Here is a 114,191-nt window from a genome sequence, read left to right as displayed (position 1 = left end):
AGGTGGTCCACGGATTCGCCATCCTGGGCGGGGTCGTCCATGTAGCGCAGGGCGTCCCCGGTCGCGCCCGGCGTCCAGGCCAGCTCGCCGATCTGCCAGACGGCCGGCCCGGTGCTCCAGGTGCCCGTCGCCCAGCTGCTGCACGTGGCGGCGAAGATGTCCGACAGGGACTCGCTGAGCGCGCCGGACTCGCCGCTGTAGACGAGGCGAGACGTGACATCCGTGACGGCGTGCCCGAGCTCATGCACGACGATGTCCGGGTCCTCGCACGCCGGGCCCAGGTAGACCCCGTCGCCGTCACCGCACACCATCGTCGTGCCGTCCCAGTACGCGTTCGCGTACGAGTTGCCGTAGTGCACCTTCGCGGGCAGCTGGCCGCCGGTGCCGTTGTACGAGTCGCGGCTGAAGTTCTGCAGGAAGCAGTCGTGGAAGAGGCCCAGGTTGTCGTAGGTCTTGTCGAGGGTCGAGTCGCCCGTCTCCAACTGCCCCTCCAGCCGGCACCAGCCCTTGGTGGGGCCCCCCACCGAGCACACCTTGCGGTCGCGCGCGGCGTGGATGTCCGACGTGCGCAGCACCTGCGCGCCGTCCTGCGCGCCGATGAAGACGTGGTCGCGCAGCGCCATGCCATCCTCGCGCTGGCCAGACACCACGACCTCGAAGGCGCGGACCAGCGCCGCGTCCAGGGACGGGCGCACGAACACCTCCCGGGGGGCCTCCGCCGTGCTCCCCCGGGGCGACGCCGCCAGGGCCGCCTCCCGCGCGGCCTCCGCGGAGATGCGGGCCGGGTCCGGCACGGGCTCGCCGTCCCTCGCGGTGCCGTTCGCCGCGTACACTTGTCCCTGCGCATCCAGATGGAGGATGAGCTCCTCGTGCACCACCGGTAGGCCCGCCTTCACCTGCTGATAGCGCACGTGCGTGTGGCCCAGCTCGTCGCGCTGGATGCGCTGGGGCAGCACGTCCTTCGACGTCAGCCGGAAGGCGGGCAGCACGCGCCGCAGCGTGGGCTCCAGGAGCGCGTGCGCCTGCCAGGCGCTGGCCCCGGGGATGGGACGGCCCGTCGAGCCCAGGGCGCCCTGGATGAGGAGGGGGACGCCGTCCCCGTGCACGCCCATCACCCGCGCCCCAGGCAGCGCGCCCAGCGCTGCCTCCAGGTCTCCCCTCCGGGCCTCTGTCGAGGGAAGCGAGGAGGTGGGCGCCTCCGCCTCCGGACCTCCCGCGCCACAGGCGGACAACGTGAACGTCAGGCCAGCGAGGAACCAGCGGGTAATTCGTGTCATGGACCCTACCCCCGAGTGACGAACAGGTCTGTGAAGCCTCACAAGCAAAGCATGGAAATCTGACTGCGATTTCAATTCTTGAAAGGCATGGCCCTGGGGGCTGTAGGGTGACGGGGGAGGGCGCACGTCGGCGGTGGCGCTCCCACCTGGATGGGGAGCGGGCGTCCGGCCATGAACTCCGGCCGTTGTGACGCGAGGCGCGGTGATAAGGACGGCCCCGCTGTTACCTCCCGTCATCCGTTCGCAAGGACCTTCATGCTCACGCTGCGCGGGGCTCCGGCCCTCTCCGAATTCAGGCTCGCCAAGCTGCTCGTCCGTTGCCGGGAGCGCGTCCCCACGGTGACCACGCTCTACTCGGAGTTCGTGCACTTCGCGGACGTGTCCGCGCCGTTGACGGACGCGGAAGGGGAGCGGCTGGGGCGGCTCTTGGAGTACGGCCCGCGCGTGGCGAAGCGCGAGCGCACGGGCACGCTGCTGCTGGTGGTGCCGCGCCCGGGCACGGTGTCGCCCTGGTCCTCCAAGGCCACGGACATCGCGCACCACTGCGGCCTCTCGCAGGTGCGCCGCATGGAGCGCGGCATCGCGTTCTTCCTCACCGGTCCGGGAGGCCGGCCGCTGGACGCGAACGAGGCGGAGGGCGTGCAGGCGGTGCTCCACGACCGGATGACGCAGGCGGTGCTGCCCCGGATGGAGGACGCGGAGGTGCTCTTCCGCACGCACGCGCCCCGGCCGCTCACGCGCGTGGACGTGCTGGGCGGAGGCCGCGCGGCGCTGGTGACGGCCAACGGCGAGCTGGGGCTGGCGCTGGCGGAGGATGAAATCGACTACCTGGTCGCGCGCTTCACGGAGCTCAGGCGCAACCCCACCGACGTCGAGCTGATGATGTTCGCGCAGGCCAACAGCGAGCACTGCCGCCATAAAATCTTCAACGCGTCGTGGACGCTGGACGGCGCGCCGCGCGAGCGCTCGCTGTTCCAGGCCATCAAGAACACCCACGCCGTGAGCCCCGGGGGCGTGCTGTCCGCGTACAAGGACAACGCGGCCGTCATCGAGGGCTTCGAGGTGGAGCGCTTCTTCCCCCAGGGCGAGGCGCGCGAGTGGCGCACCGTGCGCGAGCCGGCCCACATCATGATGAAGGTGGAGACGCACAACCACCCCACCGCCATCTCCCCGTATCCGGGCGCGGCCACGGGCGCGGGCGGAGAGATTCGCGACGAGGGCGCCACCGGGCGCGGCGCGAAGCCCAAGGCGGGGCTCACGGGCTTCTCCGTCAGTCACCTGCGCCTGCCGGAGTATCCGCGGCCGTGGGAGGTGGCGTACGGCAAGCCGGACCGCATCGTGTCCGCGCTGGACATCATGGTGGAGGGCCCGCTGGGCGGCGCGGCGTTCAACAACGAGTTCGGCCGGCCCAACCTGTGCGGCTACTTCCGCAGCTTCGAGCAGCAGGTGCCCACGCCGGAGGGCGTGGAGGTGCGCGGCTACCACAAGCCCATCATGCTGGCGGGCGGCCTGGGCAACATCCGCCCGGGGCACGTGAAGAAGGCCCAGCTTCGCGCGGGCGACAAGCTCATCGTGCTGGGCGGCCCGGCGATGCTCATCGGCCTGGGCGGCGGCGCGGCGTCGTCCATGGCGCAGGGCGCGAGCGCGGCGGACCTCGACTTCGCCTCCGTGCAGCGTGACAACGCGGAGATGGAGCGCCGCTGCCAGGAGGTCATCGACCAGTGCTGGATGCAGGGTGACGCGAACCCCGTGCGCTCCATCCACGACGTGGGCGCGGGCGGCCTGTCCAACGCGTTGCCGGAGCTGGCGCACGACAACGACCTGGGCGGGCGGCTGGAGCTGCGCGAGGTGCCCAACGACGAGCCGGGCATGTCTCCGGTGGAGATCTGGTGCAACGAGGCGCAGGAGCGCTACGTGCTGGGCGTGGCGCCGGAGGACCTGGCGCGCTTCGCCGCCCTCTGCGAGCGCGAGCGCGCCCCCTTCGCGGTGCTGGGGGACGCCACCGCGGAGCAGGTGCTCACGCTCACCGACGCGCGCCTGGGCGACACGCCCATCGCGCTGCCCATGGACGTCCTCTTCGGCAAGGCGCCGCGCATGCACCGCGAGGGCGTGTCGCGTCCGCTGAAGCACGCGCCCCTCAGCATCCCGGCGGACCTGAAGGCCGTGGCGCACGCGGTGCTGTCGCACCCGACGGTGGCGGACAAGTCGTTCCTCATCACCATCGGTGACCGCACCGTGGGCGGCCACACCGCGAGGGATCAGATGGTGGGCCCCTGGCAGGTGCCGGTGGCCGACTGCGCGGTGACGCTGTCGTCGCTCTGGTCCACCACGGGCGAGGCCATGGCGGTGGGCGAGCGCACCCCGGTGGCGCTGGTGGACGCGGCGGCCTCCGCGCGGATGGCGGTGGGCGAGGCGCTGACGAACGTGGCGGCGGCGCGCATCGAGAAGCTGTCGGACGTGAAGCTGTCCGCGAACTGGATGGCGGCGGCGGGCAGCCCCGGCGAGGACGCCAACCTCTACGCCGCGGTGCACGCGGTGGGCATGGAGCTGTGCCCCGCGCTGGGCATCGCCATCCCCGTGGGCAAGGACTCCATGTCCATGCGCACGCAGTGGCAGGAGGGCGGCGCGAAGAAGGCCGTGACGTCCCCCCTGTCGCTCATCATCACCGCGTTCGCGCCGGTGCTGGACGCGCGGGGAGCGCTGACGCCCCAGCCGGTGGACGTGGCGGGCGACACGCGCCTGCTGCTGGTGGACGTGGCCGCGGGCCGTCAGCGCCTGGGCGCGTCCGTGCTGGCGCAGGTGCACCAGCAGGTGGGCCCCGAGTGCCCGGACGTGGACGACCCGGCCCTGCTGAAGGGCTTCTTCGCGGGCGTGCAGGAACTCCAGGCGGCGGGCGTGCTGCTCGCCTACCACGACCGCTCCGACGGCGGACTCTGGGCCACGCTCGCGGAGATGGCCTTCGCGGGCCACTGCGGCCTGGACGTGGACGTGTCCGCGCTGGGCGGCGACGCGGTGGCGGCCCTCTTCAACGAGGAGCTGGGCGCGGTGGTGCAGGTGCGCGCGGCCGACGTGGCGCGCGTGCGCGACGTCTTCTCCCGTCACGGGCTGGGGGCGCACGTCCACGCGCTGGGCCGGCCCACGCCCGCGCAGGTGGTGCGCGTGCGCCACGGGGGCCAGGAGCTGCTCGCGGAGGACACGGTGGCGCTCAAGCGCACCTGGTCGCGCGTGAGCTACGAGATCCAGAAGCTGCGCGACAACCCCACCTGCGCGGAGGAGGAGTACGCCGCGAAGTGCGACGCGAGCGACCCCGGCCTGTCGCCGGTGCTCACCTTCGACCCGACGGTGGACGTGGCGGCGCCGTACATCGCCCGGGGGGCGCGGCCCCGCGTGGCGGTGCTGCGCGAGCAGGGCGTCAACAGCCAGCAGGAGATGGCGGCGGCGTTCACCCGCGCGGGCTTCACCGCGGTGGACGTGCACATGAGCGACCTGCTCGCGGGCCGCGTGTCCCTGACGGACTTCCACGGCCTGTTGGCGTGCGGCGGCTTCAGCTATGGCGACGTGCTGGGCGCGGGCGGCGGCTGGGCGAAGTCCATCCTCTTCAACCCGCGCACGCGCGACGCCTTCTCCGCGTTCTTCGCGCGGCCGGACAGCTTCGGCCTGGGCGTGTGCAACGGCTGCCAGATGTTCGCGCAGCTGGGCGAGCTCATCCCCGGCGCGGACGCGTGGCCGCGCTTCGTGCGCAACGCGTCCGAGCAGTTCGAGGCCCGCCTGGGCACGGTGGAGGTGGCGCCGTCGCCGTCGCTCTTCTACCGGGGCATGGAGGGCAGCCGGCTGCTCATCGCCGTGTCGCACGGCGAGGGCCGGGCGGAGTTCCCGGATGCCGCCACCGCCGCGCGCGTCAACGCCTCCGGGCTGGTGACGACGCGCTGGGTGGACAACCGGGGGCAGGTGGCCGCGAAGTACCCGGCCAATCCCAACGGCTCGCCGCACGGCATCGCGGGGCTCACCACGACGGACGGCCGCTTCACCCTCACCATGCCGCACCCGGAGCGCGTGCACCGCACCGTGCAGCACTCCTGGCACCCGGCGGGGTGGGGCGAGGACGGCCCCTGGATGCGCATGTTCCGCAACGCCCGCGTCACCCTGGGGTGACGCGAGCGCGGGGCGGCCTCCTGGCTACTGGAGGAAGGCCGCCTTCACCGCGTCCAGCAGCGGGTTGGCGCCGGTGGTGGGGTTGGTGCAGCCCTGGTTCACGGTCCAGATGATGGTGCCGCCATAGCCCTGGGCCTTGGCGAAGGCGCCCTTGGCGGCGATGGCCCGGGGCCCGTCGTAGGAGATCCACGTCACCGTCCCATCCTCCGGCAGGTTCGGAGGGGCGAAGGTGAGGTAGTCGGCCTGCGCGGTGTCATCCCAGTGGTAGGTGCCCTTGGGGGCATAGCCGGTGATCTTCTTGTACGTGAAGGAGTTGTCCCCGCCGACGTAGTCGGACCAGTCGGTGAAGGGCTGGTACGGGCCGGTGATGTGGCGCCACGCGAGGCCGTAGAACGGGATGCCCATGCCCAGCTTCGCCTTGGGGATGCCCGCCTGCACCCACAGCGCCAGGCTGGAGGCCACCGACGTGGGGTGCACGCCGGTCTCGCCCTTGAGCGCGGAGGTGAACCAGGACTGCCACCCGTCCCACGGACCAATCATCTCGTAGGACATGACGTTCACCTGGTCGAGGTAGGGCGCGAGCTGCGCGTACCAGGGGTCCGCGTCCTCCGGGAAGTTGATGTTGATCCAATGGATGGGGAAGGTGAGCAGCATGTTCGGCCGCGCCTGACGCAGGGCCTTCACCAGGGCGAGCAGGTTCGGCCGGTCCGCCACGTCCACGGGTTCCCAGTCCAGGTCGAGCCCGTCGTAGCCGAAGTCGTCCATCGCCTTGAGCAGGTTGGTGACGAACTTCGTCCGGTTCGCGTTGGAGGCGGCGCCCACCCAGCCGTCGTGTTCACCGGAGCCGCCCACCATGATGATCGCCTTGCGGCCCGCGGCGTGCGCGCGCTGTGAGAGCGTGCGGGCGATCTGCGGACCCTGGTCGTTGTCGAACTGGGTGCTGAGCGTGCCATCCGCCTTCGGGACGGCGCGGCCCACGAGGATGTGGGTGATCGCGCTGAAGTCCACCTTCTCCGGCGGATAGTCGTCCGCGTTCCAGCCCGTGTAGTAGCCCGACACCCACTTGCCCGTCGCGGTGGGCGGGGTGACGACGATGGTGGCGATGGCCTGCTTGCTCGGGTCCGCCTGGCTCTGGGCGACCACCCGGTACGTGCCCGCGGTCGCGGGCGCCGCATAGACGCCCTGGGCGGTGACGGTGCCGCCGTTCTGGGCGGGATCCACGGACCAGGTGACCGCGGTGTTGGGGCTGCCCGTCACCGTGGCGGTGAAGGCCTGCGTGGCGCCGGGAGCCAGCGTGGCGCTGGTGGGGCTCACGGTGACCTGCACCGGCGCCGCGGCCTGCTCCACGCCGATGTCGTCGAAGTAGAGCGGCGCCAGCGTCTTGCCGCTGTCTTCCTGGATCCAGATGCCGGTGAAGCTCGTCCGGCCCGCGGGGATCAGCTGGCTCATGGGAACGCGGCAGCTGACCCACTTCCCGGCCTGGACGGCGCCCCCGTCACAGGTGGGCCCCAGGGGGACGCCCACCGGCTGTGACGCGCCGATGATGGCTCGCACGCGGAGCGCCACGTTGTTGCTGTTCGTCCCCCCGTGCACCTTCAGCACCAGCGTGTCCCCGGTCGCGACCGGCACCACCGTCGGATGGGCGAAGTACAGGCCCTCCCAGGGCCCCATCGTCACGGAGATGGAGTATTGGCCCGTCGCCACGGGATTGGTGTTGCTCAGGGAGTGGACCTTCGCCCAGGTGGCGTCCACCCATGGCGACGCCAGCTGGTCCTGGTAGATCCACGCCGTCGAGGCCGCCTGGGCGCTCTGCTCGGTTTGCTGTTCGGCTTGCGGGGCGGCCTCCATCCCGCCCATGTCCCCGGGGCAGGCCGCCAGCGTGAGGCCCATGAGCAGCGCGGTGGCCATCACCCCGATCAACCACGTTGTCGAATGTCTTCGCATGGCACTCCTCCCCGGGAAGGTGAGCTGGACTGGCTCACGCGCCGCGCCGTGATGGCGGGCTCCTTCAGCTTCGGGATGGAGGCTGGGCCGGGCACCCCGACCTGGAGGAGGCCAGGGGAGGTCCTGGCGGACGTGCTACGGGAGGAAGGCCTTCTTCACCGCGTCCAGTAGTGGATTGTCGCCGGTGGCGGGGTCGGTGCAGCCCTGGTTCAAGGTCCAGAGGATGGTGCCCCCATAGCCCTCCTGCTTCACGAAGGCGCCCTTCGCGGCGATGGCCTGCGGGCTGTCGTAGGAGATCCACGTCACCGTGCCGTCCTCCACCTGCTTGTCCGGCGCGAAGGTCACGTAGCTGGCCTGGGCCTTCGCGTCCCACCGGTAGGTGCCCTGCTTCGAATAGCGGAGGATCTTCTTGTAGGTGAAGGAGTTGTCCCCGCCGACGTAGTCGGACCAGTCGGTGAAGGGCTGGTACGGGCCGGTGATGTGGCGCCACGCGAGGCCATAGAACGGGATGCCCATGCCCAGCTTCGCCTTGGGGATGCCCGCCTGGACCCACAGCTCCAGGCTGGAGGCGATGGACGTGGGGTGCAGCCCCTGCTCCCCGCGCAGCGCGGAGGTGTGCCAGGACTTCCACCCGTCCCACGCGCCAATCATCTCGTAGGACATCAGGTTCATCTGATCGAAATAGGGCGCGAGCCGCGCGAACCAGGGGTCGGCGTCGTCGGGGAAGTTGGTGTTGATCCAATGGATGGGGAAGGTGAGCAGCATGTTCGGCCGCGCCTGGCGCAGGGCCTTCACCAGGGCGAGCAGGTTCGGCCGGTCCTCCTGCTTCACCGGCTCCCAGTCCAGGTCGAGCCCGTCGTAGCCGAAGTCATCCACCGCCTTGAGCAGGCGGGTGACGAACTTCGCGCGGTTCGCGTCGGAGGCGGCGCCCACCCAGCCGTCGTGTTCGCCGGAGCCGCCCACCATGATGATCGCCTTGCGGCCCGCGGCGTGCGCGCGTCTGGCCAGGGTCCGAGCGATCTCCGGTCCCCGGTCGTTGTCGAACTGGGTGCTGAGCGTGCCATCCGCCTTCGGGATGACGCGGCCCACGAGGATGTGCGTGAGCGCGCTGAAGTCCACCTTCTCCGGCGGATAGTCATCCGCGTTCCAGCCCGTGTAGTAGCCCGACACCCACTTGCCGGAGCCGCCGGGCGAGGGCGGAGGGCTGGCCGGTGTGGACGCGTCCACCACCACGCGGGCCTCGGCCAGCTGGCTGGGATCCGCCTGGCTCCGGGCCATCACCCGGTACGTGCCCGGCTTCCGGGGCGCCGTGTAGACGCCGTCCGCGGTGAGGACGCCCCGCTCGTTGCCCGGCTCCACGGTCCAGGACACCGCCGTGTTGTCGCTGCCCATCACCGTGGCGGTGAAGGCCTGCGTGGCACCCGGCGCCAGGAGGATGCCCCGCGGCTCCACCGCGATGCCGACGCCCTTGGCCTCCGGCGCGGCCCCGCGCTCCACGCCGATGTCATCGAAGGAGAGCGGCGGCAGCGCCTTGCCGCGGTCCTCCTGGAGCCAGAGGCCGGTGATGCGCGTCCGCCCCTCGGGGACCAGCTGGCTCATGGGCACGCGGCAGGTGATCCACTTCCGTGCCGCGATGGCGCCCCCGTCACAGGTGGGGCCCAGGGGCACGCCCACCGGCTGCTCCGTGCCGATGACGACGCGCACGCGCACCGCCGCGCCCTGGCCGTCCTTTCCTCCGTTCACCTTGAGGACCAGCGTGTCTCCCGGTGCCACGTCGAAGCCCGGGTGGCCGAAGTACAGCGCCTCCCACGGGCCCAGCGCCACGGAGATGGCACGCGCGCCCGAGCCCCCAGCGACAGTGGCGCTCAGCGAGTGCGCGCCGGCCCAGGTCAGGTCCTCCCACGGCGGGGCCAGCCGGTCCTGGAAGAGCCACTCCGTCGCGCGGCCCGGAGGCGGCGCGGGCTTCGGAGGGGGGGCACCCCAGGCCACACCGTGGAAGAAGAGCGCGGTGACGAGCGCCGCCAGGAGTCCGGTCGAGGTTCGGCGCATGTCGCTCCAGCAGGGGCGGCGGGGCAGGGACTGGCGGGGGCCCGGAAGCAAGGGGAACCCCACGTCCGGGGCGGGTGCCTGAACGTGGGGAGCGGCGCGGCGGCCTGGGGTGCCTACGCCTGGACCAGCTCGATGGGGCTGCCTTCCGGGACGTGCTTCATGGCCACGGAGTTCATGCAGTAGCGCAGCCCGGTGGGCGGCGGGCCATCCGGGAAGACGTGGCCCAGGTGGCCGTCGCAGCGGGCGCAGCGGACCTCGGTGCGCACCATGCCGTGGGACACGTCGCGGATCTCCGTGACGGAGTCGGGCGACAGCGTCTGGGTGAAGGACGGCCAGCCGGTGCCGGACTCGAACTTCGTCCCCGATTTGAAGAGCGGGTTGTTGCACCCCGCGCACACGTAGGTGCCGGGCGTCTTGGTGCCGAGGAAGCAGCCCGTCCCCGGGTACTCGGTGCCGTGCCGTCGCAGCACGTCGAACTCCTCGGGGGTGAGGCGCTTGCGCCACTCGTCGTTGGAAAGGTTGAGCTTGTCCGCCATGGGTCCTCCTCCACGTTTCGGGCCTGGGCCCGGAGCACCGCGTTGGATGCTCCGCCGCGTCCTGCGTCGCACCGTATACCAGGGAGGCAGGCGGGGGGCTGGCACTCCGGCGTGACCCCGCACGTCCCAGCGGGCCTTGCCGCGCGTGGCGAACAGAGCGGTGCGCCATTTGTACTTCTCCGGAGCACCCCGCCCGTCACGAGGAGTTTCCCCATGCGGATTTCGGAGCTGATGCACAAGGACGTGGAGACCATCGACGCGGGGGAGTGCCTGCGCGCCGCCGCCGAGCGGTTGGACACCTGTACGCTCGGCGCGCTCCCCGTCACGGAGCACGGTGAGCTGGTGGGCCTGCTCACCGACCAGGACCTCTCCATGCGCTCCACCATCCACGGACAGGACCCCTACGTCGCCACCGTGCGCGACGCGATGACGGCCGCGCCCGTCACCTGCTCGGCGGACGACACGCTGGATGACGGCGAGCGCCTGATGGAGGAGCACCGCGTGAACCGGCTGGTGGTCGTGGACGCGGAGCACCGCGCGGTGGGCATCCTCCGCCGGGACGACGTCGCCTCCGTGCCCGACACGCTCCTGCGCCCCGGCGAGCCGCTGGAACACCTGAGCCTCTACTCCTGACCCTTCGACGGGCCCGGCGCCCCCCCTTCGGGTGAAGGGAGGACGCCGGGCCCTGGTTCACGTCGACGCGCTCAGCCCGCCACGGCCGGCTGACACGCCGCGGACAGCCACGCCACGGCCTCGTCCAGCGGCAGGTCGCGCTGGGCGCCGTCGCGCTGGCGCAGGCGGACGCCCTGGGCTTCCACCTCCCGGCCTCCCACCACCGCGAGGAAGGGGACGCCGTCCTCGTGCGAGCCCAGGACCTTCTTCGACAGCGACTCGTCCCGCACGTCCGCCCGGGCGCGGCAGCCCGCGCGCCGCAGCCGCGCGGCCAGCGCCTCCGCGTACGCGGCGGCCCCCTCGCCCACGGAGGCCACCACCACCTGCTCGGGCGCGAGCCATGCGGGCAGCGCGCCCCCGTGGTGCTCCAGCAGGACCCCGATGAAGCGCTCCAGGCTGCCGAACAGCGCGCGGTGAAGCATCACCGGGCGCAGGCGTTCTCCGGACGGCCCGGCGTAGTGCAGGTCGAAGCGCTCCGGGAGCACCAGATCCAGCTGGATCGTCCCGCACTGCCACGCGCGGCCCAGCCTGTCTTGCAGCACGAACTCCAGCTTGGGCCCGTAGAAGGCGCCCTGGCCGGGCTGCTCCATGCAGCTCAAGCCCGCCTGCCGCGCGGCGGACTGGAGCCACGCCTCCGCCTGGTCCCAGACCGTGTCATTTCCCGCGCGCGCCTCCGGGCGGCTGGAGAAGGCCACCTGCACGTCGTCGAAGCCGAAGCCCGCGTAGAACGCCTTGAGCGAGCGCACGAAGCGGACCACCTCGGCCTCCACCTGCTCCGCCGCGCAGAAGATGTGGCCGTCGTCCTGCGTGAATTGGCGCAGGCGGAACAGGCCGTGCAGCGCGCCGCTGCGCTCGCTGCGGTGCACCAGCCCGAACTCCCCCAGGCGCAGGGGCAGGTCGCGGTGGCTGGGCGCCATGCGCTGCACGAGCTGGATGTGGCCCGGGCAGCTCACCGGCTTGAGCGCCAGGTGCCGGTCGCCTTCCTCCAGGCAGAACATGTTCTCGCGGAAGTTCTCCCAGTGGCCGCTGCGCTCCCAGAGCGGCTGGGCGCAGAGCTGGGGCGTGCGGACTTCGCGGTAGCCCTCGTCGCGCATGCGCTGGCGGACGTGCTCCTCCAGCAGCCGGTACAGCATCAGTCCGCGCGGGTGCCAGAACACCATGCCCGGGGCTTCCTCCTGCAGGTGGAAGAGGTCCAGGCGCTGGCCCAGCGCGCGGTGGTCGTGTTCGTCGAGCATTGTCGTCTCCGTGTGTCGGTCGGGTTGAAGCAGCCGGGGCCGGACACGGGGCGTGTGAGGTTGCACGGTCGCCCCGGCCGGACTTCGGCGGGGCGGGAAACCGTGCGCTCGTCAGACCCCCGACACGCGCACCGCACCCACTCCCGCCGAAGCGGTGGTGGTGGTGGTCGCGGTGGTGGCGATGACGAGGTTCACGCGACAACAAGTGCTCCCGTAAGCACGGAAAGTCAAGCCGTGCTCCGGGGCAGGGGGGCTCAGCCCAGCAGCGCCATGAGGCCGTACAGGCCCACGAACAGGTAGAAGAGCGACTCGCCGGCGATGAGGCCGCCGCCCACCAGCGACATGGTGCTCATGTCCTCCGGCAGGACCGTCTCGCCAGGGGCGGGCGGACGCTGGAGGCGCTTGGAGACGGTGTTGAAGGCGGACGTGAGGATGCCGCCCGCGCCGAACCAGATCGTCGCCGGCAGCGCGATGAAGCCGCCGAACGCGTACGCGTAGGGGCTGGCCAGCACCACCGAGTCCATCACCCAGCCCACGCCGAACCCCGCCTTCGAGCCCTGCACGAAGCGCAGGTACGCCGGGTGGCGGCGGACGACCTTGCGGAGGATCTCCAGGGAGAGCCCGATGGCGAGGCCGATGAGCAGCGCCTTCACCTTGTAGTCCGACAGCGCGCCCAGGTCGCGGATGGCGCCCACGAACTTGTACGTCATCGCGGAGCTCCACTGGCCCACGTGGGTGTCCGGGTGATCCAGCTGGTTGACGGACAGCACCGGGTAGGCGCCCATGAACACGCGCGCCAGCGTCACGCACAGCACCGCGCCCATGCCGATGCCCAGCACCTGGTAGCGGAACTGCACCACGCGGTTGGTGCCCAGGCGCCACCCGGTGGAGCGGTCCTGCTGCATGTCGCAGCCCACCGACGTGGAGATGAGCAGGATGGAGGACGCCATCAGGCCCACCAGCGGATCCTTCAGCCCCAGCAGCGACATCAGCAGCACCGACATCACGAAGGCGCTGGAGATGGGGTTGTTGTCGCTGATGCCGTAGGCGATGCCGTTGATGAGGACGAAGAGCAGCGACAGCGCGAGCCCGAAGAGGATGAAGCCCGGGGGCTGGTGCAGCACCTGCGTGGCCACCACGACGACGGCCGCGCCCCAGCCCACCACCCAGGCGATGAGCCGGGGCACGTTGACCTTCTTCCACGCCGGCTCGTCGTCCACCGGCGCCTGCGCGCGGCCCCGGATGCGCGCCACCGCCTGCACCGCCAGCAGCGACAGGTCCACCAGCGCCGCGCCGCAGATCATCGCGAGCGAGATGAGGAAGCCGATCTTCCGGTACGGATCATTGGGCCCCAGCCACCCGATGTCGCGCAGGTACGGGGTGAGCGCGAAGCCCACGAGGCCCATGCCCATGGTGGGCACGGTGATGCGGCTGCCCACCACCATGCCCGCGCCCACCGTGGAGCTGCTCACGCTGAGCGCGGCGACCGCGGCCACCTTCTCCGTGAGCCACGCGGCCAGGATGCCCAGGCCGGTGCCGCCGCCCAGCTTCGCGATGGAGGCCTTGAGCAGGCGCTTGTCCGTGAGCGCGCGCAGGATGTTGGCCACCGCGTAGCCGGACGGGTAGTCCAACTGGAGCTTGTCCACGAGCAGCGGCGTGTAGAGCATGCCCACGCCCACGCCGAACATGCCCACGCACCCGACGAAGAGCATCAGCTGCCACGCGGGAGGCTGGGGCATGCCCAGCCACACCATGGCCTGGATGAGCACGGACATGGCGCACAGCGAGGCCACCGACGCGGCCATCGTCTGCATGTAGTTGGCGCCGTGCTTGCCCTCCGCGCCGTAGCCGTAGGTGACGACGCTGCCGAGGATGCCGGAGAGCACCTGGCTGGCGACGAAGAAGCCCAGGCTGAAGTTCATGTACGACGCGGCCACGCCTCCCAGCGGGCCCAGGATGAAGATGGCCACCGTGGCGAGCAGCAGGTGGTACTTCCAGGTGTCCACCGCGGGCAGGAAGCGGAAGCGCGGCGTGACGGCGTCGGGCACGGAGGACAGGGGGGCGGAGGGCTCCGGGGGGAGCGGCGCGGCGGGGTGGGCCATGGGTGCGGACGAGGGTACCGGCCCCGCCGGGAGCCGACAACTCGGGTCGTCCCATCGCCGAGCGCGAGCGGCCCGGCGGCCGGTCGCCCGTGGAGTCCCCTTGCGAAGGCCGGTGCTCCGTGCGACGTCGCACCGCATGCGACTCACCCTGCACCGCGGCGTCAGCCTGGCCGTCCTCGCCTCCGCCCGCACGGAGGCCGACCATCACGAGGACCTGGGATGCAGCATCCAGGGGCCCACCGCGCGTCCGGTGCGCCGCGCGCAACTGCCGCTGAAGCGCCACATCGCCGCGCTCGGGCGGGAGGGCGCGCTGCGCGAGGCCCAGGCGCTGATCCGCTGGCTGGAGCAGACGCCCCGCTACGCCGCGCTCTGCCAGGGCACGAAGCGGCGCATGGGGCGGCGCGTGCTGCGCGAGGACGTCCTCTTCCCGGATCCGCTGCGCCACCGTCCGCGCGTCCTGCACCTGCGCCAGGAGTCGCTGGGCCTGGATGTGCCGGTGCGCGCGAAGGACTGGCCGGCGGTGGCGGACCTGTTCGCCGCGCTCGCCCGGGGCGCCACGCGCGAGGAGCTCCGGGCCCTGGCCTCCGCGCCGGTGGTGGGCGAGCTGCTGGGCGACCTGTCGCAGGCCGGATGGCTCACGCGTCACGCGGGGCCGGTGCGGGTGCCCGCGCCGGGCGCCCTCTTCGTGGGACACAACACGGTGCTGGTCTCGGGCAGGGAGGGGCGCGTGCTGGTGGATCCCTACTTCCGTCCCGCGGGTGACGTGGACCTGCCCGGCTACGCGCCGTTGCAGGCAGGGGACCTGGGGCGGGTGGACGCGGTGGTCATCACCCACTCACACGGGGACCACTTCCACCTGGGCTCGTTGCTGCCCCTGCCGCGCGACACCCGCATCTTCGTGCCGGCGGTGGCGCGAGAGAGCCTCTTCTCCACGGACTGCGCGCTGCGGCTGGCCCAACTGGGGTTCTCGCGCGTGGAGGCCCTGCGCTGGGGCGAGCAGCGGCAGGTGGGCGACGTGACGGTGCACGCGCTGCCGTTCCACGGCGAGCAGCCCACGGACGGCGAGGGGCCCCACCCGGACCTCTTCAACGAGGGCAACACGTGGCTGGTGCGCTCGCCGGACTTCTCCGCGGCCTTCTTCGCGGACGCCGGCCATGACGTGCGAGGGGACATGGACGCGGTGTGCCGCCGGGTGCGCAAGCAGCAGGGCCCGGTGGACGTGCTCTTCTGCGGCGTGCGCGGCTTCCGGCTGCCGCCCATCTTCTTCGGCTTCACGACGTTGGATGCGTTCCTCGTCAACGTGCCCCGCGACGCCCTCACCACGCCGCAGCGGCTGATGGCGGGACCGGAGGAGGCGCTGCGCTACGGACAGCTGCTGGGCGCTCGCTATGTCGTGCCCTGCGCGGATGGCGGCGCCCCCTGGTACTGGCGCGAGGGCATGGGCCCCCGCTACGCCGGCTATCCGGGCGAGCCCGTCGCGGGCGCCAGCGCCATGGATGAGAATCCGGACGCGGATCCGTATCCGGAGCGGCTGGCCCCGGTGCGCGAGGAGCGGGGCGAAGGACCGGAGGCGCTCCTGCTGCGCCCCGGCGAGGCGCTGCGCTGGCGCGGGAAGCGGAAGCCGGAGGTGTCCCGCACGCCGGGCTTCGAGTGGCCCTTCGGCGACTGGCGCGAGCCCGCGCTTCAGCCGCCTCGCAGCGCGTCGCGCGCGCGCCAGAGGGCGGCCAGGTAGAGCGAGCCCAGGGCGGCGAGGCAGGCGAGGCCCACGTTCACGTTCCAGTGGATGACGCGGCTCACGTTCCAGCCGTAGAGGTCCACCAGGGTGCTCGGGTCGCTCAGGCCCACGCCCTCGATGCGGCCGAAGGGGATGCGGTCCGCGTCGGTGCGTGCCCCCCACCACTGCTCGAAGCCGTCCATGAACGCCGCCGCGCCGATGACGACGAAGCCCCAGCGCAGCGCCTGCTGGCGCAGGTAGTGGCGCTCGGGCACGTAGAACGTCGCCATCAGCAGCGTGCCCAGCACCATCAGGCCCGCGTCTCCGCCAAAGAAGGTGAGGGCCTTGGCCTGGGCGTGGGTGAGCCCGAACGTGCACACCGCCTGGAACCCGAGCAGCACCCCGCCCACGCCCACCCAGCTCCAGTGGCGGCGCTTCCAACCCCGCCACGCCAGCGCGCAGGACAGGGCCGCCATCACGAGGATCATGAAGACCGACCGGTCCTCGGACATGTGCGTCACCCAGAGCGTGGGCGTGGCGCTGAAGCCGCAGAACCACGCCGTGACGGCGTGCCCCAGCTCGTGCACCGGCATCGTGAGGAAGATGCGCAGCAACGCGTGGAAGCCAGGCGAACGGACCGCGAGGAGGGCGACGACGAGCGCCGCGGGCAGGACGCCCACTCGCAGCCACGCCTCGAACCGCGCTTCGGCGCCGTCGCGGTCGTCGAAGGGGAGCTCCGGCGTCGCGGGCGCCGGCATCGCCTCCACGTGGGGCGGCACGAACGAGGGAACCGCGTGGGCCTCCAGCGCCTCGCGCAGCGCGAGCCGTTGGTCCTCCGCCTCGCGCAGGGCCGCGTCGCGGGCCTCGCGGTCGCGGGCCTCGGCCTGCTGGGCGGCCGCGCGTGCCTCCGCGCGCAGGTAGATGACGCCGCAGGCCGGGCACTCGGGCCCGGTGGTTCGGGGCGCGCTACAGCGGGGGCAGCGGGCGGACGGAGCGCTCACGGAAAGCCAGATTCTAGGAGCACCGCGAGCGCGACGAAAATCACCTGAGATGGAGCAGGGGGGCCGTGCTGGGTGAAGGCAGGCGCCTGCTCCCTGGGGCCGGCGGTGAAAGGCCGAGGGTCCCTTGCTCCAGCGTGTCATGCCGCTTCCGGCCTTGACGTTCCAGGCCCCGCTCCCCCATGTCGGAGCGATGGACGCCGACCTGGACATCCGCACGCGGGGACGGACGGCTCCCGGACGCCTGCGCGCGCTGGATGCGTACCTGTGCCACTTCGAGTCCGAGCTCCTCTCCCGGAACGACGACGCCTGGGCCCGGGCCGCCTTCGTGGACGTGGGCTTCGGCGAGCATCCCTGGACCACGCTGGAGAGCGCCGTGGCCTTCCGCGCGCTCAACCCGGGCCTGCCCGTCGTCGGCGTGGAGCTGGACCCCGAGCGCGCCGCCGCGGCCGCGCGCGCCCACGCGGCTCCCCGCACGCACTTCCGCGAGGGCGGCTTCGCGCTGCCCCTGGCCCCGGATGAACCCGCGCGGCTGGTGCGCGCCATGAACCTGCTGCGCCAGGGCCCGCAGGAGCGCATCCCAGAGGCCCACCGCGCGATGGCGCGGGCGCTGCTGCCCGGGGGACTGCTGGTGGAGGGGAGCTCCGACACGGAGGGGGCGGTGCTGGTGGCCCACCTGCTGCGTCGGGTGGCCGGGGACGACGCGCCCGTGCGCGAGGGCCTGCTGTTTCACACCGACTTCTCCCGGGGCTTCGCGCCGCTGCTTCTTCGCGACTGGCTGCCCCGGGACCTGCGCCGCCGCGTCCGCCCCGGCGAGCCGATCCACGCCTTCTTCCAGGCCTGGGATGCGGCATGGAAGGCGGCGCGCGCCGCCGGCCATTCCGCGCCACCGGAGGCGTTCGCCGAATCCGTCCTCCGGCTGGCGCGCACGACGCCGGGTGTCACGCCCGACGCCTGGCTGCTGCCCCGGGGCGGCCTGTGCTGGCGGCCTCCCGGGGGGATCGCCCCCTGAAGTCAGCCCCGCCCCTGGGCGCGCAATCGTCTGGGGAGACCGTCGCAAGCGCAGCGGGAAAAGGTATCCTGCCGGGAATTGGGTTTCCGGTGGGGTCCCGACCCTCCGGACTCAGACGGCTCGACATGAACAGGCACCTTCTGACGCTTCTCGCCGCGGGGCTGATGGCCAGCACCTCGGTCGCCGGCCCGTCCACCCCTGATCTCGGGGGAGGCCGCCTCGCGCAGCGCCCCGACCGCCATTCCCGTCGTCCTTCCGCGCGGCCCCGCCGCGAGGCCGACCCCGCGAACCTGGAGCATGAGATGGAAGAGGCCGCTTACTCCGATGAGGCCCCCGCGGCCGTCATCGCGGCCCGTCCCCCCGCGTTGCTGTTCTCCGCCAACTTCTACGGCACCCTGGCCGCGGCGCGGTGTCTGGGCCGTCATGGGGTGGACGTGACGGTGGCGGACACCGGCCGCTTGGGGCCCGCGAGCTACTCACGCTTCGTCAGTCGCCGGGTGCAGTGTCCGCCGGAGTCGCAGCCGGAGGCCTTCCTCCAGTGGCTGGTGGACTTCGGCCTGCGCGAACCCGTCAAGCACGTGCTCTACCCGACGAGCGACGAGCTGGCGTGGCTCATCTCCGCGCACCGCTCCAAGCTGGAGGACCTCTTCCACCTCTACGACCCGGGCGTGGACGCGGTGTACGGCCTGCTCAACAAGCGCCGCCTCTACGAGGTGGGCACGGAGGTGGGGCTGCACCTGCCGCGCACCTGGTTCCCCCAGTCCGAGGAGGACCTGGAGCAGGTGCGCCGCGAGGCGAACTTCCCGGTGCTGCTCAAGCCCACGACGCAGATCCTCCACGCCACCCACCGCAAGGGCCAGCCGGTGGCGTCCCCGGACGACCTGGCGCGCGAGTACCGCGAGTTCGCGCGAGACACCTACGCGCCCATGCTCGTGAAGTTCGACCCCGCCGTGGTGAACCCCATGGTGCAGGAGTTCCACCCGGAGGCCGCGGAGGGCATCTACAGCCTCTCCGGCTTCGTGGACGAATCCGGTGAGCTGTTCGAAGCCCGCGCCGCGATGAAGGTCCTCCAGCGTCCGCGCCGCCTGGGCGTGGGCGTCTGCTTCGAGTCCGCGCCGCTGCGCCCGGACCTCGTCGCGGGCCTCACCCGGCTGTGCAAGCGGCTGGGCTACCACGGCGTCTTCGAGGTGGAGTTCATCCAGACGAAGGACTCCTACCTCCTCATCGACTTCAACCCGCGCTTCTACGGGCAGATGGGCTTCGACATCGCGCGGGGGCTGCCCCTGCCGCTGCTCGCGTACCACGCCGCCACGGGGGACCGGGACGCGCTCACCCGCGCCGTGGAGGACGCGCGCGAGGCCTGCTCCGCGCATGACGACGCGGTGTTCTGCAACCGCATCGCGCTGGAGATGCTGCTCAACCTCCAGCGGCTGTCCGGCGCGCTGCCGGCGCACGAGGCCCGGCAGTGGCGGGAGTGGTTCAACCTCCACAAGGCGAAGGCGGTGGATCCGCTCATCGACCGGGACGACATGATGCCCGCGGCGGTGGAGCTGGCCACCATCTCCTACGGGGCCGCGCGCCACCCCCGCGCCTTCCTGCGGATGATGGTCCTCAACCGCTAGCTAGCCGGCGGCGGCCGTGCGCGGGGGCGCGGAGCCCGGGTCGTCGAAGGTGATCAGGTCCTCGTGCGTCTCCGCCCGGCGCAGCAGGCGCACCTGCCCGCCCTCCAGGCCCACGATGGCCGGTTGCGGGAAGGAGAAGGAGGTGCCGAAGGGCACGAAGTACGCGCCCGCGTCCATGATGGCCAGCGTGTCGCCCACCTTCAGCTCCGGCAGCCGCACCGCGTGGTACAGCGTGTCGGCCGGGGTGCAGATGGGGCCCACCACCGTGTACGCCCGGTGCGCCGGCGCGTCCGGCCGCTCCACGTGGAAGAGCTGGTGGTATTCGTTGCGCACGCACTCCGCGTGGTTGATGCCCATGTCGAGCACCGCCCACATCCGCTCGCCGCCCTCCTTGAGCGCGTGCACGCGGCCCAGCAGCAGCTGGGTGTTGCCCGTCATCGCCCGGCCCGGCTCCAGGAAGATGCGCGGCCGCTTGCGGCCCTGCTTCGCGTAGTGCGACTCCACCTGGGCCACCACCTTGGCCACGTACCGCTCGATGGAGAGCGCCGCCGCGAAGTCCGGCGCGGGCAGGTCGCGCTGGAAGGTGAGGTTGAGCCGCCAGTCCCGCTGCTCGATGTGCTCCACCGTCGGCGTGCAGAGGCTGCCGCCCAGGTCCAGCACCTCCAGGTCCAGCCCCAGCTCCCGGTGCAGCTCGTCCGCGAAGTCCAGCACGGAGGCGACGAAGGCCTCCAGCTCCGCCTCCGTGCGGATGAGCTCACCCCGGTGCGCGTGCAGGCCCACGACGTCCAGCGTCCCCGCCGCCAGCGCCTGGCGGTACGCCGCGAGCGCCTCTCCTCCCGCGATGGGCGTGCCGAACTGCGACGTCCAGCCGGTGGCGGTCGTCACGCGCACCGCGACGCGGGGGCGCTTGCCCAGCTCCGCCGCGTGGCGCGCGAACACGTCCAGCTCCTCGCGGTGGTTGGCCGCCAGCAGGCCGATGCCCCGGGTGATGGACTCGCGGATGGACGCGTCCGACTTCACCGGGCCGTTGTAGACGATGCGCTCCGGCGCCACGCCCAGCTTGAGCGCGAGCCACAGCTCGTAGGCGGAGATCACCTCCGCGCCCACGCCCCGCGCGTGCAGCGCGGACAGCACGCCCGGCACGGGGTTCGTCTTGTACGAGTAGTACACCTCGCAGCCGCCGGCCGCCCCCGGGGGCACCGCCTGGAACGCGTCCGCGTTGCGGTGCAGCGCGGCCAGGTGCACCACGTGCAGCGGCGAGCCGTGCTCCCGCGCCAGCTTCGACAGCGACACGCCCTCCAGGAACAGCCCCTGGCCGGCGCGCGACTCCAGCTCCCACGTCCCCGGGGGGAGGGAGGCGCGCGCGGGGGCCATCGCGCGTTGCACCACGGGCCCCAGGGTCTGCTTCAGCTGCCGCTTGGCGGTTCCAACGAGACGACGGCGCAGGCTCACGGGGTGGGGCCCTTTCAGGAAGCGTCAGGCAGCTTGAGGGGGAGGAAGCGCGTCAGGCCGAAGCGGCCCTTCAGCGCGCGCGTGGCCAGCTGGAGCAGGCGGTACTCCAGCTCACCGTGTTCGCGCCGGTACTTGTTGTGGATGATGGCGTTGGACTCCGCCACGGACTTCTCCACCTTCTCGCCCTTCTTGCCCAGGTCGTGCATCAGCGACGGCTTGCCCACGCGGTAGTTGAGGATGGGCCGGTTGACGTAGACGTGGCCGTAGCGGCGGATGCCGCGCAGGTAGAAGTCCACGTCCTCGTAGACGGGGATGTTCGGATCGAACCCGCCCAGCGGCTGGAAGTACTCGCGGCGCACCATGCACGCGGAGTTCACGTACAGCGTGCCCAGGAACAGGATGTGCGCCACCGTCCAGGCGCTGTTGGGCGTGGTGGCCCCCACCTTCGCGACCCGCTCGAAGTAGGTGCTCTTGTCCTCCAGCCACTCGGGGTCCTCGCTGAAGGGCACCACCCAGCCCACCGCCACGCCCGCGTCCGGCCGCGCGTCCAGCGCCGTGACCATCGACTTGAGCGCGCCCTCCGCCAGCAGGTCGTCGTCGTCCAGGAAGTGCAGGTAGCGGCCCCGGGCCAGCGTGGCGCCGTGGTTGCGCACCAGCGCGGGCCGGCCCTTCGACGGCACCTCCTGCTTGAAGTAGCGCACGCGCGCGTCGCCCATGCCCTGCACCGCGTCGCGCGCCGTGCCCTCGGCCGAGTCGTCCAGGACCAGCACCTCCACCTGGACGCCTTCCTGACGCAGCGCGGAGTGGATGGCCTCCACCACTTCCTTCTCGCGCTTGTACGTCGGCATCACCACCGAGACATCGATTGAGGACATATGCCCCGGACTTATACCGGTGGCGCCCCACGACTGAGAAGCCAGCCCGCGACACCCCGTGTCCGGGGCATTTCGCCACGGGGGCATTCCGCCCCAGGTCCCCCCTGTGTCCGGCTTCACCCGCCCGCTGTTCGAGGAAGCGGACGCGCTCCGTCGACTGCAAGAACGGCACGGTTTACAGGGCAGGCGCGACAGACTTGCCACACCGTGGCCGGCCGCCCGCGGTGCTTCAGAAGCTGGCGATGGCGAAGTCGAACGTGTGGGGTTCCTCCGCCACGTCCCCTGCGGCGGAGCAGGGGGCCGGGCCGTCCTCGTCGAGGAACGCGCCGCTGTAGAGGGGGCCGTCCGCCTCCTCGGGTTCCATCAGCGGCCATCCGGGGTGCAGCTCCTCGCGGGCCATGGGCGTCCATCCCTTCGCGCAAGCGCTACGGCGACGAGCCAGGGCTTGCAGTCGTTGTGCCACCTTCGGATACGAACAGGCCCGGCCATCCGGGTCGGTTTCGACGGAGGGTGGGTCGCCGGACGGGCAGGCATGGCTTGACGCGAAGCCCTGGGGCCGACAGGAAGGGAACACCGATGGCCGTCCTGCTGGCACATGAAATCGAGAACCCGCGTCCGTGCAGCTACCTGCCGGAGCGGGAGGCGTCCCTGGAGACGCTGTTGATGCGCGACGTGACGGCCCAGGAGTACGAGCACCTGCTCGTGCGCGGCTGGAGGCGGTTCGGGCCGCAGTACTTCCGGCCCGCGTGCGCGGCGTGCCAGGAGTGCGTGTCGCTGCGCGTGCCGGTGGCGGGCTTCACGCCCAACCGCAGCCAGCGCCGGGCCCGCGCGGCGTGCGCGCACCTGCGCGTGGAGGTGGGGCCGCCGCGCGTGGACGAGGAGCGCCTGTCCCTGTACCGCGCGTGGCACGCGGAGCGGGAGACGGCGCGCGACTGGGATGCGTCCGAGCTGGGCGCGCGGGAGTACTCGCTCCAGTTCGCCTTCCCGCACCCGTCCGCGCGCGAGGTGGCCTGGTACGACGACAGCGACCCGGCCGGCCCGAAGCTCGTGGGCCTGGGCCTGTGCGACGAGACGCCGCGCGCGTGGAGCGCGGTGTACTTCTTCTACGACCCCGCCTACGCGCGGCTGTCGCTGGGCAAGGCGAGCGTCCTGTTCCAGGTGGAGCTGGCGCGAGAGCGGGGCATCCCATACGTCTACCTGGGCTACCGCGTGCTGGCGTGCGACTCCCTGCGCTACAAGGCCGGCTTCCGTCCTCACGAGCTGCTGGAGGGCCGGCCCGCGCTGGACGCGCCGCCGGAATGGCGTGCCGCGCCCGAAGCACCGCCGGAGCCGCCGGGCGCGTCCTGACACGTCCTGACGCGGTCGGACGCAGGGGCCGTCAGGCGCCGCCGAGCAGCGCCGCGTCGAAGAAGTCGCGCAGGTGGTGCGCGTACGCCTCCGGGGCCTTCTTCGCGTACTCGCCGTGGTGCGCGCCGGGCACGACCCAGTACGACTTGGGTTCGCACGCGGCCTGGAACAGTGCGTCCTGGAGGAACGCGGGCGCGTACGGATCCACGTCGCCGTTGATCAACAGCAGCGGCCGGCCCTTCAAATCACACAGGCGCTTCATGGGGTCCACCGCGTCCACGTCCACGCCGGACAGGCGCAGGGTCCACAGCACCGGCTGCACGCTCAGCGGGCCCCACTTGCCGTAGCTGTAGCGCGTGTCCGCCTCCAGCGACGGGTACGCGCCCGCGGCGGCCACCGCCTTGAGCCGTGGGTCGTCCAGCGCCCCCAGCATCGCGGTGGTGCCGCCCATGGAGAAGCCCAGCACGCCCAGCCGGGAGGGGTCCACGTCGTCGCGGTGCGAGAGGAAATCCACCGCCGCGCGCAGGTCCTCGCGCTCGCGGTCGCCCCAGGTCACCAGGTCGCCCTCGCTCTCGCCGTGGCCGCGCGAGTCGAAGAGCAGCACGCCGTAGCCCGCGCGAGAGAGCACCTCCGCTTCGAAGAGCATCTGCGTGCGGTTCTCCGCGAAGCCGTGCATCACCGCCACCGCCGCGCGGTTGCGCGAAGGCAGGTACCAGCCGCGCAGCGTCAAGCCATCGCGCGTGCGCAGCGCCACGTCCGTGCGCTCCGCGAGCATCCCGGCGTCGAGCGGCCTCAGCGACTGGCGCACGGGGTGCATCACGGCGCGCGCGGTGCGGACGTTGCGCAACGCGATGACGGCCACCACCGCGAACGCCCCCAGCAGGGCGAACGCGAGAAGCCGGAGGGGAGGGGGACGGATGGGTTTCTTCACGAGGATGGATTGTGAGCCTATACCCAGCGTCCGGTTCCCGGCAGCAGTCCCCCCCGGGTTGTTGATTCACCAAGCAGTGAAGGCCGAGTCCCGCCCCACATGGCGCACCGGGGGTGCCGTGGCTGGAGGTGCTGACATGACGCCCGATGTCTCCGTGGTGGTGCCCACCTTCCGCCGTCCCGCGCTCGTGGTGGAGGCGGTGCGGAGCGCGCTGTCGCAGGACGGCGTGCGCGTGGAGGTCCAGGTGCTGGACGACAGCCCGGAGGGCTCCGCGCGAGAGGCGGTCCTCGCGCTGGGGAACGCGCGCGTGCGGTACGTGAAGCGCGACGTGCCCACCGGCGGCAACCCCGCCACGGTGCGCAACGAGGGCTGGCCCGGCGCCACCGGCCGCTACCTGCACTTCCTGGACGACGACGACCGCGTGGCCCCGGGCGCCTACCAGGCGCTCGCGCGGGCGCTCGACGCGCACCCGGAGCGGGGCGTGGCCTTCGGACGGGTGGAGCCCTTCGGGGACGACCCCGCGGTGCTGGCCCGGCAGACGGCGTACTTCGAGGACGCGGCGCGCAGGGCCCGCGTCGCGCAGCGGCTGGGGTCGCGGCGCTGGATGGTGGCGAACATGCTGTTCCGGCCCACGGTGCTGGTGAACTCCGCGTGCCTCATCCGCCGGGAGCTGTTGCCCGAGCTGGGCGGCTACGACACGCGGCTGCCGCTGGTGGAGGACGTGGACTTCTACCTGCGCGCCATCCGCCGCGCGGGCGCCGTGTTCCTGGACCGCGCGGTGCTGGAGTACCGGACCGGCGCGCCCTCGCTGATGCACAACGAGCGCGACGCCAGCAAGGCCATGAGCGCCTACCGGCTCATCCACGAACGCTACCGGCGGGAGTGGGGCGCGGTGGAGCACACCGCGCTCAAGCTCGCCACCCGTACCGTCCTGCGGTGGCTCTGATGCGCCTCTTCGTCCAACAGGTGGACACGGTGGAGGGGTTCCACGCGCTGGGCCCGGAGTGGCGGGCGCTGGCGGAGCGGGTGGGGCAGGGGCTGCCCTTCGCCACCTGGGAGTGGAACATCACCTGGTGGCGCCACTTCCAGGAGCAGCGCCACAGCGTGCGCGACCACCTCTTCGTGCTCGCGGTGAGGAGCGCGGACGGGACGCTCCGGGCGGTGGCGCCGCTCATGCGCACGGAGCGCCCGGGGTCCGGCCCCGTGCGCGCGCGCGTGCTCCAGTTCCTGGGCGCGGACCCCAACGTCACGGAGCTGCGCGGGCTCATCTGCGCGCCGGAATGGGAGGCCCCCGCCTACGCGGCCCTCACCCGGCATCTGCGCGCGCACGCGTCCGAATGGGATTGGATCCTCTGGTGCGGCATGGACCTGCAGGGGCCCGCCATGGGGGAGCTGTCCCGCATGGCGCCGCTCACGCCGCTGCGCGAGGTGCCCGCGTATGTGTTGCCGCTGGCCCCGACCTGGGAGGCGTTCAAGGCGGGGCGCTCGCGCAACATCAAGGAGTCGCTGCGCAAGTGCTACAACTCGCTCAAGCGCGACGGGCTGTCCTTCACCTTCCAGGTCGCGCGGACGCCCCAGGAGGTCGCCGGGGCGCTGACCGACTTCTTCCGCCTGCACCAGGCCCGCGCGGAGGCGGAGGACGCGGGCGTGCGGCACCGCGACGTGTTCGGTTCGGAGCAGGCCCGGGGTTTCCTCACGGACCTCTGCCAGCAGCTCGCGCGCCAGGACGCCGTGCGGGTGTTTCAACTGTGTATTGGCGGCGCCGTGGTTGCCAGCCGAGTCGGCTTTGTCCGCGGTGACACACTTTATCTCTACTATTCCGGTTATCTGCCGCGCTGGGGGGACTACAGCGTGATGACCACCACCGTGGCGGAGGCGCTCCAGTACGCCATCCAGCAGGGGCTGAAGGTGGCGCACCTCTCCTCGGGGAGGGACGTGTCGAAGCTGCGCTGGGGACCCCAGGAGATCCAGAAACACGACGCCCTGCAACTGTCTCCAGAGTGGCGGGGGCGCGCGGCCTTCGCTACCTATCGCAAGGTGCGTGAGCTATTGAGCAACGAGCAACTCCAGGGATGGGCCCGTCGGACGCTCGCGCGCCGGGCGGGAGAATAAAAATCATTTCTTACCGGGAATCCCAGACATTGGACCTGCAGGCGCGGCGAGACATGACGGCCTCGGTCCCTGAGCGGCGGCGAGTGCTGTTCACGCTCGTCTTCATGGGGACGGGCGGCATCGAGCGCTCGGTGTGCAACGTGCTGGCGGGCCTGGACCGGGAGCGGTTCGAACCCTCGCTGTTCTTCCACCACGGGCCGCCGCCGCCGGACACGCGCGGGCGGATCCCCTCGGACGTGCCCATCTCCTGGGGCGTGGGGGTGGAGGCGTACCGGCGCTGGGAGCTGCCCCGGATGCTCTGGCGGCTGTTCCACGAGGCGCGCAAGGCGGACATCATCGTCTCCGGACAGGAGGGCCGGGCGGCCCTGCTGGCGCGGATGGCGGGGGCCCTGCTGGGCAAGCCGGTGTTGGGGATGGTCCACTTCGATTGGGGGGCCTTCCACCGGGAGCAGCCGCGGCGCCAGCTCTGGGGCTTGAAGGTGCTCTACCCGGGGATGGACCGCATCGTGGCGTGTGGCTACGACTCCGCGAAGGCCTTCGCGGAGCTGGTGAACGTGGACCGGGAGCGGCTGGAGGTCATCCCCAACTTCGTGGACGCGGAGCGGATCCGCGCCGCGTCGGACGCGCCCCTGCCTGCCTGGGCGGAGCCGGTGTTCCAGAAGCCGGTGGTCATCGCGGTGGGACGGCTGGAGCCGCAGAAGTCCTTCGACGTGCTCATCCGCGCGCACGCCCGGATGCGGGCGGCTGGCTCCGACACCCACCTGCTCATCCTGGGGGTGGGGTCGCTGGAGGCGGACCTGAAGGCGCTGGTGGAGGAACTGGGCGTGGGGGCTTCGGTGTTCATGCCTGGGTATGCCGACAACCCGCATGCGCTGATGCGCCGGGCCACGGCCTTCGCCTTGTCGTCCCGCTTCGAGGGGCTGCCCATGGTGCTGTTGGAGGCGCTGGCGCTGGGGTGCCCCATCGTCAGCACGGACTGCCCCTCGGGCCCTGCGGAGGCCCTGGACGGGGGCCGGGCGGGCGTGCTGGTGCCCATGGAGAACGACGGGGCCATGGCGGAGGCCCTGGGCCGGGTGGTGACGGACGGGGACTGGCGGGCGCAGCTGCGCCAGCGGGCCCTGGCGCGGGCGGAGGAGCTCTCCGCCGAGCGGGCCCTCAAGGCCTGGGAGTCGCTGCTGGCGGAGGTCTGAGGCGGTCCGCCCCAGACGGGAGGACAGGCGATGGGGTCAGGAAAACCTTGCCCCCCCTGTCCGGCTTCACGAGGATTCGCACCCATCATGACGACGACGAATGAGACGCAGGGCCTCAACTTCCTCCAGGAAGTCGTTGAGGAAGACCGGCGGACGGGAAAGCACGGCGGACGCGTGCACACCCGCTTCCCGCCCGAGCCCAACGGCTACCTCCACATCGGTCACGCCAAGTCCATCGCGCTGAACTTCGGCCTGGCGCAGCAGTATGGCGGCAAGTGCAACCTGCGCCTCGACGACACCAACCCGCTCACCGAGGACACGGACTACGTGGAGTCCATCCAGCGCGACGTGCGCTGGCTCGGGTTCGACTGGGACGACCGGCGCTTCTTCGCGTCCGACTACTTCGACCGGCTCTACGCCTTCGCGGAGCAGCTCATCTCCCAGGGCCAGGCCTACGTGTGCAGCCTGTCGCCGGAGGAGATCAGCCAGTACCGCGGTGACTTCACCACCCCGGGGCGGGACAGCCCGTACCGCACGCGCACGGTGGAGGAGAACCTGGACCTGTTCCGCCGGATGAAGGCGGGCGAGTTCCCCGACGGCAAGCACACGCTGCGCGCGAAGATCGACATGGCGTCGTCGAACCCCGTGCTGCGCGATCCGCCCATCTACCGCATCCGGCACGCGCACCACCACCGCACGGGCGACACGTGGCGCATCTACCCGCTCTACGACTTCGCGCACTGCCTGTCGGACGCCATCGAAGGCATCACGCATTCGGTGTGCACGCTGGAGTTCGAGAACCGCCGCGTGCTGTACGACTGGATCGTCGACGCGCTCATCAAGGGCGACCGGCCCTACCAGTACGAGTTCGCCCGGCTGAACCTCACGTACACGGTGATGAGCAAGCGCAAGCTGCTCCAGCTGGTGACGGAGCGGCTGGTGTCCGGCTGGGATGATCCGCGCATGCTGACCATCAGCGGCCTGCGCCGCCGGGGCTACACGCCCGCGTCGCTGCGCGACTTCGCCAGGCGCATCGGCGTGAGCAAGTCCGACAGCCTCATCGACATGGGCGTGCTGGAGCTGAGCATCCGGGACGACCTCAACGAGACGGCGCCGCGCGCGATGGCCGTCCTGCGCCCGCTCAAGGTCGTGCTGGAGAACTACCCGGAGGGGCAGACGGAGGAGCTGGAGGTCGCCAACCATCCGCAGAAGCCGGAGCTGGGCACGCGCAAGGTGCCCTTCGGCCGTGAGCTCTACATCGAGGCGGAGGACTTCCAGGAGGTGCCGCAGAAGGGCTTCTTCCGCCTGGCGCCGGGCAAGGAGGTGCGCCTGCGCGCGGCGTACTTCATCAAGTGCGAGCAGGTCATCAAGGACGCGGCGGGCAACATCACGGAGCTGCGCTGCACCTATGACCCCGCGACGCGCGGCGGGGACTCGCCGGATGGCCGCAAGGTGAAGGGCACGCTGCACTGGGTGCCGGGCAACGCGCCCGTCGCGCAGGTGCGGCTGTACGACCGGCTCTTCTCGGTGGAGCAGCCGGACCGCGACAAGGAGAAGGACTTCAAGGCGTTCCTCAACCCGAACAGCCTGGAGGTCGTGGCCGACGCGCGCGTGGAGCCGGGGCTGGCCGCCGCGAACCCGGGGGACCGCTTCCAGTTCGAGCGCCTGGGGTACTTCTGCGCGGACTCGCTGGACTCCAAGCCGGGCGCGCCGGTCTTCAACCGCACGGTGACGCTGAAGGACTCGTGGGTGAAGGAGCAGAAGAAGTAGGGCGCTGCTTCCAGGCCCCGCTGTTGAATGAAGCCCCGGGCCTGTCCGCCCGGGGCTTCGTCGCTTCTCGAGCCGGTGTCGGTGATGCCGCTCCCGCCCCGCCCCGTGGGGTGATGGCGGGGGGCGGGGCCGGTCGTTCAGGCTGGCGTGGGCACTTCGCCCCTGCCTCCGGAGGCCGTCCCGTCATGGTGCCCCAGCCGCTGCCGCGCCCCTGGCTTCCGCCGACGTACGCCGAGGTGGAGGCGATTGTCCGGATGCAGGATGCCGCCCTGCGCAACCTCCACATCACCCAGGCGTACCACGTGCTGAAGCTCGCCTTCACCGCTGTGCTGGGGGACGTGGACGTGTCGTGGTGTGGCTTCGCCACCTGGGCGTCGAAGACGGCGGGGACGTTCATCCGCAAGGACATGGTGTCCGCGCTGGAGCGCAACCTGCTGGCTCGCGCGGAGGACCTGATGCGCACGCTCGGCGTGACGCAGGCGCGGCTGTTGGTTTCGTGGGGATTGCCGTCGGCCGTGAGCGCCGTGCTGTCGCGGGTGATGGAGCCGGTGGTGGACGGGATGGCGAAGCAGGTCGCCATCGGCAACCTCATCGTGTTCGAGGACCTGGGGCCGCTCTACGTGGCGATGCTGGAGCACTTCACCGGCCCCGGGGGGATGGGGCCCGCCGCGCTGGCGCGCGTGGTGTCGCGGCTGAAGCCGGGGCCGCTGGAGACCGGGGGGCAGGACCTGCTCATCCAGGCGGCGCGCGCGTACCAGGACGCGCTGCGCGTGGCGCGCCCCAAGGACCGCGCGGAGCGGGTGTTCCTTGCCAACGCGCTGGTGGGCTACCACGAGCAGACGCGGCTGCAGGGGCCCATCGTCGGGGCACTCGGGGCGCCGTTGAAGGCGCTGTTCCTGGTGAACCTGCTGGAGCTGTTCCGCACGAGGGCGTCCGGGCTGCCGGAGCCGTGGTTGCTCGCGGCCTTCACGCCGCTGGCGGAGCAGCTGGAGCGCTGCTGGCGCGAGCTGATGACGCGGGAGCTGATGACGCTGGAGCTGCCGGACCGGACGCTGCGGTTGGGCGAGGACATCCCGGCGCTGACGCCCTCGGCGGACTTCCCCAGGGACCTGCTGCGGCTGGAGCACCCGGAGCTGCTGCGGCTGATGAAGCGGCTGGACCGGACGCCGGACGACACGGCCGGCAGCGCGGCGCGGGACTGGGGGGCCTTGAGCGACCGGATGAACCTGGTCGTGGACCTGTTCCGTTCGCGGCAGCAGGACCGGGGGCTGTACCAGGCGCCCTTCACGCCCTCGCAGGTGGAGGCGTTCCAGCACGGCCGGATGCCGCACGGCCGGCTATGAGCGAGGGGGCGCCTCGCGGGTCATCTCCACCATGGTGGGGCGCCAGCCCAGCCGTTCGAAGAGCCGCCGCGCGGATTCATTCTTCGCGGCGGTGGAGAGCACGACGCGCGGGGCGCCCATGTCGGTGAGCCGCTGGACCATGGCCTCCGCGAGCAGCCGGCCGGTGCCGGTGCCCCGGGCCTTCGCCTCCACCCAGATGTCGTGCAGGGCGCCGTGCTTGTCGAGGAGCATGTTCCAGTCCACGCCCTCCAGCCGTCCGTAGCAGTAGCCCACGACGTCGCCGTCCAGCTCCGCGACGAGCACCACGGCCTCCTGGGGGCGGCGGGCCTCCTTGCCCAGCCACCAGCGGTAGCCGGCCTCCACGTCGTCGGGGACCATGAAGCGCTGGGCGTCGAAGCCATGGTGCTGGTGCGCGAGCGCCGCGCCCATGCGGCCGAGCGCGGGCGCGTCCGAGTCCTTCGCGGGGCGGATGATGACGGGCATGCGTTCTCCAGGAGGCGCGGGTGTCGGCTCCAGGATGGGCATCGCGGGCCGCGTCTGTCGAAGCCTTCCGGTGGGAAATGCTCAGCGGGCCACGCGGGCGAGCGCCGCGCCGATGCCGTGCTCGACGACGCTCCGGTAGGGGCCCTCGGAGACCTGGGGGAGGGCGTCGAGGGCCTGCTGATAGTGGGCGCGGGCCAGGGGCAGGTCTCCCTGGTCCTCGGCGCACCGGCCCAGGTTGAGGTGCAGCGAGGCGAAGAAGGGGCGCACGCGCGCGTCATCCACGGCGAGCGCCCGGTCGAGCGACACCTGGTTCCAGTGCCGCGTGTCCTCGGGCGTAGGCTGGTGCCGCGCGAGGTAATGCGCCGCGATGCAGGCCTCGTAGTCGTCGGAGGCCACGTCCCACGCACGCTGGAAGCAGTCGCGGGCCTCGTCATCCCGCCGCGCCAGCTCCGCCTGAATGCCCTGGCCGCACAGCTTCACGACGGGATTCTCCGGGTCCATGCGCCGCATGATGCGACGCGGGGACGCCTTCCGCCTACCGGGCCTTCGCGCGCATCGGGGGCGCCTGGCGCTTGCCATCGCGCAGGCCCGTGCGCGCCATCTCCACCAGCCCCCACGCGGCCACCAGGGCGAACACCGCGCCGCCCAGCGTCACCAGGTAGTTCACGAAGCCCGTGCTGCCGCACTCGATGCACGCGACGGAGGGATCCTCCGGCTCGTAGTGCAGCGTCACCGGGGCCCCCGTGGGGTAGTGGCGCGACACCGCCTGCGCGTCCGCGAGCCCGCCGGAGCCGTTGCCGTCGAAGGCCACCGTGTCGGACGTGTACGGGATGCCGTTCACCTCGTAGCGGTAGCTCACCTCCGGCCGGAAGCTCACCGCGCGCTTGCTGCGCAGCGTCTCCACGCGGGAGCTCAGCACCGTGCCCTGCACCGTGGGCCAGTCCTTGCTCACCTTCGAGCGGTACACCATCCGCCCACCCGCGAACGCCAGCGCCACGCCGATGCCCAGCAGGGCCAGTCCCATCAGCCACTTCATCATCGCTCGAGTCCTTGCCGCGCCCGGCCGTCCCGCCGCCAGCGCTGAAGTCGCAAACCCCCAGGGATTGCAGCCACCGGGCCAGCACGCCTTCCCTCGGAACCGATGCACGCCCCCACGGGGCATTTTTCCCCGCGAGGGGCAATCCGCCCCAATCCATCCCCTACCGTTGGTTTCCAAAGCAGCGCCGAGCGGGCAGACTGGCCGCCCTCCATGCCCGCACTCGCCCATGAACTCGAAGTGGCCCGGCGCATCGCGCGTCAGGCCGGTGACATCCTCCTCCAGGTCTACGCCACCGACTTCTCCGTCACGGACAAGGCGGGCGGCGCCGGGCCCGTCACCGTGGCCGACGAGCGCGCCAACGCCTTCATCGTGGGCGAGCTGCGCAAGGCCTTCCCGGCGGACGGCGTGGTGGCGGAGGAGAACGAGGACGCCTCCGACGCGAAGCGCTTCGAGCGCTGCTGGTACGTGGATCCGCTCGACGGCACGCAGGAGTTCGTGAACCGCAACGGCGAGTTCGCCATCCACATCGGCCTCGCGGTGGAGGGGCGCGCGGCGGTGGGTGTCGTCTACCGCGCGGTGGGTGACGTCCTCTATTCGGGCATCGTGGGCGAGCAGGGCCATGTGGAGGACCCCCAGGGCCGCCGTGCGTTGCGCGTGTCCGACGTGGCGGATCCAGCGGCGCTCCGGCTCGTCGTGTCGCGCTCGCACCGCTCGAAGACGACGGACGCGGTGGTGCAGCGGCTGGGCATCACGAAGGAGACGGAGTCCGGCTCCGTGGGGCTCAAGTGCGGCCTGCTGGCCGAGGCCCGCTGCGACCTCTACGTGCACGTCAGCGACAAGAGCTACCGCTGGGACAACTGCGCGCCGGAGGCCGTCATCCGCTCCGCGGGAGGCGTGCTCACGGACCTGGCCGGAGCGCCGTACCTGTATGACGGCTCCGAGCTCCAGAACCGCCGGGGCCTGCTCGCATGCAACGCCGCCGCCTTCGACCGGGTGCTGCCCGTCGCGGCGCAGGTGGCCCGCGAGGCCGGCCTGCTGAAGTAGTCAGCGGGGCTCCGCCGCGCGGCGCAGCTCGCCATACAGCCGCGCGAGGTCCGGGAGCTGGTAGCTGGCGTTGAGGCCGCTCGGATTGGGCAGCACCCACAGCCGCGTGTCGCCCAGCGTCTCCTCCTGCGGCCCGAACCTCGCCTTCGGCCGCGCGAAGGCCGTGCGGTACGCGCCCAGCCCCAGCACCGCGAGGAACGCCGGACGGCAGCGCTCCACCTTGCGCGCCAGCGACTTCGCCCCCTGCGCGTAGTCCGCCGCGTCCAGCTGGTCCGCGCTCGCGGTGGCCCGGTCCACCACGTTGGTGATGCCCAGCCCGAGCGCCAGCAGCTCTCCCTGTTCGGACGGCAGCAGGCGCCGCGGCGTGAACCCCGAGGCATGCAGCGAAGGCCAGAAGCGGTTGCCGGGCCTCGCGAAGTGCATGCCCACCACCGCCGAGTAGAGGCTGGGGTTGATGCCGCAGAAGAGCACCCGCAGGCCCGGGGCCAGCAGGTCCGGCACGGTGCGGCCGGTGGCCGCGAACAGTTCGTCCTTCGTGGGGCGGTGGAGCTTCATCGCGTGGGCTTGCAAGGGGTGGAACCTAGCGGGCTGGATGCGGGCCCGCACGTGCACGCGCCTGGACGGGGCCCGGGCAGGGGAGGGGCCGGGCGCCTTTCCCGGCGACAGCGCCCCCTTTCCGTGGGCAGAGTGCCACCCCGTGTCCGAACCGACTCCGCCCGCGCCCTTCCGCTTCCGGCCCGGGCCCCCGCACTGGCTCGCGCTCGCCGTGAGCGTGTTGCCGCTCGCGCTCTATGCGTTCTCCTCGCGCGAGGGCGACCTGCCGCTGTACTTCAACACGGCCCGGGCGTTCCTGGACGGCGCGGTCCCCAACCGCGACTTCCGCTTCGAGTACCCGCCCTACGCGCTCCTGTGGTTCGTGCCGGCGACCTGGGTGGGCGGCGACGTGCGCGGCTTCATCCTCGCCTTCGGCCTCCAGCTCACGCTGTTCGACGCGCTCATCAAGTGGCTGCTCCTGTCCGAGGGCGCGCGCAGGTGGGGGACGGGGTGGCGCGCGTGGGTGCCGTTCGCCGCGTACTCGGTCGTGAGCTGGATCCAGAGCCTGCACTACCTCAAGCGCTACGACCTCCTCCCCGCGGCGCTGACCCTGTTCGCGCTGGTGGCCCTGATGCGCCGCCGCGAGGGCTGGGCCGGCGTGGCGCTCGCGGTGGGGGCCGTCACCAAGCTGTACCCGGCGGTGCTCGTGCCGCTCGCCCTGGCCGTGTGCTGGCGGCGGGGCGCGAAGCCCACGCGCGCGCTGGTCGCGGGGCTGGCCGCGGGCGTGTTGCCCCTGGTGCCGCTGAGCTTCGTGTGGCCGTGGTGGAAGTTCGCGTCCTTCCACGTCGAGCGGGGCCTCCAGGTGGAGTCGCTGAGCGCGGGCCTGCTGTGGGCCGCGCACCTGCTGGGGTTCGCCCACGCGCAGTGGGTCCACGCGCCCGCCGCCTATGAGCTCCAGGGGCCGGATGCCGAGGCGGTTCGCGCCGTCACGCGCCAGCTGTGGGTGGCGGGCTCGCTGCTGGCCGCGGCGGTGTCCGTGCGTGGCGCGTGGCGCAGGCCCCCCGTGCACATGGAGGACCTGGCCCGGCTGGCCGGGGTCCCGCTCGTGGCCTTCGTCATCCTCAATCCGGTGCTGAGCCCGCAGTACCTCATCTGGCTCACCGGGGCCGCCGCGCTCGCGCTGCTGTCGGGCTCGGTGGGGCCGGCCGCCGCGCTGCTGGTGGCCGCCGCCATCACCCGGGGCATCTTCGCGGGGAGCACGTACCGGACGGGAATCCAGCCGTCGTTCACGCTGCTGCTCCTCGCCCGGAACGCGATGGTGCTGGGCGCGGGAATCGCCTGGGCCCGCGAGGCCTGGCGGCTGGGATGGCCCGGTGTCGAGGCGCTCCCCGAGGCGAAGGACGCTCCCTCGCCGACCCTCTCGGGCGGCTAGGCCCGCCTGCCTGCCTGGCGCCCATGAGGAGGTCATGGGCACCGAGGCCGCTGCGAAGCGCTGGCCTCGCTGTTAGGGGGAGGCCATGGCCCGACCGGTGAACATCAACGCCCTGCTGCCCGTGGAAGCGGACTTCCAGCGCGAGCGCGCCTCCGGGTTGCGCCGCTCTGGCGACAAGCTGGAGGAGGCGCTCGCGCACCTTGCCCAGGCGGAGCAGGCGCTGCGCGCCCTGCGGGGCATCGCGCGGATGGAGGGCTACGCGGCGTACCGCGCGGTCTGGAAGGAGGCGGAGCGGCTGCGCTGGAACCTCACCGTGCAGCGCGAGGCCTGCGGGCTGCGCAACCACCGCGACCTGGACGCCATCTACCCGCTGCCGCCCCTGTTGAAGGAGTGACGGCCCCTCGCCTCACGGGGCGGTGCGCCACGCGGCCACGGCGAAGAGCACCCAGCCGGCCAGGAAGCCCAGGCCGCCCAGCGGCGTGATGGCGCCCAGCACGCGCACCCCGGAGAGGGCGAGCGCGTAGAGGCTGCCGGAGAACAGGACGATGCCCGCGAGCATCGCCCACCCGGCGGAGGACAGCAGCGCCGAGGGACGCACCGCGCCCAGCAGCCCCACCGCCACCAGCGCGAGCGCGTGGTACATGTGGTAGCGCGCCCCGGTTTCAAAGATGACCTGCAGGTCCTGGGAGAGCCGGGCCTTCAGGGCATGCGCCCCGAAGGCGCCCGCCGCCACGGACAGGAAAGCGTTCACCGCGCCCACCACGAGCCACCACCGCATCATCGAGTGCCTTTCTTCGCGCGCTTGACTGCGGCACGCTACACCGCGCCTCAAGGCAGCGTCCTGGTTGAACACGCACCCGCCCCAGCCGCTCCCATCCCGATGATGACTTCCCCTTCCTTCCAGCAGACCCCGTCGATCCCCTTCGAGCTGCGCCAGTCCCCCATCCAGGGCATGGGCGCCTTCGCCACCCGCCGCATCCGCAAGGGGGCGCGCATCATCGAGTACATCGGTGAGCGCATCACCCAGTCGCAGGCGGACGAGCGCTACGACGACGAGTCGATGGAGCGCCACCACACGTTCCTCTTCAACCTGGATGACGACACGGTGCTGGACGCGGGCACGCTCCACAACGAGTCGCGCTACATCAACCACTCGTGTGAGCCCAACTGCCAGTCGCTCATCGACAAGGGCCACATCCACATCTACGCGCTGCGCGCCATCGAGCCGGGGGAGGAGCTGACGTACGACTACGCGTACGAGCGCACACCGGAGATGGACGCGGAGGCGGAGGCCCTCTACGTCTGCCGCTGTGGCACGCCCTCCTGCCGGGGCACCATCCTCGCCCCGGACAAGAAGGCCCCCGCGCGGCGCAAGAAGCCCGCGCGCAAGGCCAAGGCTCCCTCCAAGTCCAAGGCCGCGTCGAAGTCCAAGGCCACCTCCAAGGCGAAGTCCGGGGCGAAGACGAAGAGCCCCTCGCCCGCCGCCGCGAAGAAGAAGCGGGGCACCCAGCGCGCGAAGTCCCAGGGCCGCGGCCGTCGCGCCGCGAGCTGAAGCCCCAAACGGACGCGCGCACTCCGGGGCCGGGCATTAGAGTGGGGGGCGTGAACGACGTCCTGCGCTTCCTGCTCACCGAGGCCCCCGACTCTCCTTCGCTCGACTCCGTGGACGCCTGGTGGCGCCGGCACCTCGCGGTGCTGCCGCGCTTCCCGGCCCCGGCGGACCTAGCGCTCGCCAGCGGCTTCCGGATGGACCGGCTGGGGTTCGCGTTCGCCTCCGGCTACCAGGCGGCGCTGCGCTCCCTCTTCCCCCAGCTCCCCGCGGACCGGCGCGTCGCGCTCTGCGCCACCGAGTCCGGGGGCGGGCACCCCACCGCGATGCAGACCCAGCTCACGCCCTCTGGCGCGGGCTGGAAGCTGGACGGCGTGAAGACGTACGTCACCCTGGGCACGCACGCGGAGGTGCTGCTGGTGGTCGCCTCCGAGGGGCGCGACGCCCAGGGCCGCAACCGCCTGCGCATGGCCGTGGTGGACGCGAAGACGCCCGGCGTGCAGGTGGAGCAGCTGCCGCCGCTGGGCTTCATCCCGGAGGTGCCCCACGCGGCGCTGCGGCTGGAGGGCGTGGTGCTGGCCCCGGAGGACGTGCTGCCCGGCGACGGCTACACCCGCTACCTCAAGCCGTTCCGCACCGTGGAGGACTGCCACGTCAACCTGGCCGTGCTGGGCTGGCTGGTGAAGGTGGGGCGCCGGTGCGGCTGGCCGGTGGCGCTGCGCGAGGAGCTGGTCGCCGTCGCGGTGATGATGCGCGCGCTCGCGAAGGAGGACCCCAGCGACCCGGGCGCGCACGTGGCGCTGGGCGGGGCCTTCACGCAAATGCACCGCGCGCTGGAGCGCTGCGAGGTGGCCTGGGAGGGCGTGGACGTGGAGATGCGCGAGCGGTGGCAGCGCGACCGGCGCGTGCTCGACCTGGCGTCCAAGGTGCGCGCGAAGCGGCTGGAGGTCGCGCGCCAGCGGCTGGCCGGCGGCGCGGGCGACGACTGAGACACGAAGCCCGCGCGGGAGGGGCCGGGGCCTCCTCCGCCGCGCGGGCCGGAACTTCCGTGAGGCCTAGTACCGCCCGCCGCCCAGCGCGGAGACGATGGCGGACAGGACGCGGTTCTCCACGCCCCAGACGGCCTTGTTCACGCCCTTCACGCCCGCGCCGCGCATGTAGTCGGTGAAGTCGTGCAGGGCGGTGGAGCGCTGCATGCGCTCGGTCTTGGCCGCGTAGAGCAGCGGCGTGTTGGGCGCGCCGGTGAGGCCCAGGTCGGGACAGGCCTCCGACAGCGCCGCGCGGTCGATGCCCGTCACCGCGGACATCATCGCCACGGTGAAGTGGTGCACGGGCAGCTCGCGCGCGTTGGGCACGCGCTCCAGCACCTTCGCGCGCGTCTCCGGATCCGTGGCCAGCTTGTCCATCGTGACGCGGGACATCTCCAGGATCTGCTCGTTGGTCACGTGCTTGTTGTCCAGGATGGCCCGGTCGAACAGGCTCTGCGGCGTGTCACCCTTGATGGTGATGTTCACGTCGGACATGCGCTGGCGCATGGTCTGGATGGCGCGACCGACCTCCGTGTTCGGCCCCCCGCGCCACGAGCCCGGCGTCGCCTGGACCGGCGCGGCGGTCGCGCGGGCCCGCGCCAGCTCCGCGCGGTTGAGCACTTCCGCGCGCGAGGCCGCGGTGGCCTGATTGGTCCGCGCGGGCTGCGCGGCGGGCGCCTGCGTGCGGGCCGGAGCGACGGAGGGAGCGGCGGGGCGGTTGCGGATCTCGGTCATGGAGGCTCTTTCTATCCTGGATGTCGGAGTACCGGATTATCGCCGGGAGGGCAGGGGAGTTGCCTCCCAGGTCCCCCGCCGCGCGTGCGTTCCGCCTCCGGACCGGTATGGTGCGCGCCATGTCCCCGCGCCTGCCCACCCAGTTCGCTGATCTCCTCACCCCCCGAGGCCGCCGCATTCTCGAAGGTCGAGACCCCGAGACATGTGGCGCGCTCCTGGACCCCACGCGCCCCTTCATCGCGCTGCAGGGCGTCATCGACGTGAAGAAGGCGCAGCAGGCCCGCGACGTGTTGGATGCCGCGCTGCGTGACACGTTGGTGACGATGGAGGACCCCATCCCGGAGGACTCCATCTCCGGCATGGTGGAGAACTACACGGAGGCGCTGCCCAAGACGGTGCGGGTGCGCACCGCGCTGCTGGAGAGCCGGCGCTCGCGCTCGTGGCGCGCGGCGGAGGCCGTGGGGTTGGTGGGGCTGTTGCGCTCGGACACGTTCGCGGCCTTCGCGGCGGCGGTGAGCGGCCGGGCCCTCAAGCGGGCCTGGGGCATCCAGGTGCTCTGCTACGGCCCCGGGGACTACACGGGCCCGCACAACGACCATCACCCGGAGGAGGCGGACGCGCGCGACGGCTACGTGGACATGCACGTCAGCCTGACGATGCCCGCCGTGGACCACCAGTACCTCGTCTACGCGAAGGACGGGCACTTCTCCGAGCTGACCCCGGTGAGCACCGTGGGCGGCGTCACCGTGTACCGGCTGCCCTTCTGGCACTACACGACGCCGCTCGTCGCGAAGAAGGCCCGCGAGGACGCCGCGCGCCGCTGGGTGCTCCTGGGCACCTTCCTGGACGCGGGGCCGGGCACGCGCGCCTCCTCCACCGTCCTGCCGCCGGGCGCCCCGCCGCCTGTCCGGGCGGCGACAGTCGGACGTGGCACCGGGGCCGGACGGCGTTAGCGTGCCGGGCCCATGAGCCCGACCGACATCGACACCCAGGCCAACGACCTCCTCCAGTACATCGACGCGTCGCCCACGCCGTACCACGCCGTGCGGGAGACGGCGCGCCGCCTCACCGCCGCGGGCTACCGCGAGCTCGACGAGCGCGAGCCCTGGGCCCTCGAGCCCGGCGAGAAGGTCTTCGTGGTGCGCGGCGACACGAGCATCGCCGCCTTCCACCTGGGCACGAAGCCCGTGGACGCCACCGGCTTCCGGCTGGTGGGCTCGCACACGGACTCGCCCAACCTGCGCCTCAAGCCGAACGCGCCCGTCAACCGCCACGGCTACCAGCAGCTGGGCGTGGAGATCTACGGCGGGGTGCTCCTGCACACCTGGACGGACCGCGACCTGTCCCTCGCGGGCCGCGTGGTGGTGCTGGACAACGGCCGTCCCCGGCACCACCTGGTGGACTTCCGCCGGCCGCTCTTGCGCGTGCCCAACCTGGCCATCCACCTCAACCGCGCCGTCAACACGGAGGGGCTGAAGCTCAACCCGCAGGAGCACATGGTGCCGGTGCTGGGCCTGGAGAGCGCGGGCCCCGCGGAGCTGCGGGCGCTGCTGGTGGAGGAGCTGGGCCGCGCGGGCGTGAAGGCCAGCGCGGACGACCTGCTGGGCTATGACCTCTGCCTCTACGACCTGCAGCCGTCCACCCGCTCCGGCCTGCACGGCGAGTTCCTCCACGCCCCCCGCCTGGACAACCTGGCCAGCTGCCACACCAGCCTCACCGCGCTCGTGTCCGAGCCCGGCCCGCGCGAGGCCACGTGCGGCGTGGTGCTCTATGACCACGAGGAGTGCGGCAGCCGCAGCGCGCAGGGCGCCGCGTCGCCGTTCTTGAAGGACCTGCTGGAGCGCATCGTCCAGGGGCACTCGGATGGCCGCGCGGACGCGTTCCACCGCGCCATCCGCCGCTCGTTCCTGGTGAGCGCGGACATGGCGCACGCGGTGCACCCCAACTACGCGTCCATGCACGAGCCGAAGCACCAGCCGCAGCTGGGCGGGGGCCCGGTCATCAAGACCAACGTCAACCAGTCCTACGCGACGGACGGCGAGTCGTGGGCGCACTTCGCCGCGCTGTGCAAGGAGGCGGGCGTCACGCCCCAGCACTTCGTCACCCGCACGGACCTGGGCTGCGGCAGCACCATTGGCCCCATCACCGCGGGGCAGCTGGGCATCCGCACGGTGGACGTGGGCAACCCCATGCTGTCCATGCACTCCATCCGCGAGCTGGCCGCCGCCTCCGACGTGGCCCGCATGGTGGCGGTGCTGACGCGCTTCTTCGCCTGAGGCGCCGGGCGTCTGGAAAAGAAAGAGGCGGGCCCGGTGTCACCACCGGGCCCGCCTCGGATGTTTCAAGAAGCGTCAGACGGCGACTAGTTCACGCCCACCGCGGTCCAGGCGTCCTTCACCTTCTGCACCTGGTTGGAGTCCGCGCCGAACAGGTCCGTGGCGGACTTGATGGTGGCCTCGCGGGCCTGGGCGAACGTCGTCTTCGGCGTCATGTACGTGGTGAGGGCGCGGCCGAAGATCTTCAGGCCGTCCTCCATCCCGACGCCGCCCTTCACTTCCAGGCCGGAGGTGCGGTTCTTGCCACCCTCCACCAGGAGGTAGAAGGCGTTGTTGGAGATGCCGCTGGAGCCGTGCACCTCCGTCTGCTTCGGGTAGTTCTTGTAGTTGTCGACCGAGTAGCCGTCCTTGGTCGGGTCGTTCATGTAGCGCAGGCCGTCATCCGGGTCGCCGTTGTTCGGGGTCCACGCGGCCTCGCCCACGGTCCAGTTCCACTTGGCCTCGGGGTTGTTCTTCGCGGCGTACCACTCCACGCCCGTGCCCATGATGTCGGAGAAGGACTCGTTCAGGCCGCCGGACTCGCCGCTGTAGATGAGGCCCGCGGTGCGCTCCGTGAGGCCGTGCGCGATCTCGTGACCCGCGATGTCCAGCGTGGTGAGCGGGCCGGACTGCTTGCCGTCGCCGTCGCCGTAGCTCATCTTCTCGCCGTCCCAGTACGCGTTCACGTAGTTGTTCTTCACGTGCACGTAGTTGACGAGCTTCTCGCCCGCGCCGTCGATCGAGTCACGGCCCAGGACGTTCTTGAGGAAGTCGTAGGTCATGGCCGCGCCGTAGTGCGCGTCGATGCCGGCCTTGGCGCGCTCCGGGTCGGTGGCCTCGCCCCACTTGTCGTTGTTGTCGTTGATCTTCGTCTGGCCGCTGGCCGTGGACTTGTTCATCGCGTCGTAGGTCACCACGCCCTTGCCGCGCGTCGTGTCCTCCAGCGAGTACGTGCCGTCCGCGTTCTTCGTGGTCTGCAGGTCCACGTGGCCGCTGTACATGGACAGGTCGTCGCGGTTGCCCGCGGGCGGGTTCTGCGGATCCGTCGGAGGAGGCGTGGTCTCCTTCGCGGAGATGTTCAGGCTCCAGTTGTTCAGGGTGCCCGTGTCGCGCGCGGCCTTGTCCTCGACGGTGAGCTTCCACTCGCCCTTGGTGCTCTCACCGGCGAAGGCGGTGCTCAGGTCGAACGTGCCGACGATGTCGTCCTTGGAGCCGCCCTTGCGGTCCTGCACCACGGCCGACTTGCCGGAGGGGCTGGTCAGCGTGACCTTGAGGTCGCCGCTCCAGGTGTGCTTGATGTTGAGGTCCAGCGACAGCTTGTCGACCGTCACGCCGTCCGGGATGTTGATCTTCGACTCGACCTTGCCCTTGTCCGGGATGGCGACGTTGGGGCTCGCGGTGCCGTTGACCTGGATGGGGGCCGGCGCGGCCTTGCTCCAGCCGCCGATCTTGTTGAAGCTCTCCAGCACCTTCCCCGTGTTGGCGTCGATGATGTAGTTCTGCTTCTTGGGCTTCTCCTGGCCGGCGATCTGCGTCACTTCCACCTGGTAGGCGGAGTGATACTTGCCTTCGGCGTCCTGGTAGACGACGCGCTCGGAAGAGGGCTGCTTGTCGGCCTTGCCGCCCAGCTCCTTCTTCGCGATGTCGATGGCCTGCTGCGGCGCCAGCTTGGGCTTCTGCGAACCCAGGCCCGCGGGGATGGGGTTCTGCTCACCGGTGACGCTGGACACCTTGCCGTCCTGGCCCAGGTGGCTGATGACCTGCTCGCCGAAGACCTTCACGCCCTCGTGCATGCGGTCCAGGCGGACGTGGGTCATGCCCAGCTCGTCGCGCTCGACGCTCTTGGGCGCCAGCGTGGGGCCGGACTTGTTCGCCGCCAGCAGCGACGAGGCCGTCATCGGCGGGGTGAGGTACTTCAGCGACGTCTGGATGGCCTGCTGCGCCTCCTTGCTGTCCAGCGCGAGGCGGCCCGGCTGGGCCCCCGTCGACTGGGTCGCGGACGTCTGCGCGGCGGTCGTCTGCGGGACCGCGGCGCCGCCAACGCGCGAAACGGACTCGAAGCCGTCCTTCACGCGCAGCACGTTCTTGGCCTTCGCCTGCGTCGTCGAAGTATCGGTGGTGGGACGGAGAGTAACGGGCGTCTGACCTTCGGTGCGGCGAATGCTCATGGATCACTCACACTGCAAGGGGGATGAACAATTCTCGCGTGTGAACTCCGAGAGTTTCCGATGGGTTGAAGAAGATAACGCGGAGTCCCAGAAAAATGCGGATACCACTGGTGGACTTCCTGTGAATTCAGCGGTTGACACGGAAATTTTGCTTTTCGTGGGGGTCCATCGAGACCCGAACTCCAGAAATCCCCGACGCAGGCCGTCATGAAATGATCCGGCGGGCCCGGGAAAATGCGGGAAAAATCACTGAAATAATCCATCCAAGCGGCATCCAGGCGGGCAGGGCGGGCAGGGCCGGGGCGCGGGGGCTGATACACTGCTTCGTGGTTTCCCGGCCGGGAGGGATGGGGAACCGAACCCTGGGGGGGTTGCTACATGGAGTCGTGGATTCAACCCGAGACACGGGACGGGCCCGCGCTTTCGCCATTGGCGGTGCGGGTGCCTCGCCGGAACTTCGATGGGCTGTTCCTGCATGCGTTGAGGCCGTTGGGTCCGTTCGCGCAGGCCTTGCGCAACGTGGGCTACGACCTGGATGCGGTGGAGGAGTCCTTTCCGCTGGAGGTGTGGCGCTCGGCGCTGGCGGTGGCCCGGCGGCATGCGTGTCCGGGCCTCGCGTGCGAGGACGCCAACCGCGTGCTGGGCACGCACTACGTGGAGGGGTTCGCGCAGACGCTGGTGGGGCGCATCTTCGCGGCGGCGGCGCCGCTGCTGGGCGCGGAGCGGTGCCTGACGCGGCTGCCCACGTACCTGCGCGCGGGCCGGGAGGACATGAAGTTGTCGCTGACGCCGGTGCGCGAGCGTGAGTGGCGGGCGTCCGTGGAGGACGCGGATCCGCTGCCGGACTTCGTGGCGGGGGTGCTGGAGCAGGTGCTGCGCCGCACGCGGGTGTTGCCGCGCGTGGACGTGCTGGAGCGTTCGGCCCACGGCTATTCGCTGAGGATCCGCTGGGACGAGGTCTGACGCCGGACGGCGGCCCCCGCTAGTTGAGGTACGTCTTGGGCGGGGGGCGTCTGCCGGAGGGGGTGGGGGGCGTGGGGCGGGCCTGCCTCCACCGGCCGATGACGTCCATCAGCCCGTCGAAGGTGTCGCGCAGGGCCCAGGCGCGGTCCTCCGCGTCCGGCAACCCCTCGCAGCGCAGGAGCCCGTCCCTCAACGCGCGCTGTACGCCGGGGCAGTCATCCCGCTCGTCGATGAGCTGTTCGGCGGTGTGGGCATAGAGCCGGTAGCAGCCCTCCACGTCCCCCCGGTTGTAGGCGGGCGCGCCCACGTTGATGGCGTGGCCCAGCAGCGCGGCCACGGACTCCACCGCGGGCGAGGCGCACCCGTCCAGCAGGCCCACGGGGTGCTGGGGCACCTTCCTCACGCGGGTGATGCGCTGCCGGGGCGTGTCCAGCGCGGACAAGGGGCGCAGCGGGCCGGGCGTCTTCAGGAGCGGCGTGATGTAGCGCACCGGGATGACCAGCCCCAGCGCGCGTCCGTTCGCGAGCGCGGCGGTGGCGAGCCCCACCAGCTGCCCTCGCGTGTCGAGCGTGGGCGCGCCCGACGCGTCCTCGGGGAGGGTGCGCGACAGCTCCAGCAGGGTGAGCCATTCCCCCAGCACCTGCACCGCGCGGACCTCCAGGGCGCGCGCTTCGGGGGGGCGGTCCCCGCGGGCGTGGAGCACGTACAGGGGTTCTCCCTCGGTGGGCAGCGTGTCCGCGCCCAGCGCGAGCGCGGGCACCAGGTCCGGGACGGACAGGCAGAGGACGGCCAGGTCGCGGCGCTCGTCCACCGCCGCCACCTGGACCACGGGGGAGCGCAGGCCGTCTGGTAGCACCGCGGTGATGGCGCGCGCGCTGGCCACCGCGTGGAGGCTGGTGACGACGTGTCCCTGGGAGGAGATGACGAAGCCCGTGGCGGTGTGCCCGCCCAGCTCCAGCAACACCAGGGAGGCGCTCGCGCGCCGCAGGGCCTCTTGGGCCCGCGCATGGCGTGCCTGGTCGTCCTCGGACATGGCAACCCCCGCTTGTGATGCCGCGACCGGCATTCCCGCCGGGCCAGCGCGGGGACCTCGGCCGCACCGCGTTGTATCAGCCCGCCCGCCCCCCACCCAACCCACCCAGGCGACGCGGTGTTGTCCGTCACGTTGTGATTGGCTCGCGAGTGTCCGGTCGTTAAACCTCCGGCCGGCATGCACAAGACCCACCTCGTCGGCGCCCGCACCCACAACCTGAAGGATTTGTCGGTCGACCTCTCGGAGGGAGAGTTCGTCTGCGTCACCGGCGTGTCGGGGGGCGGCAAATCGAGCCTCGCGCTGGACACCCTCTACGCGGAGGGACAGCGCCGCTTCGTGGAGAGCTTCAGCCCGTATGCCCGGCAGTTCCTCGAGCGGCTGGAGCGGCCGCCCATGGACGCGCTGGAGCCGGTGGCGGCGGGCGTGGCGGTGGACCGGCGCGCGCCGGTGAAGAGCTCACGCTCCACGGTGGCGACGCTGGCGGACGTGGAGCCCTATCTGTCCGCGCTCTTCACCCGCGAGGCGATGCCGGTGTGTCCGGACTGCGGCCTGGAGGCGGTGCGCACCGACGCGCGCGTGGCCGCCCAGACCGCTCTGCGCGAGCACCCGGACGCGCCCGCGGTCTTCACCCATCCCGTGCGCATCCCCGACACGGCCGCGTTCCTGGACGCGCGGGCCCGCCTGCTCAAGGACGGCTACCACCGGCTGATGGTGCAGGGCGAGGTGAGGGAGCTGGAGACGCTCAAGCCCGGCGAGGCCACGGACCCCGCGGGCGTGGCGCAGGTGGTGGTGGACCGGGTGAAGCTGTCGGAAGCGAGCCTGTCGCGCGTTACCCAGGCGCTGGAGGACGCGTGGGCGCGGGCGGACGGCGAGGCGATGCTGTTCCTCCCGGAGTCCCCGCCGACGCGGCTGCGCCGGGGGCTCGTGTGCCCGAAGTGCGCGCGGGAGTTCGAACCCGCGCGCCCGGGACTCTTCAGCTACCAGAGCCCAGTGGGCGCGTGCGCGCCGTGCCGTGGCTTCGGGCGCACCATTGGCATCGACTGGGGGAAGGTGATCCCCAACCCGTCGCTGAGCCTGACGGAGGGCGCCATCCGCCCGTGGTCGGGGCAGTCCACCAGCTGGGAACGGGACATGCTCCAGCGCTGGTGCCGGCAGAAGCACATCCCGCTCGACAAGCCGTGGGAGAAGCTGACGGGCGCGCAGCGCGAGTCGGTGCTGGAGGGCTCGGGCGGCTACGACGAGGGCCGCGCCTATCCGGGCGTGCGCGCGTGGTTCAAGTGGATGGAGGGCCGCACGTACAAGATGCACGTCCGCGTGCTGCTGGCGCGCTATCGCGCGTACACCCTCTGCGAGAGCTGTCACGGCGCGCGGCTGAACGCGCAGGCCCGCGCATGGCGCGTGGGAGGTCTGGACCTGCCGGGGTGGCACGGCCTGGAGCTGACGGACGCGCTGACGCGGCTGGAGGCGCTGCGCACGCTCACGGGGCAGGGAGAGCTGGCGCGGCGCGAGCTGTCCGCGCGCCTGCGCTACCTGCAGCGCGTGGGCCTGGGCTACCTCACGTTGGATCGCCCCGCGCGCACGCTGTCCGGCGGCGAGGCGCAGCGCGTGTCGCTCACCGCGGCGCTGGGCACGTCGCTCACGGGCGCGCTCTTCGTGCTGGACGAGCCCACCGTGGGGCTGCACCCGGGGGACGTGCCGCCGCTCACGGAGGCCATCGCGGAGCTGGCGGACCGGGGCAACATCGCGCTGGTCATCGAGCATGATCCGCTGGTCATCCGCTCCGCGCACCGCGTGCTGGAGCTGGGGCCGGGCGCGGGCCGCCAGGGCGGCACGCTGTGCTTCGACGGCACGCCGGAGGGCCTGGCGAAGCGCCAGGACCTGCCCACCGGGCGGATGCTGGCCGGGGGCACGGAAGCCCCTCGCACGCCGCGCACCCGGACCGGTGAAATCGTCATCCGCGAGGCGCGCGAGCACAACCTGAAGGACGTGTCGGTGCGCGTGCCGCTGGGCGTGCTGTGCGCCATCACCGGCCCCAGCGGCTCCGGCAAGAGCACGCTGATGGACGAGGTGCTCTACCGGCACCTGGCTCGCGGGCTGGGCGTCAAGGACGTGGAGGCCCCGGGCGAGGTGGCGGCGGTGGAGGGCGGCGCGCAGGTGGAGGCCATCACCTTCGTGGACCAGTCCCCGCTGGGACGCACGTCGCGCGGCAACGCGGCCACGTACACCAAGGCCTGGGACCGGCTGCGCGAGCGCTTCGCGTCGGAGCCGGACGCGGAGGTCCGCGGCCTGACGTCCGCGCACTTCTCCTTCAACGTGGACAAGGGCCGCTGCGAGGCGTGCTCGGGCGAAGGCTACGAGACGGTGGAGATGCAGTTCCTCGCGGACGTGGCCCTGCTGTGCGCGGTGTGCCGGGGCCGGCGCTTCAAGGAGGAGGTGCTCGCCGTCCGGCACCAGGGCTTCAGCGTGGCGCAGGTGCTGGAGATGACGCTGGACGAGGTGCTCCAGCACTTCGGCGACGACGCGGCGCTCAAGCGCACGCTGGGCCCGGCGCAGCGGCTGGGCCTGGGCTATTTGCCCCTGGGGCAGCCCCTGTCCACGCTGTCCGGCGGCGAGGCGCAGCGGCTGAAGCTGGCGCGCGCGCTGGCGAGCGACGCGAAGGGCACGCTGTTCCTCATCGACGAGCCGAGCGCCGGCCTCCACGCGGAGGACGTCCGCCACGTGATGGCGTCGCTCCATGCGCTGGTGGACCGGGGCGCGAGCGTGCTGGTGGTGGACCATGACGTGTCGGTGATGAAGGGCTCGGATTGGATCATCGACCTGGGACCCAAGGGAGGCCGCGACGGGGGCCGGCTGGTGGCGGAGGGCACGCCCACGCAGGTGGCGAAGGTGAAGGACAGCGCCACCGCCGCCGCGCTCCGGGGCGACGGCAAGCCGCTGGCGCGCGCGGTGAAGCTGCGCAAGCCGGGCAAGGAGGCACCCCCCGCCATCGAGGTGGAGCACGCGCGCGAGCACAACCTGAAGGACGTGTCCTGCCGCATCCCCCTGGGGAAGATGACGGTGGTGACGGGGCCCAGCGGCTCCGGCAAGAGCTCGCTGGTGTTCGACGTCGTGTTCGCGGAAGGGCAGCGCCGCTTCCTGGAGACGCTGACGCCCTACGCGCGGCAGTTCCTGCCCACGCTGCCCCGGCCCGACGTGGAGCGCATCAGCAGCATCCCGCCCACCGTGGCGCTGGAGCAGCGCACCTCCCGGGCGGGCGCCACCAGCACCGTGGCCACCGTCACCGAGGTCGCCCACTACCTGCGGCTGATGTACGCGAAGATCGGCGAGCCGCACTGCCCTCACGATGACACGCCCATCGGCGCCACGACGCCGGCCGCGCTCTACGCGCAGCTCACCGGGATGAAGGGCGACGGGCAGGTGCTGGCGCCCGCGGTGCGGGCTCGCAAGGGCACCTACCTGGATGTCTTCACCGCCGCGGCCCGCGCGGGCATCGCCCAGGCCCTCGTGGACGGCGAGCTTGCGTCCACGGACGACCCGCCGCGCCTGGCGAAGACGAAGGAGCACGACATCGACCTCGTGATGTACGAGGGCCGGCTCGCGAAGCTGCCGCGCGAGGTGTTCGAGTCCTCGCTCAACTGGGGCAAGGGCGCGGTGAAGGTGCGCGCGGGCAAGGTGGAGACGCTGCTGTCCAGCGAGCGCACCTGTCCGAAGTGCGGCACCGCCGTGCCGGAGCTGGATCCGCGCTGGTTCTCCTTCAACACGAAGCAGGGCCGCTGCGAGTCGTGCGAGGGCACCGGCGTGCAAGGCGGCGCCGCCGCGATGGCCGAGGGCGAGACGGCGCCGTGCAGGACGTGTGGAGGCACCCGGCTGGCCCCGGTGCCGCGCGCGGTGCGGCTGGAGGGCGCGCGCTACCACGAGGTGGTGCAGGCGTCGGTGACGGCCACGCTCGCGCGCGTGCGCACCTGGAAGCTCAAGGGCGACCGGGCGCTGCTGGGGGAGACGGCGCGGCAGGAGATGCTGCGCCGGTTGGAGTTCCTGGAGCGCGTGGGCCTGGGCTACCTGTCCCTGGACCGCAACGCCGCCACGCTCTCCGGTGGGGAGATGCAGCGGCTGCGGCTGTCCGCGCAGCTGGGCGCGGGCCTCACCGGCGCGATGTACGTGCTGGACGAGCCCACCATCGGCCTGCACCCGCGCGACACGCACCGGCTGCTCGACAACCTGCGCGCGCTGGTGGACACGGGGTCCACGGTGCTGGTGGTGGAGCACGACTCGGACACCATCCGCGCCGCGGACCACCTGCTGGACCTGGGGCCCACGGGCGGCCGGGGCGGAGGCCACATCCTGGCGGAGGGCTCGCCAGACGTGGTGCTGGAGTCGGATTCGCCCACCGCGCTCGCGCTCCGGGCCGCGCAGGTGCGGCCCCCGTCGGGCCGGGGCGAACCCCAGGCGTGGGTGGAGTTGAAGGGCGCGCGCGCGAACAACCTCCAGCGCGTGGACCTGCGGCTGCCGGTGGGACGGCTCAACGTCGTGTCCGGCGTGTCGGGCTCCGGCAAGAGCACGCTCATCCGGCAGGTGCTGTTCCCGGCGCTGCGCGACCGGCTGGGGCTCGTCACGGCGAAGCCCGGCGCGTTCGACTCGCTCAAGGGCGTGGAGTCCATCAAGCGGGTGCTGTCGGTGGATCAGTCGCCCATCGGCCGCACGCCGCGCTCGGTGCCGGCGACCTTCCTGGGCATCTGGGACGAGCTGCGCCGCGTGTTCGCGGCCACGCCCGAGGCGAAGATCCGCGGCTTCGGGCCCGCGCGCTTCTCCTTCAACACGGCGAGCGGTGGCCGCTGCAAGGTGTGCGAAGGGCAGGGCGCCATCTCCCACGAGATGTCCTTCCTGCCGGACGTCGTCACGCCGTGCGAGGCCTGCAACGGGGCGCGCTTCGACGCCGCCACGCTGGAGGTGCGCTATCACGGGCTCACCGTGGGCGACGTCCTGCGCCTGTCCGCGGACGAGGCGAAGGACGTCTTCCGCGCGCTGCCCAAGGTGGCCGCGCCGCTGGCGTGCCTGGCGGACCTGGGCGTGGGCTACCTGCAACTGGGGCAGGGCTCCAACACGCTGTCCGGCGGCGAGGCGCAGCGGCTGAAGCTGGCCGCGGAGCTGACGGCCACCTCCCGCCACGAGCCCACGCTGTACGTGCTGGATGAGCCCACCACGGGGCTGCACCTGGGCGACGTGGAGAAGCTCATCACCTTCCTGGGCCGGCTGGTGGACCGCGGCGACACGCTGGTGGTCATCGAGCACCACCCGTCGGTCATCGCCGCGGGCGACCACGTGGTGGAGCTGGGGCCGGACGGCGGCGAGGGCGGAGGCCGCATCGTGGGCGAGGGCTCGCCGCGCGAAGTGGCGAAGCTCAAGACGCCCACGGGCCGGGTGCTCAAGACGGTTTTTTCCACCGGGGAACCCAGGACCCGCGCCGCCGCGCGGGGACGGTGAAACGTTGAACGCCTTCCGGCATCCTGCGCCCGCCATGCGAAACCCACTGCTGTTCACCGTCGCGACGGTGCTCTCCCTCTCCACGGCGGCCTCCGCCGCGGACAAGACCGAGAAGAAAGCCATGTCCTTCCACCAGCTCTCCGCCAACCGGCTCGACGGCAAGCCCGAGAAGCTGTCGGACTTCCAGGGCAAGGTCGCCCTCGTGGTGAACACCGCCTCCGAGTGCGGCTACACGCCGCAGTACAAGGGCCTGGAGGCGCTGTACGAGGGCTACAAGGACAAGGGCGTCGTCGTCCTGGGCTTCCCCTCCAATGACTTCGGCGGACAGGAGCCGGGCACCTCCGAGCAGATCGCGAAGTTCTGCGAGCTGCGCTTCAAGGTGACGTTCCCCATGTTCGAGAAGGTGAAGACGAAGGGCGACGGCCAGTCCCCCATCTACGCGTTCCTCGCGAAGGACCACGGCGAGCCCAAGTGGAACTTCCACAAGTACGTGGTGGGCAAGGACGGTCAGGTGAAGGCCGCCTTCCCCAGCAGCGTCACGCCTGACAGCCCGGAGCTGAAGGCCGCCATCGAAAAGGCGCTCGCGGAGAAGTGACGGTGCGCTCCCGGCGCGGGCTCCCCTGTCCCTGACATGGAGCCGCGCTGGGCGCGGGACGGGAGCTCTGCTGTCGCCCCCCCGACGCTGGAGGGCCCCCCAGGGACTGCTCGGCGTCGCGGGGGGGCATGCGCAGCTTGGGTCCCGGCTCATGTCCCCGGTTCCCACCTGCTCCCGCGTCGTGACCGTGGCGTTGCTCGCGGCGCTGTGCGGCGGGTGCGCGTCGGTGAATCCACAGCGCTCGGAGCTGGCCACGCGCGTGGGCCGCTCGGACCTGTCGGTGGCGGTGCTGCGCACCCGCGTGCGCGACCTGGCCCGGCGCTTCTCCGGCCTGCTGGAGGCCATGGCGGATGACCTGGCCGCGCGCTCCGGTTCGCCCCGGGTGGCCGCCTCCATGCTGCGGTTCAAGGCCAACGCCGTGCCCGCGGTGCAGACCTCGCTCTTCCAACCGGACCCCGTGGCGGCGCTCATCGACACCTGGGCGCTGCTGGCCCAGCTTCGAGACACGCTGCCGCGCTACGCGCAGGACGTGTCCCCGGAGCTGCTGTCTCACGCGGATGCCTCGCTGGCGGACCTGGAGTCACAGGTGGAGGCCCAGTGGCGTGAGGTCACCGGGCGCGAGGACGTCTCGCCCGCCCGCGAGCGCGTGCGCACCTGGGCCCGGCAGCATCCGCTGACCGGGCCGCTCGTCACGCGCGAGTCCACCACGGGCCTGCTGGCCTCCGTCACGGAGGTGTCCGGCGGCGGGCTGCTCTCCACGGCGGCGGGGCTGGTGGAGGACACGCGGGACCTCACCGCGCGCGTGGACCTGTACGCGTCCAGCCTGCCCCGTCAGGCCCGCTGGCAGGCGGAGCTGGTCGCGGATGACGCCATGCGCGCCCCCAACATCCAGTCCGCGCTGGCGGAGCTGGGGCGCACGGTGGACCTGCTGGAGCGCGTGGGCGCGGTGGCCGCGAACACGCCCGCGCTCATCGACCGGGAGCGCCGCGCCGTGCTGGACGCGCTGCACGCCGAACGGCTGGGGCTCCAGGACTTCGTCACCGGTGAGCGACAGGCGGTGCTCGCGGACGTGGGCCAGGAGCGGCAGGCGGTGGTGGACGCGCTGCACGCCGAGCGCATCGCCACGCTCCAGCAACTGGACGGGCTGGCGCGGGGGTGGGTGGACCACGCGTTCGACCGGCTGGGTCCGCTGGTGGACCGGGTGTTCCTCTGGCTCACGCTGCTCGGGGTGCTGGTGGGCGCGGGCGCGCTGCTGGGCGGCCTGATGCTGACGCGCGCGTGGCGGCGCGCCCGCTGACCCCGGGGCCTGGGGCTACTTCTGCTTCCCAGGCTTGGGCGGGAAGCGCTCCATCATCTTCTGCACGCCCTCGTTGAGCTTGTTGTTGGTGCCCTGGATGCTCGGGCTGGCGCCGAGGTCCGCCTGGGCGGTGCCGCGCCAGACGAGCGTCTTCGCCTTCGCGTCCACCACGTCGACGATGAGCGTGCCCACGTCGTACTGGCGCACGTACGTCTGGGTCGGTCCGTAGAACGAGCCCCAGAACGGATCCCACGGATAGCCGTAGTAGCTGTCCACCGTGTCCGCGGACAGCTGCTGGGTGATGGCACCCTGCCAGCCGATGAGGAAGTCCGGGTTGTCGCTCTCGTCCACCCGCTTGTAGCCGCGCGACTGGAGGTCGCGGTCCACCGCTCCCTTCACCTGCGCGTCGGTGATGTCGTTGTTGACGCGCGTGTCCTGCGAATGCTGGGGCTGGGACAGCCAGGAGTAGGTGCGGAACGAGTCGATCCGCTGCACCGCCGCGGGGTCGTAGTTGGTACCAACGTCAACGCCCGCGCAGGACGCGAGCCCCAGGCCCACGAGCACGGGAACGACACGGGACAACAGACGCATGATGGCCTCCTGAAGGACGGTGCGCATCCCGGGGAGGGACACGGTCGGCAAGACGACGTTGGGGACGTCCCGAAAGGATGGCCCGGTCACGTCCGCCCGTCCGGCTCCGACTCCAGGGAGGGGCGCCCTCAGTCGTCGTGCGGTCCCTTGCCGCCTCGGGCCTTCATCCACTTCGCGCCTTCGGAGCGCGCGAGGACGACGGCCAGCCGCGCGCGCTTCTGCGGGGGCAGGTCCTTGGCGAGCGCCTGGTACATCTCCCGGTCCAGCACGGTGATGCGCTCCCGCGCGTCGAAGATTCTCTGCGCCGCCGCGTCCACCTGCGCCTGCGCCGCGCTGTCGCCCCGCGACGCCCGCTGGAGGATGCGCGCGGAGTCCCGCACCTGCTCGCGCAGCGGCCGGCGCCGGTCCTCGAACTGGCGCAGCGTCTCATCCATCTTCAGGGCCTGCGCGCTGTCCAGCTCCAGCGTGTCCGCCAGCTCCAGCACCTGCCGCAGGCGCTGCCGCTGTTCGGCCCTCGCCATGCGGTCGGGGTCGCGTGCCCCGGGCTCCTGCGCCGCGGGCTGCGCCAGCGCCATCGTCGGCAGCGCGAGCACGAGCGCCCAGGTCGTCCGCATCATCGTCTTCACAGGGTCTCTCCCAGGTCGAAGTCCGTGTCCGGGTTGGCGTCACCGCCCTCCCACGTCAGGTCTTCATCCATGCTGTATCCCGAGGCGTCATCCTCCAACGGATCCAACCCGGCCCACGCCTCGAACGCGGCCAGCGTCTCCGGATCCACGTCGTCGCCGGCGGCCGCCACCCGCGTGGGGGCCGGCGCCACCGGCCGGGGCGCCTTGAGCCGCTCCAGCGCGGACGGGCCCAGCATCAGCGCCACCACCGCGGCCACCGCGGCGAGCGACCCCATCGCCCGGCGTCCCATCCACCGGCGCGACTGTTCGCGGCGCCACTCCGACAAGGCTCGCGCACCCAGGCCCTCCTGCGCGCGCACCTCGACGGGCGTCTGGGGCGGCAGCGCCACCAGGTCCAGCACCTCGCGGGCGGACGCCACCTCCGCCCGGCATGCCGCGCAGGACTCCAGGTGGGCCTGGAAGCGCGCGGCCTCCTCGCCCTCCAGCGCCCCCGCGGCGTGGAGGCTCGCCTGCTCCTCGTATTCCACGCACGCACCCATCACTGCGTCTCCCCAGAGGTTGCGGCCACGTCGGCCTTCAAGCGTTTCACCGCGTGGTGGAACTGCACCTTCGCGTTGTTCTCCGTGATGCCCAGCGTCTCGGCGATGTCCTTGAACGGCAGCCCGCCGTCCACCCGCAGCGTCAGCACCTCGCGCTGGCGGCGGGGCAGGGCCAGCACCGCCTGACGAACCCGCTGGGCCTGCTGGGTGCGCTCCAGCGACGCATCCGCGCCCTCCCCGGGGTCGGCCGCCAGCTCATCCGCCAGGGCCTCCACCAGCACCGGCCGCCACCGCAGCCCCTGCCGCGCGTGGTTCTTCGCCAGGTTGAGCGCCACCCGCACCAGCCACGAGCGGAAGGGCGCGGGCGTGGCCGGCGTGAAGCGCGCGAACACCCGCCGAGAGGCCTCCAGGGCCCGGAGGAACGCCTGCTGCGTGAGGTCCGCCGCGTCCTCCGCGCTCGTCGTGTAGCGACGCATCAGTGAGAAGATGAGGCCCCGGTGGCGTTCGAAGAGCTGGGCGAACGCCGTCGCGTCCCCCGCGAGGAAGGCCCCGCACAGGGCCTCGTCCGAGAGAGCGCTCAGGGCCCCTCCGGGCCGCACCAGTCCTAGGACCCGTCCGCTCACAGGGGCTCCAACCCTCCAGGGGTTGGAAGGTTATTTTCCGGCCCGCTTTTCGCCCGGGCGGAGTCCGCGAGACGTCCGGAACCGGGCAGGCGGGCGGCCGGGAGCGTCAGGGGGAGGCGCTGTCGGCGCCGGGGAGGGGGTGGGCCTGGAGGTACTTCAGCACGTCGTCCAGGTGCCGGTAGACGCGCACCTCGTGGTGGATGACGTGCTCGACGGTGCCGTCCGCGCCGATGATGAAGGTCACGCGCCGGTCGATGTTGAGGACGGGCCACAGCACGCCCCACGCGCGGCTGATCCTCCGCTCCTCGTCACCCAGGAGGGCGAAGTGGATGCCCTCCTGTTCGGCGAACTCGCACTGGGTGCTGAGCGTGTCCACGGAGACGCCGACCAGCTCCGCGCCCAGCTCGCGGATCCGCTCGTGGTTGTCCCGGAACGCGCGGTTCTCGATGGTGCAGCCCACCGTGAAGGCCCGGGGGAAGAAGAAGAGCACCACGCGCCGGCCTCGCAGCTCCGACAACCGCACGCTCTTTCCGTGGCAGTCGGTCGCGGCGAAGTCAGGGGCGAGGTCTCCGACCGAAATCATGCGGTACACGCTCCTTCCCGACGGCGGGGACCGCCTTCCCCTACCACGTTTTCCCTGCCATCCCATGCCGCGTCGCGCCGGGTGCCCGCTCCCTGGGGAATCTGGCTAAGGTCAGCCATCGTGTTGCCTGCCACGACGGACCCTCTCTCTCCCGCCTTCCTCGAAGCCCTGGCCCGTGCGCTAGGGGTGACCCGGGTCGCGCGTGTCACCGGCCTGGACCGCACGGGCGTGGAGGTCGCCTGCGCGGTGCGTCCGGGTGGGCACGTGCTCCAGGTGTGCAACGGCAAGGGGCTCACCTTCGAGGCGGCGGCCCGGGGCGCGCTCCTCGAGACGGCGGAGCTGTGGGCGGCGGAGACGGTGCGTCCGGAGCGGCTGCGCTGGGGCTCCCAGCAGGAGCTCGAGCGGGCGGGAGGCGACGTGTGGGGCGTGGAGGCCCTGGGGTCGGCGGGGGCGGTGGTGGAGCCCCGGCTCGCGGGCCCGGCGGTGCGGCTGGCGTGGTGCGAGGCGTCCCGGCTGGGCTCGAAGGAGCGCGTCTGGGTGCCGGCGCAGGGGGTGTACTGCCCACCGTCGGGGACCGCGGAGCTGGGGCCGGTGTCGGTGGCGTGGACGACGAACGGCTCCGGCGCGCACCCCGAGCCCGAGCAGGCGCTGCTGCATGCGCTCCTGGAGGCCACGGAGCGCGACCAGCTGTCGCGCGCGTTGCCGGAGGGGTGGTCGGAGGAGGGCGTGGTGGCCCGGATGCTGCGGCCCGAGGACTTGGAGGATGGGGCGCCGCGAACGGCCGCGCTGCGGGAGGCGCTGCGGGCGCGAGGGTTCCAGGTCTACCTCTTCGACGCCACGCCCTCACCCCGGACGCACGGCCGGGTGGGGCTGCCCGTGGCGGCGGCGGTGCTGGTGGACGCGGAGGAGGGGCCCGTGCCGCTGACGGCGGGCTACGCGTGCGCGCTGGACCGGGACGAGGCGTTGCTCAAGGCGCTGCTGGAGGCCGCGCAGTCGCGGCTGACGGACATCCACGGCGCGCGCGAGGACGTGGCCGCGTCGGACCGCGAGGCGGCGCTGGGGTTCGCCCAGGCCCTGGCGGAGGTGCGGCCCCGCCGCCAGGTGGGGGAGATGCCCGACGGGGCGGACCGGAGGGCCCGGAATGGGGCGGCGCGGGTGCGCACGGTGCTGACCCTGTTGGAGGCCGCGGGCTTCACCCGGGCGGCGGGCGTGGCGCTGGACGCGCCGGTGCCCGGGCTGCACGTGTGGAAGGTGGTGGTGCCGGGCATGCGCGTCTCGGAGCTCCTGTGAAGCGGCGGGTGGGTGAGGGCGGCGGGCGTGGCGCTGGACGCGCCGGTGCCCGGGCCGCGCGTGTGGAAGGTGGTGGTACCGGGCATGCGCGTTTCGGAGCTCCTGTGAAGCGGCGGGCGGACGAGCTGGTGGTGTTCCTGGGGCCCTCATTGCCCGCGGCGGAGGCTCGGCGGATTTCGCCGTGCACGGTGCTTCCCCCTGCGCGCCAGGGAGATGTGTGGCGGGCCTTGTCGCTCAAGCCCCGGGCGCTGGTGTTGGTGGATGGCGTCTTCGAGGCGCAGCCTTCCGTGTGGCACCACGAGCTGCTCGCGGCCCTGGAGGCAGGCGTGGCCGTGTTCGGCGGCGGCAGCATGGGCGCGCTGCGCGCCGCGGAGCTCTCCGCGCACGGGATGGTCGGCGTGGGTCGCGTCTTCGGGTGGTACCGCGACGGCGTGGTGGCGGATGACTCGGAGGTGGCGCTGCTGCACGCGGACGCCGAACACGGGTGGCGTCCGCTCACCGTGCCGCTCGTGAACGTGCGCCACGCGGCGGAGCGTGCGCTCAAGGCCCGCGTGCTGGGACGCCCCGGCGCGCGCGCCCTGGTGGACGCGGCGGCGGGGCTCTTCTACCAGGAGCGCAGCTGGGCGCGGATCCGCGAGGCCGTGGCGCCCTCCTGGAGCCGCGCCGTGCTCCAGGCCTGGGATGCCTGGTTCGCGGGCGGCGTGGAAGACCTCAAGCGCCTGGACGCCATGGACTGCGTGCGCACGGCGGCGGAGTTCGTGCGCCACGCCGCGCCCCCGGCGCCCGGTGCGCGGCGCAATCCCTCGTCACTGGTGCGGCGCAGGCGGCTGGTCGAGGACGTGACGCGCGTGGGTCCGCGCCCCGTGGACTCAGGCCGCGTGATGGAGCTGCTCCGGGGCGCGCCCGATGCGGCGGCCTGGGCGGAGGCCGGCCTGCGGCGGGCGTTGCTGGCGGGGTGGGTGCGCTCCCTGGGCCTCCAGGCGACGGACGAGGAGATCGCCGCCGAAGAGGCCGCCTGGTGGCAGGAGCGGGGCGTGCGCGCTTCACGCCGCCAGGCCTTCCTCGCCGCGAACGGGCTCGACGGTCCTGCCCTGCGCCAGCTGTGCGAGGCGCGCGCGCTGGAACGTCTGGCATTGACGCACGCGGCGCGGCTGCTGCCAGACGGGCCGTCGTGGGATGAAGCCCTGGCATCCGAAGCCCGTCTGGGTGGCCAGTGGGAACAGGCCGCCCGAGCCCTGGCGGAAGCCGGTGACCCACCCTCCGAAGAGGAATGAAGGCTCCGCTGCGCCCCTCCGCCGGCACGGGCCGGAGCCCGATGGCGGCTGGGTTCCACGGGCTGCGTGCGCCTCCCGGCCGGCCGAGGACAATCCCATACAGAGACAACCCGTTGGCAGGGTCCGAGCCGTCAAGCCCTGTCGCACCCGAGACATGGGATTGCGCCCCCCACGATGCTGCCTGGCGGGTTGGACGTCTGTTCAGGGCCGGACTCCCCGGCACGTCACGAAAAAACGTGACAGCCCCGCAGGGCCGGGTAGGGTCAACCCCGGAGGTTGTCCGCATTGAACACCGCTCCCTGGGTGGTTCCGCCAAGCAGGTCCGCGCCGTCGTCGGCCGGGCATGCTCGCGGATTGCGGGGAATCCGACCTCCGTGGTGGGGTGTGAAAGGGGCGGTCCCCTTGCCGGTCGTGAATCGCCGAAACCGTGTCCCGACCTCCCAGGTTGTGTCACGGCTTGAGTCCGGGTCATGACCACGCCGCTTCATCCGGATCAGCTGGAGGTCGGCCACCACGTTGGACCGTGGCGCATCGTCGGCTCGTTGGGAGCGGGGGGCTTCGGCCGGGTCTTCAAGGTGGAGCGGGGTGGGAACGTCTACGCGCTGAAGCTCGCGCTGCGTCCCGCGGGCCAGCACGCCGCGGATGAAGAGGACGTCAACGGCCGGCTCGCCCGCGAGGTCGCGGCCCTGCTCGCCTGCGCGCCGCATCCGAACCTGCCGCGCGTGCACGCCGTGGATCGCTGGCCGGAGCCGCCGGACGGCTACTTCTTCCACGTCACCGACTTCGTGGACGGCGAGACCTTCCACGAATGGCGCTGGCGGGTGAAGCCCACCGCAGCGCACCTGCTCACCGTCTACACGGAGCTGGTGCGCGTGGTGGCGGACCTGCACCGCCGGGGCGTGCACCACCGCGACCTCAAGGCGGACAACCTGCTCATCCGCCGCGTCGACGAGCGGCCCATCCTCATCGACCTGGGCACCGCGCGCATCCCGGGCGCCTCCACGCTGACGGTGGGCGTGGCGCCCGCGTCCCCGCACCTGCTGCCGCCCGAATGCGTGGCGTTCCTGCGAGAGGGCTCCTGGAAGGCCGGCGCGAACTTCGACGCGGGCATCCCGGGCGACCTCTACGCGCTGGGCGCGCTGCTCTATGAGTCGTTGACGGACGGCTACGCCTTCGACCCGCGCCTGCCCTACGACCGGCTGCTGCCCGCCATCGAGACGGTGGTGCCGCGCGCTCCGAAGGACATCAACCCCAAGGTCCCCTCCAGCCTGTCCGACATCGCGATGCGGCTGCTCTCCAAGCGCCCCGAGGATCGCTATTCGGGCACGGAGACGCTGCTGCAGGCGCTCTGGGACGCGGCCAAGGACAAGCGCCAATCGGACTGGAAGGTCTCGCTGGATGTCCCGGCGGATCCCGACGCGCCCTCGCTCGACCGGGGCGTGGTGCTGCTGTCCCAGTACTCCGGGAGCGCCCCGGAGCCCGCGCCCGTCCCCGCGGGACCGCAGCCCGCGAGCCCGCCCTCCGGCGTCCTCGGACTCCCCGCCCCGGCGGAAGCCCCCTCCGTGAGCGCGCCCGCGGTGCCACGCGGTCCCGCCGGGGTGCTCGGGCTGGGGGCGTTGCTCCTGGGCCTCCTCGCCTTCGGGCTGTTCCAGCTGGCTCCGAACCGACCCCCACCTTCCGTAGCGCCTGTGCCTGAGAAAGGAAGTTCGTCCGTGACCCCAACCCCGAGTCTTCCTGATGCCACCATGCTCGCGGTGGCGTCTTCCCCGGATGCGGGAGCTTCCCCGGCGGTGGAACCTGCTCCTCCCGTCCCGGACGCCGAGCCGGCCGAGGCCGTCCGCCCCCCCGTCAGAGCCCTGCGGGCAGACGGTGGCGTCATCCGCAAGCTCGCCAGCGCGGCCGCCGCGGCGTGCGTCGGCGTGTCGTGCGCCGGGGGGACCGCCAACACCCGCCGCGACGAGGCCGAGCCGTGTCCTCCGGGTTCCGCGGAGGCCATGGTGAAGCTGCGGCTCAACAAGAAGCCGATGGAGGCGATCTTCCTGGAGGACGACCTGTCGGGAATGAAGGAGGTCCGCGAGGGCGAGCGCACCTTCTTCGTCCGCGAGCAGGTCGGTCAGCGGGTCAACGCCGGCTCCACCATGCGGGGCCGCGTGGTGTTCAAGAAGAACGTCACGCGCATCTTCTTCACGGAGGCCATCCTCAAGGACGGCACCGCGTATCCCGTGTGCATGGAGTACTTCGACATCTTCGGCAACCGCTGGGGTTGGAAGCACCGGCCGCAGGACCCCGAGGAGACGGCCACCGTGCGCTATATGCCGTCCCAGTTGGAGAACGTGATCGCGGTCGAGCGCTTCAACCTGCCCCACGAGGAGTAGTCACCGCGTTGGCCCTACTCCAGGAGGCGGGTTCATCACCGGAGCAGGGCTGTGTCAGGGCCCCGTGCTAGATAGACGGCACTGTATGTAGCCCCGGTTCGAGGAGCCCTCCCCACCGTGCCCTCCTGTCTGTCCGTAGCGCTTCCAGTTCTTCTCTGGTCGACGTGTGTCCTGGCGGCTCCCCTGGATGTGGGAGGGAAGGGGGAGGGGATTCTCCGGATGGAGGTCGGGCCGGAGCATCCCGGGGTGCGCCCCATCCGGATTGGCGCGGGGGTGAGCACGACGCTGCTGTTCGACAGCGACATCGTGCCGGACCAGGTGAGCCTGGAGGGGCGGGCGCAGTTCTCGCGCGTGAGCATGGGCAGCGCGGTGGTGGTGCTCATCCCGTCCGACGACCTGCGACAGGGGGAGGTCCTCAAGCTCTCCATCCCGTTCAAGGACACGACCCTTCCGCCGCGGGTGGTGTTGACGCTCCAGGTGCAGGCCGACGCGGTGGACCGCCAGGTGGAGGTCTACCGGCGGGCGCGCTCGGCGGAGTCCTACCGGCAGGAGGTGGGGCAGCTGCGCGCGGAGCTGGAGCGGCTCCGGCTGGAGCGCAAGCAGCCCCCGGCCGCGGCCCCCGGGGTGGATGGCTTCCGGGGCCTGCTCGCGGGCTCGACCGCGTTTCCCGGCCTCACCGTCCGGCGGGAGCTGGGGGCCATGCGGTGCGTGGCCCCGTGTCCGCTGCGCATCGACGTGGGGGCCCTGTTCGTTTCGGGGCAGCGGCGGGCCCTGCGCCTGTCGCTGCGCTCGGCGGACAAGGAGCCCTGGCGCGTCGGGCGGGCCGTGTTGGTGGACGCGCAGGGGCATGAGTGGGAGTCGCTCACGCCCGTCCAGTCCGCCCTGCTGACGGTCCGGTCCGCGGCCTCGGTCATCGTGGAGTTCGAGATGCCCGCCGACATCTCCGTGGGCCCCTACTCGCTCCGGCTCTGGGACACGGCGGGCAAGCGGGTGGCCCAGTTCGGGGACGTGCCGCTCGACTGAGGCACGGCGCCCTCGCGCGTCGGAATCCCGGCATGCGGGGGCTCATGCCGGGTAGGGTGCGGCTCCACACGATGACCTCCGACCTGACGCCCGAATCCCCGCGCTGCGTCCGCGCCGATGCGCGCGAGCCCGAGGGCTACCGGGCCGCCCTGGGCGACACCCGCGCCGCGCTGCTGCACACCGACCCGCCGTATTGCCTGCTCACCCGGCGGCGCAAGGGCGGCGACCTGCGCGACCCCCGCGCGCACAAGAAGATCGACCGCAACCCCATCGTCCGCTTCGAGTCCGTGCGCGACTACCGCGTCTTCTCCGAGGCCTGGCTCTCCCGCGCCACCTCGCACCTCACCCCCGACGCGCCGCTCATCATCTGGACCAACCTGCTGGGCAAGGAGCCCATCCTCGGCGCCGCGCGCGACCTGGGCTACGCGCACCTGCGCGGCGAGTACGTCTGGGGCAAGCGCACCACCGACAAGAACGCCAACGAGCAGCTGCTGCGCGTCTACGAAGTCGCGCTGGTCATCGCCCGCACCCCGGCGCCGCCGCTCGCCCTGGGGGACGCGCCCACGGTGTGGGCCGTCGTCGGTGGCTATGACGACGACGCGGAGGCCGCGCAGTGGGGCGGCCACCCGCACCACAAGCCCTTCTCCGTGCTGGAGCCCCTGGTGCGCACCTGGAGCCGCCCCGGCGACACCGTGTTGGATCCGTTCGCGGGCAGCGGCTCCATGCCCTCCGCCGCGCTGCGCCTGGGCCGCCGCCCCGCCTGCATGGAGGTGGAGCCCGAGTGGGCCGAGCGCGTCACCCACCGCCTGCGCGACACCGCCCGTCAGCTGGCCAGCGCCCGGTAGTAGCGCGTCTCGCTCCACGTGGGCACGTCGGTGGGGCGGTGGCCCCACCAGTTCATCACCAGCGTGCGCCGCTCGCGCGAGGGCCCCGGCAGCTTCCCGTCCGGCACCTGGTTGTCCGCGTCCAGCACCCCGTGCGTCAGCGTCCCGTCGAACACCACCAGCCGGTTGGGGCGCGGCGCCACCAGCGTCCACTCCTCCGGCCGCTCTGGCGCCAGCGAGGGGTTGTCCTCCGACGGCAGCTCCCGCGTCACCGCCAGCGCGCCGCCACGCACCCGGTTGAGGAACAGGACGGACGAGCGCTTCGGGTGCATCAGCTTCCCCGTGGCCAACGCCAGCCGCTCGTCCCGGTCCTGGTGGAAGTCCACCCGCACGTCCGTGGCGCGCATGCGCGACAGCCACCACTCCACGCCGGCGATTCCGCGCCCCTTCGCCACGCCGGGGCGCAGCGCGTGGATGACCTCCTCCACGACGTTCTGGGGCGGGCCGAAGGCGTACCAGAACGTCGTCTGGTACGTGTGGCGCAGGCGCTCCCCCTTCAGCGCCCCCACTCGGCGTGAGAGCCGGAGGAAGAGGGGCAGGGGCAGGGCGGTCTCTGTGAGCTGGACGAGGGATTCCACGGTGGGCCCGGAGCTTTCCCCCGAACGCGAGGTGGGCGCCACCCTCTTTCGCCGGTAGGCTTCGCGCCCTTTCCCCTCCGGCTGGACAAGGAGGGCGTGGAGACTCCCGGATGAAGGCCCACCAGAAGATGCTCCTCGGTATCTCCGTCGGCGCGGTGGCGGGGCTCGTGGCCAACGCCGCCTTCGGGAGCGCGGACTGGCTCGTGTGGACGGTCGAGCACGTCACCAACCCGGTGGGGCAGATCTTCATCCGCCTGCTCCTGATGCTCGTCGTGCCGCTGCTGTTCTCCGCGCTGGTCATCGGCGTGGCGGAGCTGGACCTCAAGCAGGTGGGCCGCCTGGGCGCCCGCACGCTCGGCTACACGGTGGTCTTCTCCGTCATCTCCGTCCTCATCGGCCTGCTGCTCGTCAACTCGCTGCGGCCCGGTGACGGCTTGAGCGACGAGGCCCGCGCGCTGGCCCGCACGGGCACGCAGATCAAGGCGGCCCCGCCCCCCGGAGACACCTCCGCGGGCGCCATCTTCATGTCCATGGTGCCCACCAACCCCATCAAGGCCGCGGCGGACGGGGACATGATTGGCCTCATCGTCTTCTCGCTCATCTTCGGCCTGGGCCTGGCGCTCACCGTGGGCGAACCCGCGCGGCGGCTCAAGGACGTCGTCCAGGGCCTCTACGACGTGATGATGCGCCTCATCGACGGGGTGCTGAAACTCGCGCCCATGGGCGTGGGCGCGCTGCTGTTCTCCATGACGGCGCGGCTGGGCTTCCACATCCTGGCGCAGCTGGCGTCGTACGTGGGCGTGGTGCTGCTGGCGCTGAGCATCCACATGTTCGTCGTGTATTCGCTGTCCGTGCGCTTCCTGGGCGGGAGGAACCCGGTGGAGTTCTTCCGCTCCTGCCGGCTCGCCATCGTCACCGCCTTCTCCACGGCCTCCTCCAGCGCCACGCTGCCCACCGCCCTCAAGGTGGCCGAGGAGAACCTGAAGCTGCCGCGCAACGTGTCGCGCTTCGTGCTCACCGCCGGCTCCGCGATGAACCAGAACGGCACCGCGCTCTTCGAGGGCGTCACCGTGCTCTTCCTGGCGCAGGTGTATGGCGTGCCGCTGGGGCTGGGCCAGCAGGCGACCATCATGTTCATCTGCGTGCTGGCGGGCATCGGCACCGCGGGCGTGCCGGCGGGCTCCATCCCCGTCATCGCGATGATCCTCGGCATGTTCCACATCCCCGTGGAGGGCCTGGGGCTCATCCTCGGCGTGGACCGCTTCCTGGACATGTGCCGCACCGTGCTCAACGTCACCGGCGACCTGGCCGCCGCCGTGTACGTGTCGCGCGGGGAGCCCCCCGACCGCCCGGTCGGCGAGGAGGCGGCGGAGTCCACGGCGGGCCTGACATGACGCCCCCGGGGGGCCACCTTTGACCGAAGTTCCCACACCCCGCCGTCCCCGAAGCCAAGGAGCTTCCGCCGCATGAAAGTCACCAACGGTCGCGTCGTCGCGCTCGAGTACCGCCTCCACCTGGGGGACGGAGAGGTCATCGACCAGAGCGCTCCGGGCCAGCCGCTCGCCTATCTGCACGGGCACAAGCAGATCGTCCCCGGCCTGGAGGGCGCGCTGGAGGGCCTGGGCCTGGGGGAGAGCAAGCAGGTGGTGGTGTCACCGGAGCAGGGCTATGGCGTCCACAACCCGGAGGGCGTCCGCACCGTCCCCCGCACCATGCTGCCGCCGGGCTTCACGCCCCAGGTGGGCCAGACGCTGATGGCGCAGACGGAGGAGGGCAACATCCCCCTGCGCATCCAGACGGTGAATCCGGACTCCGTCGTGGTGGACCTCAACCACCCGCTCGCGGGCAAGACGCTCCACTTCGACGTCACCGTGCGCGAGGTGCGTGACGCGACGCAGGAGGAGCTCACGCACGGCCACGTGCACGGGCCCGGCGGCGCGCACGAATAGCGCAGGGCCCCGGGCACGGAGCGTTTCGTTCCACCGGGGGGCGTGCACTATCTTCGCGCCCCCATGTCTCCTCCTGTCCCGAACCCCAGCCAGCTCCGTGTCCCCGCGCCCGACCCCGCCGCCGTCCCGGAGCGGCCCGGCGCCTCCGCGGCCATGGATCCGGAGCTGTACTGGCGGGAGCACGTCTACCAGGGCGGCGCGCGGCAGCTCACCGTGCGCGCCGTCATCGCCGGGATGCTCATTGGCGCGGTGATGTGCCTGTCCAACCTCTACGTCGTCCTGAAGACGGGCTGGAGCCTGGGCGTCACCATCACCGCGTGCATCCTGGCCTTCGCGGTGTTCGGCACGCTGCGCTCGCTCAAGGTGCTGCGCAACGAGTTCACCGACCTGGAGAACAACGCCATGGGCTCCGTGGCGTCCGCCGCGGGTTACATGACGGGCGGCGGCAACATGGCCGCGGTGCCCGCGCTGCTGATGCTCACCGGCACGCTGCCGTCCTCGGGCTGGCTGATGCTGTGGTTCGCGGTCATCTCCGCGCTGGGCGTCTTCACCGCCATCCCCATCAAGCGCCAGCTCATCAACATCGAAGCGCTGCCGTTCCCCACCGGCACCGCCACCGCGGAGACCATCCGCGCGCTGCACGGCCACGGGGACGTGGCCCGCCAGAAGTCGCGGCTGCTGGGCGCCGCGGGGCTCGTGGGCGCGCTGCTGGTGCTGGTGCGCGACGCGCGCTTCGGCTGGCTGCGCAACCTGCCGGAGAAGGTGAGCCTGCCGTTCACCATCCTGGGTCGCGAGGCCGGCAAGTGGTCGCTGTCCATCGACTTCAGCCTGCTGCTGATCGGCGCGGGCGCGCTGGTGAGCTTCCGCACCGGCTGGTCCATGCTGCTGGGCGCCTTCCTCAACTACGGCTTCCTCGCGCCGGAGATGTTCTCGCGGGGCGTCATCCCGGAGGTGACGTACAAGGCGATCAACGGCTGGTCGCTGTGGACGGGCTCCGCGGTGCTGGTGTCGTCCGGCCTCTTGTCCTTCGCCTTCCAGTGGCGGAGCGTGGTGCGCTCCTTCGCCGCGCTGGGCGGGCTGGTGGGCCTGAAGCCGAAGGAGGGCGCGCGCGAGGATCCGCTGGCGGACATCGAGTGCCCCCCGGCGTGGTTCCCGCTGGGCTTCGCGGTGCTGGGCCCCGTGGCCGTCTTTCTCATGACGTGGCTGTTCCAGATTCCCTGGTGGGCTGGCGTGCTCGCGCTGCCCCTGGCGGTGGTGATGGGCGTCGTCGCGTCGCGCGTGACGGGCGAGACGGACACCACGCCCACCAAGGCGCTGGGCCCCGTCACCCAGCTCGTCTTCGGCGGCCTCGCCCCGGGCAACATCCCCGCCAACGTGATGAGCGCCAACGCCACGGGCGGCGTGGGGCTGCACGCCGCGGACCTGCTCACGGACCTCAAGTCCGGGTGGCTTTTGGGCGCGGCGCCGCGTCAGCAGTTCTTCGCGCAGCTGTTCGGCGTGGCCGCGGGCGCCGTCGTGGTGGTGCCCATCTTCAACCTGCTGGTGCCGTCCGCGGACGTGCTGGGCACGGAGCAGTTCCCCGCGCCCTCGTCCATGGTGTGGGCCGGCGTGTCGAAGATGCTCGCCTCCGGTGTGTCCGCGCTGCACCCCACCGCGCGCATCGGCGCCCTGGGCGGCGCGCTCCTGGGCGTGACGCTGGTGCTGCTGGAGCGCTGGGCCCCGCCGAAGGTGAAGTCCTTCCTCCCCACGGCGTCCGGCCTGGGGCTGGCCATGGTCATCCCCGGCTCCAGCTCCATCAGCCTCTTCGTGGGCGCGGGGCTGGCGGCGCTGCTCCGGCGGGTGAAGCCGAAGCTCGCGGAGGACGCGGTGCTGCCCGTCAGCTCCGGCTTCATCGCGGGCGAGAGCCTCCTGGGCATCGCCATCGCGATGGTGAAGGCCTTCGGCTTCATGCCGAAGTAGGGCGGGGGCCTGCCTTCAGTCCACCTTGTCGGTGGACCAGGCCAGGCCCGCGACGAAGCGGAAGGTGGGCGTGTCGAACCCCGCGCCCACGCCCGGTCCGCCCATGACATACAGGTCCAGGCTGGTCAGCGCGTGGCGGCGGATGGCGATGAGCAGCTCCGCGCCCACGCGGCCTCCGTCCAGGGGGATGCCCACCAGCGTGCTCACCTCGCCGCGCGTCGTCTCTCCGCCCCGCGACGTCACCGTGGCGCCCAATCGCAGCTCATTGCCGGCGATGTCGCGCGGATCATAGGACACGGGCCCCAGGTCCTGGCGCTTGCGCAGGAACACCCCCGCCTCGCCGCCCACCTGGAAGCCTTCGCCCACGTAGCCCAATTGCAGACGCGGCTGGAACGCGTAGTCCTCATGCGCCTGCGCCGCGCGGCTGCCCACCGGCAGGCCCGCGGTCAGCTCCACCGCGACGTTGATGGGGGCGCCCAGCGTCTGGCGCAGCAAGGCCGCGCGCGCGCTCAGCCACGGCGTGGCCAGCCCGCCGGACTGCGGCCCGAAGTACTCCAGCGTGGGCTTCCCCCCCTGCGTCAGGATGAAGGGCAGCTCCGCTCCCACGTCCAGCCACGGCAGCACGCCGTAGGCCAGCGTCAGGTGCGCGGTCATCTTGTTCTCGACCAGGCCCGTGCCGTCCCCCGGCTCCCAGCGCGTCTGGAAGTGCATCGGCAGCTGCTCGTAGTGGTAGTTCAACCCCACTCGCAGTTGCCCCCGCTCCAGCGTCCGCCCCGTCCCCACCACCAGCGAGCCCAGCGCGGCGGGGTCCAATCGCAGTCGTTGTAAGTCAAACATCGGCAGCGGGCGTCGTGGACCGCTGTCCAGGGCGTGGGCGGAGAAGGGCAGGGTGAACAAGGCAGCGGCGAGAACCGAGGCCGGACGAAACACGTGACGACTCCCAATGCGGAGGACGCTGAGCGCGAACTCTATGCTGAGTCCCCCAGCCCGCGAATCATGCACGCGAGAGTCACCGGTTGTCGGTTGCCCTACGCATACGCCTGAATCAGGCGCTGCCAGCCGCCAGGTCCTGCAATTCCTGCCATCGTGAATAGAGCCGGTCGACTTCAGCGGTGATGGCTTCCAGGGCCTGATTGACTTCCGCGACCTTGGAGCCGTTGCTGTAGACGGTGGGGTCGGCCAGCTGGGCCTCCAGCCCCGCCTTGCGCTGCTCCGCGGCCTCGATGGTGGCCTCCATTCCGTCCAGTTCGCGCTGGTCCTTGTAGGAGAGCTTTCCAGGCTTCTTCTGCGCGGGCTTCGCGGCGGGCTCCTCGCGGGCCTCGTCCTTCTTCGGCTCGTCCTTCTTCGAGGCGGCCTTGAGGGCGGCGGCCTGGGACTGCTCGCGCAGCCGCTTGTACATGTCGTAGTTGCCCTCGTAGCGGGTGACCTTGCCCTGGCCGTCGAAGGAGAGGATGGCGGTGGCCACCTTGTCGAGGAAGTAGCGGTCGTGCGTCACCAGCAGCGTGCTGCCGGCGAAGTCCAGCAGCAGCCGCTCCAGGATGTTGAGGGTGACGATGTCCAGGTCGTTGGTGGGCTCGTCCAGCACCAGCACGTTGGCGCCCTCCAGGAACAGCCGCGCCAGCAGCAGCCGGTTGCGCTCGCCGCCGGACAGCGCGCCCACCTTCATGCGCTGCATGGGTACCGGGAAGAGCAGGTCCTCCAGGTAGTCGCGCAGGGCCACCTTGCGGTCCGCCAGCTCCACGTGGTCCTCGCCGTTGGAGGCCGCGTCGTACACCGTCTGGTCGGGATCCAGCTGGGTGCGCTGCTGATCGTAGTAGGCGACCTTGGTGTTCTTCCCGATGACGAGCTTCCCGTCGTCCGCGGGAATCTCCCCCAGCATCACGCGCAGGAAGGTCGTCTTGCCCACGCCGTTGGGCCCCAGGAAGCCCACGCGCTCGCCGCGCTGGAGGCGGAAGTCCACGCCGTCCAGCACCTTGCGCTCGCCGAAGGACTTCTTCAGGCCCTCGGCTTCGATGACGGTGTGGCCCAGCCGCGGCGCCGCCACCACGCGCAGGTCCGCCACCTTGGGGCGCTGGAAGCCCTTCTCCGCCAGCAGCTTCTGGGCTCGCTCGATGCGCGCCTTGCTCTTGGTGCGCCGCGCCTCCGGGCCCTTGCGCAGCCACGCCACCTCCTGGGCAATCCAGCGCCCGCGCTTGTGCTCCGCCGTCTCCGCGTTCTCCTGCGCGACCAGCTTCTGCTCCACGTAGGCCGCGTAGTTGCCGGGGTAGGAGATGAGCCCTCCGCCGGGCTGGATCTCGACGATGCGGTCCACCAGGTCATCCAGGAAGTAGCGGTCGTGGGTGACGAGCAGGAGCGCCCCGGGCAGCTTGTCCAGCTCGTCCTCCAGCCAGTCCACGGTGTCCGCGTCCAGGTGGTTGGTGGGCTCGTCCAGGAGCAGCAGGTCGGGGCGCGTGAGCAGCGCCCGGGCAATGGCCACGCGCTTTCGCAGGCCTCCGGACAGCTGCGCCACCGGGCGGTCCCAGTCCTTCACGCCCAGTCGGTCCAACAGCGTCTTCGCGTGGTGCTCCGTGTCCCAGCCGCCCGCCTGCTCGATGCGGTCGCTGAGGGCGGACAGCTGCTCCAGCATCTTCGGCGTGGCGTGCGCCGGGTCCGCCTCCAGCCGGCGCGACAGCTCCGCGTGCGCGTCCAGGGCCTCCTTGAGCGGGGCCTGGGACACGGCGAGCTCGCTCTGCACCGTGGCGCCTTCGGGGAACTCCGGCTCCTGGGGCAGGTAGGTGACGCGCGCGCCCCGGCGCAGCTGGAGCTCGCCCAGGTCCGGCTTCGCGGCGCCCGCGAGGATCTTCATCAGCGACGACTTGCCGGAGCCGTTGACGCCCACCAGCCCCACCCGCTCCCCCTCCTCGATGGTGAAGGTGAGCCCCTCGAAGACGGTGCGGCTGCCGAAGGCGAGCTGGACGTTGGCGGCACGGAGCAGCGTCACGGGAAGGACCTCCTGGAAGGCACGGCGGATGCGAAAGGGGGGAAAGCGAAAGGGCGCCCCCCACTTGAAGCGGGGAGCGCCCTTCCTACTGCCAGAGCGGCGTCGCGGACACCCGGACTACTTGCGGGCGGCCTGCTCAGCGGCCTGCTTCTCCTTGTACTGCACCATCAGGGCGTCCGCCTCGTTGCGCGGAACCTGCGAGTACTTGGCGAACTCCATCGTGAACTCGCCCTTGCCCTGGGTCGCGGAGCGCAGGTCGGTGGAGTAGCCGAACATCGTGTTGAGGGGCACCTCCGCCACGGCCGTGACGTAGCCCTCCGCCGTGCCCGTCTCCAGGATGGTGCCGCGGCGCTGGTTCAGCTGGCCGACGACGGAACCCTGGAAGTCCTCCGGCGCGGTGACCTCCACCTTCATGATGGGCTCGAGGATGATCGGCTTGGCGGCGGCGTAGCCCTCGCGGAAGCCCATGATGGCGGCCGTCTTGAACGCCATTTCGGACGAGTCCACCGCGTGGAACGCGCCGTCGTTGATGACCACGCGCAGGCCCACCACGGGGAAGCCGATGAGGCTGCCCTTCTTCACGGCCTCCTGGAAGCCCTTGTCGCACGCGGGGATGAACTCGCGCGGGATGGAGCCACCGACGATGTCGTCCACGAACTCGTACTGCTGCACGGCGTCCGAGGGCAGGGGCTCCACGTAGCCGCACACGCGCGCGAACTGACCGGAACCACCGGTCTGCTTCTTGTGCGTGTAGGCGAACTCGCCCTTCTGGGAGATGGTCTCGCGGTACGCCACCTGCGGCTTACCGGCGACCACCTCGCAGTTGTACTCGCGCTTCATGCGCTCGATGTAGATCTCCAGGTGGAGCTCGCCCATGCCGCTGATGATGGTCTGCGCGGACTCTTCGTCGCGGCGCACGCGGAACGTGGGGTCTTCCTTGTGGAAGCGGTTGAGCGCCTTGGAGAAGTTCGCCAGCGTGTCGCGGTTCTTCGGCGTCACCGCCAGCGAGATGACCGCGTCCGGGACGAACATGGACGTCATCGTGTAGCTCACCGCACCGTCGGTGAACGTGTCGCCGGAGGCGCACTCGATGCCGAACAGCGCCACGATGTCGCCGGCGGTGGCCTCGTTGACGTCGTGCATCTCCGACGCGTGCATGCGGACGATGCGCGGAACCTTGACCTTCTTCTGGTTCACCTGGTTGATGATGAAGTCACCCTTGCTCACCTTGCCCTGGTAGATGCGCATGTAGGTGAGCTGGCCGTACCGGCCGTCTTCCAGCTTGAACGCCAGGCCGACGAAGGGCTTGGTGGGGTCCGACTCCAGGATGACCTTGGCCTCGCCGTTCTTCTGGTCGAGGGCCTCGTTGGTCGCTTCCTTGGGGTTGGGCAGGTAGCTGCACACCGCGTTCAGGAGCAGCTGCACGCCCTTGTTCTTGTACGCGGAGCCGCACATCACCGGCGTCATCTTCAGCGCGATGGTGGCGCGGCGCACGGCCGCGCGCAGCTGCTCCTCGGTGATGGCGCCCGGGTCCATCAGGAACGCCTCGCCCAGCACGTCGTCCACGTTGGCGACGCCCTCGAGCATCTCATCGCGGCGCAGCTTGGCCTCGTCCAGCATGTCCGCGGGGATGGCCTCCTCGCGCACGTTCTCGCCGTTCTCGCCGTCGAAGTAGTACGCCTTCATCGAGAGCAGGTCGATGAGGCCCTGGAAGCGGTCCTCGGCGCCGATGGGGTACTGGAGCTTCACCGCGTGGTGGCCCAGCTTCTCCTTCAGCTGCGCGGCGACGCGATCATAGTTCGCGCCCGAGCGGTCCATCTTGTTGATGAACGCGATGCGCGGAACCTTGTAGCGCTTCATCTGGCGGTCCACCGTGATGGACTGCGACTGCACGCCCGACACGGAGCAGAGCACCAGGATGGCACCGTCGAGAACGCGGAGCGCGCGCTCCACCTCGATGGTGAAGTCCACGTGTCCCGGCGTGTCGATCAGGTTGATGTTGTAGTCGCCCCACATCGCGTACGTGGCGGCGGACTGGATGGTGATGCCCTTCTCACGCTCCAGGTCCATCGAGTCCATGATCGCGCCCACGCCGTCCTTGCCGCGGACCTCGTGGATCTCGTGGATCTTGCCCGTGTAGAACAGGATGCGCTCGGAGAGCGTCGTCTTGCCCGAGTCGATGTGGGCAGAGATACCGATGTTACGAATCTTCTCGATGGGTACGTTGGAGGCCACGATCCGGTCCTTCTTCGTTTGAAAAAATTGCCTGAGGGAACAGAGCAGGCGGGGCCCTTACTTCCCACAGGACCCAGTTACCAGACAAATCCGCATGACGTCGGGCGTACATCCGCCTACGTTCAAGCCGTCCTGTTCCGACGGAGGTCTTCTAACAATGAGCGCGAGTGAAAACTTCTCCCTGGCCCGAGCCTGGTTGCACGCCTTCAACGCCCACGACGTGACGGCCTTGATAGCGCTGTACGCGGAGGATGCAACACACACCTCACCCAAGATTCGCGTCCTGCACCCGGAGACGGGGGGCCGGCTGGTGGGGCGGCCGGCCCTGGAGCGGTGGTGGCGGGACGCCATCGCCCGGCTGCCAGGGCTGCGGTACGAAGAGACGGCCCTCACGGCGGACGGGGACCGGGTGTTCATGGAGTACCTGCGCCATGCTCCCAACGAGGCCCCGCTGCCGGTGGCGGAGGTGCTGGAAGTGAAGGGCGGGCGCATCGTCGCGTCGCGCGTCTATCACGGCTGAACCCACGCGGATAAGGTGCCCCTCCATGGCGAACCCCAACAGCTTCGACCGGGACTTCGGATACCTGGCGCCCTTCATGGACAAGGTGGCGGCGGCGGCCTCGGACCTGCCGGACGCGTCCGCCCGCGAGGAGCTGGTCCGGCTGATGGCGGAGGAGAAGGTTCGCTGGGAGCGGATCCGCGAGCTGCTCCAGGGCGCCCCAGGGGGCCGCGCCGCCTCCTCCGGCCCGTCCGCGAAGGCCCCGGCGAAGCCGCCCGCCGCGGCGCTGGCCCTGTCCCGGGCGTCCTCGGACGAGGTGAACCGGGTGGCCCGGCGCGAGGCGGGCTTCACGGTGGGGAGCCTCAAGGACTCGCGCTAGCCGCGCGCCCGGGGGCTCAGGCGCTGCTGACGCGCACCTGATCCAGCGCGTCGTAGGTGGCGGCCTTGTAGGCCTCCGACAGCGTCGGGTAGTTGAAGCAGGTCTCCACGAAGAGCTGCGCGGTGGAGCCGGTGAGCATCGCGACGAGCCCCACGTGCACCAGCTCCGAGGCCTGCTCGCCCAGCACGTGCACGCCCAGCAGCTTCAGGTCGTCGCGGTGGAAGAGCAGCTTCAAGAGGCCCTGCTTCTCTCCGATGATCTGCCCGCGCGGGTTGTGCTCGAAGGGCGCGCGGCCGACGACGTACGGGATGCCGCGCGCGCGCAGGGCCTCCTCCGTCTCGCCCGCCATGGACACCTCCGGGATGGTGTAGATGCCGTAGGGCAGGAGCGGGGTGAGCGTCCGCTTCCCCGGCCCGAAGGCGTGCTCCACCGCGATGCGGGCCTGCTCCATGGACGTGGAGGCCAGGGCGGGGAAGCCGATGACGTCCCCCACCGCGTAGATGTTCGGCACGGCCGTCTGGTACGCCATCCCCACCTCAATCTGGCCGCGCTTGCCCTGCTTCACGCCCAGCGCCTCCAGGCCCAGGCCGGCGGTGTTGGAGGTGCGGCCGGAGGCCACCAGCACCTGATCCGCCTCCAGGACCTCGCCGGTGGACAGCTTCAGCAGGATGGCCTCCGAGTGGGACTCCGGCACGTACGCGGACTCCACCGTCTGGCCCAGGCGCAGCCGGATGCCCAGGGCTTCCATGCAGTCGCGCAGCAGCTCAGCGATCTCCGCGTCCAGGAAGGACAGCAGCTCGTTCTTCACCTCCACCAGCGTCACCGGGATGCCGAGCGCGGCGAACATGCACGCGTACTCGCAGCCGATGACGCCACCGCCCACCACGACCAGCGTGTGGGGCAGGGTGGTGATGTCCAGGATCTCATCCGAGTCGTGCACGCGCGGACTGCCGAAGGGGTAGAGCGGCGGCCGGTACGGCGTCGAGCCGGTGGCGATGAGGGTGGTGCCGGCGGCGAGCTTCGCCACCTCCACGCCGTCGCGCTTCACCAGGACGGTGTGCGCGTCGAGGAAGGAGCCCATGCCCTGGAACAGGGTGACGCCGTGGCGCTGGAGGTTGCGGTGGATGCGCGTTCGCTCCATCTGCTTCACGCGGCGCTCGCGGAAGAGGAAGTCGGAGACGGTGGCCTCGTGGCGCAGGGTGGCGTCCACGCTGTAGAGGCCGCGCGCCTTGAAGCCGGAGAGGTGCAGCGCCGTCTCGCGCAGCGTCTTGGAGGGGAGGGTGCCGGTGTTGGCCGCGGTGCCGCCGAGCACCGGCTCACGCTCCACCACCGCCACCCGCTTCCCCGCGAGAGAAGCCTGCACCGCGCCCCATTCCCCCGCGGGGCCTGAGCCGATGACCACCAGGTCGAAGTCCGCCATGGGCCGCACCCTAACCCTTCCCCGGGGGGCCAGGGCACCGGGAAGTCAGCCTCGCCGGGACAGGGCCCAGGGCGCGCCCGGCCCCGGGGACCGGGCTCAGGCGTCCTCGGCGTCCGGGGCCCCTTCCTTGGGCGCGCGGCCGGTGTAGTGCAGCTTCTCCCGGACCTCCTCGTCGGTGAGGAGCCGGAAGCCGCTCTCCGGCAGGCCGTCCAGGGTGATTTCGCCCACCGCCTCCCGGTGGAGCGCGCGGGAGGGCAGGCCCACGGCGCCCAGCATCCGCTTCACCTGGTGGTGGCGGCCCTCCGTGAGCGTCACCTCCACGGTGTGCTCGTCGCGCACGCGCACGGTGGCGGGGCGGGCGGGCCCGTCGTCCAGCGTCATCCCCTGGCGCAGCGGCTCCACGCGCGCGTCATCCGCGGTGCTGAACACCGTGGCCACGTAGCGCTTGGGCAGCAGCGTCTCCGGGGACGTGACGTGGGCCACCAGCTTGTCGTCGTTGGTGAAGAGCAGCAGGCCCGTGGTGTCCACGTCCAGCCGGCCCACGGCGTGCCAGGTGAAGCGGGACAGCTCCATGGGCAGCTGGGGCAGGAGGACCTCGAACACCGTGCCCGTGCGGTGCTGGCGCGCGGTGGAGGTCAGCACGCCCGCGGGCTTGTGGAAGGCGAGGACGTGCGTGGGCGCCACCTTGCGCACCGGCAGGCCATCCACCTTGAGGACGGCGTCGGGCGGCACGGGCGTCAGGGGCATGGTCGCCACGCGGCCGTTGATGCTCACCCGGCCCGCCTTGATGGCGGCCTCCGCTTCGTCCTGGGGCATCGCCCCGGCGCGGGCCAGCGCCCGGGACAGCCAGTCCGGCTTCTCCCGGCCCTCCCAGCGGTTGGGGCGGGGAGGGGACTTCGGCGGCCGTTCGGGCTTGCGAGGCATGGGCGCGGCACTGTAGCCGCGTGGGGCGGCTCCATGCGCGGTGTTGTTAGAAGCGGGTGGGCGCGTCCGAGTCCTCGCCCTCGGCGGAGCCCGGCGTCCTGCCCGGCTCATCGCCATCCGCCATGCGGTGGGGCTCCTCTTCCAGCCCGCCGTCCTCCGCCGTCTCGGGCGTGCGGCCGGGCTCCTCCAGGACGTCCTCGTGGGCCGGGGCCTGCCGGCCGGGGCCGGGCTCGCTGCCTCCCACGATCATCGATTCATAGGGCATGTGGTTCATGCGGCGCTCCTTCCAGGCGGGGGTTCCAACCGCTCCGTTCAAAGGTAACGACGCTCCCGCATCCCGCCGCGCCGGGGCGGGACGTTCCCCCGCCTGCTCAGTCGTCGGCCCCGGGAGGCGGCCCTCCTCCGGGGAAGTGCTTGCGCACGGTGTGCAGCGCGGCCAACCACAGGCGGGCCTCGTTGCGCGTGAGCCGCGAGCGGCGCAGGGGGGCGAACAGGTCCCTCACCGCCGTGCGCCCGGGCTGGGCGTCCACCAGGAAGCCTCCGGTGCTCAGCAGCGACTCCAGCGTCGCCTCCACCCGGGCCAGCTCCGCGTCCGTGGCGGCCAGGGGCAGGGGCCCCGGCGGCGGCGCGCTGTCGGCGAGCACCGCCATCCTCACTTCGTAGGCGTAGAGCAGCACCGCCTGCGCCAGGTTGATGGAGGGCTGCTCCGGCGCGGTGGGCACCGCGGACAGGTCGTGGCAGCGCTCCACCTCCGCGTTGGTGAGCCCGCTGCGCTCGTCTCCAAAGACGAGCGCCACCGGCCCCTGCCGCGCCCGCGCCACCAGCTCCTCGCCCACGGCCCGGGGCGACAGGCGGCGCTTGCCCTCCACCTTGCGCGAGCTGGTCCCCACCACCCAGACGCAGTCGGACACCGCCGCGTCCAGCGTGTCCGGCCGCTTCACCCCACCCAGCACGTCCTCCGCGTGGACCGCCAGCCGGTGCGCCGGGCCCAGGTCCTCGACCTCGGGCGTCACCCACGCCCAGTCGGAGAGGCCGCAGTTCTTCAGGGCGCGGGCGGCGGCGCCCAGGTTTTCCGCGTTGCGCGGGCGCATGAGGACGAATCGGACGGGCAGCACCATGACCGCGCACCCTACCGCCCCGGTGGACGTGTCAGTGCCCCCGTTGACCGTCGAGCCTCCCTCCCGCCAGTCTGCGGCGCGAAATCCCGCACCCCCGCGCGTCCGGAGGCCACCTGGAGTGTGGCTGCCCGGACACCCTGTGGGCCCGCGGACGCGCGAGGGGGAGCGCCGGCGCGCGGTCGCCGGGCCGCACTTCCCGTGTGTCTCCGGGCTGCCCATGCGCGGCACGCGGCATGAAATCGGTTCCGCCGCCACCCCTGGAGGAAACATGTCCCCGCAGTTCGTTGTCCCGCCGAAGGCCCCGCGCGCACCCCGTGCCCGCTGGCTGCTGTCGGCGTTGCTCGTGGGCGCGCTCGCCGCCGGCTGCACGCAGGAGCCCGCATCCCCGCCGCCCCCCGCCGCTCCCCCGGCTCCCACGACAGCCGCCGCGCCGGTGTCCTCGAATGCGCCCCTCCCGGTGCGGGCGGAGACGCTGTCGCCCATCATCCGCGAGCTGGCCAGCGAGAACTCCCTCCCCGCGGGCGTGGCCATCGAGTTCGCCCTGCCGGTGCGCCCGCACTACGAGCGCACCGAAGGCACGGCCGTCACGTTCACGCCGGAGGTGGCCGGCAGCCTGCGGTGGACGGGCCCCTCGTCGCTGCTGTTCACCCCGTCGGCCGGCTTCACGGCGGGCACGACGTATGTCGTGTCGGTGGACGCGGTGAACACCACCGCCGGCGTCATCAAGCCGCCGTCGGAGCGGGACTGGCGCTACGGCTTCACCACCTACGCCTTCAAGTTCGTCCAGCTCGTCCCCACGCGCATGGACCTGCTGAAGGGCAGCGTGGAGCTGAACGTGGACTTCTCCGGGCCGGTGGACCTGGCCGCGGTGCGCTCCCTCGCGAGCTTCCGCGTGGGGGATGCCACCCTCACCGACGTGAAGTGGAGCACGCGCGCGGACACCCGGACCTCCCTGGCGGTGGTGCTCACCCACCCGAAGCTCAAGCCCGCGGCGGTGCTGCAGTTCTCGCTGCGGGAGGGCCTGAAGCTGGCGGGCGACTCGCGGGTGCAGGCCCCCTCGGCCAGCAGCGTCCTCGCGCTCTCGGGGGGCAAGCGCATGGACATCACCTACGTGAGCGCGGAGGAGGGCGCCAACGGCCACTTCTTGGAGGTGAGCTGCCGCGACGTGGCCGCGGATGCCCCCGCGAGCCCCACCACCGAGGATCGATGGGATTCGTACTACTACGACGACGACAACCGGGGCTGCTCGCTGAGCGACGCCGTGGCCCAGGAGGCGATCCGCTTCACTCCGAAGGTGAAGTTCACCGTGGCCCCGTCGCGCCGCGGCTTCCGCATCTTCGGTGACTTCAAGCGCGGCCCGTACACGCTCTCCATCGCGGGGGGCACGCTCTCCGCGGGCGGCGGCACGCTCATGGGCGGCTGGTCGCGCGCCTTCTCCGTGCCCGCGCGCCAGGCCCAGGTGCGCTTCAACGCCAATGGCCGCTACCTGCCGCGCAGCGCGTGGCGCAACCTGCCCTTGCAGCACCAGAACGTGGACGCCGTGACGCTCACGGTGCGCAACGTGCCGCCGGAGAACCTCGTCTACTGGATGAGCAGCGACTACCAGGAGAGCGCGGATGAGCGGACGAGCAACGTGCTCGTGCGCAAGGTGGTGCCGCTGAAGTCGACGCCGGACACGCTGCTCACCACGTACATCGACGTGGCGTCGCTGGTGCCCGCCAACACGCGAGGACTGGTGGAGATCCTCGCCGAGCGCGGCGACAACAGGGCCGCCGCCCGCATCCTGCTCACGGACCTGAGCCTCGTGGCCAAGCAGGGCGGCCCCGCCGTGGGCTCCAAGGACTCGGGCGAGGTCTGGGTCTGGGCCCTGGGCATCGAGAGCACGGAGCCCCTGTCCGGCGTGGAGGTGTCGCTGGTGAAGAAGAGCGGGCAGGCCGTGGCCCGCTGCACCACGCAGGGCGAGGCGGGCTGCCAGCTGAAGGTGCCCGCGCCGGGCGTGGATGAGAGCGCGCCGTTCGCGCTGGTGGCGCGCAAGGGGGAGGAGCTGACGTATCTGAAGTACGACGAGCTCAAGACGGAGATCGCCAACTCGGACGTGCAGGGCGAGCCGTACCGCGCGGAGCAGCCCTACCGCGCCGCCATCTGGTCCGACCGCGGCGTGTACCGCCCCGGGGAGACCGCGCACGTGGCCGCGGTGCTGCGCGGCCAGGACAACCTGGCGCCGCCCGTGGGCATGCCGGTGGAGGTGCGCGTCACCGACCCGCGGGAGCTGGAGGTCCGCAAGGCGACGCTGACGACGAACGCGGCGGGCGTCGTGTCGCTCGACCAGACCTTCGCGGCGTTCCAGGACACGGGCCGCTACTCCGTGCGCATGAAGGTGGCGGACCGCGAGGTGGCGTCCTACTCGCTGAACGTGGAGGAGTTCGTCCCGGAGCGCATGAAGGTGACGGCCACCACGCAGGCGCCGGGCTACGCGCAGGGCACGGAGATCCCCGTGGCCGTGGAGGCCATTTACCTCTTCGGCGGTTCGGCGGAGGGCAGCCCGGTGGAGATGACGTGCCGGCTGGAGTCCATCCCCTTCAAGCCGAAGCAGAACGCCCAGTACACCTACGGCGTCTGGCGCCAGGACGGCGGCACGCCCCGGCCCGTCACGCTGGGGCAGGTGACCGCGGAGCTGGACGCGAAGGGGCAGGCGGTCCTGAAGTGCCCGGCCCAGGCGGCGTCGGGGCCCATCAAGGGCGCGGCGCGGCTGGCCGCGGTGGCCAGCGTCCTCGAGTCCGGCAGCGGCCGCGCCAGCATCGGCGAGGCGTACGTGCCGGTGCACCCGGAGGCCTATTACCTGGGCCTCCAGGCCAGCACGCAGAAGGTGAAGGCGGGCACGCCCTTCACGCTGTCGGGCGTGGTGGTGGACTGGGACGGGAACCTCGTCACCGGCGGCACGGGGCCGAAGACGGTGTCGCTGGAGTACCAGCTGCTGGAGGAGAACTACGGCTACTACTACGACGAGGAATCCGGCTACGAGCGCTACCAGCGCTACCTGCGCCCCCAGCGTGAGGGCGAGGTGACGGTGAAGGTGGAGGGCGGCCGCTTCAGCGCCAACATCCTGCCGGGCCGCGACGGCGCGGGCTACCTGGTGCGCGCCCGCGCGGGGGCCACCCAGACGGACCTCGCCATCGAGGGCGAGGGCCGCTACTACTGGTGGGGCGAGGGCTCGCGCGTGGACCAGACGCCGCGTCCCCTGAAGCCCACGTCGCTGGACCTGGCGCTGCCCGCGAAGGGGAAGGTGGGGGAGGCCCTCACCGTGAAGATGAAGGCGCCCTACCGGGGCCGCGTCCTCTTCACCGTGGAGACCGACCGCGTCGTCGCCACGGGCTGGAAGCAGGTGGAGCCGGGCGAGGTGTCCTGGACCTTCACCCCGAAGGAGTTCGCGCCCAACGTGTACGTGAGCGCGTTCCTGGTGAAGGACCCGCATCTGGAGTCCGCGCAGGCGTTCATGCCCGACCGCGCGTTCGGCGTGGGCAGCATCACGCTGGAGCCGGTGGACTTCACCCAGGCCGTCACGCTCACGGTGCCCAAGGAGGTCCGCTCCAATGACACCCTCACGGTGGACGTGGCGGTGGAAGGCGTGGAGGGCCCCACCTTCGCCACCGTGGCGGTGGTGGACGAGGGCATCCTGTCCCTCACGCGCTTCCAGAGCCCGGATCCGCTGAGGGAGATCTTCACCCGGCGCGCGCTGGGGGTGCAGACCTACGAGACGGTGGGCTGGGCGCTGCTGGTGCCTCCCGGCGGAAACTCCAGCTCCACGGGCGGTGACGAGGGCGGGTCCGAAGGCCGCGTTCAGCCGGTGAAGCCGGTGGCCCTGTGGAGCGGCGTGGTGGAGGTGCCCGCGAACGGCAAGCTGCGCGTGCCCTTCAAGCTGCCGCAGTACCGGGGCGCGGTGCGGGTGATGGTGGTGACGGCGGGCAAGAAGCGCATCGGCCGGGCCAGCGCGCAGGTGCTCGTCCGCGACCCGCTGGTGCTCCAGACGACGCTGCCTCGCTTCCTCACCCAGAACGACGAGATTCAGATCCCCGTCTTCGTCACCAACCTGTCCGGCAAGGCGCAGGACGTGAAGGTGTCGCTGTCGGCGGAGTCGCTGGCGGTGCCGGGGCTGGCGCTGCCCGCGGACCTGGGCTCGCCGCTGGAGCTCATGGGCAAGAGCGAGGGCCGCGCGCGGGTGGAGGATGGCAAGTCCCACACGTTCGTCTTCCAGGGCCGCGCCGTGCAATCGGTGGGCGCGGCGAGGCTGGCGGTGACGGTGGAGGGCGGCGGCTACACGTCGCGCGAGCAGCTGGACGTGCCGCTGTCCCCGGCGGGCCCGCGCGAGCGCCGCATCCAGCAGGTGGAGCTGGCGCAGGGCACGACGGACCTGAAGCCGCTGCTCCAGGGATGGGTGCCCACCACGGAGCGCACCACGGTGTGGGTGACGAACAATCCCTACGCACGGTCGCTCCAGCACCTCTCGTACCTGGTGCGTTATCCGTACGGCTGCATCGAGCAGACGACGTCCTCCACCCGCCCGCTCCTGTTCGTGAGCCAGCTGGTGGAGCGCGTGGACCCCACGCTCGTGTCCACCGCCAAGGTGGAGGACATGGTCGCGTCGGGCATCAACCGGGTGCTGTCCATGCAGACGTCCTCGGGCGGCTTCGCGTACTGGCCGGGCAGCACGGAGCCCGTGGCCTGGGGGACGGCCTATGCCACGCACATGCTGCTGGACGCGCGCAAGCTGAAGTACCCCGTGCCGGAGGACCGGGTGGCCAGCGCCATCGCGTGGATGGGTGACGAGCTGACCCGGAGCGAGGGCAGGGTGGGGCAGGACGGCCACGGCGAGCACGCGGAGCCGTACATGCACTACGTGCTCGCGGTGGCGGGCAAGGGTCGCAAGGCGCGCGCTCAGGCCCTGGTGACCGCGCTGGAGACAGGCGCGAAGAAGGTGCCGCTCACCGGAGAGCAGCAGGAGGACCTGTACCTGCTCAAGGCCGCGCTGTGGTTGTCCGGCGACCGGCGCTACGAGAAGGACCTGCGCGCCCCGGACCTGTCCACCGTCACCGACGAGCGCCGCAACAGCTGGTCGTTCTATTCGGACCGGCGCCGCCGCGGGATGGTGCTGAGCACCTTCCAGGACCTCTTCGGCGACGCGCCGGAGGGCGAGCCCCTGGCGCGCATGGTGGCGACGGCGCTCGAGTCGCGCTCCTCGTCCTACTACACCACCCAGGAGCTGGTCTGGGGCATCACCGGCCTGGGCAAGCGGCTGCAGGGCACGGCCACCACCTATACCCCCGCGACGCTCACGGTGGCGGGCAAGGCCGTGGCGGCCAGCCCGGAGAAGGATGCGCGCGTGTCGGACCGCACGTGGGCCCTGGCGCGCGCGAGCGAGCGGACCGCCATGTCCCTGGAGCTGAAGGAGAAGGGCTCGGGCTCCGTGTTCCTCGTCCTCAACAGCGAGGGCGTGCGCACCGAGCCCTCGGCGCGCGTGGGCGGGGAGGGCTTGAAGCTCAAGCGCGGCTGGCGCACGCTGTTGGGCTCCGCCATCGACGCGAAGAAAACGTCGGCGGAACTGGGGGATCTCATCTACGTGGAGTTGGAGATCACCAACACCACGGGCGAGCGCGTGCAGAACATCGCGCTGGTGGACCGGCTGCCAGCGGGCTGGGAGATCGAAAACGCCCGCTTGCGCAGAGGGGGCAGCGTGGACTGGGTCGTGGAGGAGACGCTCTGGACGCCGGACTATGTGAACGTGCGCGATGACCGGCTGGAGGCGTTCGGTTCGCTGCAGGCCCACGAGACGAAGAAGCTCGTCTACGCGGTGCGCGCGGTGACGGCGGGCTCCTTCACCCTGCCGTCCGCGGAGGCCGAGGCGATGTACGACTCCTCCATCTGGGCCCGTGAATCCGCGGGCACGGTCCAGGTGTCGGGCCCCTGGAAGGACGAGCTGCTCTAGGCCCCATGCGTCGCGTGCGTCTCGACAAGAAGTGGGTGGGGGGCGCGCTGGCGGGGCTCGTGCTGCTGGGCACGGGCCTGCTGGCGGCATGGTGGGTGCCGCTGCCGGAGCGGTTGGCGGCGCCCCCCTCGGTGGTGATGGCGTACCGGGACGGGGCGCCCGCGTACGTCTTCCTCGCCCCGGACGAGCGGTGGCGCATCCCCGCGCCGAAGGACCGCGTCGACCGGGCCTACGTCCGCGCCCTGCTCGCGCTGGAGGACAAGCGGTTCTTCCATCACCCGGGCGTGGATCCGCTCGCGGCCCTGCGCGCCCTCGGGCTCAACCTGAGCCGGGGGCGGCGGGTGTCGGGGGCTTCCACGTTGACGATGCAGCTGGTGCGCGTGCTGGAGCCCCGTCCCCGCACGTTCACTTCGAAGGTGGTTGAGTCCTTCCGCGCCGCGCAGCTGGAGGTGCGGCTGACGAAGCAGGAGGTGCTGGAGGCATATCTCCAGTTCGTGCCCTACGGGCGCAACGTGGAGGGGGTGGAGGCGGCGGCGCTCGCGTACTTCGGGCACACCGCGCAGCACCTGAGCCCGGCGGAGATCGCCACGTTGCTGGCGGTGCCGCAGAACCCGAACCGGCGCTACCCGTCGCCGGAGAACCTGGGCCGCCTGCGCTCGGCCCGGGACGACATCTCGGCCCGGCTGTTGGAGTCCGGCGGGCTGGTGGTGGACGGGGTGGAGTCCGGCGCGGTGCTGGCGGAGGTGCGGGCGACGCCGGTGCCGGACACGCTGAGGCCCTTTCCAAGGGAGGCCCCGCACGCGGCGGCGTGGCTCAAGGCGCAGCGGCCGGGGACGTCGTGGCTGGCGACGACGCTGGACGCGGGCACGCAGCGGTTCGTGGAGCGCACGCTGGCGGATTCGGCCCGGCGACTGGAGCGGCAGGGCATCCACAACGGCGCGGTGGTGGTGGCGGATCGCGAGGCGGGCGAGGTGCGCGCGCTCGTCGGCAACTTCGACTTCTTCGACGCGAGGAACGGCGGGCAGATCATCGGCTTCGCCACGCCGCGCTCACCGGGGTCGGCGCTCAAGCCGCTCTTGTACGCGCTGGGGATTGATCAGGGGTTGGTGGGGCCGGAGACGCTCGTGCCGGACATCCCGGTGGCGTATGGCGGCTACCAGCCGCGCAACTTCGACGGGCGCTTCCAGGGGCTCGTGCGCATGGAGTCCGCGCTGTCGCAGTCGCTGAACCTGCCGTTCGTGCGGCTCCTGGAGCGGGTGGGCGTGGAGGGCTTCCTGGGGTCGCTGCGGCAGGCGGGCGTCACCGGCCTGGATCCGCGCCCGGGCCACTACGGCCTGTCCGCGGCGGTGGGCGGGCTGGAGCTGACGCCGCTGGAGCTGACAGGGGTGTACCTGGCGCTGGCGGGGGATGGGCGGGCGAGGCCGTTGCGAGTGCTCACCGAGGACGCGCCGCCGACGACGGCGCATGCGCTGGTGTCACCGGGAGCGGCGTGGCTGACGCGGCAGGCGTTGTCCCTGCGCGACCGGCCGGACTTCCCGGAGCGGCGGCGGCTCACGGGCCTGCCGGCGCGGGTGCACTGGAAGACGGGAACGAGCTTCGGCAACCGGGACGCATGGGCGGCGGGCTCGGGGCCGAAGCACACGGCGGTGGTGTGGCTGGGCAACTTCGATCATGCCTCCAGCGTGCACCTGGTCGGAGCGGAGAACGCGGCCCCGCTGCTGTTCGACATCCTGGAAGGCGTGGGGCCGCGCGGGACGACGTTGAAAGAGGAGGACGCGGCGCCGCCGAAGGACCTGGTGAGCGTGGAGGTCTGCGCGTATTCGGGGCACCTGCCCACGGAGGCCTGCACGCAGCGCAAGAGGGTGGACGCGGTGCGCACGGCGGTGCCGACGACGCCGTGCCCCTACCACCACCGCGTGGAAGTCGACGTGGATGCGGGCCTGGCGGTGGGGCCGGGTTGCCGCGAGGGCCGCCGGACGGAGATGCGCGTCTACCTGACGTGGCCCTCGAGCCTGCGGCGGTGGCTCGCGGAGCAGCAGCGGCAGTTGCCCGAACCGCCTCCGCTCGCGCCCGGCTGTGTGGCGGGAGGCGAGCGCGACACGCCCCTCATCCTCTCCCCGCCGGAGGGGCAGGTGGCGCTGCTCATCCCCGGCATGGCCCCGGAGGAGCAGAAGGTGCCACTGGAGGCGGAGGCCGCGCACGACCGGGAGCTGACCTGGTTCGTGGATGGCGCCGTCCTGGGAACCGCGCGCGCCGCGGAGCGCCTCTGGTGGCGGCCGAGCGTGGGGACGCACGACATCCTCGTCACGGACGACCGAGGCCTCACCGCCCGTCGCACGCTGGTGGTTCGCGAGCGCCGGTGACGGCCGGCGCCCGCGCGGCGACTCAGCGCGCCTCCCAGCCCGCCTCGCCGCGAGCGTAGTGCTGGCCCGCGGGCAGCTCGCCGTAGAACAGCAGGTCCTTCACGCCCACCACCGACTTGCCGTCGAACAGGCCGACCTCGCCACGGGCGGGGAAGGTGATGCCCAGCGCGGAGCCGTTGATCCTCACCGTCTGGCCCGGCGCCACCGTCACCTTGCCCAGGACCGCGCCCATGGGCGCCTGCACCTTCGTGGGCGCATGGTCGCCCGCCGCCAGGCTCACGCGCAGGTTCGTCGTCAGGGTCATCCCCTCGAGCGACACCGCCTGCGTGCCGTGGTTGGCCACCTCCACCCAGCCCCCGCGCGGGTCGAACGCCTCCAGCAGCAACGTGGGCTGCTGTTCCTTCAGCCGCTTCACCTCCGCCCTCACGAAGTCCCGGCGCACCTGCACGAAGCGCTTCATGTACGCCTTGCCCGCGGCGAAGCGCGCGGGGTCCATGTACGGGTCGGTCCGCATGGAGTCGCCGATGAGCGCGTGAAGCGCGTCGATGTACGGGTTCATCACCTCGGGGGTGAAGAGCTCCACCAGCGCCTTGTCCAGCCGCGCCTCCAGCCGGGCGCGCAGCACGGGGTTCATCACCACGCGCGTGCCCAGGTTGGAGAACACGGGCAGGTAGGCCGGGTAGCTGGCCGTCTCCAGCTTGCGCTGCTGATACATCTGCTCCACCCAGCCATCCAGCAGCGTGAAGTTGAACAACGGATGCTTCATGTTGCTGGTGGTCTGCGACATGTTCTCCACGGTGTTCACGTACCACCAGCGCGCGTCCACGTTGTTCAGGTCCCACGGCACGTAGCGCCAGCGGCCGGTGATCTTGTCCTGGAGGAAGTAGCTCTCGGAGTCCTCCACGTAGTTGTTGGACATCAGCGCGTCCATCACCATGGAGCGCACGTAGGACTCCACCTCCAGGTTCTTCTCCAGGGCGGCGACGAGCTGCGGCTCCGGCGTGTGGTTGATGACGTCCAGCACCGCCCACAGCGCGTCGCTGGGCTCGCTCTCATTCGTCTTCTTCACCCAGTCGCCCTGGTAGGGCACCTTCCACGTCTTGAACTCGGTGTCCTTCCAGCCCGCGCGGTAGATGGACGCATCGTCGTCCGGGAACGCGTTCGCCTTGAGGAAGGCCTTGTTGATCTGCTCCACCTCCAGGAACACGCCCTCGTAGTGGCCATTCACCGTGAGCCGCACGTACGTCGTCCGGGACGCCGGCACCCGCATCGCCGCCAGCAGGTCGTAGGCCATCTTCTCCGCGATCATCGACGCGTCGGCGTACTCGGCGATGAGGTTGAGCGACGTGCGCCCCTGGAACCGGGTCTTGTCCACGAAGCTGACGTTCCAGCTCTTCTTGTCGAAGAAGCGCGCGGAGGCCCCGCGCAGCCGCACCTTCACCGGCAGCGTCTGGCCGTTGGCCTGGAACGTCGCGTCCTGGTCCTCCGTCCACGGATCGGCCTGGAACTTCGCCATCGCCTCCGGGGGGATGACGAGCGCGTACTCTTCCATCCGCGGTTGGAGCTTCGGCAGCGTGTAGGGCCGCTCCACCTCCGGCACGGGCGGAGGATCCGTGGGCCCCGCATCCGGCGTCCCGCCATCGACGGGCCCCGCGTCCGGCGTCCCGCCATCCGTGGCGTTCGGATCCGTCGTGCCGGCATCCTGGGAGTCGGGTTCCGTCGTGCCGGGATCCGTCACGGCGGGCGGTGGAGCATCGGGCCCCGAGGGACCGCAAGCGCCCAACAGCATCGACAGGCTGAGCAGGAGTCGTAAACGCATCATTCCCGGCGCATGAGCAAGCGCCATGCCTCCCTGGCGCGCGCCAGAAGCGCCCCTCGCCGCCACGAAGGAGGGCGCGGCGGGGCTTGCACAGGCCCGCCAACACCCCGCGGGAGGAAAACGATTTCCCTCCCTGGAAGGCTCCCTTGCCCTTGTCCGGACTCCTGACGGACCGCGTGAGAGGCAGGCGCCTCGCCTGCCTGAGCGTCCTTGGCTGTGGGAGGCGGGGACGCCATCGCTCCCGGGGCGAGCAACCGGGCGTCGGCGACCGTGAGGCGCGCTGTGCACGGACGGGTGCGTCGGCCCTAGCTTGCTGGGAGCAGGCTGGAGGACGGCCCGAGTCCGACAAGGGAGTGATGATGGAGTCCTGGAACCAGACCTCGAGCGACACCGTGCGAATCCACGCGCCATCCACGGTGAACCGGCGCATCGACGCCCACGTGGAGTCCTGCGTCCGCTGCATGGCCGAGCGGGCGGACCGGGCGGAGATGAGCCGGTACCTCGAAAAGCTGGAGCACGAGTGGGAGATGCACCGCGCGCTGGGCGTGGGGGGCTCCGCGCTGGCCCTGGTGGGCCTGCTCCTGGGACGCCGGGGCGGACGCGGCTGGCGGGTGCTCAGCGGCGTGACGCTGGCGCTGCTCTTTCAACAGGGCATCACCGGCTTCGGGCCGCTGTCCGCGCTGGTTCGCGCGCTGGGCGTGCGCACCCGGCGGGAGATCGACCTGGAGAAGTTCGCCATCAAGGCCCTGCGCGGGGACTTCGAGCGCATCCCCAACGACGGGGGGCCGCTGGCTCGCGCCAACGCCGCCCTCGTCGCCGCGCAGTCCTAGGGGAGCGCCCGTGCCGTCCGCTCAGTGCACCATGGGCGTCGTGTAGCCGCCGCCCAGCGCGGGCATCAACGCGGGACCCGGCGTGGAGGGCCCCGGCCGCCTGCCGGTGTCCTTCTGGTCGAAGAAGCCGTTGAGGCCCGCGACGCCGATGGAGAAGTTCGTCACCCAGCCGTCGTCGGGCTTGCCCGCGGCGGCCTTGATGTCGAACGGCCGGGCGAAGTGCAGCCGCAGCAGCAGGGGCCCCAGCGACAGGTTGACGCCGATGACCGCATCGAGCACGCGGTGGTCCCACAGGTCCCTCGCGCCGTCGCCCACGCCACCCGCGTCCAGCGCGACGATGGCCTCCAGGTCGCTCAGGAAGGCCACCCGGATGATGTCGTTGAGGGGCAGCTGTGCCTCCAGCGTGGAGTAGACGAAGTGCTGGCCCAGCAGCCATCGCTCGTCGCCGAAGTTCACGCCGCGCAGGGTGTCGAAGCTGGACAGGTAGTAGGAGCGCGCGTAGCGGCCGCCCACCGTGGTGCCCGCGCCCACGCGCGCGAAGAAGTTGGTGCGGCCGTAGATGGGGAAGTACCGCTCCGCGTCCAGGCGCAGGTTGCCGTAGGCCTGCCCGTCGAAGGGCTGCACGCCGGCGGTGGCCTCCAGCAACACGGAGCTGCCCGAAAGCGGTCCCGTCGCGTAGTGGTACTTGATGGTGTCGTAGCCGATGCGGCCGCTCAGCTCCGTCTGGAAGCGGATGTGCTGGTTGTCAGCCCGCCACACGGACAGGAGATCCTGGTTCGCTTCATTGCGCTCCGGGAACTTCAAGATGAACTCGCTGAAGTCATCCAGGAAGTACTTCGTGCCGCCGATGCTCAGGTCGCCCTGGAGGTAGAAGAAGGTGCTGAGCGGGTAGCGCACGCTGCCCAACGCGCCGAAGTAGCGCTCCGACGAGACGAAGAACGGGCGCTGCTCCGCCGGCAGGTAGTTGAACGTCTTGTCGATGCGGAAGCGCAGCGACTGGAACAGACCGCCGCCCCACGTCGCGCGCTTCGAGTCGTTGACGTACAGCAGCAGGCCGTCCGTCAGCTCGAAGGAGCCGTACACCGCCAGCGTCAGGACCAGCTGGTGGTCGCGCAGCCGGTCCGACGCGGAGGCGAACACCTGCCCCACGAAGCCACCGCCGCCCGCGCCCGCGAAGCCGAAGATGGGGCCCAGTTCGATGTTCTCGCGCTTGAAGGGCCGGTAGGCCAGCGCGTCGGTGAGGGGGTGGATGGCCAGCGGAGCGGGCGGATCCGCGACGGGCTCCTTCCCATCCTCCAGCGACAGCATGCGCGGCGGACGCAGCAGGGACGGCTTCCGCTCGCCGGACATGTGGAAGAGCATCCACAAGCCACCGTCGGGGCCGGCGCCCGGCTCGAAGACGCCCGTCGTCAGGTCGGTGCGGCGCACGATGCGGCCGTCCGACAGCCGCTCGTGGAGGTCGGAGCTGCTCTGGTTGAAGGCCACGAAGAACACGCGGCCATCCGGCAGCGCCAGCGGATCCGCCTCGTCGCGCTCCTCGGTGGTGAGCCGCTCGGCCTGCCCCAGCGGCGCGTCCGGCTTCACGCGGAAGAGGTTGTACTTGCGGTGCGACGTCGCGTCCGACGTGTAGATGATGCCGGACGGTCCCCAGGTGAGCTGACGCTCCGCGAAGACGTCGTCGGTGAGCTTGCGGACCTTCGCGTCGGTGCCCTGCGTCAGGTCCACCATGTAGACATCGCGCAGGCCCGCGTCGTTGATGCCGATGAACGCCACGTAGCGGCCATCCGGAGAGAAGGCCGGTGAGTAGATGGCCAGCACGCCCTGCTTGTCGATGCGGTACTGGCGCCGGTCGCCCGTCTCCAGCTTCACGCTCAAGCCCACCTCGTGCCCGATGCCGGTGCGGATGGCCGAGCGTCTCACCAGCACGTCCGTGGTCTTCTTCTCCTGAAGGTGCACGTAGTCCTGGACGTACAGCACGTCACGGCCGGTGCGCTCCGCCACGAACGCGAGCTTGTCCTTGGTCAGCGCGAAGTTGCGCCCCGACACCGGGTGCAGCGATTCGATGCCCGGCACGCCGTCGCCCGCGACCTTCACGGTCTTCTCCGGCGCGCGCGGATCCACCAGGTACAGCCGGCTCTCGCCCGTCTCCGGCACGATGGTGCGCAGCGCCAGCACGTTGCCATCCGGACCGCTGGCCATCGCGGTGACGATCCCCGGCGTCTCGCCCAGGGAGTCCAGCGCGGGCGCCGTCTGCGCGGAGTCCAGGTACGTCTTGAACGCCCGGCGCTTGAGCCAGTTCTCGAACCGCGCGGAGACGCGCTTGGGGTCGTCACCGGTCAGCCGCTCCAGCAGCTCCTCGAACTTGAGCGACGGCGAGTCGCGCGAGCCGCCCACCAGCCGGGGCGCCTCCTCCAGCAGGCGCTGGGTGATGCCCGCGCCATATTCGTCCTCCAGGAACGCCACGCGCGCCTGACCGACCTTGTAGATCCACAGGTAGCCGTACGGGCCGGGGGAGAAGAAGTCGAGGAAGGCATAGCCCTTCATCAGGTCCGGGTTCACCAGCAGGTCCCGGACCATCATCTCCGCTTCCGGATCCAACCCGCGCTTGGCGTAGAACTCGGCCAGGCCTTCGATGAACCACAGCGGATAGCCGCCCAGCGGATCCCCGAAGGTCTTGGCCTGCTCGGCCACGGTGCGCACCTTCTGGATGGTGAACTGGTGCGCCATTTCGTGGGTGCTGATCTCCTCGAAGAGGTGGTGGTCGCCCAGGTACGGCAGGGACAGCTTCAGGTCCTCCGTGGACGTGACGCCCAGCGTGCCCTCGGAGACGGCGAACACGTTCGTCTGGAGGAACTCCGCGTAGCTGCTGTAGAGGATGTACGGGAACGTCTGCGTGGGGACGTACTTGAACTGATCCACCAGGTACCGGTACGCGTCCTCGATGATGGGCGCCGCGCGCTCCGCCACCTCGCGCTCGCGCTCGTAGAAGTAGAAGCGCACGCCGCCCGTCTTCGTGCCCAGGTCCTTCGCGTAGGTGTAGTTGAAGCCGCCGTCGGAGTTGCCCAGCAGCAGCGGTGCGCCGGAGAACACCGCGCCGCCGTCGGCTCCGGTGGCACCCGCGATCGTGCCCGCGTCTCCCGCCACGCCGCCGTCCGCCAGCGCCACCACGCCCGGGGGCGGGATGCCGCCGTCGGACAGGCCCTCGACGCTGGGGGGAGCGCTGCCCGCGTCCGTCCGGGTCATGTCCAACGTCACGCCCCCCAGCTTCGAGCTGCCCTCGCTCGGGGCCGGCGTGTTGCCCAGTCCGGAGGGGCTGACCTCCGGCGGGGCAGGCGGAGACTGCGTGTCGCTCGTCTGGGGCGAGGTGGTGGGCGCCTGAGGAATGGCGCCGCCCTGGACCCCGGGCGGTTGATCATGCGCGGAGGGGCCGCTGGGCTTCGCGACGCCGGTCGCGCCGGGGCCCACGAGGATGTCGATGTGCCGCCACTCGAAATCGTAGCTGTTCACGGGCGTCTTCCCCGCGCGACGGGGAACGACGAAGACCTGGGCCAGCGCGAGCTCCGGAAGGAGCAGGGCCAACAGCACGGCGACCACGTGCGGACGGGGGTTCAAAAAGCACCTCGTAAGGCGAGGAGACAGGCGTATCAAGGGCCCGACGGAAGGCTCCCTCTCTCACCGCAAACGCACAAGCGGTCCTTTTGTTTCTTTGCGTTGCGGTGGACGTCAGGGCTCTTCCCCCTCGGAACGAACCACGGGACTTGGCTCCGGTCGGCATCGCCCGGTATGGAGGAGGGAATGAATCGCCTCTCTCTGCTGGCTGCTACCGCGGTCCTTGCCATCGGTTGTGGCAAGGACAGTTCCGACAACAAAGCCGAGTGTCAGGTTGAAGCCATCGACCTGACCGGTTGTGACCGTTCGACGTTGAGTGCAGTCCAGGCCGAAGGCGTCTGGAACACCAACATCCAGTTCGACGACGGCTACACGGGGCCCTCCGCGATCCGCTTCTCCCCAGGGGATCCCCTGCTCATCGGCCTGGCGATGACGACGAAGCAGATCACCCCGGACACCTTCTACCTGGCCAGCGACGTGACGGGCTCGGACGGCTCCGCGGTGCGCTATGCGTTCTCGGGCTGCAAGGCCTCCGGGCCGGGGACGGTGCTGGGGGTCGCGCGCGTGTGCCGCAACGGGACGACGGTGCGTCAGGGCACCTTCACCGCGATGCGCGTGACGCGGCGCGAAGGGGAGGCCGAGGCCAACCACGTGGAACTCGTGGGCCAGGCGACGCTTCCCAAGGGGAAGCCCTCCAGCGTGGTGGCGGCGGGCGGGTATGCGTACGTGCTCGCGGGCGAGGAGGGCTTCTTCACCTATGACGTGAGGGACCCCGCGCACCCGGTCCTCGCCTCCGAGCAGAAGTTCGCCGCGGAGATCTTCACCACCGCCCTTGTCAATGGCACGACGCTCTACCTGGGGACATACGACAAGGGCGTCCGCATCTGTGACCTGTCGACGAGCCCCGAGGCCCCGCGCTGCGGCAAGACGGTGCTCGCGGACCAGACGGTGCGCGTGGACGCGATGGCGAAGGACGGCAACCTGCTCTACGTGGCGTCGCCCCAGCCCAAGTCGGACGTCATCGTCCTGGACGTGACGCAGCCGGAAGCGCCGGTGGTGGTGGTGCGCTACACGGTGGAGGGCTCCTCGGCCTCGTTGGGGGAATACCCCTACGCGCTGGCGACGCAGGACGACCGCCTCTACGTGAGCAACTGGAGCTACGGCGTGACGGTGTCGAACGTCGCGAACGTGGCGACGACGAAGGCGCCCAAGCTGATGGGCCGCTTTGGCGGTCCCTCGACGAGCAGCCTGGCCGTGGGGAAGAATGGCGACGCCGTCACCGTCTTCCAGGGCTCGGACGCGTGGGGCTCCTCGCTGCTGGCGCTGGACGCCACCCTGCCGGAGGCCATCGTGCAGCGTGGGGAGCTGGTGCTGCGGCCGCAGGCGTCGCTGGGCGGCATGGCCCTGTCGGGCACGACGCTCTACGTGGCCAACTACCAGGACGGCCTGCGCGTCTACGACGTGTCCACGCTGGGGACGCTGAAGCCCGCGGGCTACTTCAACACCTGGAACGAGACCGACTCGGGCCGGGGTCTGTCCTTCTTCGAGGGCCTCCAGGGCGTGCACGTGGCGGGCGGCCTGGTGTATGGGTGGGATACGTCAAGGGGGCTGCTCATCTTCCGCCACACCCCGTGACGCCAAGGTTGCTTGATGACCCCGCCGAACGGATGCGGCCGTTGCCAGACCCTGCCCGGGACGCCCGATGAACCGGGGCGGCTGTTTCTTTGGCCGCCCTTGGGCCACAGCCTGGGCAAGCTGGTGGCGCACCTGCGCGAATCCGGCGGCAGCTACCAACTGCGCGCGGACGCGCAGTGCGTCGTGGTGGGGATGGGGCAGGGCGGTCTGCGACAGCTCTCCGCGCACCTGCCCAACGTGCTGACGGCGGAAGAGGTGCGGGGCACGCGCGCGCTGTTCGTCCCCGGGGACTCCGAGCCGGGCATGGCGGACTTCCCGCGCGTGGACTCGCTGCAGCGGCTCACCACGCTGCAGCAGTCGGGGTGGCTGGTGGACATGCTGGCGGAGGGGCGGCTCACCACGTTCTTCCAGCCCATCGTCCACGCCCAGGACACCTCCCACATCTTCGCGCACGAGGGGCTCCTGCGCGGCCGCGACGCAGGCGGCGCGCTGGTGCCTCCGAACCGGCTGTTCGACACGGCCCGCGAGGCGGACCTGCTCTTCCAACTGGACCTGGCCGCGCGCACCACCGCCATCCGCGAGGCGGTGCGACACCAGCTGCGCACGCACCTGTTCATCAACTTCACGCCCACGGCCATCTACGACCCTGCCCACTGCCTGCGCTCCACGGTGGCCGCCATCCGCGAGGCGGGCATCCCGGAGTCACACGTCGTCTTCGAGATCATCGAATCCGACCGGGCCGCGAACGCCGCGCACCTGCGCGCCATCGTGGACTTCTACCGGCAGGCGGGTTTCAAGGTGGCGCTGGATGACCTGGGCGCGGGCTACTCGTCGCTGAACCTCATCCACCAGCTCCGGCCGGAGTTCATGAAGCTGGACATGGAGCTGGTGCGAGGCGTCCACGCGGACCCCTACAAGGCGTCCATCGTGCAGAAGCTGCTGGAGATCGCCCGGCAGCTCGGCATCCAGACGGTGGCCGAGGGCATCGAGACCCCCGAGGAGCTCTCCTGGGTGCGCCGACACGGCGTGGACTTCGTGCAGGGCTACCTCATCGCGAGGCCTTCGGACGTCCCGGCCCGGTCCACCCCCCGCATCACGGATTGAGCAGGGTGTTGGACGTGCTCGGCCGCTGCAGGTTCGCGCTCCGCGCCAGCCGCAGCTCGTCCCCGGCGTTCTGAAGGGCGATGCGCGCGGCGTAGATGTCCCGGCGGCTGGCGGCATCCCGGGCCAGGGCGATCTGCGCACGGATGCGGTCGGACTGGACGACGACCGTGCCCTGGCCCTCGGCCGAGGCACTCGAGCGAACCACGGAAAAGTCCTGGTCGGCGATGCTCAAGGCGTTGTCCACGCTCAGCTCGCCCTGCTCCAGCGCCTGATCCGCCGCGAGCATCCACTGGCCCCCGGATTGGATCCGCGCCAGCCGCTGCTGCCGGGCACGCTCGGTGTCGTAGGCGCGCTGCTCATGCGTATCGACCTGCGACTGGACGGCCTGCGTGCGTTCGGTGGCCAGGGCGTCGCGGTCCGCCACGTCCTGCTCGAGATCGGCCACGCGTTGGCGCAGGCGGTCCAGCTCCTCGGCGGGGGGCTGGGGCTGTCCCTGCGGCGGGACCGTCGTCGCCTGCCCCTGGTCTGTCTGGGCAGGGGCGGCCTGCGCCGTCTGGGGCTGCGCCTGCCCCTGGTCGGGTGTGGCCTGCATTGTCTGGTTCGGCTGGGGCGCGCTCGGAGTCGCGCCCTGATCAGGAGCCGTCGTTCCCGTTGACGGCGGCGCATGGGCGGCCGCCGGTGGGGCCGTGGTGGATGGCCCCGTCGTGCCCGCGGCGCCGGAGCCGCCGGTCGCGCCCGTATCCACCGTCCCGCCGAAGCCCGGCGCGGCGGTCTGGGTGGGCTCAGCGGAGGGGGGCGTTCCCGTCACGCCCGTGTCGGACGGGCCCGCGGCGGTGCCGCTCCCGGTCGAAGGGGCCTCCGCGCCCGTGCCATACGGGGCCGCGGTGGAAGGGGAGCCCGCGCCCGTGTCCGTGTCGGACGGGGCCGCGGTGGAAGCGGAGCCCGCGCCGCCCGTGCCCGACTGCGCCTGATTGTCGGATCCGGCCGATTCATCGGGTGAGGGCTGCGGCTCGAAGACCGTGGGAACGGGGGGCGGGACATAGGTCTGGGATTGCTGGACCGCGACCTGCCCCGAAGTGACGGGCGTGTCGCCATCGGGCAGCAAGGGAACCGGGTCGGAGTAGGTGCCCTCGGTTGGATCCGACGGTGCCTGGTAGCCGTATCCCTCCGGGGGGCGTGCGCCATCCTCGTCGCTCGCGGCCTGTTCGTTGGCATCCTGCAGGGCCGCGGCGGCCGGATCCGTCACGGACGGGTCTTCCGGGGGAAGGGGTTCCACGTCCTGTGCCTGTCCAAGGCTCAATCCCGCGACGATGGCGATCCAGAGGCGCATGCCGTGAAGATGTTCACGCGCGAACGCTTCCACAGCATCCCCAGTCCCGGTCGCCTGCTGGCCCGCCAGCAAGGCGGCTGACGCTCAGGCCTTTCGGCGTCGGGCCAGCAGCTCGTCCGCGGCGCGCCGACCCGTCTCGAGCGCGCCATGCACGGTGCCTTCCTCGCCGCCCACATGCGTGGCCTCGCCCGCGAAGAAGAGCGTCTGGCCCACGGGCCGGGCGAGCGTGTCGACCGCGTCCATCGCTCCGGCGGGGATGACCGCGTAGCCGCCGCGCGTGTACGGCTCGTGCTGCCAGTTCTGCGGGCGCCACGATTCCAACTGCGCGTGAAGGTCCCGCACGGAGCGGTGGAAGAGCCGGGAGAGATCCTGGAGCGCGAGCGCCAGCACGGCCTTCTCGCTCAACCGGGACAGCGCGGCGGCGGTGGGGCCTCCGCTCCAGCCCACCAGGTGTCGCGTCCGCCGGTGGGGCGACAGCGTCCACCACGTGGGAAAGGAGGACTCGGGAGCGTGGAAGAACCCGAAGCGCGCGGTGTCTTCCTGCTCTCGCCAGAAGGCGGAGCGGAAGCGCAGCAGGACCTTCACCAAGGGCCCCATCTCCAACCTGTTCCAGGCGCGCTCATGCTCGCGCACGCGGGGCACGAAGCGCACGGCGCCCGGCGTGGGATGCCGCGCCTGCAACACGCCGACGGGGAGGGTCACGATCGCGTGCGTTCCCTGGAACGTCCCGAGCGGCGTGCCCTGCTGGGTCCGGGCCCGCACGTGGACCGCGCCCGGCTTCCAGCGCACCTCCTCGGCCACGGCGTTCAGGTACAGCGTGCCCGGCGTCGCGAAGAGCTTCTCGGCCATCGCGTGGAGCACGCGGTCGTAGCCTTCCAGCACTCGGGACGGCGTCGTGCCCCCGGCCGAGGAGGCGGACTGCTCCATTCGCGCGATGGCCAGCGTGCTCGCGATGTCCGGATCCGCGGCGTAGAAGCCCCGCACATACGAGCGCGCCATCGCGCGGACCACGGGAGGCCACTTCCGGGTGCGAGCCTGCTCCTCCACCCATTCCGCCATCGGGCGGTCGGGGGCCTTCGCCGACACCAGGGCCTCCTGGAATGAGAACGCAGCTCCGGCGTCGCCCAGCTTGCCCCGCCACAGGAGCGCGTATGTGTCATTGCACGGGCTCACCGTCAGCCCGGCCCTTCGGATGCGCTGGAGCAACAGGGAGGGCCTGCCGTGGACGAACTCGGCGCCCAGCTCCAGGGGCACGTCGGCCACCGTGTCCCGCAGGGTCACGACGCGTCCGCCCACGCGGTCCCGCGCCTCCAACACGATGACCCGCAGGCCCTTGCGCATCAGGCGCTCGGCGGCGCAGAGCCCGGCGGCCCCCGCGCCCAGGATGATGACGTCGGCCTCTCGGTCCATGCAGCTCCTGCTCCGGCCTCGCGGAGCTTCCACCAGGGACAAGAACCCGCGGCCCGCCAGATGACAGCGGACCGCGAGTGGAGGACCCCTCCTGCGTGAGCGCGGGACCGGGGACGTGCTCACGCGGTGCTAGTAGGTCTTCGGCGAGCTGCTGGAGTCGTGCGTGCTGGAGCCCGTGTCCGGGTTCATGCTGGAGCCGTTGTCCTGACCCGTGCCCTTCGAGCCCTGGTTGATGGACGAGTCCGGCGACATCGCGTCGGAGCCCGAGCCGCCCATGCCCTGACTCGGCGCGATGTTGATCGCCATGTTCTTCTCGTCCTTCACCTGGAAGCTGGCGCGGATCTCCTGGCCCTCCCTCAGGCTCTTGGCGTTTCTCAGGCTCGGGTCGGTGAACTGGGTCTTGCTGTCGATGTCCAGCGGCACCACCGCGCCGCTGGCGCTGCTGACGTAGACCTTCTTGCTGTCGCTCTTCACGACCTTGCCCGTCAGCTCATTCTCGCCCGCCATGCTCGAGGAGTGGGTCGAGGAGGAGCCCGACCCGCCCATGGCGTCCGAGCTGCCCGTGCTACCCGAGGAGCCTTGCATGCTGCTGTCCGACCCCGTCTGGCCCGAACCTCCCTGGGCCGACGTGGAGGTCGACGGCTGCTGCGAGTCCTTCGTCATGCTGTCCTGAGCCATGGCCACGCCAGAACCCAGCAACGCCACGGACGCGAAAACCCCAATGAGCTTCTTCATCGCATCTCTCCCGGAATGTGTGAGTGGGGCGGGTGGCACTTGCGTGGCCCCCCGCTGGGAAAAAGCTAGGGGTGGTGGGGGTGGGCGACAGGCCCGGGGGGGAAGACCGGGTGCGTGCCCGTTCGCCCTCCGGGCCATGGGGCGTGGTCTGGACGCGACAGCCGGCCCTTCCACCCCTGGGTGGGGTGCTTGAAGCGCGTGGCGGATTCACCTAGCGTGCTGGGCAAAGAGCGGGGGCTGGCCGCACGGTCGTCCTCCCGCCAGGAGCTAGTGACTTCGATGCCCCCGCCCGCCAGGACCCCGGCACCGCCGCCCCAGGAGCTTCCCGTTCCGTCCTATCCCGCCGTCGAGACCTTCATCGAGAAGGCCTCCGCCAATGACGTCCAGGCGCTCTTCGCTCCGGTGAAGGAGGAGCTCGCCGGCCTCAAGGGGCCCCGCGCGGAAACCGGCAAGAAGGCCCAGGCTGCGATCGCCCGCGCCGAGGAGCTGCTGAGCATGCTCGTGGATGTCCGCGAGAAGCTCGTCGCCGAGTCGAAGCAGTCCAAGGGTCGGAAATAACTGGGTTTTCGGGAGCGCGGACGATTTCTTGCCCCCAGCAGGCAACCCGCGGCCGACTCTCCCGATAATCCCCTGAAAGAGCCAAGGGATGATCCCAGGCTCCCATTTTGAATCTGAATCGCTGGCACCAGCGCGGAGGCTGAAATGAGCGTCAAGATCGACAGCGGCATGATGGGTCCGAACCTGCGCATGAACACCCAGATGACCACGGCCCGGCAGACGCCGAACACGAGCTTTGGCGCGCGGGTGCAGAATGGCCTGAACAACACCGTGGGCGCCGTGGGCGCCGGCGTGGGCGCCGTGGCCGGCTTCGTGCCGGGCGCGGGCATCGTCTCCGCCGCGGTCTCCTCCGCGCAGACCTTCTCCGGCGCCGCGGGCTCCGGCATGGCGGGCGGCCCCTACGTGGGCGTGATGAGCACCGGCTCCGGCGCGGTGCCCTCCACCAACCTGCCCGGTGCGGGCAGCGGCCTGCCCGTCTCGGGCGGCTCCACGACGATCGGCACCAGCGTCGGCTCCAGCACCGGCACCGTGAGCGACCAGCTCACGAACAACAGCAGCCTCAAGACGATGATGGACGACAACGTCAAGCTGCTGAACATGCAGTCGGCCATGCAGCACGAGTCGCAGCTCTTCACGGCTGTTTCCAACGTGATGAAGTCGCGGCACGATACGACCAAGAACTCCATCGGCAACATCCGCTAGTCTTCGCGGACAGCGGAATCTGACCGATGCAAGGAAGGCGGCCCTCGACGGCCGCCTTCCGTGCTTCGGGCGACCGGAAAGGCAGCGCGACATCCATGGCGGAGACCCCCTCGGAGATTGCCAACAGCCTCGTGCCCCTGGCGCGCCAGCCAGTCATGGTCCTGCTGGAGTCCGGCTACTTGTGGCTGGACATGGGTCACTTCGACAAGGCCCGTGAGGTCTTCGTCGGCGCCTCCGCGCTGATGCCCAAGAGCGAGGTGCCGCAGATCGGCATCGGCGCCGTGGAGTTCGCCCAGGGGCGTCACGACAAGGCCCTGGCGGCCTACCGGGTCGCTCAGCGGCTGGCGCCCCTGTCGTCCCTGCCCCGGGCACACGCGGGTGAAGCCCTGCTGTTCATGGGGAAGGTGCCGGAGGCCCTCAAGGAACTGAAGGCCGCCATGGACCTGGAGCCGGACAGCGACGGCGCGAAGCTGGCCCAGGCCCTCATCCAGGCCAAGGAAGCGGGGGCCCTGCCACCGCCGAAGAAGTAGCGGGTCGGAAGAAGGAGGTACGTCGATGGCTGTCGGTGGAGTCGGACGTGGGGGTGGGAAGGGCCGCGCGGGTGGCGTGAAGGGGGCGTCCGGTCCGGCCGGTGCCTCTGGCGCGTCCTTTGGCGGCAAGGTGGACCGCACGGAGTCTCTCGTCGGGCCTTCAGGTCTGGTAGGCTCCAGCAATGTCCAGGGCCCCCAGGCCACGGATCCGATCGCGGCGCAGGCACTCGCCATCGCCAAGCGGCTGAAGAACGGGGGCTTCAAGAGCAAGGAAGAGGCGACGAAGGCGCTCGTCTCCGAAGTGCTCCAGGAGAAGTTGAACATGAAGTCCGCGGCCCTGACGGGCCGCATCGCCGGGGCGCTGCAGGATGATCCCCGGCTGAACCAGGTTCTCGAGCGGCTGTGGTCCAAGGCCGAGTGAGCGCGCCGCTTGCCTCTGGGTGAAGACAGGAAGGTCATCCTGGAGAAGTACGGCCCGTACGTGCGGTCGCTCGCGGCCACCGTGCGCAAGCAGTTCAATGCCCAGCTGGAGCTGGATGAACTGCTGGCTTATGGACAAATCGGCCTCTTGGAGGCCGCGGAGCGCTTCGATCCCAAGGTCGGAGCCAACTTCCTCACCTTCGCCCACTACCGCATCAAGGGAGCCATCTTCGACGGGCTCCGGAAGATGGGGGTCCTGCGGGGCGCGGATGCCCGCACGGCCTACCAGGGCGAGCGCGCGACGGCGTATCTCGGAAATCTCGCCGATCGCGAGCAGGGCGCAAGCAACCGCGGGTCGTCATTCGACGATGATATTGGAGATATCTCGGATGCCGTGGCGGGCCTTGCCGCGGTGTTCGCGGCGGGGGCGGAAGGGGCGGAGGCGGCGGGATACGTGGATGAATCCCTCCCGGCGGATCAGCGCCTGGAGATGGAGCAGTTGAAGAACCGGGTGCGCTCGGCCATCGAGAAGCTTCCGGAGAAAGAGCGCAAGCTCCTGCAGGGCTATTACTTCCAGGGCCGTACGCTGGAGGAAGCAGGAGCGGAAATCGGGCAGTCGAAGAGCTGGGCATCGCGGCTTCATGCGCGGGCCATTGACCGGCTCAAGGAACTCTTGAACGAGGAGGAGGAACTCCCTCCCCCCTCGACGGATGCAAGGAGGGTGTCACATGGCGGCTCCGATGAGCGGCATCTCCGCGGGACAGGTGGCGCAGCAAAAGCTGCAGGATCAGGGCGCCCAGCAGACGCAGAAGACGGGCGCCTCGAAGTTCGACGGAGTTCTCGCTGACAAGGCGCAGGGCGCCGGTCAGGTGGACGCCGCCCAGAACGTGAACAAGGCCCATGCCGCGCAGGCCACCCAGAAGGTGGACTCCGTCCGCCAGGTGGAGACCGTCAACAAGGCGGAGAAGGCGAACCTGAACAAGGTGAGCGGCGCCGCCCAGCAGCCGGCCACCGCCAAGGGCGCGCAGCCCGTGGACGCGAAGGCGGAGGCCGCCAAGACGGGCAAGTCGGGCGGCATGGTGTCCGACCTCGTCTCCGGCCTGGAGAAGGGCCAGATCAGCATGGACAAGCTGATCAAGGAGGCCAGCTCCGGAAAGAACATGTCCAACGCGGAGATGCTCGGCCTCCAGGCCTCCATGTACAAGTACTCGCAGGAACTGGACCTCACGTCGAAGGTCGTCGAGAAGGCCACCAGCGGCCTGAAGGACGTCGTCAAGACGCAGGTCTGAAGTCCCCACCCCGCCGGGCCATGGCGGCATGCGAAGGGCGGTCCCTCCCAGGTTGGGAGGGGGCGCCCTTCCGCGTTTTGCAAGGGCCCTGTTAAGCTACCCGCGCCCATGACTCGCCGAACGTCCGTCTTCGCCGCCCCGCTCCTCGCCCTGCTGTTCCTCACCGGCTGCTCCATCGAGCTGCAGCACGAGCTGACGGAGGCGGATGCCAATGAAATCTATGTGCTGCTCAGCAAGAACGGCATCAACGCCAAGAAGGAGAAGGCGGAGGGGGGCAACGAAGTGCGCTTCACCATCGTCGTCCCCAAGGGCGACGCCGCGCAGGCCGCGGAGCTGCTGAAGCGCAACTCGCTGCCGCGCCCGGTGGAGAAGGGCCTGTCCCACTTCGCCAAGGGCAGCATGGTTCCCACCGCCACGGAGGAGCGCGCCATGCTCCTCAAGGCGATGGCTGGAGAAGTCTCCAACGCGCTCAACCAGATCGACGGCGTGCTGGAGGCGCGCGCCATCGTGATGGTGCCGGAGAACAACGACCTGTCGCAGCCGGAGAACCGGCCGATGCCGTCGGCCTCCGTGTTCATCAAGTACCGCCTGCTCGAGGGCGGCAAGGCCCCCGTCACCGTGGAGGCGGTGAAGCAGTTCGTCGCCAGCTCCGTCGCGGAGCTGAAGCCGGATGCCGTCACGGTGCTGATGACGGAGGCCATGGCCCCCACGGCGGAGACCACGGAGACCAACCGCCTCCAGGACGTGCTCGGCGTGCGCATGACGGCCGCCAGTGCGGGCACCTTCAAGATGATCCTCGGCTGCGCGTTCGCGCTCATCCTGGCGATGATGGGCCTCACCGCGTGGACGTTCATGCGCGGCGGTTCGGGCGGCGGCAATGCCGCGGCGACGGCGGCGCGTCCCGCCCGTGCGCGCGGCGGTCGCGCGGAGTAGGAGCCGTCCGGAGTCGCCCCCGCGGCCCTCCTGGGGCGGACCGCGGGACGTGTCCCCCAGGCCGGGGACACGCTCTCTTTCTTCCGCGGGCCACCTGGGGGCCCGCGAGGTGACCGTTGGATTCCTTCTTCACCTCGCTCAGCAAGCGCCAGACCATGATGCTGCTCACCGCGGTCACCTTCGGGGGCCAGGAGAGCGTGGCGGCGCTGGAGCATCTGCCGGACGAGGAAGGCGCGCTGCTGCGGCACCGCGCGCAGGAGATCCTCCAGATTCCGCGCGAGAAGCGCCTGCCCGCGGTGGTGCAGGAGCTCAAGCGCCTGATGAAGGACCGGCGCGGGCAGCTGTGGACCGCGGACCCGGAGCGACTCGCGGCGCTGCTCCAGCGCGAGCGCGGGGCCCTGGTGGAAGTCACCCTTCGCGCGCTGCCCGGCAACATGGCGGACGCGGTGCGCGGCCACCTGCCGCCCTCGCGGGTGAAGCTCACCCGCGAGGTTCGCCCGCAGGTCCTGGACATCATCCGCTGGAAGCTGGAGGAGGCGCTGGCCCGCGAAGTCGCTGGCCAGTCCGCGGGGTTCAAGTTCGCGGACGTGCTCAACCTCCAGACGCGTGAATTGCTCACGGTGAGTGATCGCCTGGGCGCGCGCGTGCTGGGCCCGGCGCTGGCGGGGCTGCCGGAAGACGAGCTCAACGGCCTCATGGAGTCGCTGCCGCCGGACCTGCTCCAACTCGCGAGCAAGTCCGTGGCGGCGAACGCGCCGCGCAAGCTGCCGGAAGAGGATGCTCGCGCGCAGATCAACCTCCACGAGGGCTTCAACCGGTTGGCGGGCGCCATCCGCAGCGCGGGGGTGCAGCGTCTGGCGCGTGCGTGCGTGGCGCAGTCCCCGGAGTTCGCAGCGCGCATGCTGGAGAAGCACCGCGGAGAGTTCGGCCACCTGCTGGCGAAGTGGGTGCGTGAGGAGCGGTCGCGTCCCACGGCCCGAGGCGACGGGGGACGCACCGACATCGTCATGGACCTGGAGCGGCTGGCCGTGCGCGGCCTCATCGAGCGGCCCGTGCGGTTGACGGCGCAGCCGCCGCGCCCCTCCGCCGTCCTGCCGCCACCGCCGGGCGCACGCAAGCCCGCGTCGGCCCCCGCGGCCCGTCCGGCTCCAGCCGGCGCCCCCGCGGCCCGTCCGGCTCCAGCCGGCGCCCCCGCGGCCCGTCCGGCTCCGTCTGGCGCCCCTTCGGCCCGTCCGGCCCCGTCCGGTGCCCCGGCCCCCCGCGAGGGACTGCGCACCAGCGCGCCGGATCCGTCACGCGCTCCAGCGCTCCGGGCCCCGAAGGCGCTGAGGGGCGGCGCGGGTGGCGGTGGGGAGGATGCCGGAGATGCCGCTGCCCGGCGCGACTTCATGGCCGAGCGCGCGGCCCGCCGCGCGGGCGCCGCATCCAGCCGAGACGCGGCGCCGGCCAACCCTCCGCCGGGAGGGCGTCCGCGCCCGGCGCCAGGGGAGGAGCGGGGCTCGTCGGTGGGGCCCGCGCCGCGCGCGTCCATGGCCTCCCCGGAAGGGGACGCGAACGGCTCGCGGATGCGCCGGATGCCGGTGGAGCGCGAGCGATCGCCTGCGCCGCGTGCGCCCGTGGTGCTTCCGGAGGGAGAAGTGGGCGGCTCGCAGATCCGCCGGATGCCGGTGGACCGAGGGCCCGCGCCGCGCGCGTCCACGGCCGCCCCGGAAGGGGACGCGAACGGCTCCCAGATGCGCCGGATGCCGGTGGAGCGAGGCTCGGCGGTGGGCCCCGCGCCCCGCGCGCCTACCGGTGCGGTCCCCAGCCGCCGTGAGCCGGAGGGCGCGGCGCGCCCCTCGCGTCCCGCGCGGGTGGATCCGGAAGGGGCCCGCATCGGACCTCCGCCCTCGCGGCTGGGCGCGCGCGGCGACCCACGCCCCGCGGCGCCAGAGGAGCCGCAGGGCCGCTCCGTCCGTGTCGAGCGCCCCACGCGGCCTCCCGCCGAGCCAGAAGCCCGGCCCGGCCGGCGTCCGGAGCCCCCGGGTGAGTCCGCCGACGGCGCCCGGGTGCTGCGCTCGCGCACCGGCTCGCGTCCCGTGGCACGTCCCGAACCGGGCGCCGAGCCCGAGCGTCCCCCTCGCGTCCTCTCCAGCCAGGCGTCCTCACGGGCCTCGGAGGGAACCCAGGTGGGCCGCAGGCGCCCCGCTCCCACGGACCCGCCAGGCCCGGAAGGCGCGGGAGGCCCCGGAGGGCGTGGACCGCGCGGCGGAACGCGCTAGCATCCGGTCTCCAAGGAGCGGCCCATGGCGATCGGCAAGGTAATCAAGGGGGACGGGTTGGCGGAGCCGGTGGCGGTCGCCTCGTCCGAGCGTCCCGCGCTGCGTCCGCCGCGCGCGGGCGTGATGAACGCCGAGGTCTTCGAGGCCCGCCAGGGCGCCCAGGGCATCATCGAGGACGCCCATCGCGAGCGCGAGCGCATCCTCGCCGAGGCCCAGCGCGAGAAGGAGGAGCTGTTCGCCAAGGCGCGCGACATGGGCCGCCAGGAGGGCCTGGCCCAGTCGACGGAGCTGCTCCTGCGCGCGAAGATGCAGGCCGGGGAGCTGCTCAACACCCAGGAGCAGGACATCATCGCGCTGTCGCTGAAGATGGCGGAGAAGATCCTCGGCCGCGACCTGGAGCGCGACCCGGACCTGCTGGTGGACATGTGCGCCGCGGCCATCGACAACCTGCGCAACGCGCGCGCCATGGTGCTCCGCGTGCACCCGAAGACCGCCGCGGTGCTGCGCGCCAAGCGCCCCGTGCTGATGGAGCTCATCGGCCGCACGGTGGACCTGGCCATCAAGGAAGACCCGGAGGTCGCCGCGGTGGGCTGCATCGTGCAGACGGAGTACGGCACGGTGGACGCGCAGCTGCCCACCCAACTGGAGATGCTCCAGAACCTCCTGATGCCGGACCCCGCGCGCAAGAGCGGTCCGGCCTGAGGGCCAAGGCCCGCGCCCCACGGAGTCCCCCATGGCCATCGACCTTTCGCGCTACTTCGAGCTCATCAAGGAAGCGTCCCTCGTCCGGGTGCGCGGCCGCGTCACCGAACTGACCGGCCTCGTCATCAAGGCGAGCGTGCCCAACGTGCGCATTGGCGAGGTGGTGCTCGTCAAGAACCGCCAGCGCGGCCTGATGAAGTCGGAGGTGGTGGGCTTCGTGGGCGACGAGGTGATGCTCATGCCCCTGGGCGAGCTGTACGGCATCGGGCCGGACAGCGAGTGCATCCCCACCGGCCGCCCGCTCACCATCAAGTGCGGGGACGCGCTCCTGGGCCGCGTGCTCAACGGCATCGGCGAGCCCATGGACGGCAGGCCCCTGGAGGGCGAGGGCTTTGTTGACTGGTCCGTGGACCGCGACTGTCCGGACCCCTTCACCCGCCAGCGCATCGAACGGCCGCTGCCCCTGGGGGTGCGCTGCATCGACGGACTGCTCACGGTGGGCGAAGGCCAGCGCGTGGGCCTCTTCGCGGGCTCCGGCGTCGGCAAGTCCACGTTGATGGGCCAGATTGCACGCAACACGCAAGCGGACCTCAGCGTCGTGGCGCTCATCGGCGAACGTGGTCGCGAGGTGCGCGAGTTCATCGAGGACGCGATGGGCGAGGAGGGCATGAAGCGCGCCGTGCTCGTGTGCGCCACGTCGGATCAGCCCAGCCTCGTGCGTCTGCGCGCCGCCTATGTCGCCACGGCCATCGCGGAGTACTTCCGCGAGCGCGGCGGCAACGTGCTCTTCATGCTCGACACGGTGACGCGTCTGGCGCGCGCCCAGCGCGACATCGGCCTCGCCATTGGCGAGCCCCCCGCGCGTCAGGGCTATCCGCCCAGCGTCTTCTCCATGCTGCCGCGCATCCTGGAGCGCACGGGCAACTCGGAGAAGGGCAAGTGCACCGCCATCTACACCTGCCTCGTGGCCGGCGGTGACATGGAAGAGCCCATCGCCGACGAAGTCCGAGGTATTCTCGACGGCCACTTCATCCTCAACCGTGCCCTGGGCGAGCGGAACCAGTGGCCCGCGATGGACGTGCTGGCCAGCCTCAGCCGTGTGATGAGCGGCATCGTCACCAAGGAGCACAAGAAGGCCGCGGGGAAGCTGCGCGAGACGCTCTCCACCTACGAGAAGCAGCGCGACCTCATCCTGCTGGGCGCCTACCAGGCGGGCGCCGACCCCAAGACGGACTACGCCATCGAGAAGTACGACGCCATCATCGACTTCCTCAAGCAGGACACCCACTCCAACTCCCCCTACGAGGAGACGGTGGAGAAGCTCATCGCCCTGTTCGAGGACTGAAGCGCCTCCATCCGGGGGGAGCCGCGTGGACAGGGCCGTTTTTGGGTAGGATGCCCTCACCATGCCCCCGTACCGGTTGCAGGTGTTGTTGGACATGCGTGAGAAGGCGAAGGAGGAGGCCGAGCGGGCCTTCTCCGACGCCATCAAGGCGCTGGAGAAGGAAAAGCAGGAGCAGGTGCGCCTGGAGGCGGAGCTGGAGCGCCGCCGCAAGGAGCGCAAGGCGAAGGTCGCCGAGTACTTCCAGCAGCTGATGGCCAAGGGCGCCGGCATCAACGGCATGAACATGATGGGCCGCTTCGAGGAGCGCCTGAAGGACGACGAGGCCCAGGTCGCGCTCCAGATTGAGCACCAGAAGGAGGTGGTCCGGACGGCCGCCCGCCTGGTGGAGCAGCGCCGCATGCTGATGGCCGAGGCCGCCAAGGAGCTCAAGGCCATCGAAAAGAACAAGGAAACGTTCCAGAAGCAGGTGCGCAAGGAACGTCAGGAGCGCGAGGAACTGAACCAGGAGGAGATCGGCAACGCCTTGTTCCTGGCCCGCCAGCGCAAGTAACCTCCCGCCGCCCGCTTTGAGTCTGGAGAGACCCCATGAGCCGAGTTGATGATGATCGCGATGCCGCGCGCTTGGCGGAGCGGATGATCCAGGAGCGCAAGCTCGCGGAGGCGAAGACCCAGAAGCGCCTGCAGGGGGACTCCGTCTTCTCCAAGCTCGTCCAGCAGGGGCAGGCCGAACAGGCCCAGCCGAAGGCGGCGCAGGAGCAGAAGCTGCCCCTGGGCAAGCAGGTGCTCGCGCGCGCCGCCCAGGGCCAGGCGAAGACCTTCGACGAGAAGCTGGCCCAGAAGGAGGCCCCCACGGCCCGGCCCGGCGAATCCGCTCAGGGCGCCCAGCAGTCCCAGCGCAACGGCGAGACCCAGAACCTGTCGAAGCAGTCGGAGACCCGCAAGTCGGAGGTCGTGGAGGAGAAGCGCTCCAACGACGTACGCGAGGGTGACCTGTCCAAGTCGGAAGGGCAGGCCGGGCGGCTGAGCCAGGAGAAGGGCGAGCTGAAGATCGACGTCAACGCCGGCGGCGGCAAGGGCGCGGGCGGGGGCGGAGCCAGCAAGGACAAGGACGACAAGGGCGGGCAGATGGCCGCCGCGGGCTTCCGCTTCAACCCCGCGTTGATGGCGCCGGTGCCGGTGGCCAAGCCCAAGGACACGGCGGGCTCGGAGCGCCTGCGCGCCATGGCCAACGAGATCGCCCAGAAGATCGTGGAGCGCGTGCGCGTGGGCACCAACGCCGCGGGCAACGCGGAGTTCCAGATCGACCTGCGCGGGGATGTGCTCAACGGCCTGTCCATCAAGGTCAGCGCGAAGAACGGCAAGATCTCCGCGGTCTTCAGCGGCAACGACCGCGACACGCTGAAGCTCCTGGAAGAGCAGAGCGATGGCCTGCGCAGCGCCCTGGGAGGCCGGGGGCTGGCGCTTGAAACGTTGAGGTTCGAGGCGAAGACATGAGCCTGGAGCCGGACGACGAGCCCGGAGTCTTCGAGCGCACCATGTTGGTCGACACCCGGAAGCTGGGACCTCCCCCGAAGCCCGCGGCTCCGGCGCCGGCCCCCGCGCCGGTCTCGCCGTGGCGGCCGTTCGCCTTCACGGGCCTGGAGAAGGTGTCGCGGATGCAGGGCCAGCTGGCCGAGCGGCTGCGCTGGCTCACGCCCAACGCGGGCACGCTGGAGACCGTCTGCGCGCGCCTCAAGGCCCTGTTCGACGTGGACGTGCGCCTGTCGGTGGAGTCCGCCCAGGCTCGCCCCATGACGGAGCTGCGCCGCTTCCTGGGCGACCCGTCCTTCCTGGCGGTGCTGGCGCCCGGCGCGCTCAAGGGCCGGGTGGTCCTGGAGATCGAGCTGTCCCTGGCGCACTCGGCGGTGGACCTGCTGCTGGGCGGCGCCGGTGAGACGGTGGGGCTCAGGCCCCTGACGGACATCGAGGAGGGCGTGATGGGCTACGTCGTCCTGGAGGCCCTGAAGGAGCTGGTTCCCGGGCTGCAGCCGGGCGTCCCCCGGCCCCGGCTGGACGGTGTGGCGCGCGGCGTGGACGAGGTCTCCGCGCGGCTGGGCGAGGACGGCCCGATGCTGGCGGTCCACCTGAACGCGGTGCTGGGGTCGCACCGCGGCATCGTGCGGCTGGTGGTTCCGTCGGCGGTGCTGGAGGCGGCCGAACCCGCGGTGGAGAGCGCGCAGCGGCGCGAGCTGCGACGCCAGGACATGCGGGCCAACGGGCGGCGGCTGTCCTCGCTGCGCGACTGGCTGCGCGCGGAGATTGGCGTGGCGGAGCTGTCCGCGCAGGACCTGACGTCCCTGCGCATCAAGGACGTGCTGCTGCTGGACCTGCTGTCGGCGCGGCCGGACCGGGGTGAAGCCGGGACGGCCCAGCTGCGGCTGGGCCAGGGCCGCACCGGCCACTTCGCGGCGGACGTGTTCGTGGAGAACGGCCGCTATCGAGCGCGCATCACGGACATCATCCCCGGAGAGGCGGGCAACCCGCAGGGTGGGGAGTCCGGGGGTGGCTCGGAAGAGAAAGAGGACTTCACCAACCCGGAGCTGGGCGTGCCTCCGGAACTGGAAGGGGCGGCATTGGACGACAACAACCGGGACGGAAGCGATCTGCTCAGCGACCTGCCCTTGCAGGTGGCGGTGGAGCTGGCTCGCGTACCCATCACGGCCGAACAGGTGGTGGGCCTGCGCACAGGTCAGGTCATCGACCTGCGCCGTGGGGCCGGGGAGCCCGTGGACCTGTCCGTCAACGGCAAGGTCGTGGCCCGGGGCGAGCTCGTCGAACTGGAGGGGCAGTTGGGTGTGCGCATCATCCATCTCAGCTGAGCGCTCCGCGCCCAGGGCAGGCGGGCAGGGGGGCCTGGTCCTGTCCGGCCCCGTGGCGGTCCTGACTCGGGTGCACTAGGCTCGCGCCCATCCATGGCAGTCCTTCGCCTCTCCTCCTCGCGCCTGTTGCTCGGCGCCGTGCTGTTCCTCACGTCGCCCGCCGCCCTGGCGCAGGCGTCCGCCATCTCCGCCTCGCCCGATGCCTCCGTGAAGGAGTCCTCGGTGGCTCCGGTGGAGGCTTCGCCCGCCGAACCCAAGGCGGCGCCCGCGGCCGCGGACGCCCTCAGCGGGGCGGCCCGCGCCACGCGCCACGCGGACGAACTGGACCGCGAGCTGGGCGTGGCCGCGCCCGAGGCCGCCGAGGAGCAGGAGAGCCTGGTCTGGGTGGTGGTGCGCACGGTGGCGCTCCTGGGCGCGGTGCTCGCGTCCATCTACCTGACGCTCAACGTGGGCCTGCGCCGGCTGATGGGGTTGCAGGGCGTGCCCGTGGGCAAGGCGTCGGTCGTGTCGGTGATGGAGCGCATTCCGCTGGATCAGCGGCGCACGCTCTTCGTCCTGAAGGCCGCGGACGAGTACCTGCTGGTGGGCGGCGGCGAGGGTGGCGTTCAACTGGTTTCCAAGCTGGACCGCGACGCCGTGGAGCGCATCCGCGCCGCGCGGCCTCCGGCGGCTCCGGTGTCCCTGAGTCCTTTCCTCCAGAAGCTCCTCTCCCGCCGGACCGGTGGCACCACGCCGCCGCCGGGCGTCTGAAGGCCGTCCCGTGAACCGTTCGTCTCCCGCCCGTCCGCCGCTGTTCCGCGCTCCGCCCTGGCTCTTCGCGGCCCTCGTGTCGCTGCACCCCTTCGTCGCGTCCGCGGCGAAGAAGGGTGGGGACGCGCTCCCGGACGAGCTGTTGAAGGAGGCGGTGAACACCGACTCGTTCACCTCCCGTCCGCTCATCCTCATCCTCGCGCTCGCGGCCATGTCGCTGGTCCCGTTCGCGCTGATGATGGTGACGAGCTTCGTGAAGATCTCGGTGGTGCTCTCCATCGTCCGCTCGGCGCTGGGCACCCAGCAGATTCCCCCCACCCAGGTCATCACCGGGCTGGCCATCATCCTCACCGTCTACATCATGGCCCCCGTGGGGCAGGAGATGTACCGGGCGGGCGGCGTGGACGTCTGGTCCCGAGGCACGTCGGTGTTCTCATCGGAGACGGTGGGCACGCTGCTGGGGGCCGCGGACAAGTCCAAGGAACCCCTGCGCGAGTTCCTGATGAAGAAGGTCACCAACAAGGACCGCACGCTCTTCTACAGCCTGGCGAAGAAGATGCGGAAGGAGGAGGACCGCAAGGACATTGGCCCGAATGACTTCATGGTCATCGTGCCGGCCTTCGTCGTGTCCGAACTGAAGGAGGCCTTCCAGATTGGCTTCCTGCTCTTCGTGCCCTTCATCGTCATCGACATGGTGGTGGCCAACATCCTCCTGGCGCTGGGCATGCACATGCTGTCGCCCACGACCATCTCCATGCCCTTCAAGCTGCTGCTGTTCGTGCTCGTGGACGGCTGGTACCTCATCGCCAAGGGCCTGGTCATCGGCTACCTGTAAGGAGCGCCGCACTCCCATGAATCAGCTCACGTTCATCACCCAGGAGGCGCTGTTCCTGGTGCTCGTGGTCTCCGCGCCGCCGGTGCTCATGAGCCTCCTGGTGGGCTTCCTCATCTCGCTGTTCCAGGCCACCACGCAGATTCAAGAGCAGACGCTCACGTTCGCGCCCAAGGTCGTCCTGGTCTTCGGCGTGCTGGCCATGACGGGCCCGTGGATTGGCGGCCAGCTCCTGCGCTTCACCTTCCACGTCTTCGACCGGTTCCCGGCGCTCATCGGCAGATGAATATCGGCGAACTCATGGCCGAGCTGAGTTCTCGGGTCAACCTGTCGGTCGTCATCTTCACGATGGCGCTCATCATGTGCCGGGTGATGCCCATCCTCATCTTCAGCCCCTTCCTGGGCGGCGAGGTCGTGCCCTCGGAGATGAAGCTGGGGCTGGGCCTGCTGATCTCCGCGGTGCTGTTCCCCTCCGTGGCGGACCGGATGGACCGGATTCCCCTGAGCGCGCTCCCGTACATCGGGCTGCTGCTCAAGGAGGTCTTCATCGGCGTGGCGCTGTCGTACATCGTCAACGTCGTGTTCGACGCGGCCCGCGTGGCCGGCACGCTGATGGACACCATGTCGGGCAGCAACAACGCCCAGCTCTACGTGCCGCAGCTGGGCACCCAGGTGTCGCTCTTCTCCAGCCTCAAGGTGCAGCTGTGCGTGGTGCTGTTCCTGTCGCTGAACGGGCACCACATCATCATCCGGGCGCTCGGGGACAGCCTCGCCATCGTGCCGCTGGAGGGCTTTCCGCACTTCAGCCGCGGCGTGTGGCCCTTCTTCGACCTGATGATCCGCTCCTTCGCGGACCTCCTGAAGATCAGCCTGGCGCTGGCCGGCCCTGGCATGGTGGCGGCGTTCGTCACGGACCTGTCCCTGGGCGCCATCAACCGCGTCGCGCCGCAGATCCAGGTGTTCTTCATCTCCATGTCGCTCAAGCCCCTGGTGGGCGTGCTGATCATGTTCATCGCGGTGCACGTGATCATCGGACGCATGCAGCAGGAGCTGGCCAACATGCTCCGCATGGTCCAGCACGCCATCCGGCTGCTGGCCTGAGCCCCCCGGGATTCCTCCATGTCGGACGAGAGTGGCGACAAAACAGAAGAACCGTCGCAGAAGAAGCTCGACGACGCGCGCAAGAAGGGGCAGACCTGGAAGAGCAAGGACCTGACGGGCGTGGCCGTGCTCGTCGCCGGCCTGGGCATCGTCAAGGCGACCTGGGACAACGTGGAGACGGAGATCTCCACGCTCTTCCGCTTCAGCTTCGACGCCATCGCCCATTCACAGGACCTGGGGCTGGCGACGACGCAGCTGCTCTACATGGGCCTGCGCACGCTGCTGCTCCTGACGGTGCCGGTGGTGGGGGGCGCGGCGGTGCTGGGCGGGCTCCTGGACTTCCTCCAGGTGGGGTCGCTCTTCACCATCGACCCGCTCATCCCCAAGTTCGACAAGCTCAACCCCATCGCCGGGTTGAAGAACATGTTCTCGAAGAAGTCCTTCGTGGAACTGCTCAAGAACCTCATCAAGATCTCCGTCGCCGCCTACGTCGTCTATGGCGTGGTGCGCGACTCGATGCCCCTGGTCATCGAAACCGTGCGGCAGGACACGCACGGCATCATGGCCATCCTGGGGGAGCTCATCTACCGGGTGAGCGTGCGCATCGTGATGCTCTTCGTCATCTTCGGCGTGTTCGACGTGTGGTGGCAGCGCAAGTCGTACATGAAGGACATGATGATGACGAAGGAGGAGGTGAAGAAGGAGTACAAGCAGAGCGAAGGCGACCCGCACCACAAGGCCAAGCGCAAGGAACTCCACCACGAAATCATGGAGGGGGCCCAGATGGAGGCGGTGAAGGACGCGAGCGTCATCGTCACCAACCCGGACCACGTCGCGGTGGCGCTGATGTACGACCAGAACAAGGACGGGGCGCCCCGGGTCATCGTCAAGGGCATGGACGCCAAGGCGGAGCGCATCAAGGCGCTGGCGCGCGAGTCGGACGTGCCGCTGCTGCGCAACGTCCCGCTGGCGCACGCGCTGCTTCGCGTGGAGGTGGGGGAGGAAGTCCCGGAGGAGCTCTACGACGCGGTCGCCGAGGTGTTGAACTTCGTCTACGGGCTCAAGCAGCAGCAGACCGCGGCGCCGCCAGCGCGCGCCTGAGGAGAAGGCCATGGCCAGCGACGAAGAGGCGGACATCGCCATCGCCATCAAGTACGACAACAAGGCGGACGGCGCGCCCCGCATCGTGGCGAAGGGCATGCGCCTCAAGGCGGAGAAGATCCGGGAGATCGCCAAGCAGTATGGCATCCCGGTGATGCGCAACGTGTCCCTGGCGCACGCCCTGTACCGGGTGGACGTGGGGCAGGAAGTGCCCGAAGAGCTCTACGACGCGGTCGCGGAAGTGTTGAACTTCGTCTACGCCCTCCAGCGCGAGCAGACGGGCGGACGCTGAAGGGGGCTGGACGCGGGCCCCCTACCTGTATTGAAGTCGGGCCACCATGGCCAGAATCAACAATCAGCCCCCCAGCACCGCGCTTTGGCCCTGGGGAGGTCCTCGCAGCGTCCGTGAGCGGTTGGTGGATCCCGCCCAGCTCGAGCGGGCGAAGAAGGCGCGCAAGGCGGGCAACATCAAGAACCCGTCGATGCCCTCGGCGGCGCTGCTGGACTTCATCGGTCCCGCGCACTCGTCGGAGGAGCTTCGGCTGCCGCTGCCGCCGCACCCGGGCGGGCACGACGCGGACCTGGAGGGCTTCAGCGACCGGCCCCACCTGGCCAGCGTCGCCGGCCGTGGGGATGACGGGCAGCGCCGGATGCTGGAGCGCGGCCTGTCCCGCGTGAACGCGCCGCCGGAGCGCCTGGAGCGCCTCAAGGCGCTGCTGCAGCGCGAGTCCGCGATGCTCGGCCTGGTGGACCAGGTGAGCGCGGAGTCCCAGGAGATCATCCGCCGCATGTGGGAAGAGCAGAAGGACGAGGGCTACTGACCCATGGCGGCGCTGGACCCGGAAGATCCGCAGGACGAGGCCAAGCTCACCGCGCTCCTTCAGCGCTGGGCGGAGGGCAAGGCCACGCTCCGCGAGGTGCGCGGCTATTCCAACGACGAGCTGTACGCCATCGCCAAGACGGCCTACTTCTTCTTCTACCAGGGCCGGGTGGCGGAGGCGCGCACGCTGTTCCAGGGCCTCTACGCGGTGAACCCCACCGACGTGTACTTCGCCAAGGCGCTTGGGGTGGTGGAGATGGCCGCGGGCAACGGCCAGGGCGCGCTGGCCGCCTTCGACGTGGCCGCGAAGCTGGCGCCGCAGGATCCCGCCGTCTACGTGGGCCGCGCGGAGGTGAAGCTGGCCATGGGACAGAAGCCCCAGGCGCTCGAGGACCTCCGTCGCGCCGCGGCGATGACGCCCGTGGATGATCCGGTGGTGCGCAAGGCGGGCGCCATGGTGAACGCGCTCACGCGCCGCTGATCCGCTGGCCGGGCCTCGCGCCTGCCCCGCGCGTCGGATGTGGAAGCCCCGTAATATCTGTTAGGCTCGATTCATTCACCTCAACCGATGGAGAGGTTCATGGCCCCCCCCAAGAAAGAGATTCCGCCGCTGCCGCCGGAGCCGCCGGAGCTGACGGCGAAGCGCGAGAAGCTGCTGGTGGAGCTGGACGAGCAGTCCAAGTCCGCGACGGGCACGTTCCAGCAGGTGCTGCGCAACATGCGCAAGCTGGTGGCTTCCTCGGCCCCGACGGCGCCGTTGGATCAGCAGCTCTACACCGACGTGAAGGACGCGCTCACGCGCTTCATGAAGGAGCCCATCCTCCCGCCTCCACCCATCCTGGGCCAGGTGGTGGAGTACCTCCAGCACCGCATCTCCACCTACGGCATGACCATCCAGAAGGCCGTGATGGAAATGAACCCGGAGATCGGCGCCAAGCTGGCCATCACCCCTCCGGGCGCGGCGGCCCCGACGGCGGCGGCGCCCGCTGCTTCCCGTCCGGGCCCCAAGGGCAGCTCCGACGGCTTCGAGAGCTCCAGCCGGGGCAAGATGAACCTGAACCCGGAGCCCGCGGGCACGCCTGATCCGAAGGCGGAGCAGCAGCAGCTGGAGTCCTTCAAGGCCTGGATGAAGAATCCGGCACTTGGGAAGTTGAAGGGCTGACAGTCCCGTCCTTCTCCCGGCGGGTAGGGGACAGGAAATGATCCAGGTAATCTCCCAGGAAACTCTGGACCCCCACCACCGATAATCTTTTTGTAGCTGTCGCCGTACAAACCTCCGTCGTCCTCCTGAAGGAG

Annotated in this window: 96 protein-coding genes (1 of these 96 running past the window's edge); 59 read left to right on the top strand and 37 right to left on the bottom strand. The window is 71.1% G+C overall.

Annotated features, from left to right (window positions below; translation table 11 throughout):
• Positions 1–1,277, bottom strand: partial view of a M4 family metallopeptidase gene (locus FOF48_RS06685; RefSeq protein ID WP_186001812.1) — the 5' portion only. It extends 628 nt beyond the left edge of the window; the window shows 1,277 of its 1,905 coding nt (coding positions 1–1,277); it begins with the start codon at positions 1,275–1,277; the stop codon falls past the left edge of the window.
• 255 nt (positions 1,278–1,532) lie between these two features.
• On the opposite strand from FOF48_RS06685, the gene purL reads away from it, so the two are divergent.
• A complete protein-coding gene (gene purL, locus FOF48_RS06680) occupies positions 1,533–5,429 on the top strand; it encodes a phosphoribosylformylglycinamidine synthase (protein ID WP_143899331.1) in 3,897 nt (1,298 codons plus the stop codon).
• A 24-nt stretch (positions 5,430–5,453) separates the two neighbouring features.
• Here purL and FOF48_RS06675 read toward each other — a convergent pair whose 3' ends face one another.
• The 3 genes from FOF48_RS06675 to msrB form a co-directional block, all read right to left on the bottom strand.
• A complete protein-coding gene (locus FOF48_RS06675) occupies positions 5,454–7,373 on the bottom strand; it encodes a glycosyl hydrolase family 18 protein (RefSeq protein ID WP_143899330.1) in 1,920 nt (639 codons plus the stop codon).
• 135 nt (positions 7,374–7,508) lie between these two features.
• The gene (locus tag FOF48_RS06670) at positions 7,509–9,422 is read right to left on the bottom strand and encodes a glycoside hydrolase family 18 protein (RefSeq protein WP_143899329.1); all 1,914 of its coding nucleotides are present in this window, start codon (positions 9,420–9,422) and stop codon (positions 7,509–7,511) included.
• Positions 9,423–9,535: 113 nt separating this feature from the next.
• A complete protein-coding gene (msrB, locus tag FOF48_RS06665) occupies positions 9,536–9,958 on the bottom strand; it encodes a peptide-methionine (R)-S-oxide reductase MsrB (protein ID WP_143899328.1) in 423 nt (140 codons plus the stop codon).
• 213 nt (positions 9,959–10,171) lie between these two features.
• Between msrB and FOF48_RS06660 the strand changes: the two genes are divergently transcribed.
• Positions 10,172–10,591: a CBS domain-containing protein gene (locus FOF48_RS06660; RefSeq protein ID WP_143899327.1), complete on the top strand. Its 420-nt coding sequence runs from the start codon at positions 10,172–10,174 to the stop codon at positions 10,589–10,591.
• Positions 10,592–10,662: 71 nt separating this feature from the next.
• Here FOF48_RS06660 and thrS read toward each other — a convergent pair whose 3' ends face one another.
• Positions 10,663–11,865, bottom strand: a complete 1,203-nt coding sequence (gene thrS, locus FOF48_RS06655) for a threonine--tRNA ligase (protein ID WP_143899326.1) — start codon at positions 11,863–11,865, stop codon at positions 10,663–10,665.
• 254 nt (positions 11,866–12,119) lie between these two features.
• Positions 12,120–13,967 (bottom strand): OPT/YSL family transporter, encoded by a 1,848-nt coding sequence (locus FOF48_RS06650; protein WP_143899325.1) that lies wholly within the window; start codon positions 13,965–13,967, stop codon positions 12,120–12,122.
• Positions 13,968–14,103: 136 nt separating this feature from the next.
• On the opposite strand from FOF48_RS06650, the gene FOF48_RS06645 reads away from it, so the two are divergent.
• Positions 14,104–15,699 carry an MBL fold metallo-hydrolase gene (locus tag FOF48_RS06645; RefSeq protein WP_143899324.1) on the top strand — a complete coding sequence of 532 codons (1,596 nt, stop codon included), beginning with the start codon at positions 14,104–14,106 and terminating at the stop codon, positions 15,697–15,699.
• Here FOF48_RS06645 and FOF48_RS06640 read toward each other — a convergent pair.
• Positions 15,651–16,682 (bottom strand): hypothetical protein, encoded by a 1,032-nt coding sequence (locus tag FOF48_RS06640; protein ID WP_143899323.1) that lies wholly within the window; start codon positions 16,680–16,682, stop codon positions 15,651–15,653. The genes FOF48_RS06645 and FOF48_RS06640 overlap by 49 nt on opposite strands.
• A gap of 190 nt (positions 16,683–16,872) precedes the next feature.
• Between FOF48_RS06640 and FOF48_RS06635 the strand changes: the two genes are divergently transcribed.
• On the top strand, positions 16,873–17,691 hold the full coding sequence (locus FOF48_RS06635; protein ID WP_143899322.1) for a methylase: 819 nt from the start codon (positions 16,873–16,875) through the stop codon (positions 17,689–17,691).
• Positions 17,692–17,993: 302 nt separating this feature from the next.
• Entirely contained in the window at positions 17,994–19,313 is a 1,320-nt protein-coding gene (locus FOF48_RS06630; RefSeq protein ID WP_186001811.1) for a carbamoyl-phosphate synthase, read from the top strand.
• Here the strand turns inward: FOF48_RS06630 and FOF48_RS06625 are convergent, their stop codons facing one another.
• The 3 genes from FOF48_RS06625 to FOF48_RS36370 all read right to left on the bottom strand — a co-directional run bounded on the left by FOF48_RS06625 (position 19,314) and on the right by FOF48_RS36370 (position 22,040).
• Positions 19,314–20,765 (bottom strand): pyridoxal-dependent decarboxylase, encoded by a 1,452-nt coding sequence (locus tag FOF48_RS06625; RefSeq protein WP_143899321.1) that lies wholly within the window; start codon positions 20,763–20,765, stop codon positions 19,314–19,316. It abuts the gene before it with no gap.
• 14 nt (positions 20,766–20,779) lie between these two features.
• A complete protein-coding gene (locus FOF48_RS06620; protein ID WP_143899320.1) occupies positions 20,780–21,640 on the bottom strand; it encodes a glycosyltransferase family 2 protein in 861 nt (286 codons plus the stop codon).
• A 229-nt stretch (positions 21,641–21,869) separates the two neighbouring features.
• Positions 21,870–22,040: a hypothetical protein gene (locus FOF48_RS36370; protein WP_161664241.1), complete on the bottom strand. Its 171-nt coding sequence runs from the start codon at positions 22,038–22,040 to the stop codon at positions 21,870–21,872.
• Positions 22,041–22,216: 176 nt separating this feature from the next.
• On the opposite strand from FOF48_RS36370, the gene FOF48_RS06615 reads away from it, so the two are divergent.
• On the top strand, positions 22,217–22,987 hold the full coding sequence (locus tag FOF48_RS06615) for an arginyltransferase (protein ID WP_143899319.1): 771 nt from the start codon (positions 22,217–22,219) through the stop codon (positions 22,985–22,987).
• Positions 22,988–23,018: 31 nt separating this feature from the next.
• Here the strand turns inward: FOF48_RS06615 and FOF48_RS06610 are convergent, their stop codons facing one another.
• Positions 23,019–23,918: an alpha/beta hydrolase gene (locus FOF48_RS06610; protein ID WP_255441973.1), complete on the bottom strand. Its 900-nt coding sequence runs from the start codon at positions 23,916–23,918 to the stop codon at positions 23,019–23,021.
• A gap of 136 nt (positions 23,919–24,054) precedes the next feature.
• Between FOF48_RS06610 and FOF48_RS06605 the strand changes: the two genes are divergently transcribed.
• From FOF48_RS06605 to FOF48_RS06585, 5 genes are all read left to right on the top strand, one after another.
• The gene (locus FOF48_RS06605) at positions 24,055–24,864 is read left to right on the top strand and encodes a glycosyltransferase family 2 protein (RefSeq protein WP_143899318.1); all 810 of its coding nucleotides are present in this window, start codon (positions 24,055–24,057) and stop codon (positions 24,862–24,864) included.
• Entirely contained in the window at positions 24,864–26,030 is a 1,167-nt protein-coding gene (locus tag FOF48_RS06600) for a GNAT family N-acetyltransferase (RefSeq protein WP_143899317.1), read from the top strand. Before FOF48_RS06605 ends, FOF48_RS06600 begins: the two co-directional genes overlap by 1 nt.
• Before the next feature lie 53 nt (positions 26,031–26,083).
• Positions 26,084–27,220, top strand: coding sequence for a glycosyltransferase (locus FOF48_RS06595; RefSeq protein ID WP_143899316.1), 1,137 nt, complete (start codon positions 26,084–26,086; stop codon positions 27,218–27,220).
• Between the two features lie 87 nt (positions 27,221–27,307).
• Positions 27,308–28,990 carry a glutamine--tRNA ligase/YqeY domain fusion protein gene (locus FOF48_RS06590; protein WP_143899315.1) on the top strand — a complete coding sequence of 561 codons (1,683 nt, stop codon included), beginning with the start codon at positions 27,308–27,310 and terminating at the stop codon, positions 28,988–28,990.
• 185 nt (positions 28,991–29,175) lie between these two features.
• Complete coding sequence (locus FOF48_RS06585) at positions 29,176–30,333, top strand: hypothetical protein (protein ID WP_143899314.1); 1,158 nt, start codon at positions 29,176–29,178, stop codon at positions 30,331–30,333.
• Here FOF48_RS06585 and FOF48_RS06580 read toward each other — a convergent pair.
• From FOF48_RS06580 to FOF48_RS06570, 3 genes are all read right to left on the bottom strand, one after another.
• Entirely contained in the window at positions 30,328–30,816 is a 489-nt protein-coding gene (locus FOF48_RS06580) for a GNAT family N-acetyltransferase (RefSeq protein WP_143899313.1), read from the bottom strand. The two genes, FOF48_RS06585 and FOF48_RS06580, sit on opposite strands and share 6 nt — an antisense overlap.
• An 81-nt stretch (positions 30,817–30,897) precedes the next feature.
• Positions 30,898–31,326: a tetratricopeptide repeat protein gene (locus FOF48_RS06575; protein WP_143899312.1), complete on the bottom strand. Its 429-nt coding sequence runs from the start codon at positions 31,324–31,326 to the stop codon at positions 30,898–30,900.
• A 25-nt stretch (positions 31,327–31,351) separates the two neighbouring features.
• Positions 31,352–31,855: a DUF3592 domain-containing protein gene (locus FOF48_RS06570; protein WP_161664236.1), complete on the bottom strand. Its 504-nt coding sequence runs from the start codon at positions 31,853–31,855 to the stop codon at positions 31,352–31,354.
• A gap of 210 nt (positions 31,856–32,065) precedes the next feature.
• Here FOF48_RS06570 and FOF48_RS06565 point away from each other — a divergent pair, with 210 nt between their 5' ends.
• Complete coding sequence (locus tag FOF48_RS06565; RefSeq protein ID WP_143899310.1) at positions 32,066–32,899, top strand: 3'(2'),5'-bisphosphate nucleotidase CysQ; 834 nt, start codon at positions 32,066–32,068, stop codon at positions 32,897–32,899.
• Here the strand turns inward: FOF48_RS06565 and mug are convergent, their stop codons facing one another.
• Complete coding sequence (gene mug / locus FOF48_RS06560) at positions 32,900–33,454, bottom strand: G/U mismatch-specific DNA glycosylase (protein WP_186001810.1); 555 nt, start codon at positions 33,452–33,454, stop codon at positions 32,900–32,902.
• Positions 33,455–33,596: 142 nt separating this feature from the next.
• Here mug and FOF48_RS06555 point away from each other — a divergent pair, with 142 nt between their 5' ends.
• Together FOF48_RS06555 and FOF48_RS06550 are read left to right on the top strand one after the other, a co-directional pair.
• The gene (locus tag FOF48_RS06555) at positions 33,597–34,865 is read left to right on the top strand and encodes a glycosyltransferase family 87 protein (protein WP_143899309.1); all 1,269 of its coding nucleotides are present in this window, start codon (positions 33,597–33,599) and stop codon (positions 34,863–34,865) included.
• Positions 34,866–34,950: 85 nt separating this feature from the next.
• The gene (locus tag FOF48_RS06550; RefSeq protein ID WP_143899308.1) at positions 34,951–35,259 is read left to right on the top strand and encodes a hypothetical protein; all 309 of its coding nucleotides are present in this window, start codon (positions 34,951–34,953) and stop codon (positions 35,257–35,259) included.
• A 12-nt stretch (positions 35,260–35,271) separates the two neighbouring features.
• Here FOF48_RS06550 and FOF48_RS06545 read toward each other — a convergent pair whose 3' ends face one another.
• On the bottom strand, positions 35,272–35,646 hold the full coding sequence (locus FOF48_RS06545; RefSeq protein ID WP_143899307.1) for a DUF423 domain-containing protein: 375 nt from the start codon (positions 35,644–35,646) through the stop codon (positions 35,272–35,274).
• A 102-nt stretch (positions 35,647–35,748) separates the two neighbouring features.
• On the opposite strand from FOF48_RS06545, the gene FOF48_RS06540 reads away from it, so the two are divergent.
• Complete coding sequence (locus tag FOF48_RS06540) at positions 35,749–36,417, top strand: SET domain-containing protein (protein WP_143899771.1); 669 nt, start codon at positions 35,749–35,751, stop codon at positions 36,415–36,417.
• Positions 36,418–36,467: 50 nt separating this feature from the next.
• Positions 36,468–37,403 carry an acyl-CoA dehydrogenase family protein gene (locus FOF48_RS06535; protein ID WP_143899306.1) on the top strand — a complete coding sequence of 312 codons (936 nt, stop codon included), beginning with the start codon at positions 36,468–36,470 and terminating at the stop codon, positions 37,401–37,403.
• A gap of 66 nt (positions 37,404–37,469) precedes the next feature.
• Here the strand turns inward: FOF48_RS06535 and FOF48_RS06530 are convergent, their stop codons facing one another.
• Entirely contained in the window at positions 37,470–38,177 is a 708-nt protein-coding gene (locus FOF48_RS06530) for a DUF1178 family protein (RefSeq protein WP_143899305.1), read from the bottom strand.
• Positions 38,178–38,296: 119 nt separating this feature from the next.
• Here FOF48_RS06530 and FOF48_RS06525 point away from each other — a divergent pair, with 119 nt between their 5' ends.
• Positions 38,297–39,130 carry a hypothetical protein gene (locus FOF48_RS06525; protein ID WP_255441971.1) on the top strand — a complete coding sequence of 278 codons (834 nt, stop codon included), beginning with the start codon at positions 38,297–38,299 and terminating at the stop codon, positions 39,128–39,130.
• A gap of 12 nt (positions 39,131–39,142) precedes the next feature.
• Positions 39,143–40,453, top strand: coding sequence for a M18 family aminopeptidase (locus tag FOF48_RS06520; RefSeq protein WP_143899303.1), 1,311 nt, complete (start codon positions 39,143–39,145; stop codon positions 40,451–40,453).
• A gap of 86 nt (positions 40,454–40,539) precedes the next feature.
• Here FOF48_RS06520 and FOF48_RS06515 read toward each other — a convergent pair whose 3' ends face one another.
• The gene (locus FOF48_RS06515; protein WP_143899302.1) at positions 40,540–42,660 is read right to left on the bottom strand and encodes a M4 family metallopeptidase; all 2,121 of its coding nucleotides are present in this window, start codon (positions 42,658–42,660) and stop codon (positions 40,540–40,542) included.
• 441 nt (positions 42,661–43,101) lie between these two features.
• Here FOF48_RS06515 and FOF48_RS06510 point away from each other — a divergent pair, with 441 nt between their 5' ends.
• A complete protein-coding gene (locus tag FOF48_RS06510; RefSeq protein WP_255441969.1) occupies positions 43,102–43,623 on the top strand; it encodes a DUF2378 family protein in 522 nt (173 codons plus the stop codon).
• A gap of 19 nt (positions 43,624–43,642) precedes the next feature.
• On the opposite strand, the gene FOF48_RS06505 is transcribed toward FOF48_RS06510, so the two are convergent.
• Entirely contained in the window at positions 43,643–44,656 is a 1,014-nt protein-coding gene (locus FOF48_RS06505; RefSeq protein WP_143899300.1) for a serine protease, read from the bottom strand.
• A 177-nt stretch (positions 44,657–44,833) separates the two neighbouring features.
• On the opposite strand from FOF48_RS06505, the gene uvrA reads away from it, so the two are divergent.
• The 3 genes from uvrA (at position 44,834) to FOF48_RS06490 (ending at position 52,029) form a co-directional block, all read left to right on the top strand.
• A complete protein-coding gene (gene uvrA, locus FOF48_RS06500; protein ID WP_143899299.1) occupies positions 44,834–50,137 on the top strand; it encodes an excinuclease ABC subunit UvrA in 5,304 nt (1,767 codons plus the stop codon).
• A gap of 34 nt (positions 50,138–50,171) precedes the next feature.
• Positions 50,172–50,732 (top strand): glutathione peroxidase, encoded by a 561-nt coding sequence (locus FOF48_RS06495; RefSeq protein WP_186001809.1) that lies wholly within the window; start codon positions 50,172–50,174, stop codon positions 50,730–50,732.
• A 151-nt stretch (positions 50,733–50,883) separates the two neighbouring features.
• On the top strand, positions 50,884–52,029 hold the full coding sequence (locus FOF48_RS06490) for a chemotaxis protein (protein ID WP_143899298.1): 1,146 nt from the start codon (positions 50,884–50,886) through the stop codon (positions 52,027–52,029).
• Positions 52,030–52,044: 15 nt separating this feature from the next.
• On the opposite strand, the gene FOF48_RS06485 is transcribed toward FOF48_RS06490, so the two are convergent.
• From FOF48_RS06485 to FOF48_RS06465, 5 genes are all read right to left on the bottom strand, one after another.
• Positions 52,045–52,620 (bottom strand): DUF4136 domain-containing protein, encoded by a 576-nt coding sequence (locus FOF48_RS06485; RefSeq protein ID WP_143899297.1) that lies wholly within the window; start codon positions 52,618–52,620, stop codon positions 52,045–52,047.
• A 128-nt stretch (positions 52,621–52,748) separates the two neighbouring features.
• On the bottom strand, positions 52,749–53,237 hold the full coding sequence (locus tag FOF48_RS06480; protein WP_235685454.1) for a hypothetical protein: 489 nt from the start codon (positions 53,235–53,237) through the stop codon (positions 52,749–52,751).
• A 5-nt stretch (positions 53,238–53,242) separates the two neighbouring features.
• Positions 53,243–53,785: a zf-HC2 domain-containing protein gene (locus FOF48_RS06475; protein ID WP_143899295.1), complete on the bottom strand. Its 543-nt coding sequence runs from the start codon at positions 53,783–53,785 to the stop codon at positions 53,243–53,245.
• Positions 53,785–54,408: an RNA polymerase sigma factor gene (locus FOF48_RS06470; protein ID WP_255441967.1), complete on the bottom strand. Its 624-nt coding sequence runs from the start codon at positions 54,406–54,408 to the stop codon at positions 53,785–53,787. Before FOF48_RS06470 ends, FOF48_RS06475 begins: the two co-directional genes overlap by 1 nt.
• 106 nt (positions 54,409–54,514) lie before the next feature.
• Positions 54,515–54,991, bottom strand: coding sequence for a peroxiredoxin (locus FOF48_RS06465; RefSeq protein ID WP_143899294.1), 477 nt, complete (start codon positions 54,989–54,991; stop codon positions 54,515–54,517).
• Positions 54,992–55,114: 123 nt separating this feature from the next.
• On the opposite strand from FOF48_RS06465, the gene FOF48_RS06460 reads away from it, so the two are divergent.
• The 5 genes from FOF48_RS06460 (at position 55,115) to FOF48_RS06440 (ending at position 61,798) form a co-directional block, all read left to right on the top strand.
• Positions 55,115–56,281: a YcaO-like family protein gene (locus FOF48_RS06460; RefSeq protein WP_143899765.1), complete on the top strand. Its 1,167-nt coding sequence runs from the start codon at positions 55,115–55,117 to the stop codon at positions 56,279–56,281.
• A gap of 104 nt (positions 56,282–56,385) precedes the next feature.
• On the top strand, positions 56,386–57,555 hold the full coding sequence (locus FOF48_RS06455) for a TfuA-like protein (RefSeq protein WP_143899293.1): 1,170 nt from the start codon (positions 56,386–56,388) through the stop codon (positions 57,553–57,555).
• A 470-nt stretch (positions 57,556–58,025) separates the two neighbouring features.
• Positions 58,026–59,930: a serine/threonine-protein kinase gene (locus tag FOF48_RS06450; protein ID WP_201755907.1), complete on the top strand. Its 1,905-nt coding sequence runs from the start codon at positions 58,026–58,028 to the stop codon at positions 59,928–59,930.
• Positions 59,931–60,047: 117 nt separating this feature from the next.
• Positions 60,048–60,953 (top strand): DUF2381 family protein, encoded by a 906-nt coding sequence (locus FOF48_RS06445; protein ID WP_186001808.1) that lies wholly within the window; start codon positions 60,048–60,050, stop codon positions 60,951–60,953.
• A 71-nt stretch (positions 60,954–61,024) separates the two neighbouring features.
• On the top strand, positions 61,025–61,798 hold the full coding sequence (locus tag FOF48_RS06440) for a DNA methyltransferase (protein WP_143899764.1): 774 nt from the start codon (positions 61,025–61,027) through the stop codon (positions 61,796–61,798).
• Here FOF48_RS06440 and FOF48_RS06435 read toward each other — a convergent pair.
• Positions 61,777–62,415, bottom strand: coding sequence for a hypothetical protein (locus tag FOF48_RS06435; protein WP_143899291.1), 639 nt, complete (start codon positions 62,413–62,415; stop codon positions 61,777–61,779). The genes FOF48_RS06440 and FOF48_RS06435 overlap by 22 nt on opposite strands.
• 110 nt (positions 62,416–62,525) lie before the next feature.
• Here FOF48_RS06435 and FOF48_RS06430 point away from each other — a divergent pair, with 110 nt between their 5' ends.
• The 3 genes from FOF48_RS06430 (at position 62,526) to FOF48_RS06420 (ending at position 66,323) form a co-directional block, all read left to right on the top strand.
• On the top strand, positions 62,526–63,809 hold the full coding sequence (locus tag FOF48_RS06430; RefSeq protein WP_143899290.1) for a dicarboxylate/amino acid:cation symporter: 1,284 nt from the start codon (positions 62,526–62,528) through the stop codon (positions 63,807–63,809).
• 72 nt (positions 63,810–63,881) lie between these two features.
• Positions 63,882–64,364 carry a peptidylprolyl isomerase gene (locus FOF48_RS06425; protein ID WP_143899289.1) on the top strand — a complete coding sequence of 161 codons (483 nt, stop codon included), beginning with the start codon at positions 63,882–63,884 and terminating at the stop codon, positions 64,362–64,364.
• A 63-nt stretch (positions 64,365–64,427) separates the two neighbouring features.
• Positions 64,428–66,323 carry an OPT family oligopeptide transporter gene (locus FOF48_RS06420; protein WP_143899288.1) on the top strand — a complete coding sequence of 632 codons (1,896 nt, stop codon included), beginning with the start codon at positions 64,428–64,430 and terminating at the stop codon, positions 66,321–66,323.
• Positions 66,324–66,338: 15 nt separating this feature from the next.
• Here the strand turns inward: FOF48_RS06420 and FOF48_RS06415 are convergent, their stop codons facing one another.
• The 3 genes from FOF48_RS06415 to fusA all read right to left on the bottom strand — a co-directional run bounded on the left by FOF48_RS06415 (position 66,339) and on the right by fusA (position 71,538).
• The gene (locus FOF48_RS06415; protein WP_235685432.1) at positions 66,339–67,160 is read right to left on the bottom strand and encodes a flagellar motor protein MotB; all 822 of its coding nucleotides are present in this window, start codon (positions 67,158–67,160) and stop codon (positions 66,339–66,341) included.
• A gap of 208 nt (positions 67,161–67,368) precedes the next feature.
• Positions 67,369–69,303: an ABC-F family ATP-binding cassette domain-containing protein gene (locus tag FOF48_RS06410; protein ID WP_143899286.1), complete on the bottom strand. Its 1,935-nt coding sequence runs from the start codon at positions 69,301–69,303 to the stop codon at positions 67,369–67,371.
• A gap of 117 nt (positions 69,304–69,420) precedes the next feature.
• Entirely contained in the window at positions 69,421–71,538 is a 2,118-nt protein-coding gene (fusA, locus tag FOF48_RS06405; protein WP_143899285.1) for an elongation factor G, read from the bottom strand.
• A 157-nt stretch (positions 71,539–71,695) separates the two neighbouring features.
• Here fusA and FOF48_RS06400 point away from each other — a divergent pair, with 157 nt between their 5' ends.
• Both FOF48_RS06400 and FOF48_RS06395 read left to right on the top strand, forming a co-directional pair.
• Complete coding sequence (locus FOF48_RS06400; RefSeq protein WP_143899284.1) at positions 71,696–72,058, top strand: nuclear transport factor 2 family protein; 363 nt, start codon at positions 71,696–71,698, stop codon at positions 72,056–72,058.
• Between the two features lie 25 nt (positions 72,059–72,083).
• Positions 72,084–72,416 (top strand): hypothetical protein, encoded by a 333-nt coding sequence (locus tag FOF48_RS06395; protein WP_143899283.1) that lies wholly within the window; start codon positions 72,084–72,086, stop codon positions 72,414–72,416.
• A 16-nt stretch (positions 72,417–72,432) separates the two neighbouring features.
• Here FOF48_RS06395 and sthA read toward each other — a convergent pair whose 3' ends face one another.
• From sthA to FOF48_RS06375, 4 genes are all read right to left on the bottom strand, one after another.
• Positions 72,433–73,836, bottom strand: a complete 1,404-nt coding sequence (gene sthA / locus FOF48_RS06390) for a Si-specific NAD(P)(+) transhydrogenase (RefSeq protein WP_143899282.1) — start codon at positions 73,834–73,836, stop codon at positions 72,433–72,435.
• Between the two features lie 96 nt (positions 73,837–73,932).
• The gene (locus FOF48_RS06385) at positions 73,933–74,760 is read right to left on the bottom strand and encodes a pseudouridine synthase (protein ID WP_143899281.1); all 828 of its coding nucleotides are present in this window, start codon (positions 74,758–74,760) and stop codon (positions 73,933–73,935) included.
• A gap of 46 nt (positions 74,761–74,806) precedes the next feature.
• Complete coding sequence (locus FOF48_RS06380; RefSeq protein ID WP_143899280.1) at positions 74,807–75,034, bottom strand: hypothetical protein; 228 nt, start codon at positions 75,032–75,034, stop codon at positions 74,807–74,809.
• A gap of 97 nt (positions 75,035–75,131) precedes the next feature.
• On the bottom strand, positions 75,132–75,878 hold the full coding sequence (locus FOF48_RS06375; protein ID WP_143899279.1) for an RNA methyltransferase: 747 nt from the start codon (positions 75,876–75,878) through the stop codon (positions 75,132–75,134).
• A 268-nt stretch (positions 75,879–76,146) separates the two neighbouring features.
• Between FOF48_RS06375 and FOF48_RS06370 the strand changes: the two genes are divergently transcribed.
• Complete coding sequence (locus tag FOF48_RS06370) at positions 76,147–81,858, top strand: alpha-2-macroglobulin (RefSeq protein ID WP_143899278.1); 5,712 nt, start codon at positions 76,147–76,149, stop codon at positions 81,856–81,858.
• A 5-nt stretch (positions 81,859–81,863) separates the two neighbouring features.
• Entirely contained in the window at positions 81,864–84,221 is a 2,358-nt protein-coding gene (pbpC, locus tag FOF48_RS06365; RefSeq protein WP_143899277.1) for a penicillin-binding protein 1C, read from the top strand.
• Positions 84,222–84,243: 22 nt separating this feature from the next.
• Here the strand turns inward: pbpC and FOF48_RS06360 are convergent, their stop codons facing one another.
• Positions 84,244–86,043: a CotH kinase family protein gene (locus FOF48_RS06360; protein ID WP_143899276.1), complete on the bottom strand. Its 1,800-nt coding sequence runs from the start codon at positions 86,041–86,043 to the stop codon at positions 84,244–84,246.
• A gap of 356 nt (positions 86,044–86,399) precedes the next feature.
• On the opposite strand from FOF48_RS06360, the gene FOF48_RS06355 reads away from it, so the two are divergent.
• Positions 86,400–86,870, top strand: a complete 471-nt coding sequence (locus FOF48_RS06355) for a hypothetical protein (RefSeq protein ID WP_143899762.1) — start codon at positions 86,400–86,402, stop codon at positions 86,868–86,870.
• Between the two features lie 21 nt (positions 86,871–86,891).
• Here FOF48_RS06355 and FOF48_RS06350 read toward each other — a convergent pair whose 3' ends face one another.
• Complete coding sequence (locus tag FOF48_RS06350) at positions 86,892–90,482, bottom strand: PD40 domain-containing protein (protein WP_143899275.1); 3,591 nt, start codon at positions 90,480–90,482, stop codon at positions 86,892–86,894.
• Positions 90,483–90,665: 183 nt separating this feature from the next.
• On the opposite strand from FOF48_RS06350, the gene FOF48_RS06345 reads away from it, so the two are divergent.
• Both FOF48_RS06345 and FOF48_RS06340 read left to right on the top strand, forming a co-directional pair.
• Entirely contained in the window at positions 90,666–92,114 is a 1,449-nt protein-coding gene (locus tag FOF48_RS06345; RefSeq protein ID WP_161664219.1) for an LVIVD repeat-containing protein, read from the top strand.
• A gap of 15 nt (positions 92,115–92,129) precedes the next feature.
• A complete protein-coding gene (locus FOF48_RS06340; RefSeq protein ID WP_143899273.1) occupies positions 92,130–93,218 on the top strand; it encodes an EAL domain-containing protein in 1,089 nt (362 codons plus the stop codon).
• On the opposite strand, the gene FOF48_RS06335 is transcribed toward FOF48_RS06340, so the two are convergent.
• The 3 genes from FOF48_RS06335 to FOF48_RS06325 form a co-directional block, all read right to left on the bottom strand.
• Positions 93,208–94,548, bottom strand: a complete 1,341-nt coding sequence (locus FOF48_RS06335) for a hypothetical protein (protein WP_143899272.1) — start codon at positions 94,546–94,548, stop codon at positions 93,208–93,210. The two genes, FOF48_RS06340 and FOF48_RS06335, sit on opposite strands and share 11 nt — an antisense overlap.
• A gap of 84 nt (positions 94,549–94,632) precedes the next feature.
• Positions 94,633–95,958: an NAD(P)/FAD-dependent oxidoreductase gene (locus FOF48_RS06330; RefSeq protein ID WP_143899271.1), complete on the bottom strand. Its 1,326-nt coding sequence runs from the start codon at positions 95,956–95,958 to the stop codon at positions 94,633–94,635.
• 129 nt (positions 95,959–96,087) lie between these two features.
• The gene (locus tag FOF48_RS06325; RefSeq protein WP_143899270.1) at positions 96,088–96,693 is read right to left on the bottom strand and encodes a hypothetical protein; all 606 of its coding nucleotides are present in this window, start codon (positions 96,691–96,693) and stop codon (positions 96,088–96,090) included.
• A gap of 279 nt (positions 96,694–96,972) precedes the next feature.
• On the opposite strand from FOF48_RS06325, the gene FOF48_RS06320 reads away from it, so the two are divergent.
• The 22 genes from FOF48_RS06320 (at position 96,973) to FOF48_RS06215 (ending at position 114,057) form a co-directional block, all read left to right on the top strand.
• Positions 96,973–97,251, top strand: a complete 279-nt coding sequence (locus FOF48_RS06320; protein WP_143899269.1) for a hypothetical protein — start codon at positions 96,973–96,975, stop codon at positions 97,249–97,251.
• 144 nt (positions 97,252–97,395) lie between these two features.
• Entirely contained in the window at positions 97,396–97,953 is a 558-nt protein-coding gene (locus FOF48_RS06315; RefSeq protein ID WP_143899268.1) for a hypothetical protein, read from the top strand.
• A 95-nt stretch (positions 97,954–98,048) separates the two neighbouring features.
• Complete coding sequence (locus FOF48_RS06310) at positions 98,049–98,483, top strand: lipopolysaccharide assembly protein LapB (RefSeq protein WP_143899267.1); 435 nt, start codon at positions 98,049–98,051, stop codon at positions 98,481–98,483.
• 25 nt (positions 98,484–98,508) lie between these two features.
• The gene (locus FOF48_RS06305) at positions 98,509–98,904 is read left to right on the top strand and encodes a hypothetical protein (protein WP_143899266.1); all 396 of its coding nucleotides are present in this window, start codon (positions 98,509–98,511) and stop codon (positions 98,902–98,904) included.
• Between the two features lie 9 nt (positions 98,905–98,913).
• Positions 98,914–99,750, top strand: coding sequence for a sigma-70 family RNA polymerase sigma factor (locus FOF48_RS06300; RefSeq protein WP_143899265.1), 837 nt, complete (start codon positions 98,914–98,916; stop codon positions 99,748–99,750).
• Complete coding sequence (locus FOF48_RS06295) at positions 99,632–100,192, top strand: ATP-dependent helicase HrpB (RefSeq protein WP_235685431.1); 561 nt, start codon at positions 99,632–99,634, stop codon at positions 100,190–100,192. The genes FOF48_RS06300 and FOF48_RS06295 overlap by 119 nt, the downstream gene beginning before the upstream one ends.
• 108 nt (positions 100,193–100,300) lie before the next feature.
• A complete protein-coding gene (locus FOF48_RS06290) occupies positions 100,301–101,125 on the top strand; it encodes a type III secretion protein (protein ID WP_143899264.1) in 825 nt (274 codons plus the stop codon).
• 116 nt (positions 101,126–101,241) lie between these two features.
• Entirely contained in the window at positions 101,242–103,386 is a 2,145-nt protein-coding gene (locus FOF48_RS06285; RefSeq protein WP_143899263.1) for a hypothetical protein, read from the top strand.
• A gap of 24 nt (positions 103,387–103,410) precedes the next feature.
• The gene (locus tag FOF48_RS06280; protein WP_143899262.1) at positions 103,411–104,088 is read left to right on the top strand and encodes a FliH/SctL family protein; all 678 of its coding nucleotides are present in this window, start codon (positions 103,411–103,413) and stop codon (positions 104,086–104,088) included.
• Positions 104,089–104,119: 31 nt separating this feature from the next.
• Positions 104,120–105,433, top strand: coding sequence for a type III secretion system ATPase SctN (sctN, locus tag FOF48_RS06275; protein WP_143899261.1), 1,314 nt, complete (start codon positions 104,120–104,122; stop codon positions 105,431–105,433).
• Positions 105,434–105,494: 61 nt separating this feature from the next.
• Positions 105,495–105,983, top strand: coding sequence for a flagellar assembly protein FliH (locus FOF48_RS06270; RefSeq protein ID WP_143899260.1), 489 nt, complete (start codon positions 105,495–105,497; stop codon positions 105,981–105,983).
• A 35-nt stretch (positions 105,984–106,018) separates the two neighbouring features.
• Positions 106,019–106,927: a flagellar hook-length control protein FliK gene (locus FOF48_RS06265; protein ID WP_143899259.1), complete on the top strand. Its 909-nt coding sequence runs from the start codon at positions 106,019–106,021 to the stop codon at positions 106,925–106,927.
• A complete protein-coding gene (sctQ, locus tag FOF48_RS06260; RefSeq protein ID WP_143899258.1) occupies positions 106,924–108,291 on the top strand; it encodes a type III secretion system cytoplasmic ring protein SctQ in 1,368 nt (455 codons plus the stop codon). The genes FOF48_RS06265 and sctQ overlap by 4 nt, the downstream gene beginning before the upstream one ends.
• A 93-nt stretch (positions 108,292–108,384) precedes the next feature.
• Entirely contained in the window at positions 108,385–109,041 is a 657-nt protein-coding gene (locus tag FOF48_RS06255; protein WP_143899257.1) for a flagellar biosynthetic protein FliO, read from the top strand.
• A gap of 10 nt (positions 109,042–109,051) precedes the next feature.
• The gene (gene sctR, locus FOF48_RS06250) at positions 109,052–109,876 is read left to right on the top strand and encodes a type III secretion system export apparatus subunit SctR (RefSeq protein WP_143899256.1); all 825 of its coding nucleotides are present in this window, start codon (positions 109,052–109,054) and stop codon (positions 109,874–109,876) included.
• Between the two features lie 16 nt (positions 109,877–109,892).
• Positions 109,893–110,159, top strand: a complete 267-nt coding sequence (fliQ, locus tag FOF48_RS06245; RefSeq protein ID WP_014398418.1) for a flagellar biosynthesis protein FliQ — start codon at positions 109,893–109,895, stop codon at positions 110,157–110,159.
• A gap of 14 nt (positions 110,160–110,173) precedes the next feature.
• On the top strand, positions 110,174–110,974 hold the full coding sequence (locus tag FOF48_RS06240) for a flagellar biosynthetic protein FliR (protein ID WP_235685430.1): 801 nt from the start codon (positions 110,174–110,176) through the stop codon (positions 110,972–110,974).
• 18 nt (positions 110,975–110,992) lie between these two features.
• The gene (sctU, locus tag FOF48_RS06235; protein ID WP_143899254.1) at positions 110,993–112,075 is read left to right on the top strand and encodes a type III secretion system export apparatus subunit SctU; all 1,083 of its coding nucleotides are present in this window, start codon (positions 110,993–110,995) and stop codon (positions 112,073–112,075) included.
• A gap of 10 nt (positions 112,076–112,085) precedes the next feature.
• Complete coding sequence (locus FOF48_RS06230) at positions 112,086–112,367, top strand: EscU/YscU/HrcU family type III secretion system export apparatus switch protein (RefSeq protein ID WP_143899253.1); 282 nt, start codon at positions 112,086–112,088, stop codon at positions 112,365–112,367.
• A 46-nt stretch (positions 112,368–112,413) separates the two neighbouring features.
• A complete protein-coding gene (locus FOF48_RS06225; RefSeq protein WP_143899252.1) occupies positions 112,414–112,896 on the top strand; it encodes a hypothetical protein in 483 nt (160 codons plus the stop codon).
• A 3-nt stretch (positions 112,897–112,899) separates the two neighbouring features.
• A complete protein-coding gene (locus FOF48_RS06220; protein ID WP_143899251.1) occupies positions 112,900–113,376 on the top strand; it encodes a SycD/LcrH family type III secretion system chaperone in 477 nt (158 codons plus the stop codon).
• Between the two features lie 99 nt (positions 113,377–113,475).
• Positions 113,476–114,057: a hypothetical protein gene (locus FOF48_RS06215; RefSeq protein ID WP_143899250.1), complete on the top strand. Its 582-nt coding sequence runs from the start codon at positions 113,476–113,478 to the stop codon at positions 114,055–114,057.
• The last annotated feature ends 134 nt before the right edge of the window (positions 114,058–114,191 follow it).

It is taken from the genome of Corallococcus sp. Z5C101001 (assembly GCF_007352635.1).
GTDB lineage: Bacteria > Myxococcota > Myxococcia > Myxococcales > Myxococcaceae > Corallococcus > Corallococcus silvisoli.
Note: the sequence above shows the minus strand (reverse complement) of the source record. Positions and strands in the feature narration are given on the sequence as shown.

Excerpts from the sequence above, each read along its gene's own strand:
- purL (WP_143899331.1), top strand. The coding sequence starts at position 1,533 with ATGCTCACGCTGCGCGGGGCTCCGGCCCTCTCCGAATTCAGGCTCGCC.
- FOF48_RS06675 (WP_143899330.1), bottom strand. The coding sequence starts at position 7,373 with ATGCGAAGACATTCGACAACGTGGTTGATCGGGGTGATGGCCACCGCG.
- FOF48_RS06670 (WP_143899329.1), bottom strand. The coding sequence starts at position 9,422 with ATGCGCCGAACCTCGACCGGACTCCTGGCGGCGCTCGTCACCGCGCTC.
- msrB (WP_143899328.1), bottom strand. The coding sequence starts at position 9,958 with ATGGCGGACAAGCTCAACCTTTCCAACGACGAGTGGCGCAAGCGCCTC.
- FOF48_RS06660 (WP_143899327.1), top strand. The coding sequence starts at position 10,172 with ATGCGGATTTCGGAGCTGATGCACAAGGACGTGGAGACCATCGACGCG.
- thrS (WP_143899326.1), bottom strand. The coding sequence starts at position 11,865 with ATGCTCGACGAACACGACCACCGCGCGCTGGGCCAGCGCCTGGACCTC.
- FOF48_RS06650 (WP_143899325.1), bottom strand. The coding sequence starts at position 13,967 with ATGGCCCACCCCGCCGCGCCGCTCCCCCCGGAGCCCTCCGCCCCCCTG.
- FOF48_RS06645 (WP_143899324.1), top strand. The coding sequence starts at position 14,104 with ATGCGACTCACCCTGCACCGCGGCGTCAGCCTGGCCGTCCTCGCCTCC.
- FOF48_RS06635 (WP_143899322.1), top strand. The coding sequence starts at position 16,873 with ATGGACGCCGACCTGGACATCCGCACGCGGGGACGGACGGCTCCCGGA.
- FOF48_RS06630 (WP_186001811.1), top strand. The coding sequence starts at position 17,994 with ATGGAAGAGGCCGCTTACTCCGATGAGGCCCCCGCGGCCGTCATCGCG.
- FOF48_RS06620 (WP_143899320.1), bottom strand. The coding sequence starts at position 21,640 with ATGTCCTCAATCGATGTCTCGGTGGTGATGCCGACGTACAAGCGCGAG.
- FOF48_RS36370 (WP_161664241.1), bottom strand. The coding sequence starts at position 22,040 with ATGGCCCGCGAGGAGCTGCACCCCGGATGGCCGCTGATGGAACCCGAG.
- FOF48_RS06615 (WP_143899319.1), top strand. The coding sequence starts at position 22,217 with ATGGCCGTCCTGCTGGCACATGAAATCGAGAACCCGCGTCCGTGCAGC.
- FOF48_RS06605 (WP_143899318.1), top strand. The coding sequence starts at position 24,055 with ATGACGCCCGATGTCTCCGTGGTGGTGCCCACCTTCCGCCGTCCCGCG.
- FOF48_RS06600 (WP_143899317.1), top strand. The coding sequence starts at position 24,864 with ATGCGCCTCTTCGTCCAACAGGTGGACACGGTGGAGGGGTTCCACGCG.
- FOF48_RS06595 (WP_143899316.1), top strand. The coding sequence starts at position 26,084 with ATGACGGCCTCGGTCCCTGAGCGGCGGCGAGTGCTGTTCACGCTCGTC.
- FOF48_RS06590 (WP_143899315.1), top strand. The coding sequence starts at position 27,308 with ATGACGACGACGAATGAGACGCAGGGCCTCAACTTCCTCCAGGAAGTC.
- FOF48_RS06585 (WP_143899314.1), top strand. The coding sequence starts at position 29,176 with ATGGTGCCCCAGCCGCTGCCGCGCCCCTGGCTTCCGCCGACGTACGCC.
- FOF48_RS06580 (WP_143899313.1), bottom strand. The coding sequence starts at position 30,816 with ATGCCCGTCATCATCCGCCCCGCGAAGGACTCGGACGCGCCCGCGCTC.
- FOF48_RS06575 (WP_143899312.1), bottom strand. The coding sequence starts at position 31,326 with ATGCGGCGCATGGACCCGGAGAATCCCGTCGTGAAGCTGTGCGGCCAG.
- FOF48_RS06570 (WP_161664236.1), bottom strand. The coding sequence starts at position 31,855 with ATGATGAAGTGGCTGATGGGACTGGCCCTGCTGGGCATCGGCGTGGCG.
- FOF48_RS06565 (WP_143899310.1), top strand. The coding sequence starts at position 32,066 with ATGCCCGCACTCGCCCATGAACTCGAAGTGGCCCGGCGCATCGCGCGT.
- mug (WP_186001810.1), bottom strand. The coding sequence starts at position 33,454 with ATGAAGCTCCACCGCCCCACGAAGGACGAACTGTTCGCGGCCACCGGC.
- FOF48_RS06550 (WP_143899308.1), top strand. The coding sequence starts at position 34,951 with ATGGCCCGACCGGTGAACATCAACGCCCTGCTGCCCGTGGAAGCGGAC.
- FOF48_RS06545 (WP_143899307.1), bottom strand. The coding sequence starts at position 35,646 with ATGATGCGGTGGTGGCTCGTGGTGGGCGCGGTGAACGCTTTCCTGTCC.
- FOF48_RS06540 (WP_143899771.1), top strand. The coding sequence starts at position 35,749 with ATGACTTCCCCTTCCTTCCAGCAGACCCCGTCGATCCCCTTCGAGCTG.
- FOF48_RS06530 (WP_143899305.1), bottom strand. The coding sequence starts at position 38,177 with ATGACCGAGATCCGCAACCGCCCCGCCGCTCCCTCCGTCGCTCCGGCC.
- FOF48_RS06525 (WP_255441971.1), top strand. The coding sequence starts at position 38,297 with ATGTCCCCGCGCCTGCCCACCCAGTTCGCTGATCTCCTCACCCCCCGA.
- FOF48_RS06520 (WP_143899303.1), top strand. The coding sequence starts at position 39,143 with ATGAGCCCGACCGACATCGACACCCAGGCCAACGACCTCCTCCAGTAC.
- FOF48_RS06515 (WP_143899302.1), bottom strand. The coding sequence starts at position 42,660 with ATGAGCATTCGCCGCACCGAAGGTCAGACGCCCGTTACTCTCCGTCCC.
- FOF48_RS06505 (WP_143899300.1), bottom strand. The coding sequence starts at position 44,656 with ATGTCCGAGGACGACCAGGCACGCCATGCGCGGGCCCAAGAGGCCCTG.
- uvrA (WP_143899299.1), top strand. The coding sequence starts at position 44,834 with ATGCACAAGACCCACCTCGTCGGCGCCCGCACCCACAACCTGAAGGAT.
- FOF48_RS06495 (WP_186001809.1), top strand. The coding sequence starts at position 50,172 with ATGCGAAACCCACTGCTGTTCACCGTCGCGACGGTGCTCTCCCTCTCC.
- FOF48_RS06490 (WP_143899298.1), top strand. The coding sequence starts at position 50,884 with ATGTCCCCGGTTCCCACCTGCTCCCGCGTCGTGACCGTGGCGTTGCTC.
- FOF48_RS06485 (WP_143899297.1), bottom strand. The coding sequence starts at position 52,620 with ATGCGTCTGTTGTCCCGTGTCGTTCCCGTGCTCGTGGGCCTGGGGCTC.
- FOF48_RS06480 (WP_235685454.1), bottom strand. The coding sequence starts at position 53,237 with ATGATGCGGACGACCTGGGCGCTCGTGCTCGCGCTGCCGACGATGGCG.
- FOF48_RS06475 (WP_143899295.1), bottom strand. The coding sequence starts at position 53,785 with ATGGGTGCGTGCGTGGAATACGAGGAGCAGGCGAGCCTCCACGCCGCG.
- FOF48_RS06465 (WP_143899294.1), bottom strand. The coding sequence starts at position 54,991 with ATGATTTCGGTCGGAGACCTCGCCCCTGACTTCGCCGCGACCGACTGC.
- FOF48_RS06450 (WP_201755907.1), top strand. The coding sequence starts at position 58,026 with ATGACCACGCCGCTTCATCCGGATCAGCTGGAGGTCGGCCACCACGTT.
- FOF48_RS06440 (WP_143899764.1), top strand. The coding sequence starts at position 61,025 with ATGACCTCCGACCTGACGCCCGAATCCCCGCGCTGCGTCCGCGCCGAT.
- FOF48_RS06430 (WP_143899290.1), top strand. The coding sequence starts at position 62,526 with ATGAAGGCCCACCAGAAGATGCTCCTCGGTATCTCCGTCGGCGCGGTG.
- FOF48_RS06425 (WP_143899289.1), top strand. The coding sequence starts at position 63,882 with ATGAAAGTCACCAACGGTCGCGTCGTCGCGCTCGAGTACCGCCTCCAC.
- FOF48_RS06420 (WP_143899288.1), top strand. The coding sequence starts at position 64,428 with ATGTCTCCTCCTGTCCCGAACCCCAGCCAGCTCCGTGTCCCCGCGCCC.
- FOF48_RS06415 (WP_235685432.1), bottom strand. The coding sequence starts at position 67,160 with ATGTTTGACTTACAACGACTGCGATTGGACCCCGCCGCGCTGGGCTCG.
- FOF48_RS06400 (WP_143899284.1), top strand. The coding sequence starts at position 71,696 with ATGAGCGCGAGTGAAAACTTCTCCCTGGCCCGAGCCTGGTTGCACGCC.
- FOF48_RS06395 (WP_143899283.1), top strand. The coding sequence starts at position 72,084 with ATGGCGAACCCCAACAGCTTCGACCGGGACTTCGGATACCTGGCGCCC.
- sthA (WP_143899282.1), bottom strand. The coding sequence starts at position 73,836 with ATGGCGGACTTCGACCTGGTGGTCATCGGCTCAGGCCCCGCGGGGGAA.
- FOF48_RS06385 (WP_143899281.1), bottom strand. The coding sequence starts at position 74,760 with ATGCCTCGCAAGCCCGAACGGCCGCCGAAGTCCCCTCCCCGCCCCAAC.
- FOF48_RS06380 (WP_143899280.1), bottom strand. The coding sequence starts at position 75,034 with ATGAACCACATGCCCTATGAATCGATGATCGTGGGAGGCAGCGAGCCC.
- FOF48_RS06375 (WP_143899279.1), bottom strand. The coding sequence starts at position 75,878 with ATGGTGCTGCCCGTCCGATTCGTCCTCATGCGCCCGCGCAACGCGGAA.
- FOF48_RS06370 (WP_143899278.1), top strand. The coding sequence starts at position 76,147 with ATGTCCCCGCAGTTCGTTGTCCCGCCGAAGGCCCCGCGCGCACCCCGT.
- pbpC (WP_143899277.1), top strand. The coding sequence starts at position 81,864 with ATGCGTCGCGTGCGTCTCGACAAGAAGTGGGTGGGGGGCGCGCTGGCG.
- FOF48_RS06360 (WP_143899276.1), bottom strand. The coding sequence starts at position 86,043 with ATGATGCGTTTACGACTCCTGCTCAGCCTGTCGATGCTGTTGGGCGCT.
- FOF48_RS06355 (WP_143899762.1), top strand. The coding sequence starts at position 86,400 with ATGGAGTCCTGGAACCAGACCTCGAGCGACACCGTGCGAATCCACGCG.
- FOF48_RS06345 (WP_161664219.1), top strand. The coding sequence starts at position 90,666 with ATGAATCGCCTCTCTCTGCTGGCTGCTACCGCGGTCCTTGCCATCGGT.
- FOF48_RS06340 (WP_143899273.1), top strand. The coding sequence starts at position 92,130 with ATGACCCCGCCGAACGGATGCGGCCGTTGCCAGACCCTGCCCGGGACG.
- FOF48_RS06335 (WP_143899272.1), bottom strand. The coding sequence starts at position 94,548 with ATGCGCCTCTGGATCGCCATCGTCGCGGGATTGAGCCTTGGACAGGCA.
- FOF48_RS06330 (WP_143899271.1), bottom strand. The coding sequence starts at position 95,958 with ATGGACCGAGAGGCCGACGTCATCATCCTGGGCGCGGGGGCCGCCGGG.
- FOF48_RS06325 (WP_143899270.1), bottom strand. The coding sequence starts at position 96,693 with ATGAAGAAGCTCATTGGGGTTTTCGCGTCCGTGGCGTTGCTGGGTTCT.
- FOF48_RS06320 (WP_143899269.1), top strand. The coding sequence starts at position 96,973 with ATGCCCCCGCCCGCCAGGACCCCGGCACCGCCGCCCCAGGAGCTTCCC.
- FOF48_RS06315 (WP_143899268.1), top strand. The coding sequence starts at position 97,396 with ATGAGCGTCAAGATCGACAGCGGCATGATGGGTCCGAACCTGCGCATG.
- FOF48_RS06310 (WP_143899267.1), top strand. The coding sequence starts at position 98,049 with ATGGCGGAGACCCCCTCGGAGATTGCCAACAGCCTCGTGCCCCTGGCG.
- FOF48_RS06305 (WP_143899266.1), top strand. The coding sequence starts at position 98,509 with ATGGCTGTCGGTGGAGTCGGACGTGGGGGTGGGAAGGGCCGCGCGGGT.
- FOF48_RS06295 (WP_235685431.1), top strand. The coding sequence starts at position 99,632 with ATGGCGGCTCCGATGAGCGGCATCTCCGCGGGACAGGTGGCGCAGCAA.
- FOF48_RS06290 (WP_143899264.1), top strand. The coding sequence starts at position 100,301 with ATGACTCGCCGAACGTCCGTCTTCGCCGCCCCGCTCCTCGCCCTGCTG.
- FOF48_RS06280 (WP_143899262.1), top strand. The coding sequence starts at position 103,411 with ATGGCGATCGGCAAGGTAATCAAGGGGGACGGGTTGGCGGAGCCGGTG.
- sctN (WP_143899261.1), top strand. The coding sequence starts at position 104,120 with ATGGCCATCGACCTTTCGCGCTACTTCGAGCTCATCAAGGAAGCGTCC.
- FOF48_RS06270 (WP_143899260.1), top strand. The coding sequence starts at position 105,495 with ATGCCCCCGTACCGGTTGCAGGTGTTGTTGGACATGCGTGAGAAGGCG.
- FOF48_RS06265 (WP_143899259.1), top strand. The coding sequence starts at position 106,019 with ATGAGCCGAGTTGATGATGATCGCGATGCCGCGCGCTTGGCGGAGCGG.
- sctQ (WP_143899258.1), top strand. The coding sequence starts at position 106,924 with ATGAGCCTGGAGCCGGACGACGAGCCCGGAGTCTTCGAGCGCACCATG.
- FOF48_RS06255 (WP_143899257.1), top strand. The coding sequence starts at position 108,385 with ATGGCAGTCCTTCGCCTCTCCTCCTCGCGCCTGTTGCTCGGCGCCGTG.
- fliQ (WP_014398418.1), top strand. The coding sequence starts at position 109,893 with ATGAATCAGCTCACGTTCATCACCCAGGAGGCGCTGTTCCTGGTGCTC.
- FOF48_RS06240 (WP_235685430.1), top strand. The coding sequence starts at position 110,174 with ATGGCCGAGCTGAGTTCTCGGGTCAACCTGTCGGTCGTCATCTTCACG.
- sctU (WP_143899254.1), top strand. The coding sequence starts at position 110,993 with ATGTCGGACGAGAGTGGCGACAAAACAGAAGAACCGTCGCAGAAGAAG.
- FOF48_RS06230 (WP_143899253.1), top strand. The coding sequence starts at position 112,086 with ATGGCCAGCGACGAAGAGGCGGACATCGCCATCGCCATCAAGTACGAC.
- FOF48_RS06225 (WP_143899252.1), top strand. The coding sequence starts at position 112,414 with ATGGCCAGAATCAACAATCAGCCCCCCAGCACCGCGCTTTGGCCCTGG.
- FOF48_RS06220 (WP_143899251.1), top strand. The coding sequence starts at position 112,900 with ATGGCGGCGCTGGACCCGGAAGATCCGCAGGACGAGGCCAAGCTCACC.
- FOF48_RS06215 (WP_143899250.1), top strand. The coding sequence starts at position 113,476 with ATGGCCCCCCCCAAGAAAGAGATTCCGCCGCTGCCGCCGGAGCCGCCG.